Genomic DNA, 115,343 nt, shown 5'->3' with positions numbered 1-115,343 from the left:
AGGTCGACGCGTGACCGATATCGCCGGGTAGTCGCTCGAAACCGGTATCGAGCATCAAAATGCCCAGCGTTACGCCATGAACGACCCGTTTGCGAACTTGCCCATCCGAGTTGGTTTCCATCGCGAGGTGCTCTACGGTTATTGGGGATCGACGAAGCACTTGCAGTCCCGCATTTCGGGAGGAACGGTCAAGCCGAGTTGCTCAAGCTTTTTTCGATTGACCAACGCCAGATAGTCGCCGGGCTGAGGGCGATAGACGGCCAGTTCCGATGGTTTCTTGCCATTCATGAGTGCTAGAGCAAGATCGGCTGCGTGGGCTCCTTGCGATTCGTATGAGGGCGCGTAGGCAACGGCGATGAGGTTTCCCTTGCGAATGAGTTCGTGCTCGGCCGATAGAATTGGAATTTTGAGTCGATCGGTTACGCTGGCAACTGCGGGAAGCGACGACTGTACGAGATTGGAGCCAATTGCATAGAAGAAGTCGAGCCCCTTCATCGTTCCGGTGCGCTGCGGGACATCGATGGTTGTATCGACACTGGTCGCGACCATCTTCATGCCGGCTTTTTCCGCGGCGACGCCCAGACTCTTGATGGCGGCAACGTCATTCACTTCCCCTGCGTTGTAGAGAACGCCAAAGGACTTGGCGCGCGGGAAGACCTTCTTCGCAAATGCCAGAACCGCATCGTAGTCGGTTACGCTCGCCGTGCCGACAATGCGCTCGCTCCCATGTTCCCAATCGGGCACCAGCCCGGCCGCAATGGGATTGGTGACTTGAGAAAATACGAGTGGAATTCGTACATCGGACACGTTGCGCACGGCAGCCTGTGCAACAGGAGTTGTCACCGTCAGAATCACCTTCGGGCGCTGCGAGACGATCTGGGCCAGCGTTTGAGGGATGAGACCGGGCGTAAAGTTGGCATCGCTATAGGCATAAGTGACTGTTTTGCCTTCAACGAACCCGTGTTTTGCCAACTGCTCTTTAAAGCCGGAAATGGTTCGCGACAGTGCCGGGTGGGGGCCAAAATTGGCGATCCCGATGACGGTCGTCTCCGCGTTGGCAAGCATGGAACTCGCCATCAGCGAGAACATCAATGTGACGCTGGACAGTCGCTTGGCAAAGGGTTTCGGGAGCATGGGCATCCTCGGTAAGCGGTGAAAAAAAGATCCGTCGCCGATTCGCTTTGCGTCGACGAAGGACGATGTTCGCAAGTACATCCTCGTTTCATTTTGGCGAATACCAAAATTCGTAGCACGGCCGGTTGAGATTCAGGCCCGAAATCCTATTTCATTCGTCCGACGCCGAAAATCGCTCGCAACGCAGGCGGATATCAGCGCCGCGCGTACGGGTTATCCCCCGGTAATGGCGCTCAGGGGCGACGCGCTACCGAATCAGTAGTTCATAGTTCCGATATCCAACGCGAATCGCCGGCGAGTTCCGTAACTTATTGGCTGATCGTCGCAATGCGCGGCGCCCTGTCCTTGTTACGGAGCGACAATGTCTTCTCTTCGCGCCTCCCCGCCGCCACGCATCGGTATCGACATAGGCGGCACCTTTACCGACTTCGTACTTGAGCTTGGCGATCAGCGGCACACCCACAAATGCCTGTCGACGCCGCAGGCGCCTGAGCGGGCGGTCATCGCGGGCATTACCCACCTTCTGCAACTGACCGGCATTCCCGCCAGCGCCCTTGGGGCCGTGTTGCACGGCACGACTCTCGCGACCAACGCCGTGATTGAACGGCGTGGTGCCAAGACAGCCCTGGTGACGACCGCAGGTTTTCGGGACGTCATCGAAACCGGGTGTGAGGCGCGTGCGGACCAATACGACCTTCGGGTCAGAAAGCCGGAACCGCTTGTGCCCCGCGACCTCCGTTTTACGGTGGTCGAGCGTATGGGAGCCAAGGGACAGGTCCTGCTCACGCTCGACGAAGCAAGTGTAGATCGTGTTGCTGACGCGCTCGCTGCGCAAGCGGTGCAGAGTGTGGCGATCGCGTTTATGCACAGTTACGCCAATGCCGACCACGAACAGCGAACAGCCGAACGGCTCATGAGGCGACTGCCTGATGTGTCGTTCAGCCTGTCGTCAGACGTATCCCCGGAGATTCGTGAGTTCGAGCGCTTTTCGACTACCTGCGTCAATGCATACGTCCTGCCGCTGATGGCCTCCTATTTGCAGCGCTTGTCGGAGGCACTCAAATTGATGGGTATCAATGTTCCCCTGTTGATGATGACCTCGGACGGCGGGTTGTGCGATGTGGAAACGGCGTGCCGCTATCCGGTCCGTCTGCTCGAGTCGGGCCCCGCCGGTGGGGCGCTGCTTGCCTCTTACGTAAGCCGGATGCTGGGTCTCGATCGCGTGCTTTCTCTGGACATTGGCGGCACCACGGCAAAGTTGTGCTTCATTGACGACGGGAGCCCGCAAATGTCGCGATCGCTAGAAGTGGCACGGCTCTATCGCTTCAAGCCCGGCAGCGGAATTCCGCTTCGGATCCCCGTTGTCGAACTGTGCGAGATAGGTGCGGGCGGCGGCTCCATTGCAAGCATCGATGTACTCGGCCGCGTTACGGTTGGCCCGACGAGCGCTGGGTCACAACCGGGCCCCGCTTGTTATGGCTTAGGCGGTGCGGACGCGACACTGACCGACACGCACCTGGTGGCTGGACGCTTAGACCCCGAGTATTTCGCTTCGGGGACTCTTCCGCTCGACACGGATGCCGCGCTTGAAGCGCTGGACCGGACCATCGCCTCGCCGTTGGGCGTTGCTCAGGATACTGCGGCCTACGCGGTCGCAGAAGTGGCAGATGAGGCAATGGCGGGGGCCGCACGTGAGCATGCCATTGAGCTTGGAAAAACGTTGGCAGGGAGAACGCTAATCGCGTTCGGTGGGTCCGCGCCGCTGCATGCTGCGCGGTTGGCCGAGAAGTTGGGCATCGATAGCGTTATCGTGCCGGTCGCGGCGGGTGTGGGCTCGGCGTACGGTTTTCTCGTGGCGCCCATTTCTTTCGAGGCGGCCCGAAGTCTCTATCAAATGCTCAGCGAGCTGGATACATCGTTGGTCAACGAGTTGCTTCAAGAACTACGAAACGAAGCCGCCGGCGTTATCGGTCATACCCGCCCGGTGCCGGCCGCCGACAATGAAACACAAGCGTTTGCGTACATGCGCTATCGCGGCCAAGGCCATGAAATACAGGTTCCGATTCGCGATTTGGCGATGGATCAAACGAGCATTGTCGCCCTCCGAGCCGGATTCGAGCACCACTATCGAGCGCGATTCGGCCGTCTGATCGCGCATGCGGATATCGAGATTCTCAGTTGGAGCGTGCGTATCTCGCACACACCGCCCATGCCCGCGAAAGAGGCGCACTCGCTCACGCCGCCTGATGCTCGAATGTCGGCCGCGACGGCGCCCTTGCCAGTCGATGTGAGATCGGTGTTGGATCAATCGTCCCAGACGCGTGTCGACGCGGCATTTCATCGCCGCCACACTCTCTTGGACGGCTCGGTAATTCTGGGACCTGCGGTGATTGTCGACGATGAGACGACGATCGTCGTGCCGCAGGAATTCAGCGCGCGTCGCGTGCGTTCGGGACACCTTGTACTCGAACGGCAGCGTTCCTCGGCCGGGCTTCAGATATCGCGCAAGGAATATCAATGATGGACCACAAGGACCCTACAACTGAGGCGCCGCCTGATGACCCGGCATCCAACCGCACGATTCGCCTTCAGGTTATTTGGACTCGACTGATTTCAGTGGTGGAGGAGCAGGCTCGGCTGCTTATGCGCACGGCCTTCAGTCCAACCGTACGAGAGGCCGGTGACTTGTCGGCAGGCGTATTCGATACGCGTGCCCGATTGGTGGCGCAGGCCGTCACCGGAACCCCCGGTCACGTCAATTCGATGGCTGCCGCGGTCGGACACTTCCTGGACGCGTTTCCGATCGACACTATGCGCCCTGGCGACCATTTCATCACAAATGACCCGTGGCTTGCCTCCGGCCATCTGCATGACGTGACCGTGGTTTCACCGGTGTTTCGCAATGACTCGGTTATCGCGCTCTTGGCTTGCACCTGCCATCAGGTCGACATCGGCGGGTTGGGGCAAGGCCCGGATGGTCGCTCGGTGTTCGAGGAAGGGCTTTGTATTCCGCGCTTGCCGCTGGCCCGGGCCGGGGAGGTGAATCAGGATCTGCTGGATATTATTCGCGCCAACGTACGTCAGCCAGACGAAGTCATTGGAGACATCCTTTCTTACATTGGCGCTAACGAGGCCAGTGCGCGGCGACTCATCGCGATGCTGGATGAATTCGGTGAGACCGGGCTCGACAGTGTTGCGAACGACATCATCGATCGATCGAGCGCGGCGATGCAGCGCGCGATTGCGCGATTGCCCCGGGGCCGGTATCGCTACGCCATGCGCATCGACGGCTTTGATTCCCCCGTCGATCTGGTGGCGGAACTGGAAGTCGGCGAAGGACGCATTCGTGTCGACTTCGATGGGTCGTCGTCTGCCAGCCATCGCGGAATCAATGTTGTACTCAACTACACCCGGGCCTATACAGCGTTCGGGGTTCGGGCTGCCATTGCGCCCGAGGTGCCTAACAATGCCGGCTCATTAGAGCCAATCGACATCACGGCCCCGGTGGGGTCAATCCTGAATGTCGAACGTCCGTGGCCGGTGTGCGCGCGCCACATCATCGGGCAATTTCTTCCCGACGTGGTCTTTGGCGCCTTGGCGGCCATTCTTCCGGAGGAAGTCCCGGCGGAGGGCGCGTCCTGCATCTGGGGGGCGCAACTGCGCGGAGGCGCGGTCGCTGCCATGGCTGCCGGGGAAGATGCCGGTAGTGCGGGGCAGAGCTTCGAGACGCTTTTTTTCAATAGCGGCGGCGCTGGCGCACGCGCAGGCGAAGACGGCATGTCCGGCACCGCCTTCCCTAGCGGCGTGAAGTCGATTGCCGCAGAGATCGTGGAGTCCAACTATCCGGTCGTGATCTGGCGTAAAGAACTGCGGTGCGATAGCGGTGGCGCGGGTCGCTGGCGAGGCGGTCTTGGACAGAGCCTCGAAATCGGGACAGTGGATGGAGCGCCTTTTCAATTCTTCGGAATGTTCGATCGCGTGATACACCCTGCGCGCGGGCGCAATGGGGCGCTCGATGGGCTGGCCGGGCGAGTGGCGCTCGACGACGGCACTCGTATGGCTGGAATGGGGTTGCAAACCGTACCGCGCGATCGTCGCCTGTGTTTGGATCTGCCGGGCGGTGCAGGGATCGGACCCGCCACTGAACGCGAGCGGGAAAGCGTCGAGACCGATTTGCGGCTCGGCTATATCAGCGAGGGCTGTGCGGTAAGCGATTACGGATTCGATGCAGGGCGGACGGTGCCGTGTCGGAAAATAGATCAAGGTTAAGTGATTTCGGTTCTTCTTATTTTGGCGGCGTTGGTCTTGTGAGGGCGTTTTCTTACGCTGCATTCGACGATGCACTACACACGTTGATCGTCTCTCACTTCTGTCAATCACGAGATCGACCATGAAAAAATACCTCTATTCGCTGGTGCCGTTGATGTTGCCTCTTGTTCTTTGCTCGCCCGCTCAGGCTCAGCAGAGTAGCGTCACGTTATATGGTGTGCTGATGGGTGGGGTTATCTACGCCAACAATTCGCTGGGCGGGAAATCCGTTGGTCCGGCTAACGGTCCGAGCCGATGGGGATTCAAAGGTGCGGAGGATCTTGGCGGCGGTACCCGGGCGATCTTCACGCTTGAGGGCGGTTTCAATCCGAATACCGGCGCTTCGGCACAAGGTGGCCGCGAGTTCGGGCGGCAGGCATTCGTCGGTTTGCAAAATGAACGATGGGGCACCCTGACGACGGGGCGTCAATATGACTTGACGCAGGACTGGCTGGCTCAATATTCGGCGCCCGTGCGTTGGAACGGGTATACGGCGCACGTGGGCGACAACGACAACTTCAACTACCAATTCCGCGCCAACAATACGCTCAAGTACGTGTCGCCACGATTAGCTGGCGTTCAATTTGGCGCAATGTACAGTTTTGGCGGGCAAGCCGGGAGCTTCAACAATCAGAGCGGGGTGAGTTTTGGCGCGAACTACGTCGGTGGCCCAGTTTCCGTGTCTGCGGCGTATATGCGCTTGAATCGGCCATCGACAGCGGCTAGCGAGGGGATTTGGAACACGGCGTTGTTCCCGTCGATTTCGGCTCAGTCGCCGACGCTATCGTATAGCGTATCCCCGGCGAGCATGGAGATTTGGGGCGCGGGTGGTTCGTACGCATTCAGTGACTCGACGAATGCAGCCTTGATCTGGTCTCACAGCCGATATGAAAATCTGGGCGTCACGCAACTGGGGCTGGGCAGCGCACGAGCCGACTTTGACAATATCGAGGCAAACGTTAGTCATTTCCTGACCCTCGCCAATCAGATCAACTTCGCCTACACATATACACGAGGGAAGATCTCCGTTACCGGCTTTACGCCGCAGTACCATCAGTTCAGCCTCATCGACAACTACTTTCTCTCGAAACGAACCGCCTTGTTCGTCGTCGGGATTTTCCAACTGGCCGCGGGTGATGCCAAGCACGCCAATATCGAATATGCGTCCAGTGGCGGGGCGTCTACCACGACCCGGCAAGTTGCTGTCACTGCGGGCATCTTTCATCGCTTTTGAACGCCATGGGAGTGCGGTACCGATTGCGCCGCACTCCATCAATATTTGGAGGGCCGTTTCATGACGAACCCGCGCTCGGGCGCTGACATCCTTGCCGATACTCTGGCCGAACTCGGCGTGCGCGTGGTCACTCACGTACCGGGGGAGGGCATTCTCGAGATCCTCGACGCATTGGCGTCTCGCACGCCACAAATTCGGCTGGCCAGTTTTCGGCACGAAGCCGGCATGGCATTCGCCGCTCAGGCAATAGGGCAACTCAGCGGCATGCCTGGGGTTTGTCTGGCGGCTCGCGCCCCAGGGGCATTGAATACCTGCCTGGCGCTGCACACAGCCGATACCGACAGCGCACCGATGATTCTGATTGTCGGTCAGGCGTCCACCGACGCCGCTGAGCGCGAAGCGTTTCTGGGTAACGAGTTTCATGCGGTGTTCGGTCCGCTCGCCAAGTGGGTCGCTCAAATTCCGGATGCGGCTCGCATTCCCGAGTTCGTAAGCCGTGCCTGGCACACCGCCATCAGCGGAAAACCTGGGCCCGTCGTGCTGATCCTTCCTGAGGACGTGGCATTGCAGCAGAGGGTGGCACCTTCACTCTGCGCACCACAACGTGCCGGAACCTCCATCGACATGGGAGATGCGCATGCAATCGCCGAAGCGTTGAGTCGCTCGGTGCGTCCGATCTTGTGGGTTGGCGGAACAGGCTGGTCACCGCAGGGGCTCGGGGATTTGGTCAAGGTGGCAGAGCGGTATCAAGTCCCGGTTGTCACCTCGTATCGCCGTCGCGATCTGATGGACAATGCGCACCCCCATTTCTGCGGAGAAATTGGTATCGGCGTCTCCGCAGGGCTTGCACGTCGTTTCGCAGAGGCAGACCTTGTGTTGGTTCTCGGTGCGCGGATGGGCGAGCTCAATACATTTGGCGCAGATGTTTTCAAGGGGTTTTCGCTTCTGCGGCCCCCGAAGCCGTCTTGCAAGCTGATTCATGTTCACCCTGGTCAGGGGGAGCTCAACAATGCCTACCAAGCGGATCTTGCGATATGTGCCCGACCTGAACCGGTACTCGCGGCGCTCGCTCTCCTTGCCGACGATCGGCGAACGCACGACGCTACCTGCACTGCAACTTCAGATGCGCCGGGAACTGCGCGATTGGCCTGGGTCGAGTCCTGCCGCCGAGACCGGGAGCAGTTCGTGGTCACGGGCGCGTGTCCAGGTCCTGTCGACCTGCGTGCAATCTACGCCCACCTTCGAGAGACACTACCGGACGACACGGTTGTGACGTCCGGTGCGGGCGCCTATGCCATGTGGCCGCAACGCTATTTCCCACATCGGTTGCCAAACACTCAACTCGGTCCTAAGAGTGGTGCGATGGGATATGGGTTGGCTGCTGCGATTGGCGCGGCGTTGCATGGCGGCTGCGACAGGCCGGTCGCAATTGCCGGAGACGGGTGCTTTCTCATGCATGGGGAAGAACTGGAGTCCGCTGTGAGATTAGGGCTGCGTTTGCTCGTGCTGGTGGCGAACAATCGCTCATATGGCGCCATTCGCGCTTCGCAACAACGGATGTTCGGCCGAGAGGTGGGCACGCGTCTGGGGAGCGTCGACTTTGTTTCTTATGCGGTCTCGTTCGGCGCCAGGGCATGGCGCGTTACCACGACCGATGAGTTTGCGCCTGCACTCGACGCCGCACTTTCTCACGATGGCGCTTCGCTGATCGAACTCGTGCTTCCCGATACATTGACTAAGCCTGTCTGACCGTGACTTCCACCATCGTTATCGGCGCCGGCATTGCCGGATTGAGTGCGGCCTGGGAATTGCAGGCCGCTGGGGTTTCTGTACGTGTCATCGAAGCGGCTCCCGTGGTGGGAGGGCGCATGGGGGATCGATTCGAGAATGGCATCGCGTACAACAGCGGTGCAAGGCTGATCTATCCCTTCAGCCGGGATCTCCATCGAATCATCGAGGCTGCGGGGGTTACGTCTTCACTCGTGCCGCTAAAGCGCCTGAGCGCACTTTGCTCGAGCCTTGACGGACCGTACTCCATCGAGCTCATGCCCTCGTGGAAAGCGCTGTTGACTCCGGGCTTGCCGCTCGGTGAGCGGTGCCGCTTGATACTCGCTGCGCTCGCCCTGCGCACGCGTCGGCGGCGGGCCGATCCGGATTGGGCAGTGTCCGCACTGGAGTGGGACCACATAACGCTTGCCGAGTGCATACGAAAGGAGATCGGGGACGGTGTTCTCAAACGCTTGATCGAACCGGTATTTCGCGGCACACGCAGCTTTGATGCCGATGCTATCTCGGCGTTGTTTTATCAAAGCACGATGCCTCATTTGGTAGGTGAAGACACTGTCTTCACGTTTGCCGGGGGTATGGGGCAACTGTGTAACGCGTTGGCCGACCGGTTGCCGGTGCAGACAAGTGTCGCGGTGACGGCCGTCGAGCAACATGACGATCAATGTGTTGTGACGCTGGCCGATGGACGCGAGCTTTCAGCGGATTATGTGGTGATCGCAACAGAAGGGGCACGAATTGCGCCTTTGCTTGTTCACCCCTCATTGGAAGAGAGCGAAATGCTTGCGGCGATTCGCTATAACGCGTTGGGCATCGTTCATTTTGCCGTCGCCGGATCGCTTGAACCATGCATCGAATTTGCCATGCGCGACTCGCCTACCCGTATCGCAACGTATCAGCAACTCGATGCTGCGCCCCAACAGGGACGCCCGAATTCACAGGTCTATTGCCAACTGACGCCGGAGGCCATTCGGCAAGTGCAGGAGCAGTGCGCTACCGATCGCCTTGATGAGTGGGTCATCGATGAAGTCAGGGCACGCATCCCTGATTTTGATCGGCGGCGCCTGTCGACATTGAACCAATGGATTCCGCACAAGATTCCTATCTTCTATCCAGGTTACGGAAGTACTCTTCGCCGCTTCCTCGATTGGCAGGATGCGGGGAAGTCGCGCATACGCTACTGCGGGGATTGGGTTTCTCAAGCCTTACTGGGCGGCGCCTGTGCAAGCGGCGTTCGGGTGGCGGCTCAAATTGCTGGCAAATGAGGCCAGCTAGGTCGGCCGATTAGCGTATGACGGCAGCTTTTAGTGGAAAAGATTGGGAGAGACGCCACAAAAGTTAGGTTTTCGGTACAGACGCGGCCTCCAATATGTTCGCTGCCATGTTCGGTGCTAAAAAGACGGTCAGACGTTTGCACCGTTTCGGCTGAGATGGGACAAAGATTCCCCGGAATTCCCTGGATTCATAAAGAGCGCGCTCTCGATACCACCGAGCCCGACGCGCCGCACTGGAGATGTCAGGCATGAGAGCAATATCCCGCAGGACGCTTCTTTCTCTTGCGATTGTCGCGGCCCTGGGTACGGGCCTGTCAGGCGAGGCGACGTCACAAACCGCCACGGCGCAGACGGTAATCGGCATTGCCAACCTGGGGCCTCATCCGTCGCTCACACGAACGATCGCCGGATTCAAGGAGGAGATGGCAAAGGCTGGCTACATCGATGGGAAGAACACCAGTTACGTCTACAGCGACGCGAACTTCACGCAAGCATTAATGCCGCAAATGTTCGCTCAGATTCTGACAAAGAAACCGGCCCTTATCTTGACGTTGACAACGTCGGTATCGCAGGTCGCTCGTTCTGCCGTTCCAGACCGACGCATCCCATTGATCTTCGCCGAAGTTACCGATCCTGTCGTCGCAGGTCTTGTACCGAATTGGACGCACGGAGGCGATCGCTTTACCGGCGCGTCGGATCTCCAGGACTTCGACGCCATGCTGGTGTTTGCGAAGCGCTTGTTCCCCGGATTGACGTCATTCGGTGTGTTGTATAGCCCGGGCGAGGCGAACGATGTCGTGACAAACCAAGCGCTTGAAGCTGCGGCCGAGCGCGCCGGGCTCACATTCAAGGCGGTGAGCGTAGAGGCCGTGAACGATCTGGCACAGCGCGCACAACTGCTCAAGGGCGTTGGATTCGTTTATCTCACCGGGTCGAATCTTGTGCAATCCGCGATTCCGAGCGTTGCGGCATCGATGGCACGTTTGCGCGTGCCGATCATCAGTTCCGAAACCGAGGCGATCAAGCAGGGCATGGCGACTGCTTCATTTGCAGTGTCGCTCGAATCGGTTGGCGCTAACGCGGCGCGTCTTGCCGTACGCGCCCTCAAGGGAGAGCCGACGAATTTGCTGCCAGTGGTCAAGCCTGCGTCAAGCGATTACGTCACGTCGATAAGCCGGCGTGAGTTTGCCAAACTCGGGCTGCAGATCCCGTCATCCTTCGAGAGTTGCCAATGCTTTATCAACTGAATCTAAAACGTAATCGGGCAGGAGAGAACGTGAATCAAGACGCATTGCCCATGCTGTCGGTCTCCGGAGTCAGCAAGACGTTTCACGCGGGCACGGTCGATGAGCGCATTGCGCTGACCGATGTGTCGCTGGAGCTCAACGCAGGCGACTTCGCCGTTGTCGTCGGCGGCAACGGCGCCGGTAAATCGACATTGCTAAATCTACTCGCGGGCGAAGTCGAGTCGGATACCGGAACGATCAGTGTCAACGGGCGCGATGTGACATCGCTACCCACGCACCGGCGAGCCGAGTTTATTGCTCGTGTGTTTCAGGACCCATCCGTGGGTACCGCAGCGGCTTTGAGTCTTGAGGAGAACCTCGCGGTGGCAGCACTTCGCGGACAGCGTCGCACTTTCGGCAGAGGACTTACCAGCAAGCAAATGAGCGACTTCGAGGTGCGCATCGCTTCGTTCAATCTCGGGCTGGAAAAGCGGCTGAAAGCGAAAGCGTCGCTGCTCTCGGGCGGGCAGCGGCAGGCACTGTCGCTTCTCATGGCTGTGCTGCGTCGCCCCCAATTGCTGTTGCTCGACGAGCATACCGCTGCGCTTGACCCGCGCACCGCAGAGATCGTCATGCGGGTAACGGAGCAGGTGGTCCGTGAACACCAACTGACTACGCTCATGGTCACGCATAACATGCAACATGCGTTGGACTATGGCAACCGACTGATCATGATGTCGGATGGGCAAGTCGTGGGCAATTTGACGGGAGAAGCAAAGCGCCGCATGACGATGGAAAAGCTGATAGCAACGTTTCACGAAACTGCTGAGCAGGAGGCGCCGCAAACGGCGAATATCTGATGAATTTGATTTCGGGATTTCTCGACCTGGTTCCTGTGGGAATTCTCCAGGGGCTTACGTACGCGCTGATTGCCATTGCGATCATGATTCCGTTCCGGATATTGAATTTTGCGGACATGACCGGCGAAGGGTCGTTCCCCTTCGGAGCATGCGTTTGCGCGAAGTTCCTCATGCTGGGACTCGACCCCGTAACGTCGCTGCTAGCCGGGGCATTGGCCGGCTTTCTGGCCGGTCTGCTCACGGGGTTTATTCACGAGAAGGTGAAGATAAACACGCTGCTGTGCGGCATTCTCGTGCTCTCGATGCTCTACTCTGTCGATATTCGGGTGATGGGGCAACCCAATGCGGCATTGTTCACCTTCGCGAGCATCTTCTCCGCTCTCCCCGGTGATGGCGGCGGCTATCTGCCGAGGACTGTGATGCTCGGTGCAATTGATATTGCGATCGCGGGGCTGGTGATCTGGTTTCTCGGGACCCAGCATGGCATGGCGATGCGAGCAATTGGATCGAGTGCGGCGATGGCGAAGGCCCAGGGCATAAACGTGAAAGTCTATACGTTGTGTGGTCTCGGTCTGGCGAATCTGTTTGCCTCGATGGGAGGGGCGGTGCTCGCGCAAAACCAAGGCTTTGCCGACGTGAATATGGGATTCGGGGTGCTGGTCAATGGATTGGCGGCGCTGCTTCTCGGTGAAGCGCTTATCGGGAATCGGTCAATGACCCGACAGGTAATTGCCCCCGTGATTGGATCGATCGTCTACTTTCAGTTGATCTCCATCGTCCTGACATTGGGTTTCCAGCCGTCGGATCTCAAGCTCGTCACTGCCGTTTTCGTATTGGCGACCCTGCTGGCCATGGCTGCACGTAAGCGCAAGGGCACGCCGTCGCGCAAGCTCAAGCCTGTGACGCCCTGACACCTTGACGCATGGTGGTATCGCGGGAAACCGCATTCGCGAGAAGTCCGAGGGTTACGCCGCCCGGTTTCCAAACTAGCCGGGCGGCGTTTTTTTCTAGCGAGTGAATCCGTTCCAGCGGGAGTAGGCGTCTTCGGCGTTGAGACCAAACTGGTCCAGCATTCGGTTGACCGTGTACCCGACCATATCCTCCACCGTTCTTGGCTTCGCGTAGAACGCGGGCAAAGGCGGCATCACCACTCCCCCCATCTGTGTGATCATCGTCATGTTCTGCAGATGTGCCAGCGTTAGTGGCGTTTCGCGCGCGAGCATCAGGAGCTTGCGCCGTTCCTTTAATGTCACATCTGCGGCGCGCGTGATCAGGTTATCGTCGAAGCCATGAGCAACGGCCGCCAGTGTTTTCATCGAACACGGTGCGATGGCCATGCCGTCGTGTACGAAAGATCCGCTTGCAAGCGTTGCGCCGACGTCGTTGATATCGTGCATGACGCTCGCGGCATGCTTCATGTCCGCTTTGCTGAGATTCATCTCGTCATGCAGTGTCATCCATCCGGCACGAGAGACCACCAGATGCGATTCGACCTCTCTCTCACGCAGCGCGGCGAGTAGGCGTACGCCATAGATGGCGCCAGTGGCGCCGGTTATCGCAACAACGATTCTGCGTGTCATTGCGCCAGCCCTTCGCCGGCCAATTGCGGCAAGTAATCGAGCAGATCGAGCGTTGTCGTACCGGGAATTGACTTGCGTTCGAACTCGGCCTCACGTCCCCACGGTTTCGTGGCGTCAATGGCAAGCCGTCCCCAGTGGTCCTTATGCGGGTCGCGATAGAAACCCGGCACGTTGGGAAGAACCAATGTACGGGTGTCTGCCCGTCCTCGGGTGAGAAAAGCCCATATGACCTCGTCGAGGTTGTAGATGTCAATGTCCTTATCGACGACGATACACAGCTTGCTGTAATCGAGGTGTGCACCCATGGCCGCCAATAGAACGTGTTGTGCATGCCCGTCATATTGCTTGTCGATCTTGATGATCGTGTTCATTACTGTCGGCTGGCATGACACGTCAATGACGCCCCGAACTTGCGAGGCGACCGATTTGTAGATCCGCGCAGCGGTGGCCGCTTCCAATGGCCTGAGGTCCTCGTTCGAGCCGCATATCAGACCATGGAACACCGCGTTCCTGCGCCAGCCCACATGAGTGACTTCAAAAACGTGGTTGTCGCCGACGTCGACGTAGTAACCCATGAACTCACCGAACGGGCCTTCCGGGCGTCTCACGTTGGGCAGGATGCGACCTTCGATCACGATGTCTGCCGCGACGGGCACGTCGAGGCTGATCGAGTGTCCGCGCCGCATGGCGATTGGCCCACCCCGCATCGCCGACGCCAGTGCGATCTCGTCGCCATCGGGGGGTAACGATACGCATGCCGCCATAAAGAGTTCGGGGGCTGCGCTGATCAGAATGGCGGCTTCCAATGCTTCGCCGCGTGCCTCGGCGGCGTGCTGGTAGCGGGCAAGATCGTGTGAGCTACCGAGTCTGACGCGCAGCTCGGTGTCGGATATGACCATCGAACGATGAAACGATAGATTCGGAATGCCGGTGTTCGGGTCTTTGGCCAGGAATAGCCCAGAGGTGATGTAAGGCGCGCCGTCGCGTTCGTGGTACGTGAGAATCGGGAGGTCCGAGAGCTTGCCCGTTTCCCAGTCGTCGGGTTGCGTCACGAATTCGACGGATTTCTCCAGCGTTGAGGCAAGCGTGATCTCCTTGTCGAGACGCGCGCAAAACGTTTCGTCCTCGGCGCATCGAATGATCTCGCGAAGCCGCTGATGATCGCTGTACAGATTCATCACTACCGGCATCGCCGAGCCTAGTACCCGTTTGAATAGAACCGGCCGGTTGGTAACCGTTTGGAGGCGACGGGCCACCGCTGCGGCTTCGAAGCGCGGATCCACCTCGCGTTCGACGGTCAGAAGTTCGCCGCGTGAGTGCAGCCTGGCGAGGAAGTGTCTCATGCAAAAGCCTCAATAGCGTTATGGAAACGGTTGCCAGCGCACTGGCGCGCTGCTGGCAGCCATTCGTCTGAAGACAGGGGGTATGCCGAACCGTATTGCGCTTGTTCGAGGCACGTCTGAGATATATCGCAGGGCAGGAGAGGGGATGTTGGGGATGTGTGTGCAGAGTTAGGGATCGCGATTTTTTTACGATTCCGGCAATCGAATTCGAGGGAATCTGGGGGGAACCAGAGTATCGATCTGCCAATAGCCCCTTCTATAATTGGTGAACGTGTTACGGACTGGCAGGGACCTATGACTCACGTACAGATATCTGTTTCCCCCCCCGAGGCCATTGCGACATCGCCGAGCTCAGGGTTGTTTCGTACGGCGCTTGCTGGCACGGGTTCCCGCTTGACGGAAGCGTTTCATCGGGTGCGGGCGGCCTCTGATTGTGTGGTTGCGCCTGAATTGGGTCTCTATGGCCGTACCGTGCAGGTGCCAGGGGAGGCCGAGGAGGGCACCTGGAAGATGATTTGCGTGCGGGACGAGATATTTATCGTGGTGTCGGATTGCCACTATGCTCACGCCCGTTCGGAAATGGTCCCGCCGGAGGGGTTTGTGGAGTTCCACTATCTCGTATCCGGACCGGCGGAAGTGGATCTCAGCGAGACGGGACACGTTCATGTGAGCGCGCCCAACCTGATGATTTGCTATCAGGGCGCTGATTTGCGATATCAGGTCACGTGCGCTGCGGGTGTCTGGCGTGCGATTGGTATGTACGTGTCGCGTAAATACTTCGATAAGGTCTTACGTTCGTTAGGAGAGGAAGCCGACGGCATTCGATCGAAACTTGCTTCGGTGACCAGCGACCAGATCTATCACTCTCAAATGCGGTTGAGCATGGAAGCGCTCCATGTCGTGGAGCATTTGCTGGCGAGTCCCTATCACGGTGTTCGGGAGTTGATTTACGTGGAAGCGAAGTGCGCAGAAATCCTCTGCGCGAGTATCGGAATGTGGGTTGGCAGCCTCGACGTGAGCCAGTCAGGCGAGATATTGTCGTCACGCGATTTGCGCCTGATCGGACGCGCACGCGAGCTTATCGTGGCTGATCTTCAGAAGACGATGACGATTCCTGAGTTGGCGCGCGCCGTAGGGACAAATGCTTCCAAACTGAAGCGTGGCTTCAAGTTCCTTTACGGGGTAACGATTTTCGAATACAGCCAACGGTGCCGTATGCATGAAGCCCTCAGATTGCTGGTGCAAGAGCGCTTACCGGTCGGACAGGTAGCGTTGGCAGTGGGTTATCAGCATCAGACGAGTTTCACCACCTCGTTTCGCGATTTTTTCGGCTTCTCTCCCAAGGACGCTCGCCGTCTCAACGGCTCGGAGGGCACCACTTCTGTCCGGGAGGTTTCAGACGAAGACAACGTTCCCGAGCGCCCCATCGGCTAACGACGTTGCCTCTGCGAAAAGCAATCTAATTGGCACAGAAGAGAATACGACATTGGCGCATGAGCGGCGCGCGGTCACCGATCGCATCGGCAATGCGAAGTATTCGACTCACGCACTTAGAAATAGGAAATCGGTCCCTTCGCCATCTCCCTTGTTTTTTACCTGCTGATTGCCTTGTTACGATTAAAGGAAGGTTTGCCGTGCCGATGCCGAGAGCTTCGCGCCGAGCATGCTTCTTCTGAAATTTGCTTAAATGAGGCGATCATGTCAGCAATGGAAGTTCGCAATCCGCGGACGGGACAATATGACTATTCCTTTTACGCTGCAACGGCTGAGGAAGTCGGCAAAATGGCCGATCGTGCGCGCGCGGCGCAGCGACAATGGGCCGAACGTGGTCTTGAGTATCGCACGCAAGTTCTGATGGCTTGGGCCGATGCGCTGAAAACGCAAGGGGCCGATATTGTGGCTGCACTGTCGGTCGATACGGCCCGCACGCGTATCTCCGAGGAAGAACTCGACGCTGTCATTCATTTCATCCATGGATTTTGTGAGGCGGCGCCCGAGGTGCTTGCGACGCCCTTTCGCAAGGTCGCCTCGCACCCGGATGTGGTTTTCAAGGTGACTTACGTTCCCTATTCGCTCGTAGGTGTCATCAGCCCGTGGAACTTCCCGCTGGTTCTCTCGTTTATCGATGCGATTCCGGCGTTGGTGGCCGGTGCGGCGGTCATTATCAAACCGAGCGAAGTCACGCCACGATTCGTAGAACCGCTTCGCAAGACAATTGAAGCTGTTCCGGGACTGAAAGACATACTGCAGCTGGTTCAAGGCGGCGCCAGTACTGGGCAGGCTTTGGTAGCCAAGGCCGACGCGGTAGTGTTTACGGGCAGCATTCCGACCGGACGAAAAATCGCTGTCGCGGCGGCTGAGGCGTTCATTCCTGCGTTTCTGGAGCTTGGGGGCAAGGATGCTGCGGTCGTGCTCGAGGGCGCGGATGTGGAGCGCGCTGCCACCAGCATCTTGCGCTCGGCACTCTACAACTCGGGGCAGGTGTGTTACGCCATCGAACGAGTCTACGCGCACGCTTCGCTGCATGATCGGCTGGTCGAGGCGATGGTTCGCCAGGCTGCGACACTAAAGCGTAGTCTGGCGGCGGGGGATGGTGGGCACTACGGTCCGATGATCTTCTCGCGGCAGGGCGCGATCATCGATGCGCAACTCGATGATGCCGTGGCCAAAGGCGCCCGCATCGTATCGGGTGGCAAGAGTCAGACGGTCGACGGTGCCGTTTGGATTGATCCGACCATTGTGGTCGGTGTGAGTCACGAAATGACGTTGATGACGGAAGAAACATTCGGTCCGATCGTGCCGGTGATGAAGTTCTCATCGGAGGACGAAGCCGAACGCCTGATGAACGACAGTCAATTCGGGTTGTCTGGTGCGGTATTCGGTCCTGACTCTCATGTCGCAGGGAATTTTGCTCTGAAAATGGAGGCCGGCGGGGTAAGTATCAACGACACCGAGTTGCCGCGCGTGATGATGTTCGATGGTGAAAAGACGGCGTTCAAGCAATCGGGCATGGGCGGATCTCGATACGGCGCGACCAGTCTGCTGCGATATGTGCGCAAGCGGGCATTGCTCGCCAACGAAGGTGCTGTTCCTCCGCTGTCAAAATTGGAAGAGACACCGTTATAAGGCGGGTTTCCGAGCTCAATATTGATGCCTGTCGAGGACGGCTGATTGCAGAAGATCTGCAACAGGCCGTCCTTTGAGTTCTCGCTGTACACCTTGATGCATCAACGTTGAGAAATTGTCCCGCGGTGAACTCAAGTGATAAGTGTGCGTAAGTACACCCTCTCCCGCCACCCGTTGCTTTGGCGCCTGCCAAGCGGCGCATCGTTCATCCTGAACGATAGAAAAAGCCCGCACATGGCGGGCTTCAGGCTGATGGTCACCAGAGGTGTCATCAGCCTCCACGACTTTACGTCGTAGTGTCGCTGGTTGCGACGCAATGCCAGGTTAGAACCGTTGAGGCAAGCGCAGCGTGCCGGCCTGGAATCGTTCGTAATTGCCGTGCCGATCCCCGCCTGAACCGGGGAGTTCACCGCGCAATCGTCGGCGCGAGTGCATATGTGCTGCCTCCGCCGCAGACCTCCCCCGAAAGGCGGTCGCACGCTGTAACAAAATTGTCGCACGCCGATGTCATCATCCGTACTTTCCAGAGTTGCGTGCTGCATAGGTGACTGGCGCATGCCGTGGGGTGCGCGCCGAAGCCGGCGGCTGGCCTGACGCGCTGTCATTTCGGAAGCCGGGAGCATGCATCTTGCGTCTGTACTTGCTTGGTTTGAGCCGATATGGGGTGCTAGTACTGGTGCTAAGCGCGGGGGTGTCGCCCGCACGAGGTACGCCAGCCGATGCCCTCGCCGGTTCTGACGGCGAGTCCGCACGGCCCACGGTGCCAGCGATACCCGCGCAACAGACGCCGGGGCCCGGTGCCGAGCCCAAGTCGTTTTTCTTCGATATCCCTGCGCAGCCACTGGCCGATGCTTTGCAACGTTACGCCATGATCTCCGGCCGTCCCGCTCTCTTTAGCAGTGCTCAGGTGGCCGGCCTCACCTCGTCGCCCGTGCGCGGCGACTTCCCGGCCGACACCGCGCTGGAGCGCCTGCTGGCCGGTACGGGGCTCGTCCTCCAGCAAGCACGCTCGGGTCCCGCCGAAGCGTTCGTGCTCAAAGCCTCGACAACCGGCCCGCTACCGCCGGGCGACGACGCACCCGCCAGTGTCTACGCCGGCCGTGTACAGGCAGGTGTCTGGGCTGCCCTTTGTGCCGATGCGCTCACCCGGCCGGGCCAATACCGAACGCTGCTGCGTTTCGAGATCGACGCGACCGGCGCTCTGCGCCAGGCGCGTCTACTGACATCGACCGGTGAGCGGCGCCGTGACGCGGCCGTGCTGCGTGTGCTGGCGAGTGTTCACGTCGACGGCGCGCCGCCCCGGGATCTGGCTCAACCGCTGACGATGGTGTTGCTGCCACGCGACCCGCGCCGCCCCGATACGTCTGCCGTGTGCCGGTCGCCGGGCAAGGATGGTCATTGATGACGGAGAACGTCGGACCACTGCCCGAGTACCTCACCCGGCACTACCACAACCTGAAGCGCCGTCTCACGCGCCTGCTCGGCAATAGCGATCTGGCGGGCGACGCCTTGCACGACGCCTGGGTCAAGTTGCAAACGCAGGAACGGGGAGCGGCCGAGGCGGTGCAGAGCCCGGGCAGCTATCTGGTGCGAGTGGCCGTCAACATCGCGCTCGATGCGCAGCGCAAGCATAGTCGCTCGCTCTCATTCGACGAGGTGGATGCGTTGATTCATCTGTCCGACACGGCGCCAGGCCCGGCGCGCGTTGCGGAAGACCGCTCCGAACTCGAAGCCGTCCTGCATTTGATGGAGCGCATGCCTGAGCGGCGCCGTCAAGTACTGCTGCTGGTCAGATGGGAAGGGTTGCCTCAAAAAGCCGTGGCGGAGCGCTTGGGGGTGTCGCTGCGCGTTGTCGAGAACGAGTTGCGCCGTGCGCACGATTATCTGGATGAGAAACTGAAAGTCGAAAAATAGTTGAGGGATTTGTGCGATGCCGTTCGTCCATGCACTGGCGGCATCCGAAGATGCGCGGTTCCGCGATATCGATACCGCTTGATTGCCTGCCTTTGGCAGGGTTCCCATTTTGATGCAATGAATACACGCGACACTTATCCGGCTTCCTCTTCGGACGACCTGCAACGGCAGGCGCGCGTCTGGTTGCGGCTGCTGGATTCCGGTGACGTGACCGAAGTCGATGCGCACGCCTTTCGGCGCTGGCTCGACACGAGCGCCGATCACACGCTCGCGTTCAACGAGGTGAAGCGCCGCTGGGCGACGTTGCACACGGCAAGCGCCCAGTATGTCGCACGGCATCCGGATTCGATGCCGGCGCCGGTCCGTCCAGCGGGGCGGTATCGCTCGGCCGGACGCCGGGCGTTCATCGGTGGCGCACTGACGGTGGGCGCGGCGGCAGCCGTCGCTGGTTTCTATCCGGATGTGCTCCGGCGCACCATGCCGGACGCATGGGGCGCCGACGAGCGCACGGCCGTCGGCGAGCAACGCACGCTGACGCTGGCGGCACAGACTGTCGTCACCCTCAACACGCAGACCAGCATCCGGCAAAGCGTGAAGAACGGCAGGACCGTGAGCATGACGCTGCTCTCCGGCGAGGCCGCTGTCGATCTCGGGGGCGAGGCTCAGGCGTTCACGGTGTCTGCTGGCGTGGGCAGCGCCCGCGCGCACGGCGGACGCTTCGAAGTGCGTTATCTCGATGGCAAAGCCTGCGTCACGTGCATCGATGGCTCGGTCCAGGTCTCGCATCCATCCGGCAAACGTTCCCTGCAGGCCCGCCAGCAGGTGGCCTACAACGACCATGTGCTAAGCGATGTCGGCAACGTGAACGCGCATGCCGTGGCCGCATGGCGTCGTGGTGAACTGGTGTTCGACCAGATTCGCCTTGTCGATGTTGTCGCCGAGATCAATCGCTATCGTTCGGGGCGCGTCGTTCTCGTGAATGACGCGGCCCGGAATCAGCGTGTGACGGGCCGCTTTCGCATCGCTTCACTCGACGCGGCATTGTCGCAACTGGAGAGCACATTCGATCTGAATGCCAGGTCCTTGCCGGGAGGTCTGCTGATTCTGAGCTGACGGTCTCGCGTGCGCAAGTGCTGCAATCCGGCTTCGTGTATTGCGGAGTGCTGATCGATTGAACGGTGGCATTTCGCAGGTATCGATGATCGGAAAAATAGTTGAGGGTTTCCGAACTGCCCATTCGTCTTAGCGACTCGGGAAGCCAGCACAACGCCAAAACCGGCGAGGTGCATGTTTCCGGCAACGGGCTCGCCACTGGCGAATTTGCCGGGAACGATCAACTATCAGCGAGGATTCGGGCATGAGCACGCGTGGACGCGAAGGGGCAACGGCAATGCGAAGCAGCGGTTGCAGAAACGGCAAAGAACGCGCACGCCGTCCGCGCAGGGTGGCACCCGTCGCACAGGCGATCACGTTGCTTCTCAGCACCATGGGGGCCGCACACGCCCAGCAAGCCTTCAGCAACGCATGGTTCGCCGCACGAGGTGCTGCACAGGCTACAGCGTCGCAGACGGGACGCTTGCCCAACGGCATGCCGGTCACGTCGCTCACGGACCCGTCGGCGCAGCAGCAACAGGCGAACGCACAGTTGCAGCGCTCGATTGCGAATCTGGGCTCGGCCGCACAGAACATTGCGGCGATGCAGGCCGCACAGGCCAATGCGCGAGCGGCTGCGGCAAACGGCGATGCAACGATCCCTGACGGTCTGACCGAAGGCGGCCTGAAGGTCGACACGAATAGCCTGACCAAAGGCTGGATCAACGCGCAGGCGCCAACGCAAACGAGCACCAATGGCACGACCAACGTCACTGTTCAGCAAACCACTAACAAGGCAATCCTGAACTGGGAGACGTTCAACGTCGGGCGCAAGACGTCGGTCAACTTCGCGCAGCAAAGCGACTGGTCGGTGCTCAATCGCGTGAACGATCCTCAGGCGCGTCCGAGCCAGATTCAGGGGCAGATTCACGGTGACGGCACCGTCCTGATCCTGAACCGCAACGGTGTGATCTTCGGCGGCACGAGTCAGGTCGATACGCGCAACCTGGTGGTCGCGGCGGCTCGCATGAGCGACGCGCAGTTTCAGACAGGTGGAATCTATGGCGCAAACGGCACGACGCCGACGTTCACGGATGCGCTGGGCAAGGTCGAAGTGCAGGCGGGGGCGAATATCACGACCCGCACGCCGACGTCGGTGACGCAAGGCGGCGGCTACGTGTTGCTGCTCGGCAATCAAGTGAGCAACGCCGGCACGATCGTCACGCCGCAAGGGCAGGTGGCGTTGGCCGCGGGCGACAGCTTCGTGATACGCAAGGGCGTGGGCACGGATGCGAACACGCCGTCGACGACCCGAGGCAGCGAGATTTCGCCGCAGTTCGTGGCACAGAGTACGGCAGGCAAGGTAGTGAGCAGCGGCTTGCTGATGTCTTCCGAAGGCGACATCACGCTGGCGGGCCGCGACGTGCAGCAGCTGGGCACGGCGGTGTCGACGACGACGGTCAACACGCGTGGCACGATTCACCTGCTGAACTCGGCAAGCGACACGCTGGGCAAGGTGACGCTGGGCAGTGGCGCGCTCACGTCGGTGCTCATCAGCGACAACGGAGCGACGGCGCTCGACAGTCAACGCACCGCGTTGATGCAGGACTCTGCGGCTCAGGATCTTATCCGGCGTCAGAGCGCAGCAGGACTGTTCGACAACTTGTCGATACTCTCCGACCGACGCGATCAATCGCGCGTCGAGATCGTGAGCGGCGGCAATATCGAGTTTCAGGGCAATTCGCTCACGCTCGCCACCGGCGGTCAACTGGCGGTGAGCGCCACGGGTCGCAGTTTCGTGGCAAACGGGGCGCAACTGGATGTTTCCGGCGCGGTCGGCGTCTCGCTGTCGATGGACAGCAACAACGTCAAAATCAACGTGCAAGGCAACGAGCAGCGCGACGCACCGGGCAACCGCGATAACGCGGCACTGAACAATGCAAACGTCTACATCGATCGCCGGCGACTGGTGTACGTCCCGGCGTCCGTCGGGGGCTATGCGAACGAGCGCTGGTACACCCCCGGCGGTCTGCTGGAAGTCGGCGGCTATCTGGCCAATCAGACGCACGGCATTGGGGAGTGGGCCGCGCAGGGCGGCACCGTGACCATTGGCGGCAACGAGGTGGTGACGCAGAAGGGGGCGCTCATCAACCTGTCGGGCGGCTCTCTCAACGTGCAGACCGGCTATCTGAATCAGACGTGGCTCAAGGGGGTAGACGGTCAGCTCTACAACGTCAACACCGCGCCATCGAACCTGATCTACACCGGTGTCTACAGCGGCTTCGAGGTGGAACACGAGCGTTGGGGCAAGAACCTGACCGAGTCGTACGCCAGCCCGCTCATCGCGTCCACGCGCGTACTGCAGAACGGCTACACGGTCGGGCGCGACGCGGGCCGTCTGTCGATCTCGGCGCCGACGGCCGTGCTCGAGGGCGACGTCGTCGCCAACGTCTACACCGGCCCGGTGCAGACGCAGGCACGTCCGTCCGGGCTCACCGACGGCTACACACTCAGCCAGTTCGCCGTTGCGCGTGCTGCGTCGCTGACACTCGGTCAGTACATGGGGCTGGGGCGCACGAACGCGTTCGCGACGGATGTCGTGATCGGCGACATCAACGACATCACCAACGGGATGAGTGTGGGCGACACGCTCGCGGATACCCGCAAGAACACGGTGTGGCTCGATGCCTCACGATTGAATCAGACTCGCTTCGGCGAGATCGATCTGGTGACGGCCGGTACCATTGGCGTGCGCTCCGATCTTCAGCTCGACAATGGTGGACGTCTGGCGCTGTCGGCGCCCGCCGTCGACGTGATGGCGAACCTCTTCGCACCGGGCGGCACGGTCAACATCTCCAACCAGTTCCTCAAGGCCGGCGATCAGTACGCAACGGCACTTGTCCCGGCTGACGGCGCCGTGCACCTGACGCTCGCGCCCGGTTACCGCATCAGCACACGTGGCGTCTGGGTGAATGCCGCGCTCGACCCGGATACCACGTCGCAGGTCGCCTATCTCAATGGCGGCAGCGTCACATTCGATTCGACTGGCGACCTGACCATCGGCAGCGGCAGTGTGATCGATGTGTCCTCGGGCGGTGCGATTCTCGCGGGCGGTAAGACGAAGGGCGGCACGGGCGGTAACGTGACGCTGATCGCGGGAGATAGCATCGTTGGCAAGAGCGTCGGCACGCTGACCTTCGACGGCACCGTGGTGGCCTACGGCGTAAATGGCGGCGGCACGTTGACGCTCTCCACCCCCGACAGCATTCTGATCGGTAATAGCGCCGGTGTAGCGGGCGGTACGCTCGCGGCAGGCACGCCGGCCCCCGTGTCGGTGAAGCTCGCCCAGACGCTGACTATCCCCGCGGGGACACCGCTGCCGATGGATCTCGTCGAAAAGCACACGACGATGGTCTACGACACGCCGATCCTGGCCGACATCTCGATGTCAGCGTTGCCGACCGGCGCGACCCTGAGGGATTGGGTCGTGCCGACGGGGCTCATTTTCAAGTCGAAGGACCTCAATAACCAGGACCTCTACTACTTCGCCGGGGATACGATCCCCGCAGGAACCGTCCTCTCGGGATGGGGCGGCACCGGGACATTCGCGAAGGGCACGGTCGTGCCGTCGAACGTCTTCCCGAACGGCATACCGGTCAATCCCTATCAGTTCGTCTTCACCGCGGGCTCGGTGGTGTCGGTGCCGAAGACCTACGACGTGGGGGCCATCCTGCCGGCAGGCACGTCGCTCGCGCAGACGATCGCCGTCACGCCAGTGCCGACCTTCAACACGGGCACATCGGGCAGCGGGAGTTCGCTGTTCAACGCGGGCTTCGCCAACTACGACATCAATGGCGGACACGGCGTGCGCGTCGACAACGGCGTGGCCCTCGCGCCGGTCATGCCCGTCTACCGCTTCACGGCCGACAGTATGAAGGCCGTGACCGGCAGCGATCCGTCGAAAGCGATGGCCCTGTGGACGCCGCCGCTGTTCGCGGAAAATCCGCAGACCGATACGATCTTGCAACGCGCGGGCGCGAGCATCGCGCTGCGCTCGCTAATCAAGGACGAGCAAGGCAATCCGACGGGGGGCACCGTCGCCATCGCACCGGGGGCGTCGATTACGGTCGATCCGGGACAGAGCATCACGCTCGACGGCTTCGGTCAGATCACGGTCGACGGCGCATTGAACGCACGTGCGGGCAAGATCAATCTCATCGGCGATGCCGATGGCACGTTCGACACGTCGCGCAACTTCGACGAGAACGGCGTCGTTCGCGGCACCTCGCTCTGGCTTGGCCCAAACGCGAAGCTCGATGTCTCGGGACTCGGCTATACCGCACTTGACACCAACGGACGTACCTACGGCACCGTGTTCGACGGCGGCACCATCAACCTGAGTGGCGGTACGTCGTTCGTCGTGATTCGTCCGGGGGCGGAGCTCAATGCCGATGGCGCCAGCGTGCCGGTAGACACCGCGACGGTGGCGGGCCAACCGGCCAACGCCAGCGGCCGCATGTCGCGCGTGTCCAACGGCGGCGCGATTGCCGTGAGTTCCTTCGCAGGCAGCTATCTCGACGGCAATCTGCACGCGTTCTCAGGGGGCGCCGGTGCCTCGGGCGGCGACCTCTCCGTGTCGATGCTCACGCCGTTCTACCCGGACCAGGCGGGTCTGATACCAAGCAGCGTGCTTGTGCCGAGCACACTCACGGTGACGCAGTCGCGCCAGGAGGCCCCTGACCTGAGCGGCCCGGGTGCACCGGTCGCGGCGTTGCCCCTGGGCCGCACGAGCGTGAGCGCCGACATGGTCAAGGGCGGCGGCTTCAGCTCGCTCTCGCTAACGTCAGGCGATTACATGATGTTCAAGGGCGACGTATCGCTCGCCCTCGACAAGAGCCTCAAGCTCAACGCCAACGCCTATACCTCCGGCGAGCCGTTGGTGGCGGGTGACGATCCGGCCGCGAAGGCTACCGGCAATACGGTGCGTCTGGCGGCCCCGTATGTCCTGCTTAGCGGCACGCGCGTTGCTCCGCCGGACGGGGTGCGCAGTGGTTCGATCGCGAATCCCGGCGCCTCGGGGCGTCCGACGACGGCGACGTTCGAGATCGATGCCAACCTCATCGACGTGCAAGGGCCGGTGGTCTTCTCGTCGTACAGCGGCTATTACGACTCGGTGAATTACGTCAACGTCGATACGTCGTCGCCGGGCTTCCGTAACACACGCCTCGTCAGCCAGGGCGACACTCGCTTCCTGCCGACGCCGTCGATGCAGCAGGGCACCACGTTGATCACCTCGTGGGATATGGACCTTGAAGCCGCACAGGTGTATCCGACCACCGGTGCGGTGGCGAACATCGTCGCGGGGCAGCAGCGCAACAGCGACTTCGCGGGCACGCTGACCCTCGGGCGCACCACGGCTGTCACACCCGACGCACCGCTGTCCGTCTTCGGCATGCTGTTCCTGTCGGCCCCGAACATTCGTCAGGGCGGGGTGTTGCGCGCGCCGTTCGGCAAGCTGCTGATCGGCCCGACGACGGCCGCGTTGCAAGGGGCATCGGTCTATACCAAGGACATCGAATTCCTGCCAGGCAGTCTGACGTCCGTGTCCATGGATGGCATGACTGTGCCATATGGCGGGACCGTCGATGGCGTGACCTATACGTACAACGGCACGGCGCTCGCACCGCTCATCGGCAACGGCATCGGGCTCACCTATACGGCAGGCGGCTCGGGCATTTCGGTCGAAGGACTGACGATGCGCGTCGACAGCGGCGCGGTGCTCGACCTGTCGGGCGGCGGCGCGATTGCGGGGGCAGGCTTCGTCGCGGGGCGCGGCGGCTCTGTCAACGTGCTAAACACGCCGCTGGTGAACGCTAACCCGACGATGAAGCTCAGTAAGGCGAGCGACAAGGTGTATGCCATCGTGCCGGGCTACACGTCCGACTACGCCCCCATCGCCGCGGAGAACGGCGCGGGCGATCCTGCGGTGGGGCAACGCGTCACGATCGGTGACGGTGTGCCCGGCCTGCCCGCAGGGACGTACACGCTGCTGCCGTCGAACTACGCGCTGTTGCCGGGCGCGTACCGCGTCGAAATCGGTGGCACCGGACAGAATCTGCCTGCGCTCGCGACGGCTGCCGGTAACGGCACGTATCTGGTGTCCGGTTACACGAGCATCGCCAACACGTCGGCACGCAGCCAGTTGCCCTCGACCGTGCTCGTCACACCCGGCACGGCGGTGCGCAAGTACTCGCAGTACAACGAGCAGAGCTACGCCGACTTCATGACCGCGCAGGTCCGGCAGTTCGGCGGCCTGGCGTCCATGTTGCCCCGCGACGGCAAGGGGCTCGGGTTCACCTTCGACGTGCCGTATGCGCCGGACCCGATGCCGTCGACGAGTGTGCTGTCATTCAACGGTAAGGCACTGTTCCAGCCTGCGGCCGGCGGTGTGGCGGGGCAGGTGGCCGTGCTCAACATCGGCGAGATTACGACCGGCGATGTGACGCCGGGCTTCAATGGGCTGTCGGTCAATGCCGCGTCCCTGAACGCCATTGGTGCGCCGCGACTGAGTATTAACGGCACGGTTGGCCCGATCAATGGCGTCTTCGTGTTTCAAACGAGCCCTCAGGCGAACGATCTCTACGTGCGTGACGGTGTGACGCTGAGCGCGGGGGAAATCTACCTCGTCGGCAACAACCTGAACATCGGCAACGGCGTGACGCTGACGACGATCGGGCGCGGTCCGGCGACCTTCGATACCGCCTCGACCGGCATGCTGTTTTCCCCGGGGACTGCGAGCGTGTTGGCGTTGTCCAACGGTGACATCCAGTTCCTCGGATCGTCGCAGAGCGCCGGATCGATCAACATCGGTGCAGGCTCGGGCCTGTATGCCGAGGGAACGCTGGCGTTCGCCACCAACGGCGCGTCGTATATCGACGACAGCGCGCGCTTCGGCGCACGCAATATTGCGCTGGCAGTGGGCACTTTGAACGTGGGTGACGCCGCGCAAGTCGCGGCCGCAGGCAATCCGGCGGGCGTAGTGTTCGACCAATCGGTACTCAACACGCTACTGCAAGGCGACCCGACGCACGGTGCGCCCGCGTTGCAACGGCTCACACTGAGCACCGCGAACTCGATCAACCTGTTCGGCAGCAACGGTCTCGATACGCGCGGGACGGGCGTCAATCTGGTGCTCAATGCCTCGGCCATCTACGGCGTCGGTGCTGCGGGCGATCAGGCGGTCGTGGCGGCCGATCGCATCACGTGGAACGGTGTGCAAGGTGTCGGTGCACCGGCGATTGCCGCCGGTGGCCCGGGCAGCGGGAATGGGTCACTGCAATTCATCGCGAAGGAGATCGATCTCGGTCATGTCGAGACGCTCGACACATCCAACGTCACGCGCACGATCTACGGCTTCAACGACATCAACTTCGCTGCGAGCGACAGGATCGTCTCGGCCGGACGCGGCGCGCTGTACGTCTATCAGGCACCCAGCACGCAAGCGGGCGACGTCTTCGGTCAGAGCGGCACGGGCGGCAATCTCACGCTCACCACGCCGTTGCTCACCGGTGCGGCGAAGTCGATCATGAACTACACGGCGGGCGGCACGCTGAGCGTCGTCGCGCCGGCGGGCGCGGCACCGGCTACGGCAACGACGACCGTCGCTGGCGCCGAGATCGATCTGTCCGGCAACAACGTGAATCTCGGCAGCACGGTGCTCCTGCCGAGCGGCAAGCTGGCGGTCGACGCGGCGAACGACATCGTGCTCGACGGCACCAGCCGCATCGACCTGAGCGGCCAGCCGACAGGGATCCAGACGGCGACAGCGTATGGCTTCGGCGGCACCGCAAGCTTCAGGAGCGCGCAAGGCAACCTCCGTCAATTGGCGGGCTCGGTCGTCGACGTGTCGGCGAAGCAGGCCGATGCGGGCACCGTGTCGTTCGACGCGGCCAAGGGGACGCTGTCGTTGGGCGGCAGCCTGCTGGGCAAGGCCGACGATGGTTTCACCAGCGGGGCGTTCGGCGCCACGGCCGGCACCTTCGCGGACTTCGGCGGACTGAATGCGTCGCTCACACAGGGTGGCTTCTTCGCGTCACGCAGCTTCGATCAGAAGCTTGGCGATCTGGTGGTCGGCGATGGTGTGAAGGCGCACAACATCGGCATTTCGGCCGACGGTGGCACGCTGACGGTGAACGGCACCGTCGACGCGTCGGGCGCCGCTCCGGGCACCATTCGTCTGTCGGGCGGCAACGGACTGACACTCGGCAGCAGCGCCGTGCTCGACGCGCACGGCACGATCTTGCAGGTCGACAGCTACGGCGTGCCCATCGAAGCGAAGAATCGCGGGCATGTCGAACTCACGGCTGCCGGTGGCACGCTCACACTCGCGCCGGGAGCCACCATCGACATGAGCACTCCGGGGGCGAAGCACTACGGCGACATCATTCTGAATGCCATGCGCACGGCGGAGACGTCGGGCGATATCGCGATCGACGCCGCAGGTCCGCTGACGATTCGCGGTGCCGATAGCGTGGCGTTGAACGGTGTGTGGACGTACACGTTGCCGTCGGGCAGCGTCGTCACGCAGAGCACGCTGGACGGCTACGACGCCGCGAGCACCGCATTCATCAACACTGCGACGGGCAACGGCGCGCTGACGGCGCGCACGGCGGGTCTTGCAGCCTACGGCAACGTGTATCACCTGCGCCCCGGTGTGCAGATCGCTTCGCTGGGCGACCTCGCCACCTCGGGCGACATCGATCTCGCGAAATACCGCTACGGCCCGGGGGCTGATCGCGATCCGTCGTCGGCAACGTACGGCGCGGGCGAGCCAATGGCGCTCGTGATGCGTGCCGGCGGCAATCTGAGGGTCGACGGCAGCATCTCAGATGGCTTTACGGGCACTGCGGCGGGAGCACCGGTCTTCTCGGCGGTGACGCCCACGACGTTCTCTACTGATACAGCGCACTTCGCAAAGCAGGGCCCAATACTCTGGAAGTTGCTCCCGAGCAACGTGATGGAAGTGAGCGACGCTGCCGGTTGGGTTGTGCCTACGCTGAATACGGGAGGTGCCTTGCCGGCACCGTTCCGGCCGATGTCGGCCGACGGTACGACTTATGCCAGCGGAACGGTGATTCCTTACGGCACGAAATTGACCAAGTTGTACGTACCCGTGGGGGCCGAAACGTCGGCGGCGAACAGTCTGCAGCTTCAGACGGACCCCGGTTCGCCCGCCGCCTCGGCCACATCGGCGCGCGCCGCCATGCTCGCGCCCGGCGTGCGCTCGGCGTCGCTGCGCCTGGTGGCCGGTGCCGATCTGACGGGCGCCGACCAACGCACGTTGCTGCCGGTGGCGGCGCTGGGCGGCAGCGGCAATCTCACGCTGAGCGACAGTGTCTACGACCCGTCGCAGACCGGCACGTTCTTCAGTGTGCTGCGTACCGGCACGGGCGGCCTCGACCTGCTCGCCGGGGGCAGCTTCAGCGAAGCGACGCCGTATGGCGTCTATACGGCGGGCACGCAGGCGGCGCCGATTCTGGCTGCTGACGGCCACAATCCGTACAACCTGCCCGGCATGGCGACCGGCAACCTGATTCAGGCCTGGTACACGGAGCACGGCGGCGATCTGTTGCTTCAGGCGCAGCAGGACGTGACCGGCAACATCCAGATGATGAACAACCCGCTGCGCTACGTGAACAGTAATCTGGTGGGGAACTGGCTGAACCGGCAGGGCGGTGGCGGCGCAACAACGGATCCGACCGCGTGGTCGATCAACTTCGGCTCGCTCGCGAAGACGGACGCCTACACGACCGGCCTGCAACTCATCGGCTTCCAGGGGATCGGCACGCTGGGCGGCGGCAACCTGACGGTGACTGCCGGCCGCGACGCGGGCGTCACCTCGGTAATGGAGGGGGGGCTCGTCTCAACGGGCCTTGATCTTGCCGTGGCATCGACGGGCCGAGTGCTCGCCGACGGCTCACTCGTGCAGACCGGCGGCGGTGATCTCACGCTCAAGGTCGGCGGCATGCTCAACGGGGCGCCCCCGATAGCCGCCGCCGGCTTCGCCCGAGACTACTACGGTTCGCTGAGCGCATTGCGCGGCAATACGTCGGTGAATGCCGGTTCGGTCGGCAGCATCGCCGTGGAGACGCGCGGCGTCAACTGGACCACGTACGATCCGCGCGCTTCCGATCCCAACGCGATCAAGCTGACGTCGCGAACCAAGGGGCCGACCGTGCTGACCGGCGACGGCATCGCGAACGTTACCGCGCGAGGGGATCTGGTACTCGGTGGGGCGGGCGACGCGGGCATGTCGATTCTCACCGATATCGCAGGGGGGTATTACACGAATGCATCGGGCGCCGTGACGAAGAGCGGCTTCACGAAGTTCAGTCTGTGGACGCCGTCCACGGCGCTCAACCTCCTCTCGGCCGGTGGCGACGTTGCGCCCTTGTCAGGGGCCAGCGACAGCGACAAGCAGAACGCGCAGGGCTTCTATCCGGGCAGCCTGAGCGTTGCATCGCTCAACGGCGATATCCGGTTCGGTGACGGTTCGATCGAACTGACGCCGTCGCCGATCGGGCAGCTTCGGGTGCTCTCGGCCGGGTCGATTTACGGCGGCGGTCTGTCGATATCGATGTCGGGCGCAGACTACGCGAGCCTGGCAACGCCGGCCCATCCGTTCTTCTCTTCGATTAACGGCTTCAACCCCACGGCGCTGACAAACGCCACCATCAGCGCCGGAATACGCGTCAATTCGGCCAGTCCGCTGGCGTTCGGCGAGGACTATCCGTCCGGGAACCTGCACGCGCAGGATGCTGCGCCCGCGCAGATCTATGCGGGCATCGATATCGACGACTTGCAGATCGGAACGTCGGTCATCCGCAACCGGACGTCATCAAGCGGATTCGTCCCGGATCACGGCATTTGGTATGTCGCCGCCAAGCCGTTCGAGGTCATTGCTGGCCGCGACATCGTGGGCACCGGCACGGTGCCGAGCACGTTCCTTAATCAATCGGCCAGTGACGTCTCATTGATGCAGGCCGGGCGCGACATCATTTATCAGTCGGCGAGCGTCGTCGGCCCCGGATTGCTTCAGGTTCAGGCGGGACGCGACGTCTATCAGGGCTACTACGGCCAGTTGCAAAGCATCGGGGATGTCACGCATCTGGCGAACACCAACGGCGGTGCGGGAGTCTCGGTGCTCGCGGGCGTGGGGACCAATGGCCCGGACTACACGCGATTCGCCCGCCTGTATTTCGACCCGGCCAATCAACTCGCGAGCGGCGCGCCGCTTGCCGACAGCGGCAAGGTCGTACACGCCTATGGCGACGAACTCGTGGCGTGGCTCAAGAGCCGCTTCGGCTACGACGGCAAGGTCTCGGACGCACTGGCCTACTTCCTTGCGCTGCCGCAGACGCAGCAAGGCGTATTCGTGCGTCAGGTCTATTTCAAGGAACTGCTGTTGGGCGGGCGCGAATACAACGATGCGTCGAGCCCGCGCTACGGCAGCTATCTGCGCGGCCGTGAGGCCATCGCGACGTTGTTCCCGACGAACGATGCGCAGGGCAACCCCGTGACCTACAACGGTGCGATCACGCTGTTCAGCAGCGTGACCGGATCGACCACGGTCAACGGCAAGCCGGTTCCCGTGACGACCGACGCCACGGTGCGCACCAACTTCGGCGGCGACATCCAGATGCTCAACCCGGGCGGACGCACGCTTGTCGGTGTGGAAGGCGTGACGCCGGGGGCGACGGCCGGTGTCGTCACGCAGGGCGACGGGAACATCCAGTTCTACAGCCGGGACAGTATTTTGCTGGGCCTGTCGCGTGTGATGACGACCTTCGGCGGCAGCATTCAGGCGTGGTCGGCGCAAGGCGATATCAACGCCGGGCGCGGTGCGAAGACGACGGTGCTCTATACACCGCCCAAGCGTGTCTACGACGACACCGGCAACGTCACGTTGTCGCCCTCGGTGCCATCGAGCGGTGCGGGCATTGCCACGCTTGCGCCGTTGCCGGAAGTCCCTGCGGGCGACGTCGACCTTGTGGCGCCGCTGGGTACGATCGATGCAGGCGAGGCTGGCGTGCGCGTGTCGGGCAACGTCAACTTTGCTGCGCTCGCGGTCGTGAATGCCGCCAACGTGCAGGTGCAGGGCAAGTCGACGGGCCTGCCGGTGATTGCGGCGGTCAACGTCGGCGCGCTGACCAATGCGAGTGCGACGGCGGCGCAGGCCGCTTCGGCGGCGCAGGATGCCATGGCGCGTGAGCGTGTCGCGCAGCGCCAGAACGCGGCGTCGATCTTCTCGGTGCGGATGTTGAGCACCGGGGGCGGCGCTAACGACGGCGCAGGCGGCAGCGAAGCACCGGCCGGTTCTCGCGTGCAAGGCACGCTCGGCTACGACCGATCGAGCCTGCTCCAACTGGTCGGCACCGGTAATCATCTCGATCCGCGTCAGCTTGCGCGGCTCACCGACGAGGAGCGTCGCGCACTAAATACGCATTGAGCCGATATGAGGGATCGGCGCCGCTGCGGGACAACGGCGGCGCCGGGCATTGCAACGCGCTCGTACGGCGTACGAAATTCTCTGGCGCTTTTGACCAGGAAATCTGTCAACGCCGGTCGCGGTTCGCAGTCCACTATCGTCCACCGTCGTCCGCTATCGTCCACCGTCGTCTATCCGCCGCCCAAGCGTGAGTACGATCAGTGGGGCAACGTCAAACTGTCGCCGCGGGCGCCGAGCACGGGCGCGGGGATCGCCACGCGCAGCCCGATTCCGGAAGTCAAACCCGGTGATGTCGATTTGCTGGCCTCGCCGGGGGGGGCGTTTCTCAGTTCGGCCGGCGCTCAGTACTTCGTACAAGCGCCGGGGCCCGGGGAGGTTGTATCTCCGCCACACACGATGCGCTTGTAGCGCCTCGGGCCTGCTGGCATACGCTTTGCGGCGTGGTAGGATCGTTCGTATCCACGTGATTCAGTTCGTGGCTTCGATCCAATCCGGGCTCGTCGCGAGACGGGTACATCAGGAGGCCAGTATGTCTGCAGAGCAGAAGACGTCGCATCGCGGGTTCACCATCATCACCGTTCTCGAACGCCTCTCGAAAGGCCGTGCACGGCTCTCCGCCAAGGTGCTTGCCAGCGACGAAGATCACAAGCGACGCCTCGGCGGAAAGAAGCTCTTGCATGCCAAGCGCTGGTTCGATCATTTTGCCGACGATCTGGCCGCGCCGGTGATCGCCGGACTCAAGCACACCATCGATCTCGAATTGGCCGCCGCCGCGAAGGCGGCACCGAAGACGCTTGCCAAGCCCGAATCCAAGCCATCGAAGGCGGCCAAACCGGCGAAGTTGACGAAGCCGGAAAAGGCCGGAAAGCCCGAGAAAGCGCTGAAAGCGGACAAGCCCAAGAAGGGTGTGAAGCCCGGCAAATCCGCAAAGTCCGCCGCTTCGACGAAGCTCGCGCGAGGACCGAGAGTTGGCAACGGTTCCCCAGCAGCAGGCGCGGCTAATGGCGCGGCGTTACCCAAGCCGGCAAGCGCGGCCAAGCCCGTCGCAGCCAGCAATGCCGCTAAGACGCGTAAGCGTGCCTCGGCATCTGCGCCAGTCGGCACGTCGGCGCCCGCACCGCTCAAGACGCCGCCGGGTCGTCGCGCGACATAACTTTATTCAAGGGGGGCGAGCGAGGGCATATCGGCAACGATTGCCCCGGCGTCACGAATCTCCAGATCAACGGCGCGCGCCGATTCGGCGACGCGCCGTTTTTCATTGGGTCGGTGAGCCAATACACTCGTGCGTCGGGGGGGATTGGGTGGCGCCTCGCATATTGCGTCGGTGATGGCAAATATCACGGTTGCCGAATCGATTGCGGCACGGGGGCATATGCCGTGAATTTCCTGTGTTGCAAACGCACCACTCGTGCGCGGCGTGTGTCACGGTCGTGTCAAAATGCGTGCGCTTGACCATCGCTGGCGGTGCTTGTCCTTTGCAGGAAAGCACCGCCAGTCATTTGTTAAGTACTCCATTGCATTTGCGGTTGCAGCAAAGCGCGTCGTGCTGACGTGGGCAACCGGCATCGACAGGGGATGTCCGCCGTGGCGGACCCAAAAAGTATAAGACCACTATCAAAGAGGAAAATATGAAGCGCTTCCCACTCACGGCGCTGGCTGCCGCCAGCTTTGCCGTCGCCGCACCGGCGATGGCCCAGAGCAACGTTACGCTTTACGGGGTGATCGACGCCGGTATCGGCTACGTCAACAATGTCGCCAGCGGCCTGAACGCCAAGGGCGCGCACAACATCCAGGCCGTGAGCGGCATTGGTCAGGGCAACCGCTGGGGCCTGAAGGGGGCGGAAGACCTGGGCGGCGGTCTGAAGGCGGTGTTCGTGTTGGAAAACGGCTTCAGCCTGACCAATGGCGGCTTGCTGCAGAACAGCCGCATGTTCGGCCGTCAGGCATACGTGGGGTTGCAGAGCGCGCAAGCCGGCACCGTGACGATCGGTCGTCAGTACGACTCCGTGGTCGATTTCGTCAGCCCGATTACGTCGGCCAAGCAATGGGCGACGCAATACGGCGCGCACGTTGGCGACATCGACAACCTGTACAACTCATTTCGCGTCAACAACTCGATCAAGTACACCAGCGCGAACTACAGCGGGTTCTCTTTCGGCGCGTTGTACGGTTTCAGCAACGAAGCCAACAATGGCAACGGCACGGGTTTTTCGCATAACAACGCGTTCAGCCTCGGCGCGTCGTATGCCAACGGCCCGCTCATGGCAGCCATTGGCTACATGCACCTGGCAAGCCCGGGCACGGCCAACGGAAGCGGTGCCGTGTCGAACGATTACTCGAGCGCCACCGACATCTTCTACACGAGCGCCGTCGACAAGCACGACATCGCGGCTGCGGGCGTGTCGTACCAGATTCAGGCCGCTACGGTCGGCTTCGTGTACAGCTATGCCAAGGTGCGCTACACGAACCAATCGTCGATTCGCGTGAACACGTTCGAACTGAACGGGAAGTACCAGGTGACGCCGAATCTGTTGGGTGGTCTGGCCTTCATCTACAGCGACGGCAGTGTGGGCGGTGCGACGGCACTGTCCGGCATCACCAAGGGCACGAAGCCCCGCTGGTTCCAGGTCAACGCGGGTGGCGTATATTCGTTCAGCAAGCGCACGGAATCGTACCTGACGGGCGTCTACCAGCGCGCAACGGGTGACGCCATCGTGGCCGCGATCGACAACGTTGGCGGCCCGACGGGCACCGGCGCCCAGTCGCAGATCGCCGTCATCGCTGGCGTGCGTCACAAGTTCTGAGAGGGTTCTCGGGCCGGCGCAAGCCATATGCCGGCCTGACCGGCGGCGGGGCAGGCGCCTTTGCCCCGGGCTGCAACGGGCCCCGTCGTCTGGCGGCGGCGCCCGTTGTGCATTGGTAAAGGCCAAAGCGTGTGCAATTCATGCGCTTTATGTGTATAATCACGACCTTGTCCAAAATATGGGCAGTGCGGGGAGTGGCGCTCACTGACGAACGATGAGTGTGCTGCTTCGCCATTAATCAACCGTTCAGCCAGTCTGGAAGGCGCGATGCAGGGTTCGCGGTAGCGAGCGGGGCGTCGAATGCCAATCGGGAGATCGCAGAGGAGGTGAGTCGCGGTCCCGCCGGATGTGGTGTAGTGCAGTCCGTAGCAAGTCCGTTCGTCGCGCCTGGCAGGAGGAGTCTCCGGCAGGGCGGGGAAGGGTATCTTTGCTCGGTAAGTTTAAATATCCGGCTCGAATGAGCCGAATCACTATTCGAGATATTGCATGACCAAGATCGTTATCAAAGACGGTGAACCCGTTGAAGTCGCACTGCGTCGTTTCCGTCGCGCTATCGATGGCACCGGCCTGATCAAGGAAGTGAAGGCACGCGCTGCTTACGAAAAGCCGACGGCTGAGCGCAAGCGCAAGAAGGCTGCTGCTGTGGCCCGTCTGCGTAAGCGTCTGCGCAGCCAGACCCTGAAGAAGAAGATGTACTAAGCACGTCGTTGCGCCGCTGGCGCAGTGAAGTGCTAAGTGAGAAACCCGCCGCGAGGCGGGTTTTTTTATGGGCGGAAGCGGCGCATCGATTTGCTACACTCGTGGCCGTCGTCGCCAAGCCGCGATCGCATCATCCCCTGACTCCCCACGATTCTCATATGAAAACGTTGACTTTCGCTGCTCTCGACACGCTGACGCAACAAGCCGGGCAGTCGCCGCGCGCCCGCATGAACCAGAACCTGCACGAGTCGCTGGAAGATCCGATTCAGCGTCTGGCCATTGCGATGGAGCCGGCAACGTACATTCGCCCGCATCTGCATCGCCAGACGTGGGAACTGCTCACGGCCCTGCGCGGCCGATTCATCGTGCTGACGTTCGATGAGGCGGGTGTTGTCACGGACCGCAAGGTGCTCGGTGAGGGGGCGAGCGTGACGGAGACGGCGGAGGGTACTTACCACACCGTGCTTTCGTTGGATCCAGGTGCCGTGATTTTCGAAGTGAAGCATGGTCCGTACCGGCCGTTCGTCGAGTCCGATTATGCGAGCTGGTCGGCGCCGGCAGACACGCCCGAAGCGGCGGCGTTCATGGCGTGGGTCGAGACGGCGCAAGTCGGCGACTGTTGGGCCGCCTGACGGCCAATTCCGCATCAGGGGCGCGCAGCTTACAGGCGTGCTTGATTCATCGGCGTGTCCAGCCCTGAAATTCGACGGCCATGGCGCGTAGTGCATTGGCCGCGGAGTCCACGGTGCCCGGCCATTCATTGCCGTGCGGAGGGTGACGAGCGTTGTCCATGGCGGTAAGGCGTCCGGGGCGGAAGTGAGTGTCGCGCCGGGCGTTTTGCGCAAACGAGGCTGGCGCGTCAGTGTGCAATTGCCAGATGGGTACGCCCAGTGCTTCGGCCAGATGTGCGTGGGGCGTATCCAGAGAGATCACCAGATCCAGGTTGTCGATGAGCGCAGCTTCGTCGGCGAGATCGACGCAATCCGCTCGCCAGTCGATCCAGTCGACGGCTGTGAGCGGGATGGCGTCTGGCCGATCGTTAGCGGGTCGTCCGAGCGGCACCCACGAGACGCCTGGCACCTGAAAGAGCGGTGCCAGCGAGGTGAATCTGGCGGCATTGAGCGGTGTCGCGGTCTCACTCATGCTCTCGAGGGTGTCGAGTCCAGCGAAGCCGACGCAGAAGCCGTGTTGAGCGGTGGCGGCCAGGCGGTCGCGCCAGTGGCGGGCTGTCGTGGTGGCAACGCGAAGAAAGGGACGTCCGGCGTGGGCTGGGGTGGCGTGCGGCCCAAGTGCTTGTGCGAGTGAACCCAGCGGGCATCGCACGTCCCAGTCCGAGACATCGCGCGGCATGCGTGAGAGTACGACGACACGTTCTCCCATCGACCATTCCACGAGTCGGCGCGCATTCGCGGGGCCGACAAATCCGACTTTCCCGAAGCGCTCGGCTGCGGCCTCTAGATGGCGTAGCTGGCTCACGACGTCTGGGACGTCGCCGACACCCGTGATCAGCAGGTATTGATGGCGCGTGTCGCCTCTGCCGGTCCATGTTGGCAGGGGGCAATCCGGGTGGGGGCTGAGCGCGGCACCGACCTGAGCCCAGGCGTGGGCGATGGCATTGGTGGCGAAGCTGCCATTGGAGTCGAGCGTTGGGGTCTGATGGGTGCGCTGCGAAGGCTTCGTCATGCGAATCCTGGCATCGAAGGGGGGAATGGGGCTGATGGAATTACCGCGAAGAAAGGCGGACGCAGCGCACAGTGCCTGCAAAAAGTGATGGGCGGTGAAAATGATAGGGGAGCGGAGGCGGGGGATTAGTTGGGTACTTTTGTTTGCGGGGCTGATTCATTTGCCTGACGGCAAAATATTTGACGCGAGGGCGTGCGCCGGTTCAATTTGCCGGACGAGCAGATGGGGAAGGGGGCTAGGCGAGGGGATGGGGGGAGGGCAACGAGGGAGGTGGACCGGGGCCCCTTCCTGCTGCGAGTTGGGTTTATGTCTGAGTGGCGGGAAGGGGCCCCGGTCCGCCTGGAGGAGAGGCCGAGAGGCACCGACTGGGCGCAAGACGACTGGTGTCGCCAAAGCCAGTCCCCCAAAACCTGCGCAAACCCGGGCTTGGGGGGGCATCAACGCCAAAACCACTTCTTCTTTTGGGTGGCGTTCTTGGTGGGCACGGGCGCGTCGTCGTCCTGGACGCCGAGTTGTCTGCCGTTGCCGAGGCCACCGGCGGCGGTTTGTTGCTTGTCGTTCTTCACGGCGCGCACGACGTCGTTGTACGAGTCAGAGAATGCGGCCTCGATGGTCTTGCTGTAGGTGGTGTTCGAGTCGCCGCCAAGCGAGCCGCTGGCGGCGCTGCCGATGATACGGCCGAGCGCGCCGAAGTCCATGCTGCTGGCGCTGCTTTCGGTGGCGGCGATCTGACCGCGCGCCGCTCGTCGCGATACGGGCGCTCTACGTGGATCGGCACGCGTTGATGAGTCTGGTCCCCCCGACAGGAATCGAACCTGTATCTAGCGCTTAGGAGGCACTCGTTCTATCCATTGAACTACAGGGAGAGACTGCATTCTATCCATTAGCGCGATGTCCTTTGAAATCAAGGGCATCGCCTTATTCTACGGGGCTTTCCGGCTGATTGTGATACCCCTACCGTATCACTCCAGATCACCCCGCAACCTGCTGTATCACGTCGCCGTTGCCACATTTTGCTACCGCAAAGAGGCGACGATGGCATCGATTTTGCAGGTGGGAATGCGTTGACGCGCACCGGTACGACGCGAGGGCAAGAGTATAGCAAAAACGTTTGCGGATCCGGGAGTGCAGTGAGTCGGGAGTGCAATCAACGCTGCGGCTGAGTCGATGCGGCAATCTCATCTGCGGAAACGACGGTGTTTCTTCCATTTCTCTTGGCCGAGTACAGCGCCAGATCCGCCAAATAGGTCAATTCATCCAGTGACAAGGGGCGTGAGCTTCGACCGGTCGCGCATCCGATACTCACCGTGAACGGCGAAATTGTCGCGGAGGTCGCAGTCGGTCGCCCATGTTCGACTTCACGTCGTATGGCTTCTGCAATATGAGCTGCGCCCGCTTCGTCTGTGTCGGGTAACACAACAATGAACTCTTCCCCGCCATATCGGGCCGCGAGATCGCCGTGGCGACGCGTGTGACGATTAATACACGCCGCAAGATGTTGTAAAGCCATATCTCCCTGAGCATGGCCGTGGCTGTCATTGTATTTTTTGAAGTTGTCCGCATCGACGAACAACAGCGACAGGCAACCATCGTTGCGTTGCAGCCTGCCCCACTCGTTTTCGAGCACCTCGTCAAGGGCTCGGCGGTTCTTGAGCCCGGTCAACGCATCGGTTTGGGTCAGCTCCATGAGCAGCACCTGAGCCTTGACCTGGTCTCGCAGTGCAAACGCAAGCAACCAGACCGCTGCACAGAACGCCAGGCTGACGGACGAAGCGGAGATCCCGACGATCCATGCCAACTGCTTCCAGGAGGCCAGAACATCGCTTTCCGCTGGCGCGACCACGGCGATGAGCGGTGTGCCCGGAACGCGCTGGAAGGTATATAGACGAAGTACGCCGTCCGAGATCGATTGAGCCGCATGAAACCCGGAATCCTGGCCCAACATACGCGCAAACGCCGCTGATTTACCCACATTGACCAACCCCACCGCGCTGCCTGAAGGATTTCTGGCGACCAGTGTGCCGTCGGTCCGGACGATCGCCGTGACACCTTTTGGCCCCACGTCCAGTTTGGTAAGCAGCTGCCTGAAATACTCGACGTCAATAGCAACAATCGCCACCCCGCCAAATGACCCGTCGGGCTGGTTCATCCGCCGTGTGATCGCAATTGACTGCGCACCTGAGCGCGACCGCGCCCGATATACCGACGACACATAGAGCCCAACATTCGCCGACTGGCGATGAGCGATGAAATAGTCCCGGTCGCTGAAATCCCATGAATGGGAACTGGAGCAGCAGCCGTCGACAAGACGGCCTCGCGCGTCGGTGACGCCTATCCCGGTGACATATCTGGCCGCAGTCCGGTCAAACAGCAACTCGTGACGCAGGCCACGATCCATGCTTTGGACCACAGGCTTGTCCAGCGCCGACATCAACGCCAGAAGCGAGTTATTCGACGTTTCAAGCGTCCTGGCGATATTGCTGACCAACACGGCGGTGACGTTTCTGGATGTTTCATTCGCATGTTCGACGGCGGCCTCGCGGGAGGCCAGAAGCGTGATCAGACTGATCGCCAATACGCTCAATGACATCAGACTACCGAGTATGCCGACAATCAAAGGATGGCGGCCGGCGAGAACAGCCAGTTTTCCGGTGGTCATGAAAAGAGATACGGTGATGTTCTGATGGTTGCCCCTGCGTTGTAACGACGTTGTCCCGTCGTCGCGGCGCTTGCCTCGGTTTCGGGAAAACGGACTCAGCGGCGAAGGATCGCAATGGCTATCGTCGATAGTCGATGACCCCGTTAACGGCAGCGGCCGAAAGAAATCCACCTCGAGGTCGACCCGTTAGGCAAATTTACGGCGGGTCTTGACATTGGTTAGGGCGGAACATCCCCAGAGTCCGAGGACGGCAGGCTTGACCATCACGCGGCATGACGACCGAATCATAAGTCATGCCCATTTCAGCGGGGCCGAAATTCGCCTCACACTTACTTACGAGAGCGCCAAACTACCGCGATAGTCGGTCGAATGTTTGCGAGCCTCCTCCAATGCAATGACATCTCAGGCGAAGGTGAATCCATAGGTCCGAGAGAAGCCCGGGGCAATATCGACCAGCATTCGCTTCTGTTCGCCCCCAATTTCGCATTTCGCGCTACGGTGCGTCGTCTGCGATCTCAGCTATTCCGTCAATGCGGTCTTATGCTTCAGTCACATAAAGCAGACCGTATTCCCCCCTCGTTTGCTTGATTCGCGCAAAACCGAGTTCACCCAAATGCATGCCGGCGATCAAAAGTCCCTCCGCACTGACCATGTCAAGCAGCCTCGATCGTGTGGTGGCGGCCAGGGACGGGTCCTGATCAAATGCAATCGATACGTCGGGCCGCTCGATCTGGATGTGCGGAAAATGAACGACGTCTCCCCAAACCAGCAGGCTCTGATCACGCGATTCGACGATATAGCCGGTGTGTCCCTCGGTATGCCCCGGTAGCGACATCGCACTGATGCCGGGAAGCACTTCCCCGTCGTCGAAAGTCCGGAGTCTGTCGCTATAGCCATTGAACACCTGACGGGCAATCAGGAAGTTACCGCGCGCCCGCTCGCTGGCTCGACTCAGATTGCCGTCATCCTGCCAAAATCCAACCTCTCGCCGATGCACAACAAGCTCCGCATTCGGAAACGCGATTTGCCCGGCGCCATTCACCAGCCCCCCGACGTGGTCGGGATGGGCGTGCGTGAGCAGGATGGTGTCTATCGTCGCGGGTTCAATGCCGGCAAGCAACAGATTGGCATGCAGATGTCCGCCCCATTGCCGGATCCCGCCGGCCCCTCCGTCAATGAGAATCGTGCGGCCCCCGCCGCGGACCACATAGCAGTTGATATGTACTGCCGAGGGTTCTTTCTGCCCGGCCTCGCTTTGCATTCGGGAGGCTTCGGACGCGTCGATATTCGAAAGGAAGCCGAGGCTGGCCGTGAGGTAACCGTCACTGATCGCGGTAATCGTGAAATCCCCAGCCTGCTGGCAGGGAAAGGTGAGCTTGGACACAGTGCTTCTCCGGATAGCCTAATTTCGGGCGTAGATGTTCGATGCGGTGTAACCAAAACAACGGATGCGCGCCTTGAGTCCAGTGCGGCGATCGATGGCGGTTTCCAACCCTTCCATGAATTGGTTCATGACGCTGGGTGTGCGAAACGTCTCAAGGCGATATTGGACTTCTGCGAAGACAGGGTGCCCATGCCCGTGCCGAACATCCACATAGATGACGTGAACCTTTTCGAGCTTGGCCTCGAGGACACTTGTACAGAGTGCGATGCAGTCACTGGAAAGACCGGCAAGGCTTTCGTCGGACGGCATTTTTTGCGAATGAATGTAAAACGTCACGTTTGGCATCGCAGACTTAGCGCTTCTGGCGCAGTGGAACCGAGACGGCATGGGTCAGTTGTTCCGTCATCGGCGCGTAGAAATGAATGCCTTCGCAGATGTTCTCGACACAATGGACGTTGCTCCGTGGCAGTTTTGCAAGCCAGCGGTGCTCCGGAAACTTCTCCAGCGCAACGGCTCGCATGGCCAACGGCTCAAGGCCCATCCGGATCAGCGCATCGGGGCCGTCGGCGCAGAGCGCGAGGCGTTCGTCAGCATTGACGGCAGGTGCGAGGCCGATATCGCTATACAGATTCCGGTGCCAGTCGGTGATGTGCTGCTGCCACCTGGCGAAATTGCCGCCGCCTTTCTGGCGATATTCCTCTCCCGTCAGGACATCGAGACCGTCAATCGTGTGTACGGCCAGATAGACGGGGCAACCCTCGCTCATCGATTTGAATCGCTGGGAGGTGCGAAAGCCGGTGACCGAGATCAGGGCCGGCAGTTTTTCAAGACTGTAGAAGTCGTTCCATTCGGCTTCGCTGCCAGGATCGGCGAAGCTGCATTCCACGGTGTAGATCATCACATTGTCCTATGTACCGGATCAGCATGTTCTTGCGAAAGCTCATCCTTAGTGCGGTAACGTAATGGTAGGCTGGCGTTTGCGCTCTATATATCGAAATAAAGTCAGCCTTCAGTGATGTTTGCTCAAGCTGACCGTCATCACGTTCTCACCAGCGAGACTTTCATGGCACGCAAGATTCCCAGCAACTCTGCACTCCTGGCGTTCGAGGCCGCGGCTCGACACGGCAGCTTTGCCCGCGCCGCCGAGGAGTTGGCTCGGACTGAGGGGGCTGTCAGTCGCCAGATCGGCCGGTTGGAGGCGTTTTTGGGGGTGGCGTTGTTCGAGCGAGTGGGAAATCGGGTACGGCTCGCACCGAACGGTGCGCGATACGCGGTGCAGGTTCGGGAGATTCTGGACCGGCTGGAACGGGACAGCCTATATCTGATGGGGCAGCCCATCGAGGGGGCGAGTATCGATATCGCCGCCAGTCCGACCTTCGCCACCCGTTGGCTTATCCCCCGACTGAAGCGGTTTCAGAACCGGCATCCGAACATTACCGTACATATTGCCGAACGGATGGAGCCCTTCCTTCTGGCCGGTAGCGGTTTCGACGCGGCCATTCATTTCGAGCATCCGGCATGGGCAGGAATGCACCTCCATCATCTACTCGAGGAGATCCTTGTGCCGGTCTGCAGTCCGGCGCTGCTTGCCGACGCTGGTGAAAACGCATCGCTCGATAAGCTGCCACTCCTTCACAGGAGGCAGAATCCGGACGCCTGGCAGATTTATGCGCAAGCGTCGGGCGTTGTGCTGTCCAACCCGGCGGTTGGTGCACGTTACGATCTGCATTCGATGCTGATCGAAGCGGCGCTCGCCGGCTTGGGCGTCGCACTGGTGCCGCGTCTTTACATCGGTGCCGAGCTTGAACAAGGCCGTTTGGTCGCGCCTTGGCCGGATGGCAAGGCAATTACCAAAAACTTCTGCCTTGTGCTTCCTGACCCGATCGATTTGAGTGCGGGGCCAGTTCAGGCATTCGCGAAATGGATTCTGGACGAGGCTCGAGGTTCGGCGCGCTAACTTTCCGCGCCTCGATAAGACGCGCAACGACAGCGACTCGCCATGATCGGCAACGTGTCGTGTCGTATTGCCCTCGATGTCGAGTTCCTGTGATGGCGGAATGCGATCATGCCGGCCGACGTCAGGCAACGACGCCTCGCCCGCGAGGATGTCGGGGGCGGCAAACAGCCTCGCGTCGTTCCCCGCATGACAGAGGGCTCGGGAATTTCCCGATGGAACAACCACGGTGGCCATTTGTTCCATTGACGCTACAAATTGGCGCTCCTAGAGTCGTCGCCATGATGACTTCCTCTCTTTCGACGCCGATGAAGACGTTCGCCATTCAGCGCGCAGCGTATCGCGTTCTGCGCGAGTAAGTCGCTTCTCGCCACCGGCACGTGGCGCGTTGCGATGCAGATCGCGCCAGCGTGCCTTCCCAATTTTCCTTTGCCGTCCGACGTGCGCCGCGTGCTCACGCCGCGGCTGCGTGCGCCCTGGTGTTTGCCATGTCCCGTGAGTGTTTCGCTCACGACGCCGGCAAACGCCCGGCGCACCGGGGAACTGTTTTCTTCAACAACAGAAGGACGCACGCCCATGACACACATCACGCGCAAAACGCTACCTCTCGCTTCCTCAGCCACCGCTGCCGGCATTGCATTGCTGCTCGCCAGCGCGACCACGCCCGCCATCGCGCAGTCCAGCGTCACGCTTTACGGCGTGATGGAAGCGGCTATCGTTTCGCAGAACCACGCGAGCCCCGACGGCGGCCGCATCTATTCCGTCAATCAGGCCGGCGAAGGTTTCCTCTCCGCGAGCCGCTTCGGCCTGCAAGGGGTGGAGGATCTCGGCAGCGGCATGAAGGCGCGCTTCGTGCTGGAGAACGGCTTCAACTCGCAAGCCGGAACGTTCGATCAGCAAGGGCAACTCTTCGGGCGTCAGGCATTCATCGCGCTGCAGGGCGGCTGGGGTGAATTCGCGCTTGGCCGTCAATACACCGGCGCCGTGGTGGCGATCTCGATGGTCGATCCGATCTTCATCGGCGCGCCGCCGACGAACTCGTGGCTCGTCTTCCTGACAGGCCAGCGTTTTAACAATGCGCTCACGTGGACGAAGAAATTCGGCCCCTTCGGCGTGAATCTCCAATACGCGTTCGGCGGTATCGCAGGGCAGGGCTCGGCGCGCTCGTCGGCCTCGGGCGGTGTGTCGTGGGAGCAGAGCGGCAACGTCTTCACCGGACAGGTGCAACAGACACATGATTCGCAGAGCCGTCTCGCCAAGACCTGGTCGCTCGGCGCCAAAGTGAGCTACGGGCAGTGGAAATTCCACGCCGACTATCTCCAGAGCCAGCGAGACGCCGGTTTCGACGTGTCCAACGGCGGCACCGATTACGCGTCGATCACGAACATGAGCACTGCGGCCACGCCGACGACCGTCGCTGCCATCGGCTCCGTGTTCTCCGCCGCGAGACGAGATCAATTCTTCACGCTGGGCGCGAGCTACCTGCTCAATCCGTCGTGGCAATTCATCGCGGCTTATATGTACGACAACACGAGCGCGGTGAATTTCAGCGGCAAACGGCAAACGCTCTATGGGGTGATCGACTACTTCCTGTCCAAACGCACCGATGTCTATTTCGCCACCGCGTATGAGCGGGTGGACGGCGGATGGTCGGGACTCTTCGGAACGTCAACGACCAATTGGACCGGCGGCAACGGCGTGAAGCTCAATGGTTACGACAACCAGATGAGCTATTACGTCGGCTTGCGTCACCGCTTCTGAAAACGGTTGCGGCGAAGCATCGAAGCATGCGTCGCCGCAACCTGAAAACCCTTGCCCTGCTTGCGTTTGCTGGCATGCTGCCAACAGTCCTGAATGCTTTAGGTGTTTTCCCGATAGAACATATTGTCTGTCACTTTGTTCTATTGACCGAACATTATGACACTTCCAGAATCGCCGCATGGATACCCCACTACCGCTTCCGAAGTACCACCAGATCTACCTCGTGCTGCGCGAGCAGTTGCAGGAGGGACGCTTCGATCGTGACGGCGTGCCGGGCGAGCACGTGCTGGCCGATCAGTTCAGCGTGGCGCGCATTACGATTCGCAAGGCGATGGAAATGCTGGTTGCCGATGGGCTCGTCGTGCGCCGCCCGGGACTGGGGACATGGCCGCTGCATGCCGGGCAACGCACCGGCGGCAAGGGGGGCGGCTTCTCCCGCGAGAAGGCGCATCTGACCGGCCTGCTCGAGAACATCGTCAATATGGGGCTGCGCACGAGCGTGTCGGTGCTCGAATCGAGTGTCGTGGGCGCGAGCGATGCCGTTGCCGATGCGCTGGCGCTGGAGCCCGGCGCACCGGTCCACAAGAGCATCCGCGTGCGCAGCACGCAGGCCGGTCCCTTGTCATACATCACCACGCATGTGCCGCAAGGTATCGCCGAAATCAATCGCGAAGAACTGGAACGCAAGCCGCTGCTGATGCTGCTCGAAGAAGCCGGCGTTGAACTCGGCGGTGCGACGCAGACCATTTCTGCGCGTCTGGCCGATGCCGTGGTGGCGCGCCATCTCGACATCGCCGTCGGCTCTGCGCTGCTGGCGGTCACGCGCCTCGTGCGCGACGTGTCCGAGCGTCCCGTGCAACTGCTGCAAGGCCTGTATCGCCCCGATCGCTACCAGTACCAGCTTCAACTCTCTCGTGTCGGCGACATCGACGCGAAGGTCTGGGTCAGCGAAGAACTGTCTGCCCAATTCCACTGATCACGTCCGGAGAATCGTCAATGAGTTCGCGTCGCACGTTCCTGCGTCAGTCCACTGCCATGGCCGCGCTTGCCGCCACTTCCAGCGCGCCGTGGCTCGCGCATGCCGCCGGTAAGCCGGTCAAGATCGGTGTGCTGCATCCCGTCACGGGGGCGCTGGCCTATTCGGGCCAGCAGTGCCGTCTCGGTGCGCTGCTCGCCATCGACGACATCAATGCCGCAGGCGGTATCAAGTCGCTCAGCGGCGCACCTATCGAGGCTGTGCTCGGCGACGCGCAGTCGCGTCCCGAAGCCGGTTCGGCGGAAGTCGAGAGGATGAACGAGGCCGGCGTGTCGGCCATCGTCGGCGCCTATGCCTCGGCCATCTGTCTGGCGACGACGCAAACGGCCGCGAAGTATGGCCTGCCGCACGTCGTCGACGTGGGGGTTGCCGACCAGATCGTGGAGCGCGGCCTGACTAACACGTTCCGTTTCGGTCCCGGCTATCGCATGTGTTCGATGCGCGCAGTCGACGATCTCGCCGCGCTGAACAACGCCGCCGGGAAGCCGGCCAGGACGGTGATGATCGTGCACGAAGAATCGCTCTTCGGCACGGGCACGGCCGCGCTGCTCCAAAAGGAATTGCCTGCGCGCGGCTTCGAAATCAAGGAAGTCATCAAACACGCCAACCCGACGCGCGACTTCAACAACATCGTGCTGCGCATGCGCTCGGTGAATCCGGACATTGTGATTCCGGCGAATTACTACAACGAATACGCGCTGCTGTTGCGTGCGATGAAGCAGCAGAAGGTGCAGCCCAAAGCGATCTACTCGGTGCTGGGCGGCGCGGCGTCGAGCTACAAGTTCCTCAAGGAGTTTCCAGACATCGCCGATGGCATCATCGATTGCAATCACTGGTTCAATCCGAAGGACCCGCGTGTGGCGGCGCTCAAGGCCCGCACGCAAGCCAAAGGGGCATTCTTCAGCTACGAAGTCTTCATGACGTACACGGCGATGATGCTGCTGGCCGATGCCATCGAGCGCGCCAGATCGGTCGACCGTGCGGCCATCACGGCAGCGCTCGCGTCGAGTTCGTTCAAGGATCACATCATGCCCTATGGCCCGACGAAGTTCGTCAACGGCCAGAACACGGGCGCACAGCCGCTGCTCACGCAGGTCTCGCACGGCGACATCAAAGTGATTCTGCCCGACAGCTATCGTCAGGTGGCGCCGGTCTTCCCGCTCAAGGCCTGATGCGATGCTCGACCCGGTCATTCTCCTTTCTGCGGTGCTCAACGGGCTCACCACGGGCGCGGTATACGCGCTTATCGCCCTGGGCCTCACGCTGGTGTACGGCGTGCTGCACATCATCAACTTCTCGCATGGTGCGGCATTGATGATTGCGCTCTACGCCGTGTGGCTGCTCAAGGAAAAGCTCGGCATCGATCCGTACGTTGCGCTCCCGTTCGTCACGCTGGGCATGTTTGCGCTCGGCTACGGCTTGCAACGCTGCGTGATCGAGCGCGCGAGCCATGGCAAGGACGAGAACATTCTGCTCGTCACCCTCGGCCTTGCCATCGTGCTGGAGAACCTCGCGCTGGTGTGGTTCAAGTCCGATACCCACACGATCGACACGCCTTACACGCTTGCAACGGTCGACGTCGGCCCGGTCATGTTGTCTGTGCCGAAGCTCATCGCCTTCGGCGGTGCGCTGGCCGCAGCCGCCGTGCTCTTCTGGATCATGCGGGCGACCGATCTCGGCCGCGCGATTCGCGCCGTGGCGAAAGAGAAGCATGGCGCGAAGCTCATGGGGATCGACGTCGAGCGCGTCTACGCGCTGTCCTTCGGCATTGGTATGGCGTGTGTCGGCGCAGCGGCTTGTTTCCTGATGCCGACGTACTACGTCAACCCGCAAGTGGGCGGTGGCTTCGTGTTGGTGGCCTTCACCATCGTGGTGCTCGGCGGCATGGGCAGCTTTACCGGTGCGCTCGCCGGCGGGTTGCTCATCGGCGTGGTCGAGTCGCTGGGCGGGCTGTGGCTGGGCGATTCGCTTGGGCAGATGGGCATCTTCGCCATTTTCATCATCGTCGTGCTGCTGCGTCCGCAGGGCTTGTTCGGTGCGCGGGCATGAGGAGCGGGAGCAAACGATGAAAGACCTTCGTTGGATCGTGTTGTTTGGTGTCGTGATCGCGACGTTGCTGGTCACGCTGCAATCGGGCGTGTGGCTGTCGTTCGTGATGATGACGCTCTATACCGTGCTGCTGTCGCAGTCCTGGAACATTCTGGGCGGCTTTGGCGGACAGTTGTCGTTCGGGCACGCGCTCTTCTTCGGCGTAGGGGCCTACACGCAAGCGATTGCCCAGTTGCGGTGGGGGTGGAACCCGTGGCTGGCGATGCCGTTCGCCATTGCCATGGGCACCGGGGTCGCTATCGCTATCGGTGCGATCACATTCCGCTACGGCCTCAAGGGTTCGTACTTTGCGCTGGTGACGCTGGCCTTTGCGGAGGTGTTTCGAATTCTCGCCGTGTCGCTGCCGTTCACCGGGGCGGGCGTGGGCCTCATGGTGCCGCTGCGCCAGAGCGTGGGAAATCTGCAATTCGCGTCGCCACGTGGTTATGCAACGCTGCTGCTCGTGTTCGTGATGGCTGCGCTGCTGGTCACGGCCTGGCTGCGGCATTCGCGCTTCGGTGCCTGGTTGCAGGCTGTACGCGATAACGAGAACGCCGCGCGTGCGGTCGGTGTGAATCCGTTGCGGGTGAAGCTCGGCGCGATCGCTCTGTCCGGCGCGTTCATGAGCGCCGCAGGCATGTGCTACGTGCAGATGTTTCAGTACATCGACGCCGGCATTGCGTTTGGCTCGACGATCTCGGTCGAAGCACTCGTCGGCGTGATCGTGGGCGGTCTGGGAACGCTGTGGGGGCCGGTGCTGGGCGCGGCCGTGCTGTACGCGATGGGCGAGTTCACGCGCAACCTGTTCGGTGAATTGCCGGGGCTGTCGATGGTCATTTACGGCGCGGTGCTGATCCTGATCGTGATGTTCCTGCCGCGCGGGATTACCGGCGCAGGGGCATCGGTGCGCCGCTTGCTGGGAATGGACAAGAAGACGGCGGCTGCGCCCGACGCGCAGGCAGCCGCCACGCATGAGGAGAATGCCCGTGTCTGAGGCGCTGTTGAAGGCCAATGGCCTGTCCATCACGTTCGGCGGCCTCAAGGCGGTGCAGGACGTGAGTCTCGTCGTCAAGCCCGGTACGCTCACGGCGCTTGTCGGACCGAATGGTGCAGGCAAAACGACGCTGTTCGGTCTGCTTTCCGGGTTCCTGACACCAACGGCTGGCCGCGTCGAGTTTCAGGGGCGTGATATCACTGGGCAAGCCCCGTTCGAGACTGCGCGCCAGGGACTCACGCGCACTTTCCAGATCGTGCAGCCGTTCGGCGCGCAGACGGTGCGCGAGAACATTGCCGTGGGCGCGCATCTGCACCAGCGCGAGCGCCGCGCAGCGCTGCGCGAGGCCGAGGAGATCGCAGTTCGCACGAACTTGCAGGCGCAGTTGGACAAGCCCGCCGCCGACCTCACCGTGTGCGGTCGAAAACGGCTCGAGCTGGCCCGTGCGCTGGCAACACGTCCGCGTCTGCTACTGCTCGACGAGGTGCTCGCGGGCCTCAATCCGAGCGAGATCGACGAGATGATTCCCGTAGTGCGCGAGATCGCCCAGAGCGGGGTGACGGTGTTGATGATCGAGCATGTCATGCGTGCGGTCATGAGTCTTGCCGAGCATGTGTGGGTGCTGTCGCAGGGGAAGTTGATTGCCGCGGGAACGCCTCGTGAAGTCACATCCGACGCTGCCGTTATCGAAGCCTATCTGGGGCATGGCACGGCGGCGCGGCTGGCCGCGCAGTCGGGAGGTGCGCAATGAGCCATTTGCTGGAAGTCGAGGGACTGCACACCGGCTACGGCCGCGTCGAGGTGCTGCGCGGTGTCGACCTGACGGTCGGCGCAGGTGAGATCGTGGTGCTGCTCGGCAGCAACGGCGCGGGCAAATCCACGCTGAACAATACGCTCTCGGGCATCAACCCCGTCTGGGCCGGGCGTGTGCGGTTCGACGGACACGACCTTACCGGACGCCATTACCGCGACGTGGTGAAGGCAGGGCTGATCCAGGTGCCGGAAGGCCGCCGTATCTTCCCGAACCTGAGTGTGCGCGAGAACCTGATGCTGGGCGCCTTTGCCCGCGGACGCGCGTCGCGTGAGCAAAGTCTGGAGCGCATGCTCGATCTGTTCCCGCGCCTGCGCGAGCGCATCGGCCAGCCGGCCGGCACGATGTCCGGCGGCGAGCAGCAGATGCTGGCCATCGGCCGTGGCCTGATGGCCGAGCCCAGGCTACTCATCCTCGACGAGCCTTCATTGGGGCTCTCGCCCTTGATGGTCGAAGAACTGTTCACGCTGATCGCCCGCCTGCAGCACGACGGCCTGTCGATCCTGCTCGTCGAACAGAACGTGGGCCAGTCGCTGGAAACCGGCCAGCGCGGCTACGTGCTGGAGAACGGGGCGATCCGTCACAGCGGCACGTGCGCTGAGTTGCTGGCAAGCAGCGACCTGCGCCGCGCCTATCTCGGAATGTAAGGGAATGACCGTGGCGCAAACTCTGACGCAAAAACTGCTGGCGGCCGCCTGTGGCCGCGACGAAGTCGCCGTGGGCGAGATCATCACCTGTCGCGTCGATCTCGCGATGTTTCACGATTCCAGCGGCCCGCGCCGGCTGCAACCGATGCTTGAGTCGCTGGGCGCGCAGTTGTGGGACAAATCGAAAGTGGTGCTCGTGATCGATCACTACGTGCCCGAATCCGACGACGAGTCGCGGCGGATCGTGCGCATTGCCCGGGACTGGGCGAGCGCGCAGGCGCTGCCCAACGTCTACGACTCGGTCGGCATTTGCCATGTGGTCGTGCCCGAACACGGGCATCTGCGTCCCGGCATGTTCTGCGTGGGAGGCGATTCGCACTCGCCAACCGGCGGGGCGTTCGGCGCTTACATGTTCGGCATCGGCAGCACGGAAATGCTGGGCGTGGCCGTCTCGGGCGAAATCTGGGTCAAGGTGCCCGACACGCTTCAGATGCGCTGGGACGCACGTCTGGCTGACGGCGTGACCGCCAAGGACATGATGCTGCACATGATCGGCCGCTTCGGCATGAATGGCGGACGCTATCAGGCGATCGAATTCTGCGGCGAGGCGGTGCGCGCACTGTCGATGCAGGAGCGCATGACGCTCTCGAACATGAGTGCAGAACTCGGCTCTCAGGTCGGACTGATTGCGCCCGACGAGACCACGCGCCAGTACCTGCGCTCGGCCGGTGTGAAGGATGCCATCGACATCGATCGCTGGCAGGGCGATCCAGGGGCGGCTGCCGAAGTGCATACGTTCGACGCCAGCGCACTCGCGCCGCAAGTTGCCGCGCCGCACAGCCCCGCCAATACGCGTGGCGTCGGCGAGTTCGCCAATGTGGCGGTGGACGTCGCCTATCTGGGGGCTTGCACGGGGGCCAAGCTCGAAGACCTGCGCGCGGCAGCGCGCGTGCTGCGAGGCAAACGTGTGGCCGATGGCATGCGCTTTGTCGTCGCCCCGGCTTCGCAGCGCGATCAGGCTCAGGCCGCGCGCGAAGGCGTGATGGATGTGCTCACTGCAGCCGGGGCACAGGTGCTCGCGACGACGTGCGGTGCTTGCGCGGGTTACGGCGGCTCGATCCCGGAAGGCGCCACCGTCATGTCGAGCACTGCGCGCAATTTCAAGGGACGCATGGGAGCGGAGACGGCGCAGGTCTATCTCGGCTCGCCTTATACGGTAGCGGCTGCCGCGCTTACGGGGCGCATTGCCGACCCGCGCGACATGCTTGCCTGAATTTGTTCGTCAAACTTCGCCATGACCACCCCAACCACGTCTGTTGATTCCTGCAGCACCTCGCATCGCGCCTGGGTAGTGGGCGCCGATATCGATACCGACGCGCTCGCGCCGGGGGCCTACATGAAGTTCGGCATCGAGGAGATCGCGCGCCATTGCCTGCATCGCGTGCGCCCTGAGTTTGCCGCAGCCGTGCAGGTGGGCGATGTGCTCGTCGCCGGCCCGAACTTCGGCATCGGCTCGTCGCGCGAGCAGGCGGCGGCCGCGCTCGTGCATCTCGGCGTTCGCGCCGTCATCGCGCCGTCGTTCAATGGCTTGTATTTCCGCAACGCCTTCAATGTGGGGCTGTTGCTGCTCACCTGTGCCGACGCGCTGCGCATTGCCGAGGGCGAAGCCCTGCGGCTTTCGCCGCGCGAAGGCTTCGTCGAACGCGCCGACGGCAGCCGTCTCGCCTGCGAGACCGTGCCGGGCTTCCTGCTCGACATGGTCGACGCGGGCGGACTGCTCAATCTGCTCAGGCGGCGCCGTACGGCACCTCAAGCGACATCCAACGGAGTTTCTTCATGCTAGATCCCGTCACCCTGGCCGTCCTCAAGGGCCGGCTGGAGCAGATCGCCGACGAAATGGACGCGACGCTCTACCGCAGTGCGTTCAATCCCATCATTGCCGAGGCGCACGATGCCTGCCACGGCATCTACGACGCGGCCACCGGCGCCACGCTGATTCAAGGTAAGTCGGGCCTGCCCGTCTTTGTCGGCGCGATGGCGTTTGCCGTGCAGGCGGCGGCGCGCGCGGCCGCTGAGCGTGGCGGCATGGTCGATGGCGACGTGTGGCTCTTCAACGACCCCTACGAAGGCGGCACCCACGCCAACGACTTCAAGCTCGTGCGCCCCGTATTTCGCAATGGCAAGCTGTACTGCTTTCTGGCGTCGGCCGCACACTGGCACGATGTGGGCGGCGCGGTACCCGGCAACTACAACCCGGCGGCTACCGAATGCTGGCAGGAGGCCGTACAGATCCCGCCAGTGCGTATCGTTCGCGCAGGGGAACTCGATGCCGACGTGCTCGCCATCCTCAAGGCGAACACGCGGCTGCCCGACAGTCTCTGGGGCGATCTGAACGGTCAATTGTCGGCGCTGACCCTCGGGGCGCGGCGTCTGGCGGATCTGCTCGACGAATATGGCGACACGACGGTGCAGGAGGCGCTCGGGCAACTGCGCGAGCGTGCCGTCAAGCTCATGCGCGCCCATGTGGCTGCGCTGCCCGACGGAGAGTATGTCTATCAGGACATGCTCGATAACGACGGCGTGCGCGACGTGCCGCTCACCATTGCCCTGCGCATGCGGGTGCAGGGTGAGACGCTCACGCTCGACTTCACCGGAACGTCACCCGCCTGCATGGGGCCGGTGAATATTTCCCGGGCGACAGCCATCGCTGCCTGCTACGTGGCGCTCAAACACCTGTTCCCCGATGTGCCCGCGAATGCCGGCGTGCTGGACGCGGTGCAATTCGAACTGCCGGAAGGGCTGGTGATTTCTGCGCAACGTCCGCGCCCCGTGGGCGGCTATACGGAGACGATCCTGCGCATGATCGACGTGATTTTCTGCGCTATGGCGAAGGCCGCGCCTGAGCGCGCGATGGCACAGGCTTACGGCACCATCAACGCACTGTCGATTGCTGGCTATCGCACCGACGAAGCCCGTCGCGGCCAGCGTTGGGTGATGTTCAGCTTCTTCGGCGGTGGCCACGGCGGCCACATGGACGGCGACGGCCTGTCGCACGGCAACGCACCCATTTCGACGGCCACGATTCCGCCCGTTGAGATTCTCGAGGCGGCTTATCCCGTGCGCTTCACGCAGTGGGCGTTGCGTCCCGACTCGGCCGGCGACGGTGAGCATCGGGGCGGGCTGGGCGCGATCTACGAGATCGAACTGCTCGAAGACAGCGCAGAAGCGTTCGTCTTCGGGGAGCGCGGCCGCTCGGCACCGCAAGGCATTGCGGGCGGTCAGGCATCGGTGCCGAACGTCTTTCAGTATCAGAACGGTGGCGAGTGGCGCACGCCGCCGATGGCGTCGAAGATGCTCGGCATCAAGCTGGCGCGCGGTGAGCGCGTGCGGCTCCAGACGCCGGGCGGCGGTGGCTACGGCGATCCCGCCCGGCGCGATGCGGCGGCGCGCGCCCATGACCGGGCGATGGGGTATGTGACGCAGGCGGCGGACGCCGCAAGCGGCAAGGCAACGAAGGAGCAACAGGCATGAGCACAGCAGCAACGACCGGGGCCCCGCTGATCGTGGGTGTCGATGTGGGCGGCACGTTTACCGATTTGTTCGTGCTCGACGAGGCGGCCGGTGCGGCGCGCATCGTCAAGGTGCCGTCGACGCGTGGCGAGGAAGCGCGCGGCTTCATGAACGGGATCGAACGGGTGGGCGACGCGGCCCAGAAGGCGGGCGCCGGGGCCATCGCGACCATCGTGCACGGCACGACGGTCGGCACGAATGCCTTGCTCGAACGCAAGGTGGCCCGCACCGGCATCATCACCACGACCGGCTTTCGCGACGTGCTGGAGATGCGCCGCCGCGACCGTCCCGCCACATGGGGGTTGCGCGGCGACTTCACGCCAATTGTGCCGCGCGACTTGCGCATCGAAGTCGACGAGCGTGTGCTCTCCGACGGCACGATCCACACCGACGTGGACATTGCTCAGGTGGAAGCGGCAGCGCGGGCGTTGCTCGAAGCCGGTTGCGAAGCGGTTTGCGTATTCTTCATCAATGCCTACGCCAATCCCGTGAACGAACAGCGCGCGGTCGCGGCGGTGCGTGCATTGTGGCCCAACGGCAACGTGACGGCGGCGACGGAAGTGCTGCCCGAGATTCGCGAGTTCGAGCGATGCTCGACCGCAACGCTCAACGCCGCATTGCAACCGGTGGTCGGTGGCTATCTCACACGGCTCGAGCGCGACCTGAAGGCGCAGGGCTTTGGCGGTGAACTGCTGGTGGTGCAAAGCAACGGCGGCATCATGTCGCGTCAGACCGCGAGCGATGTGCCTGTGCGCACCGCGCTCTCCGGGCCGGCAGCGGGCGTGATCGCCTGCGCCGCGATTGCGCGTGCGGCCGGATTCGCCAACGTGGTGACAGGCGATATGGGGGGCACGTCGTTCGACGTCTCGCTTGTCGCGGGCGGCGAGGCGTCGCTCTCGGCGCAGACGTCCATCGAGTTCGGCATGGTGGTGCGCTCGCCCATGATCCAGATCGAAACGATCGGCGCGGGCGGCGGCTCGATTGCCTCGGTGGACGCCGGTGGTTTGCTGCAAGTGGGGCCGGAGTCGGCGGGCAGCATTCCGGGCCCGGCCTGCTATGGACGTGGCAATCTGCGCCCGACCGTGACCGATGCCAACGTGCTGCTCGGCCGCATTGCGGCAGACCGTCCGCTGGGTGGCGGGTTGCTCGACAAGCTCGACGCGGGCCTGGCGGCGCAGGCGATCGGCGAGCATGTTGCCGAGCCGCTTGGGCTGGAAGTGCATGCGGCCGCCGAAGCCATGCTGACGGTGGCCAACGCGAAGATGGCCGGGGCCATTCGTGTGGTGTCGATCGAGCGGGGGCACGACCCGCGTCAGTTCGCCTATATGCCGTTCGGCGGCGGCGGTGCGTTGCATGTGTGCGCAATGATGCGCGAAGTCGGCACAACCACGGGCATCGTGCCGCGCTACCCCGGCGTGACTTCGGCGCTCGGCTGTGTGATGGCCGACATGCGCCACGACAGCGTACAGACACTCAATCAGCCGCTCGCCGCCCTCGATGTCGAGGATCTCGCGGCGCGCGTGGAGGCGCTGGCACAAGCATGTCAGACGCGTCTGGACTCGGCGGGCGTGCGTTTCGAATCGGTGCGCGAAGTCATCGAACTCGACATGCTTTACGTCGGCCAAAGCCACACGGTGCGAGTGCCGGTGTCGCGCGACGCGCTGCATCGCGACGGCATTGCACAGGCATTCGATGCCGCCTACCGGGAGGCGTTCGGGCGCGCACTCGAGGGTATCCCGGTGCGCATCATGAACCTGCGCTACGCCCGCATCGGTGTGCGTCCGAAATTCGATCTCGCGGTTCTCGCGCCGCAAGCGAGCGCAATGCCCGCGCCACTTGGCACGCAACGTGTCTATCACGCGGGGCAGTGGTGGGACGCGGTGCGTTATGCGCGCCTCGAGTTGCCTGTAGGTGCGACGGTGGCGGGCCCTGCAATTCTCGAGCAATCGGATACGACGATCTGGCTGGAGCCGGAATTCTCGGGACGCGTCGACGCGCTGGGTAACCTGCTCATCACGCGCAGCTCTTGAGCGCAGCGACCGGAGAGACGACATGAGTCAAACGCTCAAGCTCGACAGTTCGCGCACGGCGCTCGTCATCGTGGACTTGCAGAACGACTTCATCACGCCGGGTGGCGCGTATGACCGGGGAGGCGCGGCCACGCCGCAGGCACAGGCGCTCCCGGCGCGCGTGGCGCCGGTCGCGGCGTCGCTCAAGGCGGCCGGTGGCTACGTGGCGGCGAGTCAGTTCACGCTCTGGCCCGACGCGAACGGCGAGCCGATGATCTCACCGCACCTGAAGCAGCTGCGGCCGTTTCTGCGGCGCGGCGACTTCGTGGCCGGCACACCGGGACATGCGACGGTCGACGTGCTTGCGCGCCACGTCGACATGTCGGTGTGGAAGGTGGCCTATTCGGCGTTCTTCAACACGCAGCTCGACTGGGTGCTGCGTCGCGCGGGGATCGAGACCGTGGCGGTGTGCGGCATTGTGACGAATGGCGGCGTGGCAAGCACCGCGCGCGACGCGCACATGCGCGATTACCGTGTGCTCGTGCTCTCGGACGGTTGTGCGGCCCCCACACCTGCCGCGCACGACGCTGCGCTCGCCGATTTGTGTACGGTGGGTGAGATCCTGACTTGCGAGGCCTTTACCGGCCGCCTTGCCGCATGAGCGCGCCAGTGATTCGCCGCGGCCTGCCATCGGCGGACGATCTGCCGCACGTCGGCGTCGTGATCGTCGGCGCGGGCGCCTGCGGGCTGACGGCCGCACTGGCGCTGCAAGACGCCGGCGTCGATTGCGTGCTGCTGGAGCGCGACGCCGTGCCCAGCGGCTCCACGGCGCTCTCGTCAGGCTTTATCCCGGCGGCCGGAAGTGACGTGCAACGCGCGGCAGGGATCGACGATAGCCCCCGCCGGTTCGCCGACGACATTGCAGCGAAAACGCAAGGCACGGCTGCCGCGCACCTCGTGCGTGCCTACACGCAGGCCTCTGGGCCAGCGATGGATCTGTTGGCGCGTCATGGACTGCGCTTCGAGATTCTCGACGGCTTTCTCTACCCCGGCCACACGGTGCGTCGCATGCACAGCTTGCCAGAGCGCACCGGCGCAGCGCTCATGGCGGCGCTCGAGCGCGCCGTGCAGGCGACCGGCGCGCCCATCCTCACGCGCACGCTGGTCCGTGAGTTGTGGGTGGACGAGTCCGGGCGTGTGCGCGCGGTCGGCGGACTGCGCCCGGACGGTTCAATGGAGTACTTCGGCTGCGACGTGCTGCTCTTGGCGTGCAATGGCTTCGGCGGTAACGCCGCGCTGCGTGCCGAGCTATTGCCGGAGATGACGCACGCGGTATATGGCGGCCACGAAGGCAACGACGGTAGTGCGCTCCTCTGGGGGCAAGCAATGGGCGCGGCACTGGCAGATCTGGGCGGCTATCAAGGGCATGGCTCTTGGGCGAGTCCGCACGGCGTGCTGATTTCGTGGGCCGTCATGATGGACGGTGGCATCCAGATCAATCGGCAGGGGCGGCGCTTCCACGACGAGACGCAGGGCTACTCCGAGGCGGCTGTCCACGTGCTGGCGCAACCGGACGGCATTGCGTGGAATGTGTTCGATGCACAAACACTGGCGCTTGCCAGAACCTTCCCGGACTTTCAGGACGCCGAGGCCGCCGGGGCGCTCAAGACCTGCGCCGATATCGATGCGCTCGCCGGCGTCATCGGCTGTGACGTGATGACACTGCGCGAGACGCTCGACAGGGTCGCGCCTGGTGCCACCGCCGGTGACGGACGCACATTCGCGCGAGCGATTGCCGCGCCGTATTACGCAGTGAAAGTGACCGGCGCGCTGTTCCATACCCAGGGCGGGCTCGATATCGACGTCTGTTGCCGTGTACTGACGCGCGACGGCACGCCGTTGCCCAATCTGCTTGCCGCCGGTGGTGCGGCACGCGGCGTGTCGGGCAACGCCGTCTGGGGTTATCTGTCGGGCAACGGCCTGCTCTCCGCCGTCGCGGGCGGATTTCTCGCGGCACATACAGCGGTTGACGTGCTCGCGGCCAAATCACCTTCTCAGGAGACATCCGCATGACGACCTCGTCGTCTCTCAAACAGCGCCTGGACGGCGGTGTGCTGCTCGCGCCCGGTGTCTACGACGCGCTGTCCGCCCTCATCGCCGCGCAAGCGGGGTTCGAGGCACTGTATCTGTCGGGCGCATCGATTGCCTACACTCGGCTTGGCCGGTCGGACATCGGACTGACAACCTATCCGGAGGTCGAAGACACGCTGGCCCGGATTGCCGAGCGCGTGGACATTCCCGTGATCGTCGATGCCGATACCGGATTCGGCAACGCCCTCAACGTTAAACGCACGGTGCGCGGCTTCGAGCGCGCCGGGGCTGCGATGATTCAGTTGGAGGATCAGACCTTCCCCAAGCGCTGCGGTCATCTCGACGGCAAGGGCGTGGTGCCGGTGCGGGAGATGGTCGGCAAGGTGCGCGCGGCGGTCGATGCGCGCCACGATGCGAGCACCCTGATTCTCGCGCGCACGGATGCGGTGGCGGTGGAAGGCCTCGATGCCGCGCTCGATCGTGCCGAGCACTATCTCGAGGCGGGCGCCGATGCGTTGTTCATCGAGGCGCTGCGCAGCCCGGAGCAGATGGCGGCGGCGTGCGCGCGATTCGCACAGCGCGTGCCGTTGCTCGCCAATATGGTCGAAGGCGGCAAGACCCCCGTGCAAAGCGCGCAGGCGCTCGCCGATATCGGCTTTCGCATCGTGATCTTCCCAGGCGGGACGGCGCGCGCTGTCGCCAATACGCTGCAGGGGTATTACGCCAATCTGCATGCGCAAGGCACCACGGCGGCATGGCGTGAGCGCATGCTCGATTTCGATGGATTGAACGCGGTGATCGGCACGCCGGCACTGCTCGCTGAGGGCAAGCAGTACGAGTAGACGGGAGCGCGGACGTTGCCCGCGTGATGAATCGGCGCATAACGTGGATCGGACGTGGATCGAACGTGGATCGAACGTAGGTTGCGCCGGCAGGCAGGGCCTGTCGCGATTGGGTTCGCGCCAGGCCCATTTTCGTGGGCGTCAGACGATGCTGTCGCCGCGCAGTTGCGCGATTCTGGCGTCGTCGAACCCGAGCCGCTCGCGCAGAATTTCATCGCTGTGCTGCCCCAGCGTCGGCGGGGCGCTGCGGGCAACGGGTGGCGTCTCGCTCATCTTCATCGGACTGGCGACAATGCGTGCGACGCCGCCCGACGGATGCGGCAATTCGACCGCCATCTCGCGGGCGATGACTTGCGGATGTGCGAAGACTTCCGGCAGCGTGTTGATCGGGCCGCACGGTACGCCAGCCGCCTCGAGCTTGTCGATCCAGGCGTCCTTGCCGAACTTGCGCACCATCTGCGCGAGGATCGGCACGAGCGTGTCGCGGTGACGCACGCGCGACGGATTGGTCGCAAACCGTGCGTCGTCGGCGAGCCCCGGCGCTTCGCCCGCCTCGACGAACTTTCGGAACTGACCGTCGTTGCCTACGGCCACGATGATCCAGCCGTCGTCGGCTGTCTGGAAGGTCTGGTACGGGACGATGTTCGGGTGCGCGTTGCCCCAGCGCACGGGCGCCTTGCCGCTCGCCAGATAGTTGGTGTTCATGTTGGCGAGCATGGCGACCTGCGTGTCGAGCAACGCCATGTCGATGTACTGCCCCACGCCCGTGCGGTCACGGTGGGTGAGCGCGGCCATGATTGCTAGACTCGCATACATGCCCGTCATCAGATCGGCAATAGCAACGCCCGCCTTCTGCGGGCCGCCGCCCGGCAGGCCGTCGCGCTCGCCGGTAATGCTCATGAAGCCGCCAATGCCTTGCACGATGAAGTCGTACCCGGCGCGCGACGCGTGCGGGCCGTTCTGGCCGAAGCCCGTGATCGAGCAGTAGACGAGATCCGGCTTGATGGCCTTGAGCGACGCATAGTCGAGACCGTACTTCGCGAGTTGGCCAACCTTGTAATTCTCGACCACGACATCGCTTTGCGCGGCGAGCGCACGCACGATCGCTTGCCCCTCCGGGCGCGAGATGTCGAGCGTGAGCGAGCGCTTGTTACGGTTGGCTGCGAGATAGTAAGCGGCTTCTTGCGTGTCGTTGCCCTCGGCGTCGCGCTGATACGGCGGGCCCCAGCTACGCGTGTCGTCGCCCACACCGGGACGCTCCACCTTGATCACGTCCGCCCCCAGATCCGCCAGATTCTGCGTGGCCCACGGCCCCGCCAACACTCGCGAAAGATCCAACACCCGGATATGACTCAGCGCGCCCATCGATTCGTATCTCCTTTGCGTTCGTGATTGTTCGTGATCGCCGGCATTGCGCGGAACAATGTTTTGCAATGCGGAACTGTTGGCGATGAGTCTACGTCCTGCCGTTCGCTTCTGACCAGCGTCGTTTCGCAGTGCGGTTGGTGGCGCGACGCGGTGGCAGGGTCGATTTCCCGTATAATCAAAAGTTTGCAAAATACCCACCAGGCTTGGCTTAGCTCGCCCGGTCCCCACGCTCACGTACCCTATGAAAGTCGCAGACATTCGGGAAAAATTCCTCAACTTCTTCGAGTCGAAGGGGCACACCATCGTGCGCTCGTCGAGCCTCGTGCCGTCCAATGACCCCACGCTGCTGTTCACGAACTCCGGCATGGTGCAGTTCAAGGACGTCTTCCTCGGTCTCGAGACGCGCCCGTACAAGCGCGCGACCACGGCCCAGCGCAGCGTACGCGCGGGCGGCAAGCACAACGATCTGGAGAACGTCGGCTATACGGCGCGTCACCACACGTTCTTCGAAATGCTGGGCAACTTCTCGTTCGGCGACTATTTCAAGCGCGAAGCGATTCAATATGCGTGGGAACTGCTGACCGAGGTCTACAAGCTGCCGAAGGACAAACTCTGGGTCACCGTCTACAAGGAAGACGACGAGGCCTACGACATCTGGGCGAAGGAAGTCGGCGTGCCGACCGAGCGCATCATCCGCATCGGCGACAACAAGGGCGCGCGCTATGCCTCGGACAACTTCTGGCAGATGGCCGACACCGGCCCCTGCGGTCCGTGCTCGGAAATCTTCTTCGACCACGGCGCTGATGTGTGGGGCGGCCCCCCGGGATCGCCGGAAGAAGACGGCGACCGCTACATCGAGATCTGGAATCTCGTGTTCATGCAGTTCAACCGCGACGAGCAGGGCAACATGACGCCGCTGCCCAAGCCCTGCGTGGACACCGGCATGGGGCTTGAGCGTATCGCGGCCGTGCTGCAGCACGTGCATAGCAATTACGAAATCGATCTGTTCCAGCACCTGATCAAGGCCGCTGGCCGTGAGACCGGTGTGACCGATCTCGCCGCGAACTCGCTCAAGGTGATCGCCGATCACATTCGTGCCTGCTCGTTCCTGATTGTCGATGGCGTGATTCCGGGCAACGAAGGCCGTGGCTACGTGCTGCGCCGTATCGTCCGCCGCGCGATCCGTCACGGCTACAAGTTGGGCTGCAAGAAGCCGTTCTTCTACAAGCTCGTGCCGGATCTGGTCGCCGAGATGGGCGTTGCCTATCCGGAACTCACGCAGGCGCAGCAGCGCGTGACCGATGTGCTCAAGCAGGAAGAAGAACGTTTTGGCGAAACCATCGAGAACGGCATGGAGATTCTCGAAGGCGCGCTGGCCGATCTGGCCAAGCGCGGCGTGACCACGCTCGACGGTGAACTCGCCTTCAAGCTGCACGACACGTATGGTTTCCCGCTGGATCTGACGGCCGACGTCTGCCGCGAGCGCAGCATCACGGTCGACGAGACTGCGTTCGACGCCGCGATGGCGCGTCAGCGTGAACAGGCCCGTGCTGCGGGCAAGTTCAAGATGGCGACGGCGCTCGAATATAGCGGCGACAAGACCCGCTTCCAGGGCTACGACAAGCTGGTGCTCGAAGGCGCGAAGGTAACGGCGCTCTACGTTGACGGCACGAGCGTGGGTAAGCTCTGCGCTGGTCAGCAAGGTATCGTGGTGCTCGACACCACGCCGTTCTACGCTGAATCGGGCGGTCAGGTGGGCGATCAGGGCCTGATCACCTCAGGGGGCGCACGTTTCGGTGTGTCGGACACGCAAAAGATTCAGGCCGACGTATTCGGTCACTACGGCACGCTGGCGTCGGGCGAGCTGAAGGTGGGCGAGGCAGTCACGGCGCAGGTCGATGCCGTGCGCCGTGCACGCACCGTTCGCAACCACTCGGCTACGCACTTGATGCACAAGGCGCTGCGTGAAGTGTTGGGCGCGCACGTGCAACAGAAGGGCTCGCTCGTCGACGCCGACAAGACCCGTTTCGACTTCGCCCATAACGCCGCGATGACCGCCGACGAAATCCGTCGTGTGGAAGACATCGTCAACGCCGAAGTGCTGGCCAATGCCCCGACGCAAGCTGCGCTGATGTCCTTCGACGATGCCGTCAAGGGCGGCGCGATGGCGCTGTTCGGCGAGAAGTACGGTGACGAAGTGCGTGTGCTCGATATCGGAACGTCGCGCGAACTGTGCGGCGGCACGCACGTGACACGTACGGGCGACATCGGCCTGTTCAAGATCGTGATGGAAGGTGGTGTTGCCGCCGGTATCCGCCGTGTGGAAGCCATTACCGGCGACAACTCGGTGCGATTCGTGCAGAAGCTCGACGATCAGGTCAACGAGGCCGCTGCTGCGCTCAAGACCCAGCCGGCCGAACTGACGCCGCGTATCGCGCAGGTGCAGGAGCAGGTCAAGTCGCTCGAGAAGGAGCTGGCGGCGCTCAAGTCGAAGCTCGCTTCGAGCCAGGGTGACGAGCTGGTCGAGAAGGCGGTCGACGTGAACGGTCTGAAAGTGTTGGCCGCGCAACTCGAAGGTGCCGACGTCAAGACGCTGCGCGAGACGATGGACAAGCTCAAGGACAAGCTCAAGAGCGCGGCGATCGTGCTCGCGGCTGTCGAGGGCGGCAAGGTCAGCCTGATCGCGGGCGTGACGGCCGACGCCACTGGCAAGGTCAAGGCCGGTGAGCTGGTCAACTTCGTCGCGCAGCAGGTCGGCGGCAAGGGCGGTGGCCGTCCGGACATGGCGCAGGCTGGCGGTACCGACCCGTCGCAACTGCCGCAGGCGTTGGCCGGCGTGCAGGGCTGGGTGGCCGGCAAGGTCTGACGAGATCCGATCCGGCAAAGGCGGCAGCACAGGCTGCTGCCCCGGTTCGATTGGCTGGCTCCGGTGATTTACCGGGATGGCCTGAGCAAAACGCGCACTTCGGTGCGCGTTTTGCATTGGCAAAGTGGATGATCCCGTGCCGTCGGGTGGCCTGACGCGCACACAGTACAGTTTCAGTATTAGCAAGGATGCCGAAGCGAAGGGCTCCAGCGTTTCATTCCAGTGAGGAGCCCCAGAGCTCGAACGGCAAATACGGTCCATGGCCCTGCGCGACGCAGGGGAACCCCCGCATCCGGGAATGGTTTGCATGTAAAGTATTCGGAAAGCTGCGCGCACCGGTGCGTGGTTTCCCACAAAGCTATCGCCATGCCAGCCACACTCGCCGATTCCGACAGAACCGTCTCGTTGCATCAGCCATCGCCTGAGCGTGCGGCGTGGCGCATCGCCTTGTCCTGCATGCTTGCCCTGGCCATCGCCATGGGCATTGGCCGCTTTGCCTTCACGCCGATGTTGCCGCTGATGTTGCATGAGCGGCTCACCGATATTCAACATGGCAGTTGGCTCGCTTCCCTCAATTACGCGGGTTACTTCATCGGGGCGTTGTCATGCATGTGGCTGCGCTTCACGCCGACGCTCATCATCCGTTTCGCGCTGGCGGCGACCGTCGCGCTGACATTGGCGATGGGGCTGCTCGAGTCGTTCGCCGTCTGGGCCGTGGTGCGCACGCTGGCGGGGGTGATGAGCGCATGGGCGATGGTGTTTTCGGCGGGGTGGGGCTTCCGCAAGCTCGGTGAGCTGCGTATGCCGAGTCTCGGCGGCGTGATCTTTGCCGGTCCCGGCGCAGGCATTGTGGTCACGGGGTTGCTTGCTAACCTGAACAACACGCTGACGTGGCCCGCGCGTGGCGGCTGGTTGTTGTGTGGGGTACTGGCGCTGATATTGCTCGTGGTGATCTGGCGCACGTTCGCGGCCGATGTCGCCGAACCGGCGAAGACCGCCGATACCGTCAAATCCTCTGGCGGCACGCCCTCGCATGCTGCCGCTCACGCGGTCAATCATGGCAGCGGCGAGAGCGTCATCCCGGTCACGGTGCTCTACGGCTTCGCCGGATTCGGTTACATCATCACGGCGACCTTCCTGCCGGTTATCGCGCGTCAGGCACTCCCAGGGTCGCCGTGGCCCGACCTCTTTTTCCCGCTGCTCGGACTCATGGTGATGCCGGGGGCCATCATCGGCGCGCGTGCGCCGCTGGCCTGGGACAACCGGCTGCTGCTCGCCGCGTGCTACGTCACGCAAGGCTTGGGGGTCGGAATCGGTATCGTGCTGCCGAATGCCGTGGGGTTCGCGTTGGGGAGTGTGCTCGTAGGGCTGCCGTTCACCGCGATTACCGTGTACGCGGTGCGCGAATGCCGACGCCTGCGTGGGGACAATGCCAATGGCCTGATCGGTCTGGTCACGGCATCGTACGGGATCGGGCAGATCGTCGGGCCGCTGGTGGCCGCGCCACTCGTCGAGGCCACCGGCAGCTTTACCGCAGCGCTGCTGTGCGCGAGCGGTGTGCTCGTGCTCGGCGCGATCGGCTTCGGGTGGGATTGGCGGCGTTCACTTGAGCACGCGCGCTGAAGCGCCTGTGCTGCGTGTCGCCGTCTGCCGGTCCGATATCTCCTTTCTCTGAGACTTATCCATGTCCTTTACCCTGCAGGCGGGCAGAAAGGCCGCCACTGCCATGAGCGACGCCGAGCGTCGGATGCGCGTCGATCTTGCGGCCTGTTACCGGCTCGTTGCACTGCACGGCTGGGACGATCTCATCTACACCCACATCTCTGCGATGGTGCCGGGCGAGCCGGGGCACTTTCTCATCAACCCGTTCGGTCTGACATTCGACGAGGTGACGGCATCGAATCTGGTGAAGATTACGATGGCCGGCGAGATCGTCGGGGAGAGCGAGCACCCCGTGAATGTGACTGGGTTTGCCCTGCACGGCGCGGTGCATGCGGCGCGTGCTGACGCCGCGTGTGTCATGCATCTGCACAATACGGCGGGCATCGCAGTGTCGATCCAGCCGCATGGATTGCTGCCGATCTCGCAGCATGCCCTGCGCTTTCACGAGCGTATCGGCTATCACGACTACGAAGGGCTGGCGTTTTCGCCGTCGGAGGGCGAGCGGCTCGTGACCTCGCTCGGCGCGCATCCGGCCATGCTGCTGCGCAATCACGGCACGCTGACGACGGGGCGCACGGTCGCCGAAGCGTTTGTGCTGATGGCCACGCTGGTCAAGGCGTGCGAGATCCAGTTGCTGGCGCTGGCGGGCGGTGTGGCGCCGCATTTGCCCAGCGTGGCGGTGCAGGATAAGACCGCCGTTCAGCTCGAAGACGGCGGCGCCATCGAAGGCGTGTTGGAGTGGCCTGCACTACTACGCAAACTGGATAAAATAGACGCCTCGTTTCGCGATTGACCGCTGCGCAGGCGTGCCGTCGCGAGCGTCAGGCAAGCCAGCAGGCTTTGCCCGAGAGATAGGAGAGGCGGCAGTGCTGCCAATCTTGATAACGACATAAGGAGAGAGACTGCAATGCCAACGTTTCACGTCGAGATGTTCGAGGGGCGCTCGGTCGAGCAAAAGCGCGCATTCGTCAAAGCCGTCACGGAAGCGGCGGTGAAGACGATCGGTTGCAAGGCAGAGTCGGTGGACATCATCATTACTGACGTCAAGCCCGAGAACTGGTCGACCGCAGGCACGCTGTGGTCGGACCCGCGTCCTGAGTAAAACCGGGCGAGCCGGTGCTCACCGCAGGGGCCGCCGGCAGATCCGAGGCGGGGATGCTCAGGGCGTCCCTGCCGTATTGATGAGGTTGTCATGTCGCAAGTCCCGTCCCTATCGAGTCCTCACGCCGCCACCCATGCCGGCGCCAGCAGCGAACCGGCCCAAACGCCGCAACACTTTGCGTCGGACAATTACGCGGGAATTTGCCCCGAGGCGCTGCATTATCTGATTGAAGCAAACGCCAGCGGCCACGAAGTTGCTTACGGCGACGACACGTGGACGCAGCGCGTGTGCGACGGCATTCGCCAGTTGTTCGACACGGATTGCGAGGTCTTCTTCGTCTTTAACGGCACGGCAGCCAATTCGCTCGCACTGGCGTCGCTATCGCAGTCGTATCACTCCGTCATCTGCCATGAACTGGCACATGTCGAGACCGACGAGTGCGGTGGTCCGGAATTCTTCTCCAACGGGGCGAAGCTGCTCACCGCGCGTGGACGCGAGAACAACGGCAAGCTCACGCCAGACGCCATCGAGTCGGTCATCAACCGGCGTTCGGACATTCACTTCCCGAAGCCCAAGGTTGTCACGCTCACGCAGGCGACGGAAGTTGGTACCGTCTACTCGGTCGACGAGATCAAGGCGATCTCGGCCGTTGCCAAGCGGCGCAATCTGCGTGTGCATATGGACGGTGCCCGCTTCGCCAATGCGGTCGCGGCACTGGGCTGTCATCCGGGCGACGTGACCTGGCGGGCGGGCGTGGACGTGCTTTGCTTCGGCGGCACGAAGAATGGCTTGCCGGTGGGTGAGGCCGTGGTGTTCTTCAACCGCGCGCTGGCCGAAGATTTCGCCTACCGGGTGAAGCAGGCGGGGCAATTGGCGTCGAAGATGCGCTTCATTTCCGCGCCGTGGCTTGGCATGCTGGAACACGACACATGGCTGCGCAACGCACGCCACGCCAATGCGATGGCGCAATTGCTCGCTCAGCGCATTCGCGATGTGCCGGGCGTGTCGCTGATGTTCGAGACACAAGCCAACGCCGTGTTCGCGGAATTGCCGTTGCACGTGATCGAAGCGCTGCGTGCGAAGGGCTGGCGCTTCTACACGTTCATTGGTGCGGGTGGCTGCCGCTTCATGTGTGCGTGGGATACCCGCCCGGAGACGGTCGAGCGCCTGGCTGCGGATATCCGGCAACTGAGCGTGAAGGCTTGATCGACCGCCGCGAGGCGGTCGCGCCATTCACCCCTGTCGCGGCGCGGGCGCCGTTGGCGTGAGGAAGCGATGCGCCAGCGTGTGATAGAACGACGGCGCAATCGCTTTCGAGACCTGTGTCGAGAGCAGGGCGACGGCCATGAGAGGGATCACCATCTGATGACCGTCGATCATCTCCATGACGATCACGAACGACGTAATCGGCGATTGCGTGACCGCCGCCAGATATCCGACCATACACAGCGCGGCCATGGCCGGGAGCGGTATGACTGAGGTGACGTGGGCCATCACGTTGCCGAGCCCGGCCCCGATAGCGAGCGACGGCGCGAAGATGCCGCCGGGAATCCCCGACAGGTACGACACGCACAACGCAGCGAACTTCAGCAGCGCGTAGAGCGGCGAAAGGGCCGCGTGCGACTCGAGCAGGCCGCGCGCCTCGGCATAACCACTGCCGAACGTCGTGCCGCCCGAGACCACGCCGATCACGGCGATGGTCAGCCCGCACAGAAACGCGAAACGCACCGGGTGTGCCCGGCGCAGACCCACCAGCGACGCGGGCATCCATCGTGGCACGTTAAGCATCAGCCAGCCGAACACGCCGCCTGCGACGCCCGTCAGCAGGCTGGCGGCGACCAAGACCGGGATCAGCGTCCAGCGGAACTCGGTGAGCGCCTTGATCTGTCCGAAGTACAGGTAGTTGCCCTGCAGGCCGAGGGCGACGACCCCGGAAAAGATGATGGCCGTGATGAGCGTGCCGCTGTTGCGGGCGACGAAACTCCGGCTCAATTCCTCAATGGCAAACACGACGCCCGCGAGCGGCGTGTTGAACGCGGCCGCGAGCCCGGCCGCCGCGCCTGCCAGCGTCAATTGACGCTCGATGTGCGCGCTGCTGCGGCGATAACCGCGGCGCATCGCATACATGAGCGATGCACCGATCTGGACCGTCGGTCCTTCACGGCCGATCGTGAAGCCGCAAAGAATGCCGAGAAACGAGATCGCGATCTTGCCGACCATGATGCGCAGCGACAGCAGCGATTTCGATAGCCGAGAGTCCTGCAACGTGGCGATGACCTGGGGAATACCGCTGCCTTCGGCGCCACGGAAGCACTTCTGCGTTAGCCAGATGGCCAGCGCAGCGCCAAGTGGCGTGACGATCAGCGGGAGCCATGCGCCATACGAGAGCATGCGCTGGAACAGTTCGAAGCCGAAGTCGATCAGCTTGGCGTACGCCACGGAGACCAGGCCCACGAGCACTGCGCCGAGCCAGAATACGCCGTAGTTGTGCCAGAGGCGGCGCGACCTATGTACTACCCCCTTTCTGGCCAGACGGGCCGATAACGATGGCGACGGCGATGGCGACGACGCCGGCACAGGTGTCGGCGATGGGGGCGGGGGAGCTGAGGCGGACTCGGTGTTTGGCGGGATGGCTGACACTTGGTCGTGGGCGATGAGCGAAAGACGTTGGACGATTATACGCCCCGGCCCTCGCGGGCTTGGTCCGCCGGCGTCCCGGAATCTTCAGAATGTGCAGCGCGTCATGAGTTCATTTAAGATATTCGAATTCGCGGAAGAACGATCATGAACGAACTAATTTTCTGTCCCCGTTGCGCTTCGTCGCTCGACTCGCGGGAGGTGGCCGGGCGCATTCGCCGCGCCTGTCCGGATGCCGCTTGTGGTTTCGTCCACTGGGATAATCCGTTGCCGGTCGTGGCTGGCCTCGTCGAGTACCGCGGCCAGATCCTGCTGGCGCGCAATGCGGCGTGGACAGAGGGCATGTTTGCGCTCATCACCGGATTTCTTGAGCGCGATGAAACGCCCGAAGACGGCATTCGGCGCGAGATCAAGGAAGAGACCAATCTGGAGACCGACGCGATTTCGCTGCTCGGCGTCTACGAATTCATGCGCAAGAACGAGTTGATCATCGCCTATCACGCGGTTTGCGATGGCGATATCCGTCTCTCGGAAGAACTTGCCGAGTTCCGTCTCGTTTCGCCGGAGCAGGTGCGCCCATGGCGGGCAGGCACCGGACACGCCGTGGCCGAGTGGCTGCGGCGGCGCAATCTGCCGGTCGAATACGTCGATTCGGCGAGGCTGTCGATTGCCGGCTGACGGCGCGGTGCGGCGACTACGGTAGAATCGCGGTCTGCAGGGGGAGCCCGGCACACGATTCGAACAGGACTGACGAGAGGGACAAGAGCATGGAATTCCAGAAAGAAGTCGACGCGAGCGGTCTGAACTGCCCGCTGCCGATCCTGCGTGCCAAGAAGGCACTTGCCGACATGCAGAGCGGCGAAGTACTGCACATCATTGCCACCGATCCGGGTTCGGCGCGCGACTTCAGCGCGTTTGCCAAGCAGACCGGCAACGAACTCATCGAGTCGCGCGAAGAAGGCAAGACGTTCCACTTCCTGATGCGCCGCCGCTGATTGCACCGCGCTGCGGGTGAAAAAAAGCCGACGGACATGCCGTCGGCTTTTTCTTTGGTGCAGTGCCTGACGCTTACCCGAGATCGCCGTGCGTCTCGCGCAGGTACTCTCGGAACGCGTCCTTCAGTTCCGGGTGACGCAGCGCAAACTCCACCGTCGCCTTCAGGTAGCCGAGCTTGCTGCCGCAATCGAAGCGCTTGCCCTTGTAGCGATACGCCAATACGACTTCATCCTGCATCAGCTTCTGGATGGCATCCGTCAATTGGATCTCGCCACCCGAGCCCGGATCGATCTCGCGAATGCAATCGAAGATGCGCGGACGCAGCACGTAGCGGCCGACAACGCCCAGATTCGACGGTGCATCTTCCGGTGCCGGCTTTTCGACGATATTCGTCAGTTTGACGATGTCCTTCTCGCCCCACTCGTTGCCCGCGACGATGCCGTACGAGCGGCTCTGCTCGATGGGGATCTCTTCCACGCCGATGATCGAGTTGTGATACTGGTTGTACAGATCGACCATCTGCTTGAGCACCGGCGGGTCGCCATCGAGCAAGTCGTCGGCGAGAATGACCGCGAACGGCTCATCGCCCACGAGCTTCTCTGCACACAGCACCGCATGCCCCAGACCCAGCGCCTTGGGCTGACGCACGTAGAAGCAGTCGATATGCTGCGGCTTGATCGAATGCACGACGTCGAGCAGCGCCTGCTTGTTCTTGGCTTCGAGTTCCGCTTCGAGTTCGAAGGCCGTGTCGAAGTGATCTTCGATCGCACGCTTGTTGCGCCCCGTCACGAAGATCATCTCCGTAATGCCGGCGGCCGCCGCTTCTTCCACCGCGTACTGAATCAGCGGCTTGTCGACGACGGGCAGCATTTCCTTCGGGCTCGCCTTGGTCGCCGGGAGGAATCGGGTGCCGAGGCCCGCAACGGGGAACACGGCTTTGGTCACGACGGTTTTCATTGGTATCTCCCTGGTAGCTATCGAGCGTCTCAAGCGGGCAGGCGGGCGAGCTGAGCCTGCAATTTGCCGAGAACGGCTTCAAAGTCGACCAATCGTTGCTTCTCGAGTTCCACGACGTTGGCAGGCGCTCGCGCCACAAAGCTCTCGTTGGAGAGCTTGCCGTGGCACTTCGCGATCTCGCCTTCGAGACGCTTGACTTCCTTGCCGAGGCGCTCGCGCTCTGCCGCGACGTCGATCTCCACCTTCAATGCGAGCTTGTTCGCGCCCACCACGGCGAGCGGCGCGCCGGCGGCCTGCGCGTCGAGCGTGGCTTCGTCGGCCAGCACCTGCACCTCGGAGAGCTTCGCCAGCGTTTGCAGGTACGGTGCGATCGACGTGAGGAATGCCACATCGCCCGCCACCAGCAGAGGGACGCGTTGGGCCGGCGAGAGGTTCATTTCCCCGCGCAGGTTGCGGCATGCGTCGACCGCCGCCTTCAACTGCTGCATCCAGGCTTCGTCGCCTTCGTCGATCTTGCTCGTGTCGGCCACCGGGTACGGCTGCACCATGATACTGGCTTCGCCCGCTGCCTTGTCTGCCGGATAGCGGCCGGCCAACGGCGCCACCTTTTGCCACAGGGCTTCGGTGATGAACGGGATGATCGGGTGCGCCAGGCGCAGCACCGTTTCCAGCACACGCAGCAGGGTGCGGCGCGTAGCGCGCTGTTGCGCCGGGGTGCCGTTCTGAATCTGCCACTTGGCCAGTTCGACGTACCAGTCGCAGTACTCGTCCCACACGAACTTGTAGATCGCGCTGGCGATGTTGTCGAAGCGGTAGTCGGCAAAGCCCTTCGCGACATCGGCTTCCACGCGTTGCAGCAGCGACACGATCCAGCGGTCGGCGCGCGAGAAGTCCAGTTGACCGTCCGGACCGCAATCCCCCACGCACGGCGCCATGCCGCAGTCCTGGCCTTCGCAGTTCATCAGCACGAAGCGCGTGGCGTTCCACAGCTTGTTGCAGAAGTTGCGATAGCCTTCGCAGCGCGCGAGATCGAAGTTGATGTTCCGGCCGAGCGTGGCCATCGATGCGAACGTGAAGCGCAACGCGTCGGTCCCGAACGGCGCAATGCCTTCCGGAAATTCCTTGCGCGTCTTCTTCTCGATACTCGCGGCCTGCTTCGGGTTCATCAGACCCGTCGTGCGCTTGGCGAGGAGGGCGTCGAGCGACACACCGTCGACGATGTCGATCGGATCGAGCGTGTTGCCCTTCGACTTCGACATCTTCTGGCCTTCGGCATCGCGCACGAGGCCGTGCACGTACACGGTCTTGAACGGCACCTTGCCCGTGAAGTGCGTGGTCATCATGACCATGCGCGCCACCCAGAAGAAGATGATGTCGAAGCCGGTCACCAGCACCGACGACGGCAGGAAGTGCTTCAGTTCGGGCGTCTCTTGCGGCCAGCCAAGCGACGAGAACGGCACCAGTGCCGACGAGAACCATGTGTCGAGCACGTCTTCGTCGCGCTTGAGTGTGCCGGTGTAACCGTTAGCACGCGCCTTCCCGATCGCTTCGTCTTCCGTGCGAGCGACGTACACCTTGCCTGCATCGTCGTACCACGCGGGAATCTGGTGGCCCCACCAGAGTTGACGCGAGATACACCAGTCCTGAATGTTCTCGAGCCACTGGTTATAGGTCGTCGTCCAGTTCTCCGGCACGAACTTGATCTCACCGCTGCGCACGACATCGAGCGCCGTCTCGGTAATCGACTTGCCCGGATGGAACGTGCCTTCCGGTGCGGGTTTGCTCATCGCGACAAACCATTGGTCGGTGAGCATCGGCTCGATGACCGTGCCGGTGCGGTCGCTGCGCGGCACCATCAGCTTGTGCGGTTTGACCGATTCGAGCAGGCCCTGTGCGTCGAGGTCGGCGACGATCTGCTTGCGCGCGTCGAAACGATCCAGTCCGCGGTACTTTTCCGGGGCGTTCTCGTTGATCTTCGCGTCGAGCGTGAGAATGTTGATCTGCGGCAGGTTGTGGCGCTGGCCCACGGCGTAATCGTTGAAGTCGTGCGCCGGCGTGACTTTCACCACGCCCGTGCCGAATTCGCGATCGACGTAATCGTCGGCGATGATCGGGATTTCGCGATCGGACAGCGGCAGCTTGGCCATCTGGCCGATCAGGTGTTTGTAGCGCTCGTCTTCCGGATGGACCATCAGCGCGACGTCGCCGAGCATCGTCTCCGGACGCGTGGTGGCAACCGTGAGTGAACCCGAGCCGTCAGCCAGCGGATAGCGAATGTGCCACAGCGAGCCTTCTTCTTCCTCGCTGACCACTTCCAGATCGGACACGGCGGTGAGCAGGGTCGATTCCCAGTTCACGAGACGCTTGCCACGATAGATCAGCCCCTGCTCGTACAGCGTGACGAACACGTCGCGCACGGCCTGGGACATCTTGTCGTCCATCGTGAAGTACTCACGACTCCAGTCGATGGACGCGCCCAGACGGCGCACCTGACGCGTGATCGTACTGCCCGACTGTTCCTTCCAGTCCCAGACTCGCTCGACGAACTTCTCGCGGCCGAGGTCGTGGCGCGAGATCTTCTGGGCGTCGAGCTGGCGCTCGACGACGATCTGCGTGGCGATGCCTGCATGGTCCGTGCCCGGCACCCAGAGGGTGTTGGCACCTTTCATGCGGTGATAGCGGGTGAGGCCATCCATGATCGTCTGGTTGAACGCATGCCCCATGTGCAGCGTGCCGGTAACGTTCGGCGGCGGCAACTGGATGCTGAAATCTTCGCGGGCGTCGTCGAAAGTCGGCCGGGCATAGCCGCGGCGTTCCCATTCGGGGCCCCAGTGGGCTTCGACGTCCTGCGGCTCGAAGCTCTTGGCAAGCGTATTGTCGCTGTCGCTCATGGATTGGATGGACCGTGTAATGCGTGAAACCCTGAATTATAAAAGATTCGGCGCCGTTTCCGCGTCGCAGCAGGATTTATAATCGGGGTTCACTTGAATTTCCCTCCCGACATGCCCGATCTGCTCGCCAACCTGAACCCCGAACAACTGGCCGCCGTGACCCTCCCGGATGAGCCAGCCCTTATTCTCGCGGGCGCAGGTTCCGGCAAGACGCGCGTGCTGACCACGCGTATCGCGTGGCTGATCCAGCAAGGCCATGTGGGCCCGGCCGGCATTCTGGCGGTGACCTTTACCAATAAGGCGGCCAAGGAAATGCAGGCCCGTCTGGGGGCCATGCTGCCGATCAGCACCCGCGCCATGTGGATCGGCACGTTCCACGGACTGTGCAACCGTATGCTGCGCGCGCATTTTCGCGACGCCGGGCTGCCGCAGAGCTTCCAGATCCTCGATCAGGCCGATCAGCTCTCCGCCATCAAGCGAATGATGAAAGCGGCGAATGTCGACGATGAGAAGTTTCCGCCGAAAAACCTGCAATATTTCATCAATAACGCCAAGGAACAGGGCTTGCGCCCGCACGAGGTCGAGGCCAACGACGCCTTCAACCAGAAGTTCGTCGAGCTGTACGCCGCCTATCAGGAGCAATGCCAGCGCGAAGGGGTGGTCGATTTCGCCGAACTGCTGCTGCGCTGTTTCGAACTGCTCAAGCATAACGAGCCGCTGCGGGTGCATTACCAGTCGCGCTTCCGTCACATCCTCGTCGACGAGTTTCAGGACACGAACAAGCTCCAGTACGCATGGCTCAAGATGCTCGCGGGATCGAACGCGGCAGTGTTTGCCGTGGGCGACGACGATCAGAGCATCTACGCGTTTCGTGGTGCCAACGTCGGCAATATGGCTGACTTCGAGCGCGAATTCCGCGTTCGGCACATGATCAAGCTCGAGCAGAACTACCGGTCGCACGGCAACATCCTGGACGCGGCCAACGCATTGATTTCGAATAATGCGCGGCGTCTGGGCAAAAATTTGCGCACCGATGCGGGGCATGGCGAGCTGATCCGGGTCTACGAGGCCGCTACCGACTTGCAGGAGGCGAGCTGGCTTGTCGAAGAGATCAAGGCGCTCGTCGCGCAGGGCCTGTCGCGCCAGGACATCGCCATTCTGTATCGGAGTAACGCCCAGTCGCGGGTGATGGAGCACGCACTGGTGGGCGCAGGCATCGCGTACCGTGTGTACGGCGGGCTGCGCTTTTTCGAGCGTCAGGAAGTCAAGCATGCGCTGGCGTACCTGCGTCTGATCGAGAACCCGAACGACGATACGGCGTTTGTCCGGGTCGTGAACTTCCCGACGCGCGGGATCGGCGCGCGGTCATTGGAGCAGTTGGCAGACGCGGCACGTCTCTACAACTGCTCGATGTATGCCGCCGTACCTTATATGACCGGCAAAGCGGGCACCAATCTGACGGCATTCGTCCGGTTGATCGAGCAGATGCGTCAGGACACCGCGCGCCTCACGCTGCCGGAGGTCGTCACGCATATCATCGACGCGAGCGGGCTGATCGCACACTACCAGACCGAGAAGGAAGGTCAGGATCGTATCGAGAACTTGCAGGAACTGGTGCATGCGGCCACGGCATTCATCGCCGAAGAGGGTTACGGGCTCGACGCGCCGGCGCGTTTGATCGCCATGCGGCCCGCGTTGCCGGGCGCGCCCGATGTGCTGGCGTCGCCCGATGGCGTAGTCGACGCCGACACGCCAGTGGAGATGACGCCGCTCGCCGGGTTTCTGTCGCATGCCTCGCTCGAGGCCGGGGACAATCAGGCAGAGGCTGGGCAGGACGCCGTGCAACTGATGACGGTTCACGCAGCCAAGGGGCTGGAATTTACGGCGGTCTTCGTCACCGGTCTGGAAGAGGGGCTGTTCCCGCACGAAAACAGTGCGCTCGAACTCGACGGTCTCGAGGAAGAGCGCCGATTGATGTACGTGGCAATCACGCGTGCCAAGGAGCGGTTATATCTCTCGTTCACGCAAAGCCGCATGCTTCATGGTCAGACGCGCTACAACGTTCGCTCGCGCTTCTTCGAGGAAATTCCGGAGGCGGTATTGAAGTTCCTGACGCCGCGTGCGCAGCCGGGCGCGCGTCTGGGCCAGGCAGAGCCGGCCTGGGGGCGCGACTGGTTTTCGCGTCCGCAAGCGAGCGCGCCAAAGCAGGACGAATGGGTGGCGACCAAGTCGGAACAGGCGCTTGCAGACCGTTCGCGGTCGTCGGAGACGGGCTTCAAGCTGGGGCAGGGCGTCTTCCACACCAAGTTCGGCGAGGGCAAGATCATCGGGCTTGAGGGGACGGGCGTGGAAGCTCGCGCTCATGTGAGGTTCGGGCGTCATGGCGAGAAGTGGCTCGCACTTGCCGTCGCGAAACTCCAGCCGATCGAGTAACGGCGGGACCGGCGATTCGATGGCGTTATCGTCACGGCCATGAAAAAGGGCGCCCTCGGGCGCCCTTTGCTTTGTGCGCCGATGATCGACGCCAAGGCTTACGCCTCCGGTGGCGCGACGTTCGGATCGATGGCGCCGATTTCCTGCACGCCGAAGCAGCCGCGATAGCTCGCGTAGAACGAGCAGTACAGCACCGCCGTGAACAGGATCGAGTACGGCATGAGGATGAGCATGGCGTATTGATGAATGCCCATCGCAGCCATCGTCAGTGTCAGGATCAGTGGCAGCACCGTGGCGACGACCGCCGTGCACAGCCCATAGACGACAAAGGCACGCAGGTTGCGCACGCAGGCCGTCCAACTGAAAAACAGCGCCTTGACGGGCGTGACGTCGTGCCAGGCCACGAGCACCGGTGCGAACCAGAACATCATCGCGACCGGCACATAGGCCACCGCTGCGGCCAGCATTGCCTGGCCCATCGAGCCGTTCACGAGCGATTCTTCGCTGATGCGCCCGCCGAAGAGCATCTTGTTCAGCAGGTCGCCGCCGTCGAAGAGTGCGGAGAAGAGGAACACGGCGGCCATCGCCACGATGTAATAGCCGCCGAGGATGAGCAGCCGGCGAGAGACTTCTTTGCCGTGGCCGCGAAAGCCGTCGAGCAGCACGGTCGGCAACACCTGCTTGCTCTTGATGATGTCGCGGCAGGCGGCCATGAAGCCGACCGACAGGCCGGGTATGAACAGCAGCGGCAGGAACGCGCCCACAACCGGCAGGATCGACAGCAACATCACGCCGAACAGATAGGCGAAGAGCAGCGTCAGAATGGCGAGCGGGTTCTTGCGGAACAGCCAGATGCCCTGGCGCAGCCACACATAACCACTCTTCGGCGGGACTTCAAGCAATTGCATAGGGTTCGAATGACTCCGATAGGACGTCAGGTTACAGCCAAGGGACGGAAACGGCTTCGATGCGCTGGCGCAGGATTCGTTCGAAATGCCCCGGATCGTGCGGCTTGAGCATTTCGGCCGTCCGCGGCAAGTGAAAATCATACAGGCGCGACACCCAGAAGCGCAGCGCCCCGGCCCGGAGCATATCGCGCCAGTGCGACGCTTCGATGCTCGTGAGCGGGCGCACCGTCTCGTAGGCGCGCAGCATGGCGTGCACGCGAGCGTCGTCCAGCACGCCGGTCGACAGGTCGCAACACCAGTCGTTGACGGTCACGGCCAGATCGAACAGCCACTTGTCGCATCCCGCGAAATAGAAATCGAAGAATCCGCCCAGGCGAGGCGAACCGTCTTCGGCTTTGTCGAACAACACGTTGTCGCGGAACAGGTCGCAATGACACGGTCCAGCTTGCATCGCGCGGTATTCGCTCGACGCGAAAAACGCTTCCTGATGCGCCATCTCGCTTTGCAGCAACGCACGTTCAGAATCGCTCAGGAATGGCATGACTTCCGGAGCGGCTTCGCGCCACCACGGCAGGCTGCGAAGGTTGGCCTGCTCAAGTGTGAAGTCGCGACCGGCCAGATGCATGCGAGCGAGCATGGCGCCAACGTGCGCGCAGTGTTCCGGGGCGGGGGACAGTTCGGAGCGTCCCGCCAGCTTGGTGACGATGGTCGCGGGCTTGCCGTTTAGCTCGTTCAGAATCTCGCCCGTGCGATCGGGAATCGGATCGGGTACCGGTACGCCGTGGTGGGCGAGGTGCCCCATCAACTGGAGATAGAACGGCAATTGCGTAGCCGTGAGCTTCTCGAACAGCGTCAGCACGAACTCGCCGCGCTCGGTCGTCAGAAAGTAGTTGGTGTTCTCAATGCCGGAGCTGATGCCCCGGAAATCGAGAACATTCCCCAGATCGTAGCGTTGCAGCCATTGTTGTAGCTGCTCGGGCGAGACGGAAGTGAAAACGGCCATGCGTGCGTTGAGTGGAGGTGTCTCAGACAAACGGCCCGCGCACGTGCAGCGGGCCGCTGATTCGAGACATACAGGTAGCTGGCGCGCCGCCAGGCGGCGCGCGCGGGTGAGTCAGATTACCAGAGACGTCAGAACTTCAGGCCGACGGACGGCAAACGGTCGTTCTGCGACGTGTTGTCGCGCGCGCGCGGCGAGTTGTCCGGTGGCGTGGTCAACTGGTAGTTGGTGCCGAAACGGGAATGGACATCGATCTCCGTCGGCTTGCCGCGATCGCGGTACTCGGTCACGGTGGTGCCTTGGTCGTTGACGTAGTAGCTCGGCTTGCGTTCCTGATTGACGTCCACCGATGAGGTGCTGGTGGCAGCGGCGCGGGCGTCAGCCTCGCGTTTGGCGGCTTGCGCGGCGGTTTCCTTGCCATCCTGGGCAAATGCATGGCCGGTGAGCAGCAGGCCGGCACCGAACAGCAGGGGCAGGGCACGGGAAAGGCGCGTTTTCATCATTATTCTCCGAGGGCGGGAACGCATCCGCGACGAGCGAGGCAAGCCGGGCCGGCGCAGCGGGTTCCAATATGTCCATTCTATCAAACGTCCCCCGCTTCGCATCGTGAAATCGCGTTGAATGCGCCGTGGTTCCTTGTCTCCGGCGCGGTACTGCCTTCCAGACCATCATTTCCGGGGGGTGATGCTGCATGGCGTGGCGCACCAGAGGAATGTGCGTCAGACGTCCTATATTCTTCTGGGTTATAAGCGAATCACAAAATGGTCGTTTTCCGTGCGGTCGTGTTCTGGCATCCTTTGACGTTGTCTTAATGGGTGGCCTTGTGCCGCCCATCTGCATTCTGGAGTCTGCAAGTCATGTCTTCTTCCGCCGCTTCGGTCGCCGTCAAAACGGCCCCGCTTTCGCCCTCCTCATACAACGCCCGGCCGCTCGCCATTGCGTTGGTCCTGATTGCAGCCGGCATCGCCTATCTGCAAGCGGCCGTGGGCCCGAAACAAGCCGCGCTGGCCGGCGTTGGGGCGCTGCTCGGTGTCGCCCTTTACCATGCGTCGTTCGGTTTTACGTCGGCCTGGCGCGTATTCATCGCCGATCGCCGCGGTGCCGGGCTGCGCGCACAAATGGTCATGTTGGCGGTCGGCGTCGTCCTGTTCTTCCCCGCGTTGGCCGACGGAACGCTCTTCGGTAACAAGGTCGTCGGTCTAGTCTCACCGGTAGGTGTGTCGGTGGCGTTCGGCGCCTTCATCTTCGGTGTCGGCATGCAGCTCGGCGGCGGTTGTGCCTCGGGCACGCTTTACACCGTGGGGGGTGGCAGCACGCGCATGATCGTTACGCTGGCCGCCTTCATCGTCGGTTCGGTGGTTGCCACGGCGCATCTGCCCTGGTGGGAGTCGCTGCCGCATATCAAGCCGGTTTCGCTGATCAAGGTGTGGGGCCTGTGGCCCGCTCTCATTGCCAACCTCGCGCTGTTCGCCGCGATCGGCGCGTTCACGTTGTGGGCGGAAAAGCGTCGTCATGGACGAGTCGTCGGCGTGCCGATGACGCGCAGCGCGAAGGGCACGCCCGCGCTGTTGCGCGGCCCGTGGCCGCTGGTGTGGGGGGCGTTGGCGCTGGTGCTGCTGAACTACGCGACGCTGGCGCTGGCTGGCCGTCCTTGGGGCGTGACGTCGGCGTTCGCCCTTTGGGGTGCCAAGGCGTTCATGGCGCTCGGCGTCGACGTGGCCTCGTGGCCGTACTGGGCGAAGCAGGTCAATGTGTTGAATGCGCCGGTCGCGCAGGACGTCACGACCGTGATGGACATCGGCATCATTCTCGGCGCGCTCGCGGCCGCATCCATCGCCGGCAAGTTCGCCCCTGTGTGGAAGATTCCGGTTCGCTCGCTGCTCGCGGCCATCGTTGGCGGCTTGCTGCTTGGATACGGCGCCCGTCTGGCGTATGGCTGCAATATCGGTGCCTATTTCAGCGGCATCATCTCGGGCAGCCTGCACGGATGGCTGTGGCTGGTGGCGGCGTTTTTCGGTAACGTGTTCGGCACGCGTCTGCGTCCGCTGTTCGGTCTGGAAGTGGAAACCACGCCGCGCGAAACCAGTTGCTGATCGATGCCATGCTCGGGCAGATCTGACGTCTGCCCAAAAAAACGGCGCCCGCGATAACACGCGGCGCCGGTTTTTTATGGGCGACGAGAACAGCGATTACAGGTAGAACATTTTCTCGCTGGATTCCGTCTCGGGCTCGATACGGCCTTCGTAGAAGGCAAACACGGCCTTGAGAATTTCGTCGGGGTCGTCGATGACCTGCACCAGATCGAGATCCTTCTCGCCGATAAGTCCCATCGGCAACATGGTCGTGCGTACCCAATCGAGCAAGCCCTTCCAGAACTCCGTGCCGACGAGAATGACGGGCACTTGACGCGACTTCTGCGTCTGGATGAGGGTGAGAACTTCCGACAATTCATCAAGCGTGCCGAAGCCGCCTGGCATGATCACGAAGGCATCCGAGTTCTTCACGAACGTCACCTTGCGGGTGAAGAAGTGACGGAAGCGCAGTGAGATGTCCTGGTACTGGTTGCCCTTCTGTTCGTGGGGCAATTCGATGTTCAGACCGACGGTCGGCGAGGCACCGCCGTGCGCGCCCTTGTTGGCCGCTTCCATGATGCCGGGGCCGCCCCCGGAGATCACCGCAAACCCGTTGTCGGAGAATTTGCGTGCGATGGTCATCGTCAGTTTGTAGAACGGCGATTTCGGCTTGATGCGCGCGCTGCCATAGATGCTCACGGCCGGCCGGATCTCGGACAGGTACTCGGTCGCCTCGATGAACTCTGCCATAATCGTGAACATCTGCCACGATGCGCGCGCCTTTTTTGCGGTGGCGCGTTCATGGTCTGCCAGCATGCGCAGACTCGGTATCTCTTTTCTTCTCTTGGTCATATGTCGGAACAGCAAAGTCTGGAAGGTAAGACGCTCTTATTGGTCGATGGTTCGAGTTATCTGTATCGAGCCTATCACGCCCTGCCGGATTTGCGCGGCCCCAACGGCGAACCCACGGGGGCGCTGCACGGCATCGTCAATATGCTGCGCCGCATGCGTAAAGACGTGCATGCAGAGTATAGCGCTTGCGTTTTCGACGCCAAGGGCAAGACGTTCCGAGACGATTGGTACCCCGAATACAAGGCGAATCGTCCGTCGATGCCTGAGGATCTGCGTGCGCAGATCGAGCCGATTCATGAAGCCGTGCGTGCCATGGGCTGGCCGCTGTTGATGATCGACGGCGTGGAAGCGGATGACGTCATCGGCACGTTGGCGAAACAGGCGGCCGCACACGGCATGCGCGTCGTTGTCTCCACCGGCGACAAGGACTTGGCGCAACTCGTGAACGATCGCGTGACGCTCGTGAACACGATGACCAACGAGACGCTCGATGCCGATGCCGTCACCGCGAAGTTCGGTGTGCCGCCCGAGCGCATCGTCGATTACCTCACGCTCGTCGGCGATACGGTCGACAACGTGCCGGGGGTGGACAAGTGCGGACCGAAGACGGCCGTCAAGTGGCTCACGCAATACGGCGATCTCGACAATCTCGTTGCGAACGCGGCGGAAGTGAAAGGGGCGGTGGGCGAGAATTTGCGCCGCGCCCTCGACTGGCTGCCGATGGGGCGCAAGCTCGTGACCGTTGCGCTCGATTGCGATTTGTCGCCGCAGGTCACGTCCATCGAAGCCAGCTTGCAGACGCAACCCGAAGACACCGAAACGCTGCGCGATTTCTTCGCACGTCACGGGTTCAAGACGCTGCTGCGCGAAGCGGAGTCAGCCGTTGCTGCGCAGGCCGGTGAGCCAGCGCCAGCGCCGGTGGCGGACTCGATCGAGCGTCAGTACGAGGCGGTGCTGACGTGGGCGCAGTTCGATGCGTGGCTGAAGATCATCGAAGCCGCCGAACTGACGGCCTTCGATACCGAGACGACGTCGCTCGACGCGATGCAGGCGCAACTCGTGGGTTTGTCGTTCTCGTGCGAGCCCGGGCGTGCTGCTTATATCCCGGTGGCGCACCGTGCACCGGGCGAGGTTGAACAATTGCCGCGCGACGAAGTTCTCGCGCGTCTGAAGCATTGGCTCGAGAGCCCGGATCACAAGAAGGTCGGTCAGAACCTCAAGTACGACTCACATGTGCTCGAGAACTACGGCATCGTGCTGGGTGGCATCGCCCATGACACGCTGCTCCAGTCATACGTGGTGGAATCGCATCGCAGCCATGACATGGACAGTCTGGCTTCGCGCCACCTCGGCGTGACGACGATCAAGTATGAAGACGTGTGCGGCAAGGGCGCCAAGCAGATCGGCTTCGACGAAGTCGGTATCGAACAGGCCACGGCATACGCCGCGGAGGATGCCGACATCACGTTACGTCTGCACCGCACGCTTTATCCCGATGTGGCGCGTGAGGCCACGCTGGAATTCGTCTACGCCAGCATTGAAATGCCGACCGCACGCGTGCTCCAGCGTATGGAGCGCAATGGCGTGCTCGTCGACACCGCCCGCCTCGCAGCGCAAAGCGACGAAATCGGCCGCAAGCTGGTCACGCTTGAAACCGAGGCCTACGCGTTGGCCGGGCAGCAATTCAATTTGAATTCTCCCAAGCAGATCGGCGACATCTTCTTCACGCAACTGCAACTGCCGGTCGTCAAGAAGACGGCAAGCGGCGCGCCGTCGACTGACGAGGAAGTGCTCCAGAAGCTGGCCGAAGACTATCCGTTGCCGAAGGTGTTGCTCGATTACCGTGGCCTTGCCAAGCTCAAGTCGACCTACACCGACAAGCTGCCGAAGATGGTCAATCCGTCGACGGGGCGGGTGCACACGAACTACGCGCAGGCGGTGGCGATCACCGGACGTCTGGCTTCGAACGATCCGAATTTGCAGAACATCCCGGTGCGCACGGCTGAGGGACGGCGCATTCGAGAAGCGTTCATCGCTCCGCCGGGCAGCCAACTCGTATCGGCCGACTATTCGCAGATCGAGCTGCGCATCATGGCGCATATCTCGGGCGACGAAAGTCTGCTGCGTGCGTTCGCCAACGGTGAGGACATCCACCGTGCGACGGCCGCGGAAATCTTTGCCGTCACGCCGCTCGAAGTCTCTTCGGAGCAGCGCCGCTATGCGAAGGTCATCAACTTCGGTCTGATCTATGGCATGAGTGCGTTCGGGCTGGCGGCGAACCTCGGGATCGAGCGCGATGCCGCCAAGCAGTACATCGACCGCTACTTCATGCGCTACCCCGGCGTGGCGCGTTACATGGACGAGACACGCAAGAGCGCGAAGGCGCGCGGCTTTGTCGAGACGGTGTTCGGCCGCCGGCTGTGGCTGCCGGACATTAACGGCGGCAACGGACCGCGTCGTCAGGCCGCCGAGCGGGCTGCCATCAACGCACCGATGCAGGGTACGGCCGCCGATCTGATCAAGCTCTCCATGATCGCCGTGCAGCGCTGGCTGGACGACAGTGGTCTGCAGACGCGTCAGATCATGCAGGTGCACGATGAACTGGTGCTGGAAGTGCCCGATCACGAACTGGCGGAGGTTCGCAAGCGTCTGCCGGAATTGATGTGCGGCGTGGCGAAGCTGCGTGTGCCGCTCGTCGCTGAAGTCGGTGTTGGCGAGAATTGGGAACAGGCGCACTGAGGCTGTGGGCTGGGCTGCCGCCTAAAGTGCGCGTGCGGCTCAGGTCGCAGCACGCCTTTGCCGCTGCGACGATCGCGATGACGCAATAGCGGGAATAGGGATGCGGGCATACCCGAAGTCCGCACTCTGCGGTAAGGTAATCGCTATCGCCGGGCTGGCAGTTGCCGACCGGCCGGACGGTTTTCCAAGCACGGGGAGTTATCGTGAGTGTGCATCGCATCGTTGTGGTCGGCGGCGGCGCCGGCGGTCTGGAGCTTGTCACCCGGTTGGGCGACAAGTATGGGCGTGGCAAGGACGTTCAAATTACGCTGGTCGACCGTTCGATGTCGCACATCTGGAAACCGTTGCTGCATGAGGTCGCAGCCGGTGTCATGGACACCGCCACACATCAGCTCTCTTACGTTGCGCAGGCCAACTGGCATCACTTCGAGTTCGCCGCGGGCGAGATGATCGGGCTCGATCGTGCCGCCAAGACGATCCGGCTGGCTGCGGTGCCTGCGGCGGCTGACGAAGGCGAGGGCGATCTGTTGCCCGAGCGTACTTTGCCGTACGACACACTTGTTCTTGCCATGGGCAGCACCACCAATTTCTTCGGTGTGCCCGGGGCGCAGGAAAATACCATCGCGCTGGACACGGTCGAGCAGGCCGAGCGCTTCCGGCGTCGCCTGATGGCGGCCTGTGTGCGCGCACAGAATGAGGCCGAAGCGCCGGTGCCGCAGGCTGCCGCCCAAGACGGGGGAGACGGCGGACAGCGGGCCGCGCTGTTGTCGGCGCCGGGGCGTCGCAAAGTGAACCTCGTCATCGTCGGGGCAGGGGCCACGGGTGTGGAGCTTTCGGCGGAACTGCGCAATACGGCGGAAGTCCTCCGCTCCTACGGCCTGAAGCTCGACCCGCGCAAGGACGTCGGTATCACCATCATCGAGTCGAGCCCGCGTATTCTCAAGGCACTGCCCGAGCGTGTCTCGGGCGCCGTTGCCGGCTTGCTCGGCAAGCTCGACGTCGACATCTTGTGCGGCGATTCGGTCGCCGAGGTGCGCAAGAACGAGGTGACGACCACCGGCGGGAAGGTGCTGCCGGCGGACATTACGGTCTGGTCGGCCGGAATCACGGCACCGGCGGTGCTCGGCACGCTGGGGCTCGCCGTCAATCGCTTGAATCAGATCGAAGTGTTGCCGACGCTGCAAAGCAAGACCGACCCGGACATCTTCGCCTTCGGCGACTGCGCGAGCTGCGAATGGCCAGAGCACGGCTTCGTGCCGCCGCGTGCGCAAGCCGCACATCAACAGGCGAGTTTTCTGGTCAAGGCGATCGATGCCCGGCTCAAAGGGCAAAGTCTTCCGGCATTCACCTATCGTGATTTCGGTTCGCTCGTCTCGTTGGGCAAGTTCAGCGCAGTGGGTAATCTGATGGGCGGGTTGATCGGCGGCAGCATGTTCATCGAAGGGCTCTTCGCGCGGGTGATGTACACGTCGCTTTATCGCATGCACGTGGCGGCACTGCACGGTGTCTGGCGCATGATGCTCGATACCGTCGCCAATCGTCTGCGGCGCTCCACTGTGCCGCGCGTGAAGCTGCATTGATGCTTGCCGCAGGGGGCGCGAGTGTGCTGCCCCCTGCCGCCCATGGCCGGCCTTCGCCGGGTGCGCGTGGTTTCGGAATGATCCGACTGTCAGCGCGCCGGTGTCCGAGTGCAAGTGGCTCTCCTCTCTAGTAATATCCGAACGTCCAACCTTGGGCGGACAACTCCCCCGCCTCTTCCGTTGGCAGTCTCCCAGGCAATTCTTCTACCGACGCTTTTCTCTGGAGTGCGACATGTCGCAAGCGGATCTGGATAGTCTTGTGCCCGAAGTGGCCCCGCGCAATCGCCGCGATTTTCTGAAGACCGCCGTGGGGTCGGCGTTCGCGCTGGCCGTGCTGCCGGTGGCTGCCGAAACCATCACCACCGATACACAGGGACTCGACGCGGGCGAAGTCATGCTCGACGTTCCGGGCATCAAGATGCCGGTTTATTACGCGAAGCCCGCTGGCAAGACGCATTTGCCGACGGTGATCGTGGTTTCGGAAATCTTCGGTGTGCATCAGCATATTGCCGATATCTGCCGTCGCTTCGCCAAGCTCGGCTATCTGGCGCTGGCGCCCGAACTATTCGCGCGCGCGGGCGATCCGCAATCGCTGGGGACGATTGCCGAGATTCAGTCGCAGATCGTCTCAAAGACACCCGACAAACAGGTACTGAGCGACATCGACGCAGCGGTCAAATGGGCAGTGGCCAATGGCGGTGACGAGAAGCGCCTGGGGATTACCGGCTTCTGCTGGGGTGGGCGCGTGGCGTGGCTTTACGATGCGTACAACCCGAACGTGAAGGCGGCAGTGGCCTGGTACGGACGCATCGTCGGCGACAAGAACGCCAATTTCCCCGAAAATCCGATCGATATCGCGGGCAAGCTGCACGGGCCGCTGCTAGGTCTGTACGGCGGCAAAGATGCGGGCATTCCAGTCGCGAACGTCGAGCAGGCGCGCGAAGCCCTGGCCAAGGGCAATGCGGCGTCGAAGGGGTCAGAGGTGAAGGTGTTCCCGAACTCGGGGCATGCCTTCTTTGCGGATTACCGGTCGAGCTATGTCGAGGCCGACGCGAAGGAAGGCTGGACACTGGCGCTGGACTGGTTCCGCAAGCACGGCGTAGCTTGAGATGCTGATGCCTCGGGGGCGCCGTCGAGTCTATTGAGGCAATCGGGCGCATCCACAGTGGAAGTCGTTTTGCTCCGCAGGCCGGCGGTTTGCCTGTAACGTCAAAAGCTGGTTAAATCGCCGGCTTGCCTGCGGGAGAATCGCCATCGACACCGTCTTTCTATTCATCGTTATCGCCACGCTGGCTTCCGGCGTGCTGAGCCTTGCCGGGGCGGCGTCGCTGTCGCTCGGCCTGCTCTCGAGGCTCATCGACAAGATGGTGAGCTTCTCGGCCGGCGTGCTGCTCGGCACGGCGCTGTTGCATCTGTTGCCTGAGAGTCTGGAGACGCACGTCGATGCGCATGTGATCACGCGCTGGCTTTTGGGTGGGCTGCTTGGGTTCTTCCTGCTTGAGAAGCTCGCGCTGCTGCGCCACAGTCACCATCACGAGGGCGATGGGCATCATCACGAACATGGGCACGATGCGCATGAGGCGGGCAAGGGCGGCTGGATGATTCTGGTCGGCAGCGCGATTCACAATTTTGCGGATGGCGTTGTGATTGCCGCTGCGTTTCTTACCGATCCTAGCCTCGGCGTGGCGGCAACGGTGTCGATCACCGTTCACGAGGTTGCACACAAACTCGGCGATTTCATGGTGTTGCTCAACGCGGGCTTCAAACGCCGCAAAGCGTTGGTGCTGACGTTGGCGTCGAGCCTCACGGCGCTGGCTGGCGGGGTGCTGGGGTACTTCATGCTCGACCGTTTGCAGAGCCTGATTCCTTATCTGCTGGCGCTGGCGGCGAGCAGCTTCATCTACATCGCCGTGTCGGACCTGATGCCGCAAATGCAGCGCCGGACATCACCGCGCGACGCACTGCCGCAGATCCTGCTGATCGCGGTTGGGCTGACGCTCGTGGTGTGGCTCAACGGTCGCGATCATGATCACGGTCACGATCATAAGGATGGCGGCAGTGCCCTTGCGATGTCGACGGTAGCGGCGTCGCGGTGAGCGACAAGTCGCCCCACTGACGGGTAGGCGGGGCCCGGCGGTCGACGTCGGGCCAGAAGAAAGAAGGGCGCCCGGAGGGGCGCCCTTTTTCATTGCCGTCGTGTCAGGCGGGTAGACGCTGCGTGACTTACGGTTGTCCTCCGGTAGCGACCGGACGACGTTTGTCGGCGCACCATTCGCTCCATGACCCCGGATAGAGGCTGGCGCCATGAAGTCCGGCGACCTCCATCGCGAGCAGGTTGTGGCAAGCCGTCACGCCCGAACCGCATTGCGAAATGACGCGCTCCGGCTGGCGATCCTTGCCAATGACCTGCGTAAATGCTTCGCGCAGCGTGGCGGCGGGCTTGAAGCGGCCGTCAGGGCCGAGGTTGTCTTTGAAGAAGCGATTCACTGCGCCGGGAATGTGGCCGCCGATCGGGTCGATGGTTTCGTTCTCGCCACGATAGCGATCCGGTGCGCGGGCATCGATGACCAGGCGCTCATGCGAAGTCAGATTGCGTTCGATGGCTGCCGCGTCGGCGGTGGTCGCGAGCGGCTCCCCCGGGCTTAAGTCGCCTGCCGGGGGCGTTTCGGGCGGCGCGGCATCGAGCTTGAAGCCCGCGGCTTCCCAAGCCTGCAAGCCGCCGTCGAGCACCGCAACGGACTCGTGGCCGAGCCAGCGAAGCAGCCACCACAGACGGGCGGCGTACATGCCGCCTTGCGCATCATAAGCGACGGCCTGCTGCCCCTTCGACAACCCGCAGTCGGCAAGGTGGCGCGCGAGCGCGTCGCGATCCGGTAGCGGATGGCGGCCGTTCTTGCCGGTCGGCTTCCCGGACAGATCGCGCTCGAGGTGGGCGTAGAACGCGCCGAAGATGTGGCCGTCGACATAGGCGGCTTCGCCTGCGGCCGGATTGGCGAGGTCGAACCGGCAATCGAAGATGACGACCGGGGCGCCGCCACCGGCGGCGGTTTGCATCAGCGCGTCGAGATTTTGCGGACTGATGAGCGTGGTGAAGTGCGTGTGAATCATGACGTCTCCGCAGACGGGCGTGGGGGAATCGTTCAGCGGGAACTGACCGAGTTGCTTGCCGGGCGGTGCGGTGCGCGCAGCCCCGCGAGGGTACTGCCGGCGGCAGGGAGCGTTACCGAAAGCGCTTTGACGCCGTGGCGTAACGCCCGGAGGCGGCAATCAGGCGGGAGCCGACGGTCGGCGCAGTGCAGTCATGCCGCTCGCCACAATAAGCAGCATGCCGATCCAGCCGGCGAGCGCAGGCCAATCGCCCCAGACAAGCATGCTGATCAGTGTAGCGAAGATTACGCCGGAATATTGCAGATTCGCAGTGACGAGGGTGTTGCCCAGACTGAAGGCCCGGGTGAGAGCGGTTTGCGCGATGAGCGCAGCAATACCAATGCCGAGCATGAGCCCGGTACCACGCCAGGTCAGCGCATGCATGCCTTCGACGGCAACCCAGCCGAGACCCAGCAGCACGCCGCCGAGCGAGAAATAGAAGACGATGCGCCAGTCGGGCTCACCTGCCGCGCCAAGCGCCTTCACCTGCATGTATGCCACGGCGGAGAACACGCCCGAGATGACACCCGCCACCCCGCCTCCCCATGCCTGACTGTCGATGGTCGGCTGCAGAAGCAGGGCCACGCCGATGAAGCCCGCAAAGATCGCCGCGACCAGTCGGAAGTCGGTCCGCAGGCTGCCGCGCATCGCGGCCGTGGCCATGACGAGCAGCGAAATCCAGATCGGCGACATGTAATTGAGCGTCATCGCCGTGGATAGCGGCAATTGCGTGAGCGAATAGAACCAGAGGCCGAGCGAGATGACGCCGGCGGTGCTGCGTTTGACGTGGGAGCCAAAGTGGCGGGTGCGGATCGTCTGCCCTCGCACGCCAGCGAACGCCAGCAGTACGATGACGCCGATAAGGCTGCGATAGAGAACGATTTCGCCGGTGTTGTACTCGTTTGCCGCCAGTTTGATGAACACGCCCATCAACGTGAACATGAAGGCAGAGACCAACATCCAAAGCGATTGCATGGCGAATTTTGGCCAATTGGCGGCGAAGAGGCGCGTTTCGTGCTGAACGCAGGTGACTCGCGCGGCATAAGTGCTCACCGCATGGTCATATCTGAAGCATGGCAACGATTCTAACGAAAACGGCGGGCCGATGGCCCGCCGTTCCGTGAAAATTCGGCAAATATTTAATTCGGTCTCGCTGGCACCGCAACGTCGGTCTGCGGCACTTCAACCTGATGTTCCTGCATTCTCGCCTGGTGGGAGGCTTCTGGCGCGAAGCGCTCAGAAGTCACCCATCTGTCGACGCAGGAACTCGTGGAAATGCTGCATGCCGTCTTCCATCGGGCTCTGATAGGGGCCGACTTCCGATACGCCGCGCTCGAACAGCGCGCGACGGCCGGCATCCATCCGCTCGGCGATCTCGTCGTCTTCTTGGGCGGTTTCCATATAGGCGGCACGCTCAGCCTCGATGAATTCGCGTTCGAAGAGCGCAATTTCCTCGGGATAATAGAATTCGACGATGTTTGTCGTTTTCTGCGGGCCGCGAGGAATGAGCCACGACACCACGAGTACATGCGGATACCACTCGATCATCAGGTGCGGGTAGTACACCATCCAGATCGCACCGAAGTCGGGCGGAACGCCTTCGCGGTAACGAAGGAGGACGTCGTGCCAGTCTCGGTAGATGGGGCTGCCCGGCTTGGCGAGACCTTCGTGAACGCCCACTGTCTGGACGCTGTACCAGTCACCGAACTCCCAGCTCAGGTCTTCGCACGAAACGAAGCTGCCCAGCCCGGGGTGGAACGGCACGACGTGGTAGTCCTCGAGGTAAACCTCGATGAACGTCTTCCAGTTGTAGTTACATTCATGCACTTCGACGTGATCGAACATGAAGTTCGAAAAGTCGAGATGGTGCTTTACGCCCAGGCGAGCGAGATCGGCCTGTACGTCGCGGCCTTGCGCTTCGAACAGCAGCCCGTTCCAGCGTTGAAGCGGGAACTTGCCGAGGTTAAGGCACGGCTTCTCGGGGAAATGCGGCGCCCCGAGCAGTTCGCCCTTCGTGTCGTAAGTCCAGCGATGGAGCGGGCACACAATGTTGCGTGCGTTGCCGCGCCCATTGAGCATGACCGCCTGACGATGACGGCAGACGTTCGAGAGCAGTTCAATGCCGCCATGTTCGCCCGCACCGTTACGGACCAGCATGCGGCCTTCCTGCTCGGCCGGCAGCGCGAAATAGTCGCCTGCTTCCGGCACCATCAGTTCGTGACCTACGTAGCGAGGTCCGTGTTTGAATAGGACTTCACGTTCGCGGGCGAGGAGCGCCTCGTCGAAATACGTGTAGACCGGCAATTGGCTCGAGGCCGGTTTCAATTGCAAAGCGCTGCTTAGATTGGACATTCCCACTCCCGTCGAGCTTGAAAGCAGTGAACAACCCAACCATCGAAGAATCGATTTAGGGAACCGATGATTATACCCGGTATGTGCTGTCGAGGGCTGCTAAGTCCATGATTTGCGTTAAATAATGTCCGAAAATAGTCACCGCCATCGGTTTTGAGGCAATTTACGCTCTGCGAGCTGGCGTGCTTTTGCCGTAAAATGGAACATTCGACCTGAATTTTGCGTTTATGGCCAAGACTGCAAAGTCGCAAGACGCGGTGCCCGAGGTGCCGCAGGATCTGCCCGAGACCTACGAGGCTGCGCTTGCCGAGCTGGAAAAGCTGGTAGGGCGCATGGAGGGCGGTGAGTTGGGGTTGGAGGAATCGCTCGGCGCATACCGCCGCGGCGCCGTGCTGGTGAAGTACTGCCAGGGCCTGCTCGAGAAGGTGGAGCAGCAGGTCAAGGTGCTGGAGGGCGAGACGCTCAAGCCGCTCGAGGCGGCACGCGACGAGTTCTAACCGGCGCCCGGCGATACGAAGGCGACCCACGACCCAAAGCGTCCCAGGATGGCAAAGGGGCGACTCAATAACACGCACGGCCTGAAGGGTACGTGCAGGATGAAGACGATGGCGGATCAGAATATCAAGGCCTGGATGCAGGCGGTACAGGCCCGTGTTGAAAAGGCGCTCGACGCCGCGCTGCCCGAGGCAGCCGATGGCGGCTCGGCGCGACTCAATGAATCGATGCGTTACGCGGTGCTCGGCGGCGGCAAGCGGGTGCGCCCGCTACTGTGCTTTGCGGCTGGCGAGGTCACGCAGGCCAGCGAGACGGCCCTCGATCGTGCGGCATGCGCCGTCGAAATGATCCATGCCTATTCGCTGGTACACGACGACCTGCCGTGCATGGACGACGACGACCTGCGCCGCGGCAAGCCGACGGTGCATGTGCAATATGACGAAGCCACCGGCCTGCTCGCGGGCGACGGCCTGCAAACGCAGGCGTTTGCGTTGCTCGGTGAAGCCACGGGCGATCTGAGTGCCGCGCAGTCGCTCGCGCTGGTGCGCGAACTCGCGCTGGCCTCGGGGGCGCTCGGTATGGCAGGCGGTCAGGCCATCGATCTGGAGAGCGTCGGCGTCAAGCTCACGCAGTCGCAACTGGAAAACATGCATCGCCTGAAGACGGGGGCGCTGCTGCGTGCCTCGCTGCGCATGGGGGCGATCTGCGGCCGGGCGCTGTCGGACGACGAAACCGTGGCACTGGATGCCTACGCGGCGGCAGTGGGACTGGCGTTTCAGGTCGTGGACGACATTCTCGACACGACGGCCGATTCGGCCACGCTCGGCAAGACGGCCGGTAAGGATGCAGCGAACGACAAGCCGACCTACGTATCGCTGATGGGCCTTGACGGCGCACGCGCATACGCGGAAAAGCTGCGTGCCGATGCTCATTCGGCAAGCACGTCGCTTGGCAACGCAGACCGGTTGCGTGCCTTGGCCGATTACGTGGTAGATCGCATCAACTGAACGGCTGATCGCCGGGCAGGCAAGTTTCGAGACGGCCTCCGCGCAGGACAGGATCGCGGGATCCCGGGGGGCGGTTGCAGTAGACACAAGCAAGGGGCAAGGAGGGTCGGCGCGATCTCCCCACAGAACGCACCGGCAGGAGATCGGGAACAGCTCACAGGGGGTGCTGCCCGATAAAACGCCTATATATGGAACGACGATGTACGAACTTCTAAACACTATCGATGATCCGGCCGCGCTGCGGCGTCTGGAGCGTCGCCAACTTGCGCCGTTGGCCGAAGAGCTGCGTGCCTTCGTGCTCGAAAGTGTGTCGCGCACTGGCGGCCACTTGTCGTCCAACCTCGGCACGGTCGAGTTGACGATTGCGCTGCACTACGTGTTCAACACGCCGGAGGATCGCATCGTCTGGGACGTGGGCCACCAGAGCTATCCGCACAAGATCCTGACCGGCCGTCGCGACGCGATGGGTTCGCTGCGTCAGCTTGGCGGCATTTCGGGCTTCCCGAAGCGCGACGAATCTCCGTACGACACGTTCGGCACGGCACACTCGAGCACGTCGATTTCGGCGGCGCTCGGCATGGCCCTTGGTGCTCGCACGAAGGGTGAAAACCGCTTCGGCATCGCGGTAATCGGCGACGGCGCCATGACTGCCGGTATGGCATTTGAAGCGATGAACAACGCGGGTGTCCATGAAGACGTGCCGCTGCTGGTCATCCTGAATGACAACGACATGTCGATCTCGCCGCCGGTGGGCGCGCTCAATCGCTACCTGGCCCGTCTGATGTCGGGCCGTTTCTACGCTGCGGCAAAGAAGGGCGTGGAGAAGGTGCTGAGCGTGGCGCCGCCGGTGCTCGAGTTGGCGCGCAAGTTCGAAGAGCATGCCAAGGGCATGGTCGTGCCTGCGACGATGTTCGAGGAGTTCGGCTTCAACTACATCGGGCCGATCGACGGTCACGATCTCGACTCGCTGATTCCGACGCTCGAGAACATCAAGAATCTGAAGGGGCCGCAATTCCTGCACGTGGTGACGCGCAAGGGTTACGGCTACAAGCTGGCCGAAGCTGACCCCGTGCTGTATCACGGCCCGGGCAAGTTCAACCCGGCCGAAGGTATCAAGCCGAGCACGAGCGGCAAGAAGACGTACACGCAGGTGTTCGGCGATTGGCTGTGCGATATGGCCGAAGCCGACAAGCGCATCGTGGGTATTACGCCTGCCATGCGTGAAGGCTCGGGCATGGTCGAGTTCGAGAAGCGCTTCCCGGAGCGTTATTACGACGTCGGCATTGCCGAGCAACACGCGGTGACGTTCGCTGGCGGGATGGCGACCGAGGGTCTCAAGCCGGTCGTCGCCATCTACTCGACGTTCCTGCAACGCGGCTACGATCAGTTGATCCACGACGTGGCACTGCAAAATCTGCCGGTGATCTTCGCGCTTGATCGTTCGGGCCTCGTTGGCGCGGATGGTGCAACGCACGCAGGTGCCTACGATATTGCTTATCTGCGCTGCATTCCGAACATGGTCGTCATGGCGCCGTCGGATGAGAACGAATGCCGTCAGATGCTGTACACCGGCGTGCAGATCGATGGTCCGTCGGCCGTGCGTTATCCGCGAGGCGCGGGGACGGGCGCCGCCATCGAGCAAACGATGACTGCACTGCCGATCGGCAAGGGCGTCGTGCGCCGTGAGGGCCAGGCCGAGGCGGGACGTCGCGTGGCGATTCTGGCGTTCGGCAGCATGGTCGCGCCGGCGCTTGCCGCGGCTGCCCAACTGGACGCCACCGTGGCCGACATGCGCTTCGTCAAGCCGATCGACGATGAGCTGATCGCACGACTGGCGCAGACGCACGATTACCTCGTGACGGTGGAAGAGGGCAGCGTCATGGGCGGCGCGGGGTCGGCGGTCGCGGAATCCCTGCTCGCCGGTGGGGTTACTCGGCCCGTACTACAATTGGGCCTGCCCGATCGCTTCATCGATCATGGTGACCCGGTGGCGCTGCTGGCCGCGGAGGGTCTTGATGCGGCGGGCATTGCGAAGTCGATCTGTGCGCGCTTCGACCTGCAGCCGGTGGAAGCCTCTCAGACGGCGGGCAAGGTGACGACGAAGCTCGTCGCCTGAGCGTCCGGTAGTCCTGAATCTCCGAACGATCCGGCTTGCGCGCCGGATCGTTTCGTTTTGCGTTGCGTATTTTTCATCCCGTGCCGGGGTTCTCCGGCACGTTCCCGATGACACTCGCCAGAGGCTCGCGAGCCGAGCGTCGGATACGTTTGCCCATTGCCTCCCCCCAGTCGGCTCGCCGGCAAAGAAGGAAACTAGATGAATCAGATGAACCCCGCTTTCGCCATGCCGGACGTGCAGAGCACCGTCGATACCCGGCAGATTCCGATTCAACGTGTTGGTGTGCGCGGTGTGCGTCACCCGTTGTCGGTGCGTCTGGCCGATGGCGAAGCGCAAGCCACCGTGGGCTTGTTCAATCTCGATGTGCATCTGCCTGCCGATCAAAAGGGCACGCATATGTCGCGTTTCGTGGCGTTGCTCGAGGCGCATCGCGCGCCGCTGGACGTCGCGGGTTTCCGGGCCATGCTGGCGAGCATGCTGGATAAGCTCGAAGCCGAGGCCGGTCGAATCGAAGTGACGTTCCCGTACTTCATCAACAAGACTGCGCCGGTCTCGGGCGTGCAAAGCCTGATGGACTACGAGGTAACGCTCACCGGCGACGTGCGCAACGGGCAGACGCGTGTCTGGCTCAAAGTGCTCGTGCCGGTCACGAGCCTGTGTCCGTGTTCGAAGAAGATTTCGCAGTACGGGGCGCACAACCAGCGCTCGCACATCACCATCGACGCCGAAATCGCGGGCGATATTGCGGTCGAGGAACTGGTGCGCATGGCTGAGGAGGAGGCGTCCTGCGAATTGTGGGGTCTGCTCAAGCGCCCGGATGAGAAATACGTGACCGAGCGCGCCTATGAGAATCCGAAGTTCGTTGAGGATCTGGTGCGTGACGTGGCAACGCGGCTGAACAATGAGTCGCGCGTTGTGGCCTACGTGCTTCAGGCGGAGAACTTCGAGTCGATCCACAATCACAGTGCCTACGCGGTAATCGAACGTGACAAGCGCGTTCTGGCTTGACGCTGCGGTGTCTTCAGGGGCCGCGCAGAATAAAAAAACCGCTCCTTGGAGCGGTTTTTTACTGGGCGTTTGCCGCAAGATGTGTCAGGTGCCGCGCACGATGTCGGCGAGATCCCAGCGTGGACGGACGGTATAGGCGTATTCTCTGTCAGCCTCGTCCGGCCAATGTTTGAGACGCATGGCGCCCGCAAAGGCGATCATGGCGCCGTTGTCCGTGCAAAAGGCCAGGTCGGGGTAGTGCACACGATAGCCGCGACGCCGTGCGGCTTCATTGAGCCCTGCTCGAAGTTGTGCATTGGCGCCGACGCCGCCGGCGACGACCAGCGTCTTCATGCCGGTCTGCTTCAGGGCAGCCATCGACTTGGCGACGAGTACGTCGACGATCGCGTCGACAAATCCGCGCGCGAGATCGGCCTTTTCCTGCTCGCAGACATTGCCTGCGAGGTTGCGCACTTGCGTGAGCACGGCAGTTTTCAGGCCGCTAAAGCTGAAATCGAGGTTGCCCGAGTGCTTCATCGGGCGAGGCAGGTTGAAGCGTCCCGGTGTGCCGAACTCGGCCAGGCGGGAAACGGCCGGGCCACCCGGATAGCCGAGCCCCAGCAGCTTGGCGGTTTTGTCGAAGGCTTCGCCTGCGGCGTCGTCCAGCGTCTCGCCAAGCATGGCGTACTGCCCGAAGGCGCGCACTTCCATCAACTGGGTGTGGCCGCCGGAGACCAGCAGGGCGACGAATGGGAAGTTGGGGGCATCCGGGGCGAGCAACGGAGAGAGCAGATGCCCTTCCAGATGGTGTACGCCGACGACCGGACGCTCGAGTGCGAAGGCGAGCGCATTGGCCACGCTTGCTCCTACCAGCAGCGCGCCAGCAAGGCCGGGGCCTTGCGTGTAGGCGATGGCGTCGATCGCGCTGAGCGGTTTGCCGGCCTGCGCCAGCACGTCTTCTGCCAGCGGCAGTGCGCGGCGGATGTGATCGCGCGAGGCCAATTCGGGCACCACGCCGCCATATTCGCGGTGCATGGCAATCTGCGAATGCAGTGCGTGCGAGAGCAGGCCGGCCTCGGTGTCATAGAGGGCGAGCCCGGTTTCGTCGCAGGAGCTTTCAATGCCTAGAACCAGCATGGCGGAAGGGAGGCGCGCAGAGCGTCAACAAATGGGATAACCGGCAAGTATACCAGTCGACCTTATCCCTCGCCGGTTACAATGCGCGCCATGGAAAAGTTCGATGTAGCGATTGTGGGTGCTGGCGCGGCCGGCCTGATGTGCGCGGCGGTCGCCGGGCAGTTGGGGCTGCGCGTGGTACTCATCGATCATGCGACGCGTCTGGCCGAGAAGATCCGCATCTCGGGCGGCGGGCGCTGCAATTTCACCAATATCAATGCCGGGCCGGCCAACTACCTGTCCGAAAACCCGCGTTTCTGCCGTTCGGCGCTGGCACGCTATACGCCGCGCGACTTTCTCGACTTGCTCAAGCGTCACCGTATCGCCTGGCATGAAAAGCATCGCGGGCAGCTCTTTTGCGACGAAAGTGCCGAGGACATCATCGAAATGCTCCGCAACGAGTGCGCGGTGGGGCATGTGCACTGGCGAATGCCGTGCGCCGTGCACACGGTTGCCTACACGGAGGCTGGTGGTGCGCATCGCTACCATTTGACGACAGATGCGGGTCATATCGCCACCAAAAGGCTTGTCATCGCGACGGGCGGCCTGTCGATCCCGAAAATCGGTGCAACGGACTGGGGCTATCGCATCGCTCGTCAATTCGGCCTGGAGGTCATTGAGCCGCGCCCGGCGCTGGTGCCGCTCATGTTCGACGCGTCGACGTGGGCGCCATTTGCCGGATTGTCCGGTTTGTCGCTGGAAGTCGAGGTCAGTACGGGTAAGGGGAAGGAAGCCGGCAGCTTTGTCGAGGATCTGCTGTTCACGCACCGCGGATTGTCCGGGCCGGCCATCCTTCAGATCTCCAGCTTCTGGACGCCGGGGCAGCCAATTACGCTCGATCTGGCGCCAACGTCCGATATCGAGGCGGCATTGTTCGAGGCGAAGGCGACTTCGAAGCGGCAGTTGGCCAACCTGCTGGCGCAATGGGTGCCGGCGCGTCTGGCGGACGCCTGGGTCGCCAACAGCGGACTCTCGCCGCAGGCGCGTGTTCAGGAACTGCCGGACAAGGCGCTGCGCTCGCTAGCCCAGGCGTTTTCGGGGTGGACGCTCAAGCCGTGCGGCTCCGAGGGCTGGCGCAAGGCTGAGGTCACGCGTGGCGGGGTCGATACGCGGGCGCTGTCCTCCACGACGATGGAGACCCGCGCGCAGCCGGGACTGCATTTCGTTGGGGAGGTTGTGGACGTGACGGGGTGGCTCGGCGGCTACAACTTCCAGTGGGCGTGGGCGTCGGCCGTGGCCTGTGCTCGGGCCATGTCCGAAAGCATTTCCGAAAGCGTTAACGCTGGCCGGGCGGGAGAGGACGCCCTGTCATAGACGGCCACTGCCCCACTGTGATACGCTCTCACCTTCGTGGAGACGGCGCATCAATCGCGGTTTTCGGGACGTTTGTGACGACAGTTCAGGACGCCTCGGAGGCATTGCCGGGCAGTTTGCGTCCGACACGTTACCGGCCAAATAGGCGATCGCCGCCTTAGCCGGGGCGGGTCCAGGTCTCCGGCGAGCCCGCTTGTGATCGCGTTTGTGATCGTCTCCCCAAGCGGGTTTTGTGCTTTCTGCCCCCCGTTCGCCCCTGCGCCAGCTTATCGGCAGCGGTCGTGCGCGGTGAGTGCCTGACGGCGGTCGTCCTTTTCTTTGGGGCGGCATGCACTACACTGAAACGTATTCGAATTCCGGAACCCCTGCTCATGAGTCTGAAAGAACGCATCAACGAAGACATGAAGACGGCCATGCGTGCCAAGGCCGCCGACAAATTGGGGACCATCCGACTGCTGCTCGCGGCAATCAAACAGAAGGAAGTCGACGAGCGTATCTCTCTCGACGATGACGCGGCCGTCGTGGCCATCGTCGACAAGCTGATCAAACAACGCAAGGATTCCATCAGCCAGTTCCAGGCTGCCGGCCGTACCGATCTGGCCGACAAGGAGGCCGCCGAACTCGAAGTGCTCCAGGTCTATATGCCGCAGCAGCTTTCGGCAGAGGAAGTGGCGCAAGCCGTCAAGGCTGCCGTGGCGCAAACGGGCGCTGCCGGTCCGCAGGACATGGGCAAAGTCATGGGTGTGCTCAAGGGCCTGTTGGCCGGTCGTGCCGACATGACGGCCGTGTCGGCGCAAGTGAAGGCGGCGTTGGCTGCGTAATCCCGTGGTGTGGCAGCTTCCGTCGCTCGGGCGACGGCGCGGCACCGCACCGCAATGGCATCGATCCAGTGATTCCCCAGTCGTTCCTGCAGGACCTCCTCAACCGCGTCGATATCGTCGAGGTGGTGGGTCGCTACGTGCAGTTGAAGAAGGGCGGGGCGAACTTCATGGGGCTATGCCCCTTTCATAATGAGAAGTCGCCCTCATTTACGGTAAGCCCCACCAAGCAGTTCTACCACTGCTTCGGGTGCGGCGCGCACGGCAGCGCGATCAGCTTCCTCATGGAGCATGCCGGACTTGGATTTGTCGAAGCTGTCGAGGAATTGGCCCGGAACGTCGGGTTGGATGTGCCGCGTGAGGCGCCGATGCCCGGCGCACCGGCACCTGCCGCGCAACGTGCGCAAACCCTCGGTCTGGTCGACGTAATGACGCGTGCCTGCGACTACTACCGCAAACAATTGCGTGGAGCGCCGGTCGCCATCGAATATTTGAAGCGACGTGGGTTGACGGGTGAAATCGCCGCACATTTTGGCTTGGGGTATGCCCCGGATGCCTGGCAAAACCTTGAGGCTGCGTTTCAGAACTACCGCGACGATCAGTTGCTCGATGCGGGTCTCGTGATTGAGAGTGAGAAGGGCGAGGCGGGGGGCGCGAAGCGCCGGTATGACCGTTTTCGCGACCGGATCATGTTCCCGATCCGAAACACGAAGGGGCAGGTGATCGCCTTCGGCGGGCGGGTGCTGGACAAAGGTGAGCCCAAGTATCTGAACTCGCCGGAGACACCGCTTTTCAGCAAGGGCAGTGAGCTATACGGCCTGTTCGAGGCGCGAGCCGGTATTCGCGACGCGGGCTATGTGCTGGTGGTGGAAGGCTATATGGACGTGGTCGCGCTGGCGCAGCTTGGTTTCCCGCAGGCGGTGGCTACGTTGGGTACGGCGTGCACGCCGATGCATGTGCAGAAGCTGTTGCGCCAGACCGAGACGGTGGTGTTCAGCTTTGACGGCGATGCAGCGGGCCGCCGGGCGGCACGCCGCGCGCTGGAAGCTTGTTTGCCGCATGCGGACGACAACCGGAGCTTTAAGTTCCTGTTCTTGCCGAGCGAGCACGATCCGGACAGCTACGTGCGTGAGTATGGCGCGGACGCGTTTGCCGACGAGGTGTCGCGTGCCATGCCGTTGTCGCAGTTCCTGATTGGCGAAGTGACGGCCGGCAAGGAGATGCATCAGCCCGAAGGCCGGGCGCGTGCGTTGTTCGAGGCGAAGCCACTGTTGCAGCAGATGCCGGCGAACGCATTGCGAGGGCAGATCCTGCATGCGCTGGCCGAGCGGGTAGGCAGTTCGGTTGAGGAAGTGGCCGAATTGTGCGAGTTGCAGATCAGCGCGGTACGCCGTCAGAACGCGTGGGACAAGGCGCCGGCCAAGCGCGAGAAGCGCCGTGTGGTGGGCACCGAGCATCGGGCATTGCAGAACCTGCTGATGTTTCCGGTGCTTGGAAACGAACTGACCGAAGAAGAGACCAGGATTTTGCTGGATGGACGTCACCACGCCGAGATTTTCTCGGAGGTGCTGGCGCATTGTCGCGAAATGGGGACTCAGGCCGATTTCCGCTTCATGTCGGACCGGCTGCGGGTGTCGCCGAACTGGGCGAGTTTTGACGACATCATTCGCGAAATCCTTGCATTCGAAGAGAATGCGCGCGACCTGCTGTTGTTCGATCCGGACGATGAGGCGCAGGTCGAGCGTCGCGAAGAACAGATGGCATTGCGGCTCACGGAGCTGCGAAGCGCGATTCGGCGCTTGCAGTACGACGGGCTGTGTGAAGCATTGGAGACGATTTTCAAGCGGCCGTCATTGACGTCCGATGAATTGCGCCACGCTCAGGCGCTGTCGCGGCAACGCGACGAATTGAAGCGGTTGCTGGCTCCGGTCGGCACAGGAGGCACGCGAAGTTGAGGTAAGCCCGCGTGCTATAATGGAAAGTTTTCAGTGGGCTGTTTTCTGGCAAGCGAGATCGCTATGGCAAAGATGACAACGACCAGCGGAAAAAAGACGGTTATCCCTGCACCGAAGGCAAAGCGCGCGACAAGCGCGGCGGCGGCATCTGGTGGGAAGGGGGCGTCTCGTTCTGCGAAAGCTGGCGTTGCTGTAAAAGCTGGTGCGGTTGCGCAAGCCACGAAGAAAACAGCCAGCCAGGCAAGTTCGGCGAAACGTACTACGCAAGTTAAGGCAGCCGCCGGCGCAACGAAGACGACCGGCAAGACGGCTGCGAAGGTGACCGATGTCACCAAGCGCAAGAGTGCGACCGCCGCGACGGTGGGGGCTGCGAAAGCGGCCAAGCCGACGGTGAAGTCCGCGCCGCCCGTCAAAGCGACGAAGACGGCAACGACCGCGAAGGCGACGGCAGGCGGGAAACCGCAGGCCCGACAACCCGCTGAAAAAAGCGCGAAGAGCGCAACTACCGCTAAGGCAACGACCTTGGCGGGCCGCAGTACACCTGCGACGCGAGCCCCACGCAAGACCGGGGCTTCAGGCAAACCCGAGGCTGTGGAAGTCACGCCGGCAGCAGTTGAACCGCCCGTCTCCAAGACGCGTGGCAAGGCCGCGAAGACCGCCGCTTCGGTAGAGCAGAACGTCGCAGCGAATACTAATGATCAACCCGTGAACGAAGATCAGACCAAAGTGGAAAAGCAGAAGGCGCGTGATCGCCGGGCAAAAGAGAAAGCACTGCTCAAGGACGCATTTTCCTCGCACCAGCCCGGTACGGCCGAGGAACTTGAGGAACGTCGCGGCAAACTGAGGACACTGATCAAGCTGGGCAAGGAACGTGGCTTCCTGACCTTTGCAGAGATCAACGACCACTTGCCCGACGACGTGGTGGAGGGCGACGCGCTGGAAGGCGTGATCGCAACGTTTAACGACATGGGCGTGGCCGTCTACGAGCAGGCGCCGGATGCCGAAACGCTGTTGCTCAACGACAATGCGCCGAACGCCGCAACGGATGACGAAGTCGAGGAGCAAGCGGAAGCGGCTCTGTCGACGGTCGATTCCGAGTTCGGCCGCACGACCGATCCGGTGCGTATGTACATGCGCGAAATGGGTACGGTCGAGCTGCTGACGCGCGAAGGCGAAATCGAGATCGCCAAGCGGATCGAGGAAGGCCTGAAGCACATGGTGCAGGCGATTTCCGCGTGCCCGACGACGATTGCCGAGATTCTGGCAATGGCCGAAAAGGTCGAACGCGAGGAAATGCGCATCGACGAAGTGGTCGATGGCCTGATCGATCCGAATGCGGATGCCGTCGCGGCGGCCGCCGCTGAAGACGAAGATTTCGACGCGGATGCGGAGGAAGAGGCGGAAGCAGAGGAAGAAGAGGCCGACGAGGAAGACGACAGCAGCAGCGGTGGCGGCGCTTCGGCGGCGCAGGTCGAGCAGCTCAAGCGCGACGCGCTCGCCAAGTTCTCCGTGATTGCCGAGTGGTTTGGCAAGATGCGCCGCGCGTTCGAAAAGGAAGGTTATCAGTCGAAGCCGTATGTGAAGGCGGGCGAAGCCATCCAGATGGAACTGATGACGATTCGCTTCACGGCGCGCACGGTCGAGCGTTTGTGCGACACGCTGCGTTCGCAGGTGGACGAAGTGCGCAACATCGAGCGTGCGATTCTGAACATCGTGGTCGACAAGTGCGGCATGCCGCGCGCCGATTTCGTGCAGCGTTTCCCGGGCAACGAAACCAATGTCGATTGGATCTACACCGTGGTGGCCGATAACAAGCCTTACAGCTCGGTGGTGGAACGTAACGTGCCGGCCGTGCGGGAATTGCAGCAAAAGCTGATCGACCTGCAGGCACGCGTGGTGTTGCCGCTCACGGAGCTCAAGGACGTCAATCGCAAGATGGCGGAAGGTGAGCGCCGTGCCCGCAAGGCCAAGCGTGAGATGACCGAAGCGAACTTGCGTCTGGTGATTTCGATTGCGAAGAAGTACACGAACCGTGGCCTGCAGTTCCTGGATCTGATTCAGGAAGGCAACATTGGCCTGATGAAGGCGGTGGACAAGTTCGAATACCGTCGCGGTTACAAGTTCTCGACGTATGCCACGTGGTGGATCCGTCAGGCCATCACGCGCTCGATCGCTGACCAGGCACGTACCATCCGTATTCCGGTGCACATGATCGAAACGATCAACAAGATGAACCGGATTTCGCGTCAGATTCTGCAGGAGACCGGTGTTGAGCCGGATCCCGCGACGCTGGCCGAGAAGATGGAAATGCCGGAGGACAAGATCCGCAAGATCATGAAGATCGCGAAGGAGCCGATCTCCATGGAAACGCCGATCGGTGACGACGACGATTCGCACTTGGGTGATTTCATCGAAGATACGGGCACGGTAGCACCTGCTGACGCCGCATTGCATGGTAGTATGCGCGACGTCGTGAAGGACGTGCTTGATTCGCTGACGCCACGCGAGGCCAAGGTGCTGCGCATGCGTTTCGGTATCGAGATGAGCACGGACCATACGCTCGAGGAAGTTGGCAAGCAGTTTGACGTGACGCGTGAGCGTATTCGTCAGATCGAAGCCAAGGCGCTGCGCAAGCTGCGTCACCCGAGCCGTTCCGACAAGCTCAAGTCGTTCCTCGAAGGCAATTGATTGCTGCTGAGCGAGCGCCGGTAGTTAAGGGCCGTTAGCTCAGCGGTTAGAGCAGGGGACTCATAATCCCTTGGTCGCTGGTTCGAACCCAGCACGGCCTACCAGTATTTACGCGGCTTTCCGGCCGTTTTTTGAAGATGCCCGCCCTTTGTGGTGGGCATTTTTTTGCCCTATGCGGTTGATGGCACCCGCCAAAGTGGCTCCGGTCAGGTGCGAATAACGCGCCGTCGACTGCTGCGATTTGTGCCCGAGAATCGCGCCGACCGTGTACAGGTCAACCCCGTTATTGATGAGTTCCGACGCGGCGCCGTGGCGTAGGTCGTGGATGCGAATATGCTCAAGCCCTACGGCTTTGCGAGCCCTCATGAAGTACTTGTAGTAGGTCCGCTGGTCCATCGTGAATGGCAGTCGCTTGAGATAGACGTGAAGCCGTGGGTGAATCGGGATCGTCCGTGATTCTCCGTTCTTGGTGTCGTGCAACACGAACACGTCGCCCATCACCTGAGCTTTGCCCAATATCTCGCCTTTGCGCATCCCGGAATAGAACGCGATCTTGAGCAGTGCGCGCGTCGCTGTGTCTTCGCAGGCTCGCATGATGCGGAGCAGGTCACGTCTGCCAGGGTAAAACTTCCGCTGATTCCTGACGACAGGCATTCGCATGCGCTCGGCTGGATCGTGCTCGCAGATCGCATGGTACTTGAAGGCATAGCGGCAAGCCGCCCGCAGATAGGCGAGGCGATTGCGGATGGTTGCCGGCGACAGCACACCGCCTTTGTGGATCTCGGCTCGAGCGGTGGGGTCTTCTGCGTATTCCGCCGCTACGTCCGGCAGTTCGTCAATGAATCGACCCTCATAGTAGGGTTGGAGGATCAACAGATCCTGCGCGGCCTTGGTGCCGTTCTTCAGTTGCGGGCACTTCTCCTCAAGGTACAGCCTGACAGCCTCGGCTATGTACGCTCTCGGCTTCTCGAGCCCGCTTGCTTGGCTGTAGAGCCTGGCGTCTTCGTTACGGCCATATTCGTCTGCTTCACGCGCACCCCAGCCTTTTGGAAGGAGCTTAGAGGCACGGAAACGACGTCCGTGGAGGACACGGTTAAACGTGTAGCGCCAGCGACCCTTTGACTTGTCGTAGTGTGAAGGCATGATTTCTGGAACTCGATAAGGTCGGTCAGTTTGTACCTGTGGCACTTTGGGCCGTACTCGTAGCGCTTTAGCTTACCGGCGGCCCCCATCGCTCGGACTTGGCTGGGCGAGACGGCCAAAAGCTGGGCGGCCTGTCGCGCGTTCAGCATCTGCGGCAGATCAACCACATTTCCCATTCTCAACTCCCCAATCGCGCGGACCCCGCGCGTCAAAATGCAAGCGGGGACGCGCTAACAAGGGCGTCCCCGCTATCCAATCGTGCGCCGGCGGCGCTCACGTCTAAATTCCCCAATCTCTCGCAGTAACCCGCAGAATCTCTTTCAGTGCTTCTTTCATTCAGTAAAGCGGTCGTTTGATATCGAGCCGCACGGGTATTCCTTAGTCATGGCCATCAAAAAGGGGCGTAGCTTTAAATGACCGTTAGCCGAAATGCCCCTGGTGATCGGATCTCAGCCCGCGCAATGCCGTGGGCTTCTTTTTGCCGTGGCCGGGTGGGTGGTCATGCGGTTGCCAACCTCTTTCGTTCCTTCGACGTCCACGCGGCCAGCTCGGGCACGTTCGCGCGAACGAGCGCGGCTGCTATCGGCGGGCTCACGCTGTTGCCACACATGCGAACCTGAGCATGCTTTGCGAGGCGCTTGCCGTTGAACACGGGCGCGATAACATAGGTCGAGGGGAAGCCCTGCGCCGCGTATAACTCGTGCGGCTCGAGCATGCGCATGCCGATGTCGGCGATCTGGTATGTCTGGCCGGCGACCGTCACGAGGCCCATGCGATCGGTGCACGGGATGGTGTGCATCGGCTCACGGACATCGACGCCGTCCTTCTTGTTGCCGTAGTACTTCACCAGGAACGCTCGCACTTCGCCGATGTGGTTGCCCTGCGCCGAGATCGTCGGAACTGGCTCGCTCGTGGCGCCGCCCGTGCATTCGCCGCGGAGCTTGACCATGTGCGACGACACCAGCGCATGATGGTCGGCCGTCGTGATCGTGCCGGCCGGTTCTTTCAGTCCGACACCGGGCCCGTCGTAATTGCCGCCGTAATGCTTGGCGAGAAAGGCTGACACAAGGGCGTGCTTGGCGCCGCCTGCAACGACGGTACCGAGCGGCTTGTCGAGCCCCGGTGCGCGAGGCGCTTGGCCAGGTCGCTCGCCGTAGCCGGTCTGCACCAACGTGGCGGAGGCCAGCGCGAAGTGCTCGCCCTTGACCTCGGCGCATTGGGTGCGGAGCGGCTCATCCGCCCGCCACGAGCGTTGCGTCGAAGCATTCGCGCACTCAGTCAGCACCGGCGCGACCAGGCCAAACCCGTGTTTGCCGGTCAGCGTCTGAATTGGTTCGCCGAGCGGCTGACCCCGGAAGTAGTCGTACCCGTGGTTCACCTTCACGATGAACGGATCGGCCGAGTTGATGACGTACCGGCGCATGCCCCGCGCGATTCGGCGCTGCGTTGTCTCAGCCAGTTCCTTCTTGCGCTCGAAGATGGACGGGCAGGGGATCGACCAGTCGATGCACTCGGCGGCTGTGCGCCACGGTTTGCGTTGGCCTGCGATCACGGCGGCACTGCCCGGCGCGCCGTGAGTCGGCTCGGGCCACACGATCGGCTTTCCGTCGCAACGTGCGATCAGGAACAGACGTTTGCGGATCGTTGGCGCGCCATAGTCGCAGGCGCGTAGTTCGCGCCATTCCACGGTGTATCCGAGGCCATTCAACAGGCGGTCGGCGTGATCCGACCCGGGCTCGATGTTCAGGAACTCGCACGCTTCCGAAAACGCCGGGTGGAGTGCGGAAATTCCGTCCGAAAGCATCGCGACGAACCCCTTGAACGTTTCACCCTTTCGCGCCGGGTCCGGTCGGTACTCCCCGGAGTCAATCTCGATCAGCGGTCCCCAGGTCACGAATTCCTCGACGTTTTCGACGGGAACGACTCGCGGGCGTACCAACAGCATCCAACGCAGGATGATCCACGCAAGCCCACGAATTTCCTTCTTTACCGGCGCGCCACCCTTCGCCTTGCTGAAGTGCTTGCAGTCCGGTGAGAACCAAGCGAGGCCCACAGGACGACTCTGTGTCAGCGCGAGCGGGTCTACGTCCCACACCGATTCGCAGTGGTGCTCGGTCTGCGGGTGGTTCATCGCGTGCATGGCGACGGCCTCGGGATCATGGTTGATCGCGTGGTCGACGTGGCGCCCGAGGGCCAGCTCAATGCCGCAGCTCGCACCGCCACCGCCGGCGAAGTTATCGATGATCAACTCGTCGGAAATGTCGAGAAGGAACTGATCTCTGATCATGCTAGGATTCCTTGTGAGTTCGTTTGTGAAATCGAGCGCAAGGAGACAGATATGGCTCTTTGGCAATTCGAAGGTTTTGTGGCGTGGCCGAGCCTGGAGCAGTCCGCGGACGACGGGTTGTTTTACGGTGTAGTCGTTTATGTTTCCAGGACTGGCGACGGTGGACCGTTCCGCAATCCAACATCGCAATTTCGGATCGGGAATGGCCATTCTCAAAGGATGGAAGCATTGCGGGATGCAGAGGCATGTCTCGAGCGCCCCAAGTCTGAAACAAAGATATTCAGAGATATTTTTGTTCGTCCTTAATCGCCGCCCTCCCGGCAGTCGCCCAGAATGATCTCGTTCTGTCTCATGCTGCTACTCCCTGAGCGCGCTGGGCCATATCTAGCGTCAGTTTTTTTGTTTGCGCATATGATGAGTTAATGGTTGCCAATTTCATGGGTAATCCTATGATTCTCGGGAACGCAATTCATCGAAACGAAAGGAGGCCAACTTGAGCAATCAACGAACAATTGACGCTCCACCGTTTTTGCTAGTGGTGACCGCGCATGAGGATTTCGAAAACGACCGCCCCACAACGCGCACCGGCTACCGTGTCCGCTACGTCATATCTAGGCCAGACAGAAAGCCGGTGCGCGGAAACCAACTCGAGTCCGTTTCGGATTTGTTCCCGACGGCCGGCGAATATCCGAAGACGGTCGAAGACGCGCTTGAGCGCGGCGTCGCCGCCGGACAGATCGAAATGAGCGAGCTGCGGGCGTCGCTTGACTAGCATTACTCGATCGAGCAGGGTTGAATCGCGTTGCTAGGATTCCACGAAACGAAAGGAGGCTGATATGTGGATTGCAGTCGGCGGCCCATGGCGAAGTTGGAGCATATGGATGAAACGGACCTCCACGCAGATCAATGGGCGTACTCAGTGGAACGCACAGGTTATTGTGGCCAATCCTAGTTCGACCGATTTGGATAAGGCGCAGGTTCAGAGCGTCCTCAAGTACGGCGAGATTTACGTGACGAACCAACCAACCCTACGGCGTGTATTTGAAGAGGCAAGAACGGCCGCGAAATCGGCTATCGATAGTTTTGAGTCGAGCAGTCATTAAGCCCCCTAAGTGCCGTCGACGCTCTCTGATTTAATTCTTCGAAATGAAAGGAAACCAACGTGACCCAGCACCTTTTTCGTGATTTCCCCGTCGATGAACAGGACGATGCTCGGGAAACCTGCAAGCGCTTTGGCTTTGTCGTTGAAGACTTCGAGATCATCGACGAAGACTCGTATCCCGCTGGCGGAAATGTAGGGGCGATTCGCCGACAGGTTACGGTGCGCCGATTGAATGGCGGGCAATTCGAGATTTTCGAAGCTGGTCATGGTTCGGCTTGGACTGTTGATTTTGAGGCTGCGTTGGAATCGGGTGCCTTTGGCGCCGCCGCTGATACTCGATAGTTCCCGAGTCATAGGGCTCTCTGGAACTCGACCACCCACACCCACGGGTTGGCGTCCCACGAGCCGGGGCCGCTGATCGATTCCCAGAGCTGGCGGAAATGGGCGCGCGGCAGGCTTTCGAGCAGATCGCCTGTCAACAGGACGCCCTCGGCACCACCGGTCAATCCGATTCCTTCAGCGATGCAATCCTGGTCGCTGATACTGTTCAGGCGCTCAATACGCACGCCGGTCACGTCGAGCAGGGTGCGTGCCGCCGTGCGCGGCATATGAATCGACGGCCGCCAGTTTCGGTATTTCCCTTCCGGCGACTTCTCGCCATCAGGCCCGTGCGGGTCATCAAGGTAATCGGCGCGATAGAAGACGAGGCAGTCGTCGTCGTACGGGCCGAGTGGGTGGTTGCTGTGCTGCCACGTCTCGCGCACCCACAAGCGGTCACCCGCAACTCCGTATGGCGAGTGCTTCTCTGCGAACGTCGTCTGTCCCATGCAGTGGTACGTCCCGGGCGAGGTGCATTCGGCAATCACGCTGAGGCGGTCGGGGCCAGTCGGGAGCATGTCCGGGCAAATGAACAGGTCGCCGGGCTCGACGTCGCTGTAGTACGGTGGGTTGCGTTGACTGACAATCGGCTGCTTCTTCAGCACGCGCCGCGTCTGCGTCTTCGTCCCGTCGAGGATGGCGCGCACCATCGGCGCGCTGAAAAGGATAGGGCGCTCACGAACCATGCGCGGAATGATAGAGCTCATGCTAGGATGCCCTCCTAATTAAAAGGAGAAATCACTTGGATAAGTGGTCGAAGAGAATTTTGGGGCTGGCGGTAGCGCTAACCTGTCTTGCCGGGTGCGAAACAGGTCGCCAGCATGAGAGCGCCGCTACCGGCGATGATCAAACTCCGGCAGCCACCTCGCTTTTTCGCTTCAGGCCAGAATCTCGAAGACCTCAGGTTGGAGGGAAGGCTGACGATGCTGTCGGCGCGTCCAGTGAGAGCTTCGCCGCGGTCCTAGGTAAAGGCGATAAGACAATTCGTGTCAGCTGCGCAATGCCCAAGCCTAAGTACCCGGAAGTTGCAACGCAGCTCGGATTTGAAGGTGTGGCGGTGTTTCGTATCGAAATGAATCGTATCGGCGAAGTGCAAAGGTTGATTCTCGCCCGATCCTCTGGCTATGAAATGCTCGACACAGCAGCCCGCACGGCTCTTGATCGCTTGCAGTGCCACGTCGAAACGAATGGTGGCCCCGTTGAGCAAGGATTCATCTTTTCCAAGCCGATTAGATTCAAGCTGAACTCCGGCGCTGGCGTGGATGCAGAAATTGGGGACTCTGCGCAACAAGCGAGAGCGGCTGAGCAGCGCGCTTACGTTGCCGAAATTACTCGTCTGATCGTTACAGAAATCGTCTATCCAGCGACACAATCGAAACCTCGGTTGCCATATGCCGTGGTCAGGGCGAAGATCAGCGCAGATGGCACGGTCTCAGCTCCGTCCATCATAGTTTCTAGCGGCCTTTCGGAGTACGATCAGGCAATTCTCCGTGGATTCGAAGCTTCCTTCCCATGGCCGACTCCTCCGTCCTGGCTAGCTGGCACCTATATCAATTTTCGAGTGCATTTGCCTGAAAAGCTAAAGTAGGCGACCTCTCGCGCCCCGGCTCAAGTGAATATCACGTCCGTATGATCGGGGACATCCCCTTATGCCAGGTGCGGATGCTCATTCGTCGTCGCCGTCGGGTGTGCCTTCAAAATCGTCGATCTCGGCATCCATGCACTGAAGGCAGCACCGATAGCTGCCCCAATAGTCGCCATCCACCAGCGCCTTTTCGTACCGATGCAGTTCACCGACAGTGATTTCGTGTGGCTTGGCCCCGCGCGCCTGGCCAAGCCAGCACGCATGAGTTTTGCGAGCTGTGACCAGCTTCACGGTTCGGCATTTGATATCGGCGTCCTCACCCACGAAGAGGTCATACGTGAGGTACTCGGCTTCCGTGTGACGCCGCAGCGTCTGCACCACAGAAGGCGGCGCAGGATCGGTATTCAGCCCTTCGGGGCGGGGTTCGTAGGGGCTCATGCGACCGCCTCGGCTTCGGAAGTCGGCTCGGATTCCTTCGAGAGTGCCCAGTCAGGCGTTTTGAACGGCTTGTCGTCATGTCGGAAAGGCATAACGACGATTACGAAGTTCTCGTCGCCGATATCCACCAGGGCCGCGCCTTGGCCGTTATGTCGGATATGCGGGTATCCGTCGCTACCGTGGACGAGCCGGGTGACTGTTCGAATGTCGGCGAGTAGTGCTGGATTGAACTGGGCCAGCTCACCTGACAGTGTGGACGGAACGACTTTCCGCCAATTGGGGAAGATGCCGGGGATTGCCTTCGCCGACATCGTGACGTGCCCCTGCGTGACGCCGACGGTGTCGTCGTCATCCACGTGAATGGCGACCGGTTGCGCTGACCGTTTCGCGTCGACGTACCGAAACAGTTCATTCGGCACAATAGCCAGGCGCGGCTTATCGACCGGAGCATCTGCCGATCCACGAAACGCTGCAAGGCGATGGCCGTTCGTTGCCACAAGGAATGCATCAGAGCCAACGAACTCGACCAAGATGCCGTTGAGGTAATACCGAATGTCCGATTTCGCAGCAAAGTGGGTCATTGCCTTCACGATGTTCGGCTTTACGGTAACGATGGCTTTGCTCATGATTTGCTCCTATATGCTTGGGTGGGGGCGGCGCTCTGGTCGTCGCCTGGCCTTTTGAGGTACTCGTTCCAGCGAACCCAGCCGCGAGGCGTGTGAAACCCCCAGTTGCGCTGCCACGGCCCCATGATGAAGAGGGACCAGGCTTCCCCGCCGTCAGGGATTTCGAGTCGGTGTCGGTCGGTCGCTCGCCGGAACACGATCGAGCCGGGACCGCGCCAGACTCGGCGGTAGCCGCGCAACAGTGTCGTCTCCGGCCTGCAATCCAAGCGCGCGGGCTGTGCCTGCTCGGTGGGCATGATTTCCCAGTAGCCGCCGCGCAGGACAATTGAGACGTTCCACCAAGGGTGATCGTGAAGATCGCGGCCGGCGTCGCTGCGGATCGTCCGATGAGCGCGAGCGCCCCAACTGGTGTCGCGCCGGCCGTCCTCGGCGGCGCTGGCGTCATGGCCGCGTGGCTTCTTGACCCACCACCGCTGCATGTAGCCCTTGAGGTCGAAGTAGGGCGTCCGCTGAGCGCGAGCGATGATGGCGTCAACAATGAACGCCGGTATGGGGATTCGCATGCATGGTCTCCTTCAGGGCTGTCGCTGCCTCCACTGACCGCCGCACGATCGCAGCGCGGGTCTGGGAGCAGCCCAGGTATTTGCGGATTTCGGTGACGGTCGGTCGCACGTCGCCGGCGGCAATCGCATCAAGGATCCGGGCCACGTCGTCGGGCACCGTCAATGGTTCTGGTGGGGCGGTCACGGCCGGCTTCTGGTCGTGACTCGGTTGCGTTACTGCCGCTACTGGCGTGACCGTTACCGCGTTACTTCCTTGATGGGCGGGCGTTTCAGCAGCCCTCGTCACAGCGGCGGGGCGTAGCGCGAGTAGCCACGCGAAGCACGCGACTGCCTCCAATACCAGCGCGAAAGCGAGACTGGCGAACAGGTCGGCGCGACCGGCGGACCATCCGAAGGCAGAGAGCGGCCCGGTAACGGGATCGGACTGCGCCGCGGCACGGTCAATCGCCGCCCGGTCCTGAGCAGCCCGGTCGCGAGCCGCTTCAGCATGCTCGACGTCGATCGCCTCCAGCTTTGCGGCAAGTGCCGTCCGCTCCGCCGTCAGGCTCGGGCAGGGCTCGGCGCAACGGCGCGCATTCGCCCGGGCCAGTCGCGCTATCGCGTCTGCCCGGTCGCGGGCAATTGCAGCCAGGTCACGCCCCTGCGGCGTCACAACCGGAATGGATGCGGCGCGGATCTCGCCAGCGTGGCGTGCAGAAGTGATGAAGAACACGGCATGCCCGTAGCAGGTCGCGGCGACACATCCGATCCAGATCAGGGCACCGACGGCACGGAAGCGCCAGCCAAGCGGACGGCACAGTGCGGGCAGAAGGTGGGCGGAAATAACCAACACGACACCGACGGCGACCCACAGCGCCCGCTCAACGGGTAGGCCACCGCGCTGCATACCTGACTGGATCGAGAGGCACGCCGCTGTGATGGTCGCCGCGATAGCGAGTAGCGTCGCGATGATACGGGTTGGCATGGCCGTCAGCGGAGCAGCGGACGTTCATCGGGACGCTCGCCGCCCACCGCTTCGATCAGATCAGCGAGAAGTTGGGACAGCTCGCCGGTCATCAGCACGAAGTCCGCATCGAACTTCTCGGCCTCACTCTCAGCTGGTTCAGCGGCGTCCTTGAGGATGTCGAGCGGGGTGATACGCTTGATTACGAACGCATCAGTGAGAACGAAGCTGATTCGATCGTTCCACGTCATGGCGAGGCTGGTGCAGCGCTTGCCGGCCTCGATGTGCTGACGAACGTCTGCGCCGTCGAGCGGGTGGTGCAAGTATCGGACGGTGGCCTTCTCATTCATGTTCGATCGCAGCTCAACGTCCTGATCAACAGTGAAGCCACCGGGGGCTTCGTTGGCGACAAGCCACGAGGTCATCGCTGCAACTGGCGCTTCGTTCAGTTCGACATTCAGCAGAGTGATATCAAGCGTCTTGAAGAGCAGGTGGCGCACTTCGTCTGCTCGGGCAGGCGATGCGGTGTCAATCGCGAGCCAGCGATTCACGGGGCCTATCCACACGCGGGTGTCGCGACGGATGCCGAACGCGCGCGGCAGCAACTCGTCGGTCACTTGCTCCTTGAGTTCCTTCATCTGCTTGCGGCCCGGCTTGAAGCCTTGCTGCTCCTCGAGTTCGGCGGCCTTGGCGCGCGTGACCTGATTGACGACGGAACCGGGTAGCAGCTTTTTCTCGCTGCGGTAGGTCAGCAGGATCTGCCTGTTCACACAGTGGGCGAAGTCTCCGCCCTCAAACGGCGCCGTCCAGCCACATGTCTGAAGTTCCGCGCTCGTCGGATCGCGGAAATGCTGCGTCAGCAGCGCATCGAGGAGTTGTTCTTGCGTGGGAGTCCACGGCGCGATGCGATGAATTTGGGCGTTTCTGAACCACATGGGCAGTTTCCTTGCGTTGGAGTGGGCGGCGCTCACTCGTCGGTTTGAGCGTTGACCTTGATGAAGAAAGCGAGGGCGGCCATCAGGATGGGCGCGTGCTTTTCGAGTGCGTCGCGGCGCGCCTGCTTGGCTTCGAACTCCTCACGGACGAGCGGGGAGCCTGGTCTGGGGGTAAGCCGGGACGGCTGGTGATTCATGAGCGGGCGCAGCTCTTTCCAGGCGCGGGCGGCAGCAGCTCGTTTTGCAGCAGACGTCATACGCCATGCTTCCACCTCACATAGAGGCATGCGACGACGAGAACGCCCCAGATCGTCCAGGCGGCGGTCTGGTGAGCGCGAATCCACTTGTCGGCGCCGTTGACTGTCCAGATCAGGATGCGGTCAAGCATGCGCGGGCCTCAGTGAGAAGCGTCGCGATAGCCGAGGCGGTACGCGAGATCGGTAGAGCAGCAAGGGCGACCGCATTTGGAGTCATTCCAACCGGTTTGGTACTGGCGAATCTCAGTTGCGAACATGCTGACCTCCTCAGTTAAGACGAATGGTTGCGTTCTTGAAGATCACGTTGGAGCAGACGGCGCCGGACACAGGTACGCCAGTTGGCCCCTTTGCGGTGAAGGCGGTCGAGAACGAGTCCTTCTCGCTACAGCCGAAGTAGCTATATCCGCCGATGCGAACGTCGGTGTACCCGGCACCCTCAAGAGCGCGCCGTGCCGTATCGGGGTCCGTGCAGGCGGAGAGAAGGGCGAGCAAAGCCGCGAGCGCGACGAGCCTCATGGGGAACCTCATTTAAGTGGGGGGCGGATGCCCCGG

92 protein-coding genes and 2 tRNA genes (1 of these 94 running past the window's edge) are annotated in these 115,343 nt (G+C 62.3%); 59 read left to right on the top strand and 35 right to left on the bottom strand.

Annotated features, from left to right (window positions below; all coding sequences use genetic code 11):
- Both PBR20603_RS21720 and PBR20603_RS21715 read right to left on the bottom strand, forming a co-directional pair.
- On the bottom strand, window positions 1-121 hold the beginning of the coding sequence (locus PBR20603_RS21720) for an aspartate/glutamate racemase family protein (protein ID WP_150561525.1). 614 nt of this gene lie to the left of the window's left edge; the window shows 121 of its 735 coding nt (coding positions 1-121); the start codon lies at window positions 119-121; its stop codon lies off the left edge, out of view.
- A gap of 17 nt (window positions 122-138) precedes the next feature.
- Window positions 139-1,134 (bottom strand): ABC transporter substrate-binding protein, encoded by a 996-nt coding sequence (locus PBR20603_RS21715; protein ID WP_246174922.1) that lies wholly within the window; start codon window positions 1,132-1,134, stop codon window positions 139-141.
- A 361-nt stretch (window positions 1,135-1,495) separates the two neighbouring features.
- On the opposite strand from PBR20603_RS21715, the gene PBR20603_RS21710 reads away from it, so the two are divergent.
- From PBR20603_RS21710 to PBR20603_RS21675, 8 genes are all read left to right on the top strand, one after another.
- A complete protein-coding gene (locus tag PBR20603_RS21710) occupies window positions 1,496-3,655 on the top strand; it encodes a hydantoinase/oxoprolinase family protein (RefSeq protein ID WP_150561524.1) in 2,160 nt (719 codons plus the stop codon).
- The gene (locus tag PBR20603_RS21705) at window positions 3,652-5,403 is read left to right on the top strand and encodes a hydantoinase B/oxoprolinase family protein (RefSeq protein WP_246174920.1); all 1,752 of its coding nucleotides are present in this window, start codon (window positions 3,652-3,654) and stop codon (window positions 5,401-5,403) included. Before PBR20603_RS21710 ends, PBR20603_RS21705 begins: the two co-directional genes overlap by 4 nt.
- Before the next feature lie 121 nt (window positions 5,404-5,524).
- The gene (locus PBR20603_RS21700) at window positions 5,525-6,676 is read left to right on the top strand and encodes a porin (RefSeq protein ID WP_246174918.1); all 1,152 of its coding nucleotides are present in this window, start codon (window positions 5,525-5,527) and stop codon (window positions 6,674-6,676) included.
- 60 nt (window positions 6,677-6,736) lie between these two features.
- Window positions 6,737-8,425: a thiamine pyrophosphate-dependent enzyme gene (locus PBR20603_RS21695; protein WP_150561523.1), complete on the top strand. Its 1,689-nt coding sequence runs from the start codon at window positions 6,737-6,739 to the stop codon at window positions 8,423-8,425.
- 2 nt (window positions 8,426-8,427) lie between these two features.
- A complete protein-coding gene (locus PBR20603_RS21690) occupies window positions 8,428-9,726 on the top strand; it encodes a protoporphyrinogen/coproporphyrinogen oxidase (RefSeq protein WP_174978017.1) in 1,299 nt (432 codons plus the stop codon).
- 257 nt (window positions 9,727-9,983) lie between these two features.
- The gene (locus PBR20603_RS21685; RefSeq protein ID WP_246174917.1) at window positions 9,984-10,982 is read left to right on the top strand and encodes an ABC transporter substrate-binding protein; all 999 of its coding nucleotides are present in this window, start codon (window positions 9,984-9,986) and stop codon (window positions 10,980-10,982) included.
- A gap of 50 nt (window positions 10,983-11,032) precedes the next feature.
- Window positions 11,033-11,821, top strand: coding sequence for an ABC transporter ATP-binding protein (locus PBR20603_RS21680; protein WP_150561571.1), 789 nt, complete (start codon window positions 11,033-11,035; stop codon window positions 11,819-11,821).
- Entirely contained in the window at window positions 11,821-12,732 is a 912-nt protein-coding gene (locus PBR20603_RS21675; protein ID WP_150561520.1) for an ABC transporter permease, read from the top strand. The genes PBR20603_RS21680 and PBR20603_RS21675 overlap by 1 nt, the downstream gene beginning before the upstream one ends.
- A 96-nt stretch (window positions 12,733-12,828) precedes the next feature.
- Here the strand turns inward: PBR20603_RS21675 and PBR20603_RS21670 are convergent, their stop codons facing one another.
- Window positions 12,829-13,401 carry a UbiX family flavin prenyltransferase gene (locus tag PBR20603_RS21670; RefSeq protein ID WP_150561519.1) on the bottom strand — a complete coding sequence of 191 codons (573 nt, stop codon included), beginning with the start codon at window positions 13,399-13,401 and terminating at the stop codon, window positions 12,829-12,831.
- A complete protein-coding gene (locus PBR20603_RS21665; RefSeq protein ID WP_150561518.1) occupies window positions 13,398-14,744 on the bottom strand; it encodes a UbiD family decarboxylase in 1,347 nt (448 codons plus the stop codon). Before PBR20603_RS21665 ends, PBR20603_RS21670 begins: the two co-directional genes overlap by 4 nt.
- 393 nt (window positions 14,745-15,137) lie before the next feature.
- On the opposite strand from PBR20603_RS21665, the gene PBR20603_RS21660 reads away from it, so the two are divergent.
- From PBR20603_RS21660 to PBR20603_RS21610, 11 genes are all read left to right on the top strand, one after another.
- Complete coding sequence (locus tag PBR20603_RS21660; RefSeq protein WP_246174916.1) at window positions 15,138-16,178, top strand: helix-turn-helix transcriptional regulator; 1,041 nt, start codon at window positions 15,138-15,140, stop codon at window positions 16,176-16,178.
- 264 nt (window positions 16,179-16,442) lie between these two features.
- A complete protein-coding gene (locus tag PBR20603_RS21655; protein WP_150561516.1) occupies window positions 16,443-17,870 on the top strand; it encodes an aldehyde dehydrogenase family protein in 1,428 nt (475 codons plus the stop codon).
- 628 nt (window positions 17,871-18,498) lie between these two features.
- Window positions 18,499-19,272 (top strand): secretin and TonB N-terminal domain-containing protein, encoded by a 774-nt coding sequence (locus PBR20603_RS21650; protein ID WP_150561515.1) that lies wholly within the window; start codon window positions 18,499-18,501, stop codon window positions 19,270-19,272.
- A complete protein-coding gene (locus PBR20603_RS21645) occupies window positions 19,272-19,784 on the top strand; it encodes an RNA polymerase sigma factor (protein ID WP_246174914.1) in 513 nt (170 codons plus the stop codon). Before PBR20603_RS21650 ends, PBR20603_RS21645 begins: the two co-directional genes overlap by 1 nt.
- A gap of 117 nt (window positions 19,785-19,901) precedes the next feature.
- Window positions 19,902-20,897 carry a FecR family protein gene (locus tag PBR20603_RS21640; protein ID WP_150561513.1) on the top strand — a complete coding sequence of 332 codons (996 nt, stop codon included), beginning with the start codon at window positions 19,902-19,904 and terminating at the stop codon, window positions 20,895-20,897.
- Window positions 20,898-21,141: 244 nt separating this feature from the next.
- Entirely contained in the window at window positions 21,142-33,384 is a 12,243-nt protein-coding gene (locus PBR20603_RS21635) for a filamentous haemagglutinin family protein (RefSeq protein WP_150561512.1), read from the top strand.
- A gap of 90 nt (window positions 33,385-33,474) precedes the next feature.
- Window positions 33,475-33,792, top strand: coding sequence for a filamentous haemagglutinin family protein (locus PBR20603_RS21630; protein WP_174978016.1), 318 nt, complete (start codon window positions 33,475-33,477; stop codon window positions 33,790-33,792).
- A 121-nt stretch (window positions 33,793-33,913) separates the two neighbouring features.
- On the top strand, window positions 33,914-34,537 hold the full coding sequence (locus PBR20603_RS21625; protein ID WP_150561510.1) for a hypothetical protein: 624 nt from the start codon (window positions 33,914-33,916) through the stop codon (window positions 34,535-34,537).
- A 475-nt stretch (window positions 34,538-35,012) separates the two neighbouring features.
- Window positions 35,013-36,188, top strand: coding sequence for a porin (locus PBR20603_RS21620; protein WP_150561509.1), 1,176 nt, complete (start codon window positions 35,013-35,015; stop codon window positions 36,186-36,188).
- A gap of 486 nt (window positions 36,189-36,674) precedes the next feature.
- Window positions 36,675-36,887, top strand: a complete 213-nt coding sequence (gene rpsU / locus PBR20603_RS21615; protein ID WP_010806331.1) for a 30S ribosomal protein S21 — start codon at window positions 36,675-36,677, stop codon at window positions 36,885-36,887.
- A 158-nt stretch (window positions 36,888-37,045) separates the two neighbouring features.
- Complete coding sequence (locus PBR20603_RS21610; RefSeq protein ID WP_150561508.1) at window positions 37,046-37,519, top strand: WbuC family cupin fold metalloprotein; 474 nt, start codon at window positions 37,046-37,048, stop codon at window positions 37,517-37,519.
- A 46-nt stretch (window positions 37,520-37,565) separates the two neighbouring features.
- On the opposite strand, the gene PBR20603_RS21605 is transcribed toward PBR20603_RS21610, so the two are convergent.
- The 7 genes from PBR20603_RS21605 to PBR20603_RS21575 all read right to left on the bottom strand — a co-directional run bounded on the left by PBR20603_RS21605 (window position 37,566) and on the right by PBR20603_RS21575 (window position 43,511).
- Entirely contained in the window at window positions 37,566-38,570 is a 1,005-nt protein-coding gene (locus PBR20603_RS21605; protein ID WP_150561507.1) for a glycosyltransferase family 9 protein, read from the bottom strand.
- A gap of 437 nt (window positions 38,571-39,007) precedes the next feature.
- Entirely contained in the window at window positions 39,008-39,268 is a 261-nt protein-coding gene (locus tag PBR20603_RS21600; protein ID WP_174978015.1) for a hypothetical protein, read from the bottom strand.
- 93 nt (window positions 39,269-39,361) lie between these two features.
- Window positions 39,362-39,436, bottom strand: a tRNA-Arg gene (locus tag PBR20603_RS21595).
- A gap of 281 nt (window positions 39,437-39,717) precedes the next feature.
- Window positions 39,718-41,229: a sensor domain-containing diguanylate cyclase gene (locus tag PBR20603_RS21590; RefSeq protein WP_150561506.1), complete on the bottom strand. Its 1,512-nt coding sequence runs from the start codon at window positions 41,227-41,229 to the stop codon at window positions 39,718-39,720.
- Window positions 41,230-41,767: 538 nt separating this feature from the next.
- Window positions 41,768-42,613, bottom strand: a complete 846-nt coding sequence (locus PBR20603_RS21585) for an MBL fold metallo-hydrolase (RefSeq protein ID WP_150561505.1) — start codon at window positions 42,611-42,613, stop codon at window positions 41,768-41,770.
- Window positions 42,614-42,631: 18 nt separating this feature from the next.
- Complete coding sequence (locus PBR20603_RS21580) at window positions 42,632-42,958, bottom strand: hypothetical protein (RefSeq protein WP_150561504.1); 327 nt, start codon at window positions 42,956-42,958, stop codon at window positions 42,632-42,634.
- Between the two features lie 7 nt (window positions 42,959-42,965).
- Window positions 42,966-43,511 (bottom strand): sugar ABC transporter, encoded by a 546-nt coding sequence (locus PBR20603_RS21575; RefSeq protein ID WP_150561503.1) that lies wholly within the window; start codon window positions 43,509-43,511, stop codon window positions 42,966-42,968.
- Between the two features lie 165 nt (window positions 43,512-43,676).
- On the opposite strand from PBR20603_RS21575, the gene PBR20603_RS21570 reads away from it, so the two are divergent.
- The 15 genes from PBR20603_RS21570 to PBR20603_RS21500 all read left to right on the top strand — a co-directional run bounded on the left by PBR20603_RS21570 (window position 43,677) and on the right by PBR20603_RS21500 (window position 60,416).
- On the top strand, window positions 43,677-44,570 hold the full coding sequence (locus tag PBR20603_RS21570; RefSeq protein WP_150561502.1) for a LysR substrate-binding domain-containing protein: 894 nt from the start codon (window positions 43,677-43,679) through the stop codon (window positions 44,568-44,570).
- A gap of 573 nt (window positions 44,571-45,143) precedes the next feature.
- Entirely contained in the window at window positions 45,144-46,328 is a 1,185-nt protein-coding gene (locus tag PBR20603_RS21565; RefSeq protein WP_150561501.1) for a porin, read from the top strand.
- A gap of 178 nt (window positions 46,329-46,506) precedes the next feature.
- Complete coding sequence (locus PBR20603_RS21560) at window positions 46,507-47,304, top strand: GntR family transcriptional regulator (RefSeq protein ID WP_150561500.1); 798 nt, start codon at window positions 46,507-46,509, stop codon at window positions 47,302-47,304.
- Window positions 47,305-47,324: 20 nt separating this feature from the next.
- The gene (locus PBR20603_RS21555) at window positions 47,325-48,536 is read left to right on the top strand and encodes an ABC transporter substrate-binding protein (RefSeq protein WP_150561499.1); all 1,212 of its coding nucleotides are present in this window, start codon (window positions 47,325-47,327) and stop codon (window positions 48,534-48,536) included.
- Between the two features lie 4 nt (window positions 48,537-48,540).
- Complete coding sequence (locus PBR20603_RS21550) at window positions 48,541-49,413, top strand: branched-chain amino acid ABC transporter permease (protein ID WP_150561498.1); 873 nt, start codon at window positions 48,541-48,543, stop codon at window positions 49,411-49,413.
- A 16-nt stretch (window positions 49,414-49,429) separates the two neighbouring features.
- A complete protein-coding gene (locus PBR20603_RS21545) occupies window positions 49,430-50,446 on the top strand; it encodes a branched-chain amino acid ABC transporter permease (protein WP_150561497.1) in 1,017 nt (338 codons plus the stop codon).
- Complete coding sequence (locus tag PBR20603_RS21540; protein ID WP_150561496.1) at window positions 50,439-51,197, top strand: ABC transporter ATP-binding protein; 759 nt, start codon at window positions 50,439-50,441, stop codon at window positions 51,195-51,197. The genes PBR20603_RS21545 and PBR20603_RS21540 overlap by 8 nt, the downstream gene beginning before the upstream one ends.
- Window positions 51,194-51,904, top strand: coding sequence for an ABC transporter ATP-binding protein (locus PBR20603_RS21535; protein ID WP_150561495.1), 711 nt, complete (start codon window positions 51,194-51,196; stop codon window positions 51,902-51,904). The genes PBR20603_RS21540 and PBR20603_RS21535 overlap by 4 nt, the downstream gene beginning before the upstream one ends.
- Before the next feature lie 4 nt (window positions 51,905-51,908).
- A complete protein-coding gene (locus tag PBR20603_RS21530; protein ID WP_150561494.1) occupies window positions 51,909-53,177 on the top strand; it encodes a 3-isopropylmalate dehydratase large subunit in 1,269 nt (422 codons plus the stop codon).
- Between the two features lie 21 nt (window positions 53,178-53,198).
- Window positions 53,199-53,747, top strand: coding sequence for a LeuD/DmdB family oxidoreductase small subunit (locus PBR20603_RS21525; protein WP_150561493.1), 549 nt, complete (start codon window positions 53,199-53,201; stop codon window positions 53,745-53,747).
- On the top strand, window positions 53,741-55,435 hold the full coding sequence (locus PBR20603_RS21520) for a hydantoinase B/oxoprolinase family protein (protein ID WP_150561492.1): 1,695 nt from the start codon (window positions 53,741-53,743) through the stop codon (window positions 55,433-55,435). The genes PBR20603_RS21525 and PBR20603_RS21520 overlap by 7 nt, the downstream gene beginning before the upstream one ends.
- Entirely contained in the window at window positions 55,432-57,504 is a 2,073-nt protein-coding gene (locus PBR20603_RS21515; protein ID WP_150561491.1) for a hydantoinase/oxoprolinase family protein, read from the top strand. Before PBR20603_RS21520 ends, PBR20603_RS21515 begins: the two co-directional genes overlap by 4 nt.
- A gap of 22 nt (window positions 57,505-57,526) precedes the next feature.
- Window positions 57,527-58,144 carry a cysteine hydrolase family protein gene (locus PBR20603_RS21510; protein WP_150561490.1) on the top strand — a complete coding sequence of 206 codons (618 nt, stop codon included), beginning with the start codon at window positions 57,527-57,529 and terminating at the stop codon, window positions 58,142-58,144.
- Window positions 58,141-59,556: an FAD-dependent oxidoreductase gene (locus PBR20603_RS21505; protein ID WP_150561489.1), complete on the top strand. Its 1,416-nt coding sequence runs from the start codon at window positions 58,141-58,143 to the stop codon at window positions 59,554-59,556. The genes PBR20603_RS21510 and PBR20603_RS21505 overlap by 4 nt, the downstream gene beginning before the upstream one ends.
- On the top strand, window positions 59,553-60,416 hold the full coding sequence (locus PBR20603_RS21500; RefSeq protein ID WP_150561488.1) for an isocitrate lyase/PEP mutase family protein: 864 nt from the start codon (window positions 59,553-59,555) through the stop codon (window positions 60,414-60,416). The genes PBR20603_RS21505 and PBR20603_RS21500 overlap by 4 nt, the downstream gene beginning before the upstream one ends.
- A 141-nt stretch (window positions 60,417-60,557) precedes the next feature.
- On the opposite strand, the gene PBR20603_RS21495 is transcribed toward PBR20603_RS21500, so the two are convergent.
- Window positions 60,558-61,781 (bottom strand): CaiB/BaiF CoA transferase family protein, encoded by a 1,224-nt coding sequence (locus PBR20603_RS21495; protein WP_150561487.1) that lies wholly within the window; start codon window positions 61,779-61,781, stop codon window positions 60,558-60,560.
- A 244-nt stretch (window positions 61,782-62,025) separates the two neighbouring features.
- On the opposite strand from PBR20603_RS21495, the gene alaS reads away from it, so the two are divergent.
- From alaS to PBR20603_RS21470, 5 genes are all read left to right on the top strand, one after another.
- Window positions 62,026-64,650, top strand: coding sequence for an alanine--tRNA ligase (gene alaS, locus PBR20603_RS21490; protein ID WP_150561486.1), 2,625 nt, complete (start codon window positions 62,026-62,028; stop codon window positions 64,648-64,650).
- Window positions 64,651-65,016: 366 nt separating this feature from the next.
- The gene (locus PBR20603_RS21485; protein WP_150561485.1) at window positions 65,017-66,273 is read left to right on the top strand and encodes a YbfB/YjiJ family MFS transporter; all 1,257 of its coding nucleotides are present in this window, start codon (window positions 65,017-65,019) and stop codon (window positions 66,271-66,273) included.
- Window positions 66,274-66,334: 61 nt separating this feature from the next.
- Window positions 66,335-67,105: a class II aldolase/adducin family protein gene (locus PBR20603_RS21480; protein ID WP_150561484.1), complete on the top strand. Its 771-nt coding sequence runs from the start codon at window positions 66,335-66,337 to the stop codon at window positions 67,103-67,105.
- Between the two features lie 96 nt (window positions 67,106-67,201).
- Window positions 67,202-67,414 carry a 4-oxalocrotonate tautomerase gene (locus PBR20603_RS21475; RefSeq protein WP_281356093.1) on the top strand — a complete coding sequence of 71 codons (213 nt, stop codon included), beginning with the start codon at window positions 67,202-67,204 and terminating at the stop codon, window positions 67,412-67,414.
- A 90-nt stretch (window positions 67,415-67,504) separates the two neighbouring features.
- Entirely contained in the window at window positions 67,505-68,620 is a 1,116-nt protein-coding gene (locus PBR20603_RS21470; RefSeq protein WP_246174913.1) for a threonine aldolase family protein, read from the top strand.
- A 27-nt stretch (window positions 68,621-68,647) separates the two neighbouring features.
- Here the strand turns inward: PBR20603_RS21470 and PBR20603_RS21465 are convergent, their stop codons facing one another.
- Window positions 68,648-69,946, bottom strand: a complete 1,299-nt coding sequence (locus tag PBR20603_RS21465) for a chloride channel protein (protein WP_150561570.1) — start codon at window positions 69,944-69,946, stop codon at window positions 68,648-68,650.
- A gap of 252 nt (window positions 69,947-70,198) precedes the next feature.
- On the opposite strand from PBR20603_RS21465, the gene PBR20603_RS21460 reads away from it, so the two are divergent.
- Both PBR20603_RS21460 and PBR20603_RS21455 read left to right on the top strand, forming a co-directional pair.
- Window positions 70,199-70,729: an NUDIX domain-containing protein gene (locus PBR20603_RS21460; protein WP_150561482.1), complete on the top strand. Its 531-nt coding sequence runs from the start codon at window positions 70,199-70,201 to the stop codon at window positions 70,727-70,729.
- Between the two features lie 89 nt (window positions 70,730-70,818).
- The gene (locus PBR20603_RS21455; protein WP_017231876.1) at window positions 70,819-71,046 is read left to right on the top strand and encodes a sulfurtransferase TusA family protein; all 228 of its coding nucleotides are present in this window, start codon (window positions 70,819-70,821) and stop codon (window positions 71,044-71,046) included.
- A 73-nt stretch (window positions 71,047-71,119) separates the two neighbouring features.
- Here PBR20603_RS21455 and galU read toward each other — a convergent pair whose 3' ends face one another.
- Window positions 71,120-72,004 (bottom strand): UTP--glucose-1-phosphate uridylyltransferase GalU, encoded by an 885-nt coding sequence (gene galU, locus PBR20603_RS21450; RefSeq protein WP_150561481.1) that lies wholly within the window; start codon window positions 72,002-72,004, stop codon window positions 71,120-71,122.
- Window positions 72,005-72,033: 29 nt separating this feature from the next.
- Complete coding sequence (locus PBR20603_RS21445) at window positions 72,034-74,895, bottom strand: valine--tRNA ligase (protein ID WP_150561480.1); 2,862 nt, start codon at window positions 74,893-74,895, stop codon at window positions 72,034-72,036.
- Window positions 74,896-75,006: 111 nt separating this feature from the next.
- On the opposite strand from PBR20603_RS21445, the gene PBR20603_RS21440 reads away from it, so the two are divergent.
- On the top strand, window positions 75,007-77,328 hold the full coding sequence (locus tag PBR20603_RS21440; RefSeq protein WP_150561568.1) for a UvrD-helicase domain-containing protein: 2,322 nt from the start codon (window positions 75,007-75,009) through the stop codon (window positions 77,326-77,328).
- A gap of 98 nt (window positions 77,329-77,426) precedes the next feature.
- Here PBR20603_RS21440 and PBR20603_RS21435 read toward each other — a convergent pair whose 3' ends face one another.
- From PBR20603_RS21435 to PBR20603_RS21425, 3 genes are all read right to left on the bottom strand, one after another.
- Window positions 77,427-78,236 (bottom strand): BPSS1780 family membrane protein, encoded by an 810-nt coding sequence (locus tag PBR20603_RS21435; RefSeq protein ID WP_150561479.1) that lies wholly within the window; start codon window positions 78,234-78,236, stop codon window positions 77,427-77,429.
- A 31-nt stretch (window positions 78,237-78,267) separates the two neighbouring features.
- On the bottom strand, window positions 78,268-79,239 hold the full coding sequence (locus tag PBR20603_RS21430; protein WP_150561478.1) for a homoserine kinase: 972 nt from the start codon (window positions 79,237-79,239) through the stop codon (window positions 78,268-78,270).
- Between the two features lie 128 nt (window positions 79,240-79,367).
- The gene (locus PBR20603_RS21425; protein ID WP_246174911.1) at window positions 79,368-79,739 is read right to left on the bottom strand and encodes a hypothetical protein; all 372 of its coding nucleotides are present in this window, start codon (window positions 79,737-79,739) and stop codon (window positions 79,368-79,370) included.
- A 354-nt stretch (window positions 79,740-80,093) separates the two neighbouring features.
- Here PBR20603_RS21425 and PBR20603_RS21420 point away from each other — a divergent pair, with 354 nt between their 5' ends.
- Window positions 80,094-81,329: a YeeE/YedE family protein gene (locus PBR20603_RS21420; RefSeq protein ID WP_150561477.1), complete on the top strand. Its 1,236-nt coding sequence runs from the start codon at window positions 80,094-80,096 to the stop codon at window positions 81,327-81,329.
- A gap of 96 nt (window positions 81,330-81,425) precedes the next feature.
- Here PBR20603_RS21420 and PBR20603_RS21415 read toward each other — a convergent pair whose 3' ends face one another.
- Window positions 81,426-82,160, bottom strand: a complete 735-nt coding sequence (locus PBR20603_RS21415; protein WP_150561476.1) for an LOG family protein — start codon at window positions 82,158-82,160, stop codon at window positions 81,426-81,428.
- On the opposite strand from PBR20603_RS21415, the gene polA reads away from it, so the two are divergent.
- From polA to PBR20603_RS21395, 4 genes are all read left to right on the top strand, one after another.
- Window positions 82,161-84,899, top strand: a complete 2,739-nt coding sequence (gene polA / locus PBR20603_RS21410; RefSeq protein ID WP_150561475.1) for a DNA polymerase I — start codon at window positions 82,161-82,163, stop codon at window positions 84,897-84,899.
- Window positions 84,900-85,108: 209 nt separating this feature from the next.
- Window positions 85,109-86,479 carry an NAD(P)/FAD-dependent oxidoreductase gene (locus PBR20603_RS21405; RefSeq protein WP_174978022.1) on the top strand — a complete coding sequence of 457 codons (1,371 nt, stop codon included), beginning with the start codon at window positions 85,109-85,111 and terminating at the stop codon, window positions 86,477-86,479.
- 232 nt (window positions 86,480-86,711) lie between these two features.
- Entirely contained in the window at window positions 86,712-87,587 is an 876-nt protein-coding gene (locus PBR20603_RS21400; RefSeq protein ID WP_150561473.1) for a dienelactone hydrolase family protein, read from the top strand.
- A gap of 193 nt (window positions 87,588-87,780) precedes the next feature.
- Complete coding sequence (locus tag PBR20603_RS21395) at window positions 87,781-88,575, top strand: ZIP family metal transporter (RefSeq protein WP_246174909.1); 795 nt, start codon at window positions 87,781-87,783, stop codon at window positions 88,573-88,575.
- Between the two features lie 127 nt (window positions 88,576-88,702).
- Here PBR20603_RS21395 and PBR20603_RS21390 read toward each other — a convergent pair whose 3' ends face one another.
- From PBR20603_RS21390 to PBR20603_RS21380, 3 genes are all read right to left on the bottom strand, one after another.
- The gene (locus PBR20603_RS21390; protein ID WP_150561471.1) at window positions 88,703-89,587 is read right to left on the bottom strand and encodes a sulfurtransferase; all 885 of its coding nucleotides are present in this window, start codon (window positions 89,585-89,587) and stop codon (window positions 88,703-88,705) included.
- Window positions 89,588-89,746: 159 nt separating this feature from the next.
- Entirely contained in the window at window positions 89,747-90,601 is an 855-nt protein-coding gene (locus tag PBR20603_RS21385; RefSeq protein ID WP_150561470.1) for a DMT family transporter, read from the bottom strand.
- Window positions 90,602-90,862: 261 nt separating this feature from the next.
- Complete coding sequence (locus tag PBR20603_RS21380; RefSeq protein ID WP_150561469.1) at window positions 90,863-91,978, bottom strand: aromatic ring-hydroxylating oxygenase subunit alpha; 1,116 nt, start codon at window positions 91,976-91,978, stop codon at window positions 90,863-90,865.
- Window positions 91,979-92,205: 227 nt separating this feature from the next.
- On the opposite strand from PBR20603_RS21380, the gene PBR20603_RS21375 reads away from it, so the two are divergent.
- The 4 genes from PBR20603_RS21375 to folE2 all read left to right on the top strand — a co-directional run bounded on the left by PBR20603_RS21375 (window position 92,206) and on the right by folE2 (window position 96,604).
- Window positions 92,206-92,475 carry an exodeoxyribonuclease VII small subunit gene (locus tag PBR20603_RS21375; protein WP_150561468.1) on the top strand — a complete coding sequence of 90 codons (270 nt, stop codon included), beginning with the start codon at window positions 92,206-92,208 and terminating at the stop codon, window positions 92,473-92,475.
- Between the two features lie 99 nt (window positions 92,476-92,574).
- The gene (locus PBR20603_RS21370; RefSeq protein ID WP_150561467.1) at window positions 92,575-93,480 is read left to right on the top strand and encodes a polyprenyl synthetase family protein; all 906 of its coding nucleotides are present in this window, start codon (window positions 92,575-92,577) and stop codon (window positions 93,478-93,480) included.
- 199 nt (window positions 93,481-93,679) lie between these two features.
- On the top strand, window positions 93,680-95,596 hold the full coding sequence (gene dxs, locus PBR20603_RS21365; RefSeq protein ID WP_150561466.1) for a 1-deoxy-D-xylulose-5-phosphate synthase: 1,917 nt from the start codon (window positions 93,680-93,682) through the stop codon (window positions 95,594-95,596).
- 198 nt (window positions 95,597-95,794) lie between these two features.
- The gene (gene folE2 / locus PBR20603_RS21360) at window positions 95,795-96,604 is read left to right on the top strand and encodes a GTP cyclohydrolase FolE2 (RefSeq protein ID WP_150561465.1); all 810 of its coding nucleotides are present in this window, start codon (window positions 95,795-95,797) and stop codon (window positions 96,602-96,604) included.
- An 84-nt stretch (window positions 96,605-96,688) separates the two neighbouring features.
- On the opposite strand, the gene tsaD is transcribed toward folE2, so the two are convergent.
- Window positions 96,689-97,720: a tRNA (adenosine(37)-N6)-threonylcarbamoyltransferase complex transferase subunit TsaD gene (gene tsaD, locus PBR20603_RS21355; protein WP_150561464.1), complete on the bottom strand. Its 1,032-nt coding sequence runs from the start codon at window positions 97,718-97,720 to the stop codon at window positions 96,689-96,691.
- 90 nt (window positions 97,721-97,810) lie between these two features.
- Between tsaD and PBR20603_RS21350 the strand changes: the two genes are divergently transcribed.
- The 3 genes from PBR20603_RS21350 (at window position 97,811) to dnaG (ending at window position 101,846) form a co-directional block, all read left to right on the top strand.
- A complete protein-coding gene (locus tag PBR20603_RS21350) occupies window positions 97,811-99,073 on the top strand; it encodes a BaiN/RdsA family NAD(P)/FAD-dependent oxidoreductase (RefSeq protein WP_150561463.1) in 1,263 nt (420 codons plus the stop codon).
- Between the two features lie 371 nt (window positions 99,074-99,444).
- The gene (locus PBR20603_RS21345; protein ID WP_150561462.1) at window positions 99,445-99,894 is read left to right on the top strand and encodes a GatB/YqeY domain-containing protein; all 450 of its coding nucleotides are present in this window, start codon (window positions 99,445-99,447) and stop codon (window positions 99,892-99,894) included.
- A gap of 68 nt (window positions 99,895-99,962) precedes the next feature.
- Window positions 99,963-101,846 carry a DNA primase gene (gene dnaG / locus PBR20603_RS21340; RefSeq protein ID WP_150561461.1) on the top strand — a complete coding sequence of 628 codons (1,884 nt, stop codon included), beginning with the start codon at window positions 99,963-99,965 and terminating at the stop codon, window positions 101,844-101,846.
- 14 nt (window positions 101,847-101,860) lie between these two features.
- Here dnaG and PBR20603_RS21335 read toward each other — a convergent pair whose 3' ends face one another.
- Window positions 101,861-102,448, bottom strand: a complete 588-nt coding sequence (locus PBR20603_RS21335) for a hypothetical protein (RefSeq protein ID WP_150561460.1) — start codon at window positions 102,446-102,448, stop codon at window positions 101,861-101,863.
- Here PBR20603_RS21335 and rpoD point away from each other — a divergent pair.
- Complete coding sequence (gene rpoD, locus PBR20603_RS21330) at window positions 102,438-104,534, top strand: RNA polymerase sigma factor RpoD (RefSeq protein WP_150561459.1); 2,097 nt, start codon at window positions 102,438-102,440, stop codon at window positions 104,532-104,534. The genes PBR20603_RS21335 and rpoD overlap by 11 nt on opposite strands.
- A 28-nt stretch (window positions 104,535-104,562) precedes the next feature.
- A tRNA-Ile gene (locus PBR20603_RS21325) sits at window positions 104,563-104,638 on the top strand.
- Window positions 104,639-104,642: 4 nt separating this feature from the next.
- On the opposite strand, the gene PBR20603_RS21320 is transcribed toward PBR20603_RS21325, so the two are convergent.
- Both PBR20603_RS21320 and PBR20603_RS21315 read right to left on the bottom strand, forming a co-directional pair.
- Window positions 104,643-105,677 (bottom strand): tyrosine-type recombinase/integrase, encoded by a 1,035-nt coding sequence (locus PBR20603_RS21320; RefSeq protein WP_150561458.1) that lies wholly within the window; start codon window positions 105,675-105,677, stop codon window positions 104,643-104,645.
- A gap of 499 nt (window positions 105,678-106,176) precedes the next feature.
- Window positions 106,177-107,964: a DNA cytosine methyltransferase gene (locus PBR20603_RS21315; RefSeq protein ID WP_150561567.1), complete on the bottom strand. Its 1,788-nt coding sequence runs from the start codon at window positions 107,962-107,964 to the stop codon at window positions 106,177-106,179.
- Window positions 107,965-108,457: 493 nt separating this feature from the next.
- Between PBR20603_RS21315 and PBR20603_RS21310 the strand changes: the two genes are divergently transcribed.
- Window positions 108,458-108,736, top strand: coding sequence for a hypothetical protein (locus tag PBR20603_RS21310; protein WP_150561457.1), 279 nt, complete (start codon window positions 108,458-108,460; stop codon window positions 108,734-108,736).
- 390 nt (window positions 108,737-109,126) lie between these two features.
- Window positions 109,127-109,408: a hypothetical protein gene (locus PBR20603_RS24235; RefSeq protein WP_174978013.1), complete on the top strand. Its 282-nt coding sequence runs from the start codon at window positions 109,127-109,129 to the stop codon at window positions 109,406-109,408.
- Between the two features lie 8 nt (window positions 109,409-109,416).
- Here PBR20603_RS24235 and PBR20603_RS21300 read toward each other — a convergent pair whose 3' ends face one another.
- Entirely contained in the window at window positions 109,417-110,151 is a 735-nt protein-coding gene (locus tag PBR20603_RS21300; RefSeq protein WP_246174908.1) for an ASCH domain-containing protein, read from the bottom strand.
- 35 nt (window positions 110,152-110,186) lie between these two features.
- Here PBR20603_RS21300 and PBR20603_RS21295 point away from each other — a divergent pair, with 35 nt between their 5' ends.
- Window positions 110,187-111,032, top strand: a complete 846-nt coding sequence (locus PBR20603_RS21295) for a TonB family protein (protein WP_150561455.1) — start codon at window positions 110,187-110,189, stop codon at window positions 111,030-111,032.
- A gap of 78 nt (window positions 111,033-111,110) precedes the next feature.
- Here PBR20603_RS21295 and PBR20603_RS21290 read toward each other — a convergent pair whose 3' ends face one another.
- The 8 genes from PBR20603_RS21290 to PBR20603_RS21260 all read right to left on the bottom strand — a co-directional run bounded on the left by PBR20603_RS21290 (window position 111,111) and on the right by PBR20603_RS21260 (window position 115,307).
- The gene (locus PBR20603_RS21290) at window positions 111,111-111,467 is read right to left on the bottom strand and encodes a hypothetical protein (protein ID WP_150561454.1); all 357 of its coding nucleotides are present in this window, start codon (window positions 111,465-111,467) and stop codon (window positions 111,111-111,113) included.
- A complete protein-coding gene (locus PBR20603_RS21285; RefSeq protein ID WP_150561453.1) occupies window positions 111,464-112,093 on the bottom strand; it encodes a DNA polymerase III subunit beta family protein in 630 nt (209 codons plus the stop codon). The genes PBR20603_RS21290 and PBR20603_RS21285 overlap by 4 nt, the downstream gene beginning before the upstream one ends.
- Window positions 112,090-112,656 (bottom strand): hypothetical protein, encoded by a 567-nt coding sequence (locus tag PBR20603_RS21280; protein WP_150561452.1) that lies wholly within the window; start codon window positions 112,654-112,656, stop codon window positions 112,090-112,092. Before PBR20603_RS21280 ends, PBR20603_RS21285 begins: the two co-directional genes overlap by 4 nt.
- Window positions 112,625-113,620, bottom strand: coding sequence for a hypothetical protein (locus PBR20603_RS21275; protein ID WP_150561451.1), 996 nt, complete (start codon window positions 113,618-113,620; stop codon window positions 112,625-112,627). Before PBR20603_RS21275 ends, PBR20603_RS21280 begins: the two co-directional genes overlap by 32 nt.
- A gap of 5 nt (window positions 113,621-113,625) precedes the next feature.
- Complete coding sequence (locus PBR20603_RS21270; RefSeq protein WP_150561450.1) at window positions 113,626-114,534, bottom strand: recombination-associated protein RdgC; 909 nt, start codon at window positions 114,532-114,534, stop codon at window positions 113,626-113,628.
- A 32-nt stretch (window positions 114,535-114,566) separates the two neighbouring features.
- A complete protein-coding gene (locus PBR20603_RS21265; RefSeq protein WP_150561449.1) occupies window positions 114,567-114,791 on the bottom strand; it encodes a hypothetical protein in 225 nt (74 codons plus the stop codon).
- Entirely contained in the window at window positions 114,788-114,922 is a 135-nt protein-coding gene (locus PBR20603_RS24490; protein WP_260467523.1) for a hypothetical protein, read from the bottom strand. Before PBR20603_RS24490 ends, PBR20603_RS21265 begins: the two co-directional genes overlap by 4 nt.
- A 136-nt stretch (window positions 114,923-115,058) precedes the next feature.
- Window positions 115,059-115,307, bottom strand: a complete 249-nt coding sequence (locus PBR20603_RS21260; RefSeq protein ID WP_150561448.1) for a hypothetical protein — start codon at window positions 115,305-115,307, stop codon at window positions 115,059-115,061.
- Between the last annotated feature and the right edge of the window lie 36 nt (window positions 115,308-115,343).

The organism is Pandoraea bronchicola, assembly GCF_902459805.1.
Lineage (GTDB): Bacteria > Pseudomonadota > Gammaproteobacteria > Burkholderiales > Burkholderiaceae > Pandoraea > Pandoraea bronchicola.
This window is presented reverse-complemented; position numbering and strand designations above follow the sequence as displayed.

What these genes read in the sequence shown, in the direction of transcription:
- rpsU (WP_010806331.1), top strand. Translation starts at nt 36,675, where the DNA reads ATGACCAAGATCGTTATCAAAGACGGTGAACCCGTTGAAGTCGCACTG.
- PBR20603_RS21460 (WP_150561482.1), top strand. Translation starts at nt 70,199, where the DNA reads ATGAACGAACTAATTTTCTGTCCCCGTTGCGCTTCGTCGCTCGACTCG.
- PBR20603_RS21380 (WP_150561469.1), bottom strand. Translation starts at nt 91,978, where the DNA reads ATGTCCAATCTAAGCAGCGCTTTGCAATTGAAACCGGCCTCGAGCCAA.
- PBR20603_RS21425 (WP_246174911.1), bottom strand. Translation starts at nt 79,739, where the DNA reads ATGATGAAAACGCGCCTTTCCCGTGCCCTGCCCCTGCTGTTCGGTGCC.
- PBR20603_RS24490 (WP_260467523.1), bottom strand. Translation starts at nt 114,922, where the DNA reads ATGCTTGACCGCATCCTGATCTGGACAGTCAACGGCGCCGACAAGTGG.
- PBR20603_RS21430 (WP_150561478.1), bottom strand. Translation starts at nt 79,239, where the DNA reads ATGGCCGTTTTCACTTCCGTCTCGCCCGAGCAGCTACAACAATGGCTG.
- PBR20603_RS21555 (WP_150561499.1), top strand. Translation starts at nt 47,325, where the DNA reads ATGAGTTCGCGTCGCACGTTCCTGCGTCAGTCCACTGCCATGGCCGCG.
- PBR20603_RS21400 (WP_150561473.1), top strand. Translation starts at nt 86,712, where the DNA reads ATGTCGCAAGCGGATCTGGATAGTCTTGTGCCCGAAGTGGCCCCGCGC.
- PBR20603_RS21500 (WP_150561488.1), top strand. Translation starts at nt 59,553, where the DNA reads ATGACGACCTCGTCGTCTCTCAAACAGCGCCTGGACGGCGGTGTGCTG.
- PBR20603_RS21445 (WP_150561480.1), bottom strand. Translation starts at nt 74,895, where the DNA reads ATGAGCGACAGCGACAATACGCTTGCCAAGAGCTTCGAGCCGCAGGAC.
- PBR20603_RS21605 (WP_150561507.1), bottom strand. Translation starts at nt 38,570, where the DNA reads ATGACGAAGCCTTCGCAGCGCACCCATCAGACCCCAACGCTCGACTCC.
- PBR20603_RS21665 (WP_150561518.1), bottom strand. Translation starts at nt 14,744, where the DNA reads ATGAGACACTTCCTCGCCAGGCTGCACTCACGCGGCGAACTTCTGACC.
- PBR20603_RS21370 (WP_150561467.1), top strand. Translation starts at nt 92,575, where the DNA reads ATGAAGACGATGGCGGATCAGAATATCAAGGCCTGGATGCAGGCGGTA.
- galU (WP_150561481.1), bottom strand. Translation starts at nt 72,004, where the DNA reads ATGAAAACCGTCGTGACCAAAGCCGTGTTCCCCGTTGCGGGCCTCGGC.
- PBR20603_RS21625 (WP_150561510.1), top strand. Translation starts at nt 33,914, where the DNA reads ATGTCTGCAGAGCAGAAGACGTCGCATCGCGGGTTCACCATCATCACC.
- PBR20603_RS21575 (WP_150561503.1), bottom strand. Translation starts at nt 43,511, where the DNA reads ATGATCTACACCGTGGAATGCAGCTTCGCCGATCCTGGCAGCGAAGCC.
- PBR20603_RS21480 (WP_150561484.1), top strand. Translation starts at nt 66,335, where the DNA reads ATGTCCTTTACCCTGCAGGCGGGCAGAAAGGCCGCCACTGCCATGAGC.
- PBR20603_RS21455 (WP_017231876.1), top strand. Translation starts at nt 70,819, where the DNA reads ATGGAATTCCAGAAAGAAGTCGACGCGAGCGGTCTGAACTGCCCGCTG.
- PBR20603_RS21280 (WP_150561452.1), bottom strand. Translation starts at nt 112,656, where the DNA reads ATGCGAATCCCCATACCGGCGTTCATTGTTGACGCCATCATCGCTCGC.
- PBR20603_RS21375 (WP_150561468.1), top strand. Translation starts at nt 92,206, where the DNA reads ATGGCCAAGACTGCAAAGTCGCAAGACGCGGTGCCCGAGGTGCCGCAG.
- PBR20603_RS21685 (WP_246174917.1), top strand. Translation starts at nt 9,984, where the DNA reads ATGAGAGCAATATCCCGCAGGACGCTTCTTTCTCTTGCGATTGTCGCG.
- tsaD (WP_150561464.1), bottom strand. Translation starts at nt 97,720, where the DNA reads ATGCTGGTTCTAGGCATTGAAAGCTCCTGCGACGAAACCGGGCTCGCC.
- PBR20603_RS21535 (WP_150561495.1), top strand. Translation starts at nt 51,194, where the DNA reads ATGAGCCATTTGCTGGAAGTCGAGGGACTGCACACCGGCTACGGCCGC.
- PBR20603_RS21285 (WP_150561453.1), bottom strand. Translation starts at nt 112,093, where the DNA reads ATGAGCAAAGCCATCGTTACCGTAAAGCCGAACATCGTGAAGGCAATG.
- PBR20603_RS21275 (WP_150561451.1), bottom strand. Translation starts at nt 113,620, where the DNA reads ATGCCAACCCGTATCATCGCGACGCTACTCGCTATCGCGGCGACCATC.
- PBR20603_RS21270 (WP_150561450.1), bottom strand. Translation starts at nt 114,534, where the DNA reads ATGTGGTTCAGAAACGCCCAAATTCATCGCATCGCGCCGTGGACTCCC.
- polA (WP_150561475.1), top strand. Translation starts at nt 82,161, where the DNA reads ATGTCGGAACAGCAAAGTCTGGAAGGTAAGACGCTCTTATTGGTCGAT.
- PBR20603_RS21495 (WP_150561487.1), bottom strand. Translation starts at nt 61,781, where the DNA reads ATGGGCGCGCTGAGTCATATCCGGGTGTTGGATCTTTCGCGAGTGTTG.
- dxs (WP_150561466.1), top strand. Translation starts at nt 93,680, where the DNA reads ATGTACGAACTTCTAAACACTATCGATGATCCGGCCGCGCTGCGGCGT.
- PBR20603_RS21485 (WP_150561485.1), top strand. Translation starts at nt 65,017, where the DNA reads ATGCCAGCCACACTCGCCGATTCCGACAGAACCGTCTCGTTGCATCAG.
- PBR20603_RS21420 (WP_150561477.1), top strand. Translation starts at nt 80,094, where the DNA reads ATGTCTTCTTCCGCCGCTTCGGTCGCCGTCAAAACGGCCCCGCTTTCG.
- PBR20603_RS21385 (WP_150561470.1), bottom strand. Translation starts at nt 90,601, where the DNA reads ATGCAATCGCTTTGGATGTTGGTCTCTGCCTTCATGTTCACGTTGATG.
- PBR20603_RS21570 (WP_150561502.1), top strand. Translation starts at nt 43,677, where the DNA reads ATGGCACGCAAGATTCCCAGCAACTCTGCACTCCTGGCGTTCGAGGCC.
- PBR20603_RS21670 (WP_150561519.1), bottom strand. Translation starts at nt 13,401, where the DNA reads ATGACACGCAGAATCGTTGTTGCGATAACCGGCGCCACTGGCGCCATC.
- PBR20603_RS21620 (WP_150561509.1), top strand. Translation starts at nt 35,013, where the DNA reads ATGAAGCGCTTCCCACTCACGGCGCTGGCTGCCGCCAGCTTTGCCGTC.
- PBR20603_RS21515 (WP_150561491.1), top strand. Translation starts at nt 55,432, where the DNA reads ATGAGCACAGCAGCAACGACCGGGGCCCCGCTGATCGTGGGTGTCGAT.
- alaS (WP_150561486.1), top strand. Translation starts at nt 62,026, where the DNA reads ATGAAAGTCGCAGACATTCGGGAAAAATTCCTCAACTTCTTCGAGTCG.
- PBR20603_RS21520 (WP_150561492.1), top strand. Translation starts at nt 53,741, where the DNA reads ATGCTAGATCCCGTCACCCTGGCCGTCCTCAAGGGCCGGCTGGAGCAG.
- PBR20603_RS21590 (WP_150561506.1), bottom strand. Translation starts at nt 41,229, where the DNA reads ATGACCACCGGAAAACTGGCTGTTCTCGCCGGCCGCCATCCTTTGATT.
- PBR20603_RS21265 (WP_150561449.1), bottom strand. Translation starts at nt 114,791, where the DNA reads ATGACGTCTGCTGCAAAACGAGCTGCTGCCGCCCGCGCCTGGAAAGAG.
- PBR20603_RS21645 (WP_246174914.1), top strand. Translation starts at nt 19,272, where the DNA reads ATGACGGAGAACGTCGGACCACTGCCCGAGTACCTCACCCGGCACTAC.
- PBR20603_RS21260 (WP_150561448.1), bottom strand. Translation starts at nt 115,307, where the DNA reads ATGAGGCTCGTCGCGCTCGCGGCTTTGCTCGCCCTTCTCTCCGCCTGC.
- PBR20603_RS21320 (WP_150561458.1), bottom strand. Translation starts at nt 105,677, where the DNA reads ATGCCTTCACACTACGACAAGTCAAAGGGTCGCTGGCGCTACACGTTT.
- PBR20603_RS21700 (WP_246174918.1), top strand. Translation starts at nt 5,525, where the DNA reads ATGAAAAAATACCTCTATTCGCTGGTGCCGTTGATGTTGCCTCTTGTT.
- PBR20603_RS21505 (WP_150561489.1), top strand. Translation starts at nt 58,141, where the DNA reads ATGAGCGCGCCAGTGATTCGCCGCGGCCTGCCATCGGCGGACGATCTG.
- PBR20603_RS21440 (WP_150561568.1), top strand. Translation starts at nt 75,007, where the DNA reads ATGCCCGATCTGCTCGCCAACCTGAACCCCGAACAACTGGCCGCCGTG.
- PBR20603_RS21545 (WP_150561497.1), top strand. Translation starts at nt 49,430, where the DNA reads ATGAAAGACCTTCGTTGGATCGTGTTGTTTGGTGTCGTGATCGCGACG.
- PBR20603_RS21550 (WP_150561498.1), top strand. Translation starts at nt 48,541, where the DNA reads ATGCTCGACCCGGTCATTCTCCTTTCTGCGGTGCTCAACGGGCTCACC.
- PBR20603_RS21695 (WP_150561523.1), top strand. Translation starts at nt 6,737, where the DNA reads ATGACGAACCCGCGCTCGGGCGCTGACATCCTTGCCGATACTCTGGCC.
- PBR20603_RS21580 (WP_150561504.1), bottom strand. Translation starts at nt 42,958, where the DNA reads ATGCCAAACGTGACGTTTTACATTCATTCGCAAAAAATGCCGTCCGAC.
- PBR20603_RS21710 (WP_150561524.1), top strand. Translation starts at nt 1,496, where the DNA reads ATGTCTTCTCTTCGCGCCTCCCCGCCGCCACGCATCGGTATCGACATA.
- PBR20603_RS21350 (WP_150561463.1), top strand. Translation starts at nt 97,811, where the DNA reads ATGGAAAAGTTCGATGTAGCGATTGTGGGTGCTGGCGCGGCCGGCCTG.
- PBR20603_RS21705 (WP_246174920.1), top strand. Translation starts at nt 3,652, where the DNA reads ATGATGGACCACAAGGACCCTACAACTGAGGCGCCGCCTGATGACCCG.
- PBR20603_RS21390 (WP_150561471.1), bottom strand. Translation starts at nt 89,587, where the DNA reads ATGATTCACACGCACTTCACCACGCTCATCAGTCCGCAAAATCTCGAC.
- PBR20603_RS21565 (WP_150561501.1), top strand. Translation starts at nt 45,144, where the DNA reads ATGACACACATCACGCGCAAAACGCTACCTCTCGCTTCCTCAGCCACC.
- PBR20603_RS21560 (WP_150561500.1), top strand. Translation starts at nt 46,507, where the DNA reads ATGGATACCCCACTACCGCTTCCGAAGTACCACCAGATCTACCTCGTG.
- PBR20603_RS21290 (WP_150561454.1), bottom strand. Translation starts at nt 111,467, where the DNA reads ATGAGCCCCTACGAACCCCGCCCCGAAGGGCTGAATACCGATCCTGCG.
- PBR20603_RS21600 (WP_174978015.1), bottom strand. Translation starts at nt 39,268, where the DNA reads ATGGACTTCGGCGCGCTCGGCCGTATCATCGGCAGCGCCGCCAGCGGC.
- PBR20603_RS21610 (WP_150561508.1), top strand. Translation starts at nt 37,046, where the DNA reads ATGAAAACGTTGACTTTCGCTGCTCTCGACACGCTGACGCAACAAGCC.
- PBR20603_RS21655 (WP_150561516.1), top strand. Translation starts at nt 16,443, where the DNA reads ATGTCAGCAATGGAAGTTCGCAATCCGCGGACGGGACAATATGACTAT.
- PBR20603_RS21525 (WP_150561493.1), top strand. Translation starts at nt 53,199, where the DNA reads ATGACCACCCCAACCACGTCTGTTGATTCCTGCAGCACCTCGCATCGC.
- folE2 (WP_150561465.1), top strand. Translation starts at nt 95,795, where the DNA reads ATGAATCAGATGAACCCCGCTTTCGCCATGCCGGACGTGCAGAGCACC.
- PBR20603_RS21470 (WP_246174913.1), top strand. Translation starts at nt 67,505, where the DNA reads ATGTCGCAAGTCCCGTCCCTATCGAGTCCTCACGCCGCCACCCATGCC.
- PBR20603_RS21510 (WP_150561490.1), top strand. Translation starts at nt 57,527, where the DNA reads ATGAGTCAAACGCTCAAGCTCGACAGTTCGCGCACGGCGCTCGTCATC.
- PBR20603_RS21435 (WP_150561479.1), bottom strand. Translation starts at nt 78,236, where the DNA reads ATGCAATTGCTTGAAGTCCCGCCGAAGAGTGGTTATGTGTGGCTGCGC.
- PBR20603_RS21415 (WP_150561476.1), bottom strand. Translation starts at nt 82,160, where the DNA reads ATGACCAAGAGAAGAAAAGAGATACCGAGTCTGCGCATGCTGGCAGAC.
- PBR20603_RS21640 (WP_150561513.1), top strand. Translation starts at nt 19,902, where the DNA reads ATGAATACACGCGACACTTATCCGGCTTCCTCTTCGGACGACCTGCAA.
- PBR20603_RS21315 (WP_150561567.1), bottom strand. Translation starts at nt 107,964, where the DNA reads ATGATCAGAGATCAGTTCCTTCTCGACATTTCCGACGAGTTGATCATC.
- PBR20603_RS21715 (WP_246174922.1), bottom strand. Translation starts at nt 1,134, where the DNA reads ATGCTCCCGAAACCCTTTGCCAAGCGACTGTCCAGCGTCACATTGATG.
- PBR20603_RS21635 (WP_150561512.1), top strand. Translation starts at nt 21,142, where the DNA reads ATGAGCACGCGTGGACGCGAAGGGGCAACGGCAATGCGAAGCAGCGGT.
- PBR20603_RS21300 (WP_246174908.1), bottom strand. Translation starts at nt 110,151, where the DNA reads ATGAGCTCTATCATTCCGCGCATGGTTCGTGAGCGCCCTATCCTTTTC.
- PBR20603_RS21345 (WP_150561462.1), top strand. Translation starts at nt 99,445, where the DNA reads ATGAGTCTGAAAGAACGCATCAACGAAGACATGAAGACGGCCATGCGT.
- PBR20603_RS21680 (WP_150561571.1), top strand. Translation starts at nt 11,033, where the DNA reads ATGCTGTCGGTCTCCGGAGTCAGCAAGACGTTTCACGCGGGCACGGTC.
- PBR20603_RS21530 (WP_150561494.1), top strand. Translation starts at nt 51,909, where the DNA reads ATGACCGTGGCGCAAACTCTGACGCAAAAACTGCTGGCGGCCGCCTGT.
- PBR20603_RS21675 (WP_150561520.1), top strand. Translation starts at nt 11,821, where the DNA reads ATGAATTTGATTTCGGGATTTCTCGACCTGGTTCCTGTGGGAATTCTC.